At 34.6% G+C, this 99331-nt stretch carries 93 protein-coding genes and 2 other RNA genes (1 of these 95 cut by a window edge); 37 read left to right on the forward strand and 58 right to left on the reverse strand.

Annotated features, from left to right (window positions below; translation table 11 throughout):
- The 10 genes from RT250_RS07940 to RT250_RS07985 all read right to left on the reverse strand — a co-directional run.
- A protein-coding gene (locus RT250_RS07940) for an asparagine synthase-related protein (RefSeq protein WP_313113730.1) crosses the window boundary here: on the reverse strand, window positions 1-1374 show its 5' portion. Its footprint begins 21 nt before the window's first position; only the first 1374 of its 1395 coding nucleotides appear in the window; the start codon lies at window positions 1372-1374; its stop codon lies beyond the left edge, outside the window.
- Window positions 1375-1444: 70 nt separating this feature from the next.
- A complete protein-coding gene (locus tag RT250_RS07945; RefSeq protein ID WP_313113732.1) occupies window positions 1445-1828 on the reverse strand; it encodes a GxxExxY protein in 384 nt (127 codons plus the stop codon).
- A 142-nt stretch (window positions 1829-1970) separates the two neighbouring features.
- Window positions 1971-3167: a glycosyltransferase family 4 protein gene (locus RT250_RS07950; protein ID WP_313113734.1), complete on the reverse strand. Its 1197-nt coding sequence runs from the start codon at window positions 3165-3167 to the stop codon at window positions 1971-1973.
- 10 nt (window positions 3168-3177) lie between these two features.
- Window positions 3178-4158 (reverse strand): glycosyltransferase family 2 protein, encoded by a 981-nt coding sequence (locus RT250_RS07955; protein ID WP_313113736.1) that lies wholly within the window; start codon window positions 4156-4158, stop codon window positions 3178-3180.
- A 39-nt stretch (window positions 4159-4197) separates the two neighbouring features.
- A complete protein-coding gene (locus RT250_RS07960; RefSeq protein WP_313113738.1) occupies window positions 4198-5154 on the reverse strand; it encodes a glycosyltransferase family 2 protein in 957 nt (318 codons plus the stop codon).
- A gap of 16 nt (window positions 5155-5170) precedes the next feature.
- Window positions 5171-6136, reverse strand: coding sequence for a glycosyltransferase family 2 protein (locus RT250_RS07965; protein WP_313113741.1), 966 nt, complete (start codon window positions 6134-6136; stop codon window positions 5171-5173).
- Window positions 6137-6262: 126 nt separating this feature from the next.
- Window positions 6263-7018, reverse strand: coding sequence for a triose-phosphate isomerase (gene tpiA, locus RT250_RS07970; protein WP_313113743.1), 756 nt, complete (start codon window positions 7016-7018; stop codon window positions 6263-6265).
- A gap of 97 nt (window positions 7019-7115) precedes the next feature.
- Window positions 7116-8192, reverse strand: coding sequence for an ABC transporter permease (locus RT250_RS07975; RefSeq protein WP_313113745.1), 1077 nt, complete (start codon window positions 8190-8192; stop codon window positions 7116-7118).
- The gene (locus RT250_RS07980; protein ID WP_313113748.1) at window positions 8192-9907 is read right to left on the reverse strand and encodes a BT_3928 family protein; all 1716 of its coding nucleotides are present in this window, start codon (window positions 9905-9907) and stop codon (window positions 8192-8194) included. The genes RT250_RS07975 and RT250_RS07980 overlap by 1 nt, the downstream gene beginning before the upstream one ends.
- 201 nt (window positions 9908-10108) lie before the next feature.
- Complete coding sequence (locus RT250_RS07985) at window positions 10109-10660, reverse strand: DUF1599 domain-containing protein (protein WP_313113750.1); 552 nt, start codon at window positions 10658-10660, stop codon at window positions 10109-10111.
- A 54-nt stretch (window positions 10661-10714) separates the two neighbouring features.
- Here RT250_RS07985 and folP point away from each other — a divergent pair, with 54 nt between their 5' ends.
- Complete coding sequence (gene folP / locus RT250_RS07990) at window positions 10715-11554, forward strand: dihydropteroate synthase (protein WP_313113752.1); 840 nt, start codon at window positions 10715-10717, stop codon at window positions 11552-11554.
- 124 nt (window positions 11555-11678) lie between these two features.
- Window positions 11679-12452, forward strand: a complete 774-nt coding sequence (gene cdaA / locus RT250_RS07995; RefSeq protein WP_313113753.1) for a diadenylate cyclase CdaA — start codon at window positions 11679-11681, stop codon at window positions 12450-12452.
- A 22-nt stretch (window positions 12453-12474) separates the two neighbouring features.
- Here cdaA and rnpB read toward each other — a convergent pair.
- An RNA gene (gene rnpB, locus RT250_RS08000) (RNase P RNA component class A) lies at window positions 12475-12823 on the reverse strand.
- Between the two features lie 145 nt (window positions 12824-12968).
- Between rnpB and RT250_RS08005 the strand changes: the two genes are divergently transcribed.
- The 5 genes from RT250_RS08005 to RT250_RS08025 all read left to right on the forward strand — a co-directional run bounded on the left by RT250_RS08005 (window position 12969) and on the right by RT250_RS08025 (window position 18720).
- Window positions 12969-14789, forward strand: coding sequence for a DNA polymerase III subunit gamma/tau (locus tag RT250_RS08005; protein ID WP_313113756.1), 1821 nt, complete (start codon window positions 12969-12971; stop codon window positions 14787-14789).
- Between the two features lie 126 nt (window positions 14790-14915).
- Window positions 14916-15497 (forward strand): MiaE family protein, encoded by a 582-nt coding sequence (locus RT250_RS08010; protein WP_313113758.1) that lies wholly within the window; start codon window positions 14916-14918, stop codon window positions 15495-15497.
- 21 nt (window positions 15498-15518) lie between these two features.
- Entirely contained in the window at window positions 15519-16826 is a 1308-nt protein-coding gene (locus RT250_RS08015; protein ID WP_313113760.1) for a chloride channel protein, read from the forward strand.
- A gap of 1 nt (window position 16827) precedes the next feature.
- Window positions 16828-17433, forward strand: a complete 606-nt coding sequence (locus RT250_RS08020) for a class I SAM-dependent methyltransferase (protein ID WP_313113763.1) — start codon at window positions 16828-16830, stop codon at window positions 17431-17433.
- A 30-nt stretch (window positions 17434-17463) separates the two neighbouring features.
- On the forward strand, window positions 17464-18720 hold the full coding sequence (locus RT250_RS08025; RefSeq protein WP_313113765.1) for a T9SS type A sorting domain-containing protein: 1257 nt from the start codon (window positions 17464-17466) through the stop codon (window positions 18718-18720).
- A gap of 47 nt (window positions 18721-18767) precedes the next feature.
- On the opposite strand, the gene RT250_RS08030 is transcribed toward RT250_RS08025, so the two are convergent.
- The 12 genes from RT250_RS08030 to RT250_RS08085 all read right to left on the reverse strand — a co-directional run bounded on the left by RT250_RS08030 (window position 18768) and on the right by RT250_RS08085 (window position 35745).
- The gene (locus tag RT250_RS08030; RefSeq protein WP_313113766.1) at window positions 18768-19676 is read right to left on the reverse strand and encodes a Ppx/GppA phosphatase family protein; all 909 of its coding nucleotides are present in this window, start codon (window positions 19674-19676) and stop codon (window positions 18768-18770) included.
- 1 nt (window position 19677) lies between these two features.
- Window positions 19678-21774, reverse strand: a complete 2097-nt coding sequence (gene ppk1, locus RT250_RS08035) for a polyphosphate kinase 1 (RefSeq protein ID WP_313113768.1) — start codon at window positions 21772-21774, stop codon at window positions 19678-19680.
- The gene (locus tag RT250_RS08040; RefSeq protein ID WP_313113769.1) at window positions 21774-22259 is read right to left on the reverse strand and encodes a SixA phosphatase family protein; all 486 of its coding nucleotides are present in this window, start codon (window positions 22257-22259) and stop codon (window positions 21774-21776) included. Before RT250_RS08040 ends, ppk1 begins: the two co-directional genes overlap by 1 nt.
- A gap of 78 nt (window positions 22260-22337) precedes the next feature.
- Window positions 22338-22982: a pyridoxamine 5'-phosphate oxidase gene (gene pdxH, locus RT250_RS08045; protein ID WP_313113772.1), complete on the reverse strand. Its 645-nt coding sequence runs from the start codon at window positions 22980-22982 to the stop codon at window positions 22338-22340.
- Between the two features lie 144 nt (window positions 22983-23126).
- Window positions 23127-24032 carry a ribonuclease Z gene (locus RT250_RS08050; protein WP_313113773.1) on the reverse strand — a complete coding sequence of 302 codons (906 nt, stop codon included), beginning with the start codon at window positions 24030-24032 and terminating at the stop codon, window positions 23127-23129.
- Window positions 24033-24099: 67 nt separating this feature from the next.
- On the reverse strand, window positions 24100-24435 hold the full coding sequence (locus RT250_RS08055) for a ribonuclease Z (RefSeq protein WP_313113775.1): 336 nt from the start codon (window positions 24433-24435) through the stop codon (window positions 24100-24102).
- Window positions 24425-25360, reverse strand: a complete 936-nt coding sequence (locus tag RT250_RS08060) for an aspartate carbamoyltransferase catalytic subunit (protein ID WP_313113777.1) — start codon at window positions 25358-25360, stop codon at window positions 24425-24427. The genes RT250_RS08055 and RT250_RS08060 overlap by 11 nt, the downstream gene beginning before the upstream one ends.
- Window positions 25361-25503: 143 nt before the next feature.
- The gene (gene pyrR, locus RT250_RS08065; protein WP_139854826.1) at window positions 25504-26043 is read right to left on the reverse strand and encodes a bifunctional pyr operon transcriptional regulator/uracil phosphoribosyltransferase PyrR; all 540 of its coding nucleotides are present in this window, start codon (window positions 26041-26043) and stop codon (window positions 25504-25506) included.
- 177 nt (window positions 26044-26220) lie between these two features.
- Window positions 26221-28677 carry a zinc-dependent metalloprotease gene (locus RT250_RS08070; RefSeq protein WP_313113780.1) on the reverse strand — a complete coding sequence of 819 codons (2457 nt, stop codon included), beginning with the start codon at window positions 28675-28677 and terminating at the stop codon, window positions 26221-26223.
- 149 nt (window positions 28678-28826) lie between these two features.
- The gene (rpsA, locus tag RT250_RS08075) at window positions 28827-30677 is read right to left on the reverse strand and encodes a 30S ribosomal protein S1 (protein WP_313113781.1); all 1851 of its coding nucleotides are present in this window, start codon (window positions 30675-30677) and stop codon (window positions 28827-28829) included.
- A gap of 402 nt (window positions 30678-31079) precedes the next feature.
- A complete protein-coding gene (locus tag RT250_RS08080; protein ID WP_313113782.1) occupies window positions 31080-33758 on the reverse strand; it encodes a DNA gyrase/topoisomerase IV subunit A in 2679 nt (892 codons plus the stop codon).
- A gap of 136 nt (window positions 33759-33894) precedes the next feature.
- Window positions 33895-35745, reverse strand: a complete 1851-nt coding sequence (locus tag RT250_RS08085) for a DNA topoisomerase IV subunit B (protein WP_313113784.1) — start codon at window positions 35743-35745, stop codon at window positions 33895-33897.
- A gap of 297 nt (window positions 35746-36042) precedes the next feature.
- Between RT250_RS08085 and RT250_RS08090 the strand changes: the two genes are divergently transcribed.
- Together RT250_RS08090 and RT250_RS08095 are read left to right on the forward strand one after the other, a co-directional pair.
- Window positions 36043-36948 carry a DnaJ C-terminal domain-containing protein gene (locus tag RT250_RS08090; RefSeq protein WP_313113786.1) on the forward strand — a complete coding sequence of 302 codons (906 nt, stop codon included), beginning with the start codon at window positions 36043-36045 and terminating at the stop codon, window positions 36946-36948.
- Window positions 36948-37238: a chaperone modulator CbpM gene (locus RT250_RS08095; protein ID WP_313113788.1), complete on the forward strand. Its 291-nt coding sequence runs from the start codon at window positions 36948-36950 to the stop codon at window positions 37236-37238. Before RT250_RS08090 ends, RT250_RS08095 begins: the two co-directional genes overlap by 1 nt.
- A gap of 87 nt (window positions 37239-37325) precedes the next feature.
- Here RT250_RS08095 and ychF read toward each other — a convergent pair whose 3' ends face one another.
- On the reverse strand, window positions 37326-38420 hold the full coding sequence (ychF, locus tag RT250_RS08100; protein WP_313113790.1) for a redox-regulated ATPase YchF: 1095 nt from the start codon (window positions 38418-38420) through the stop codon (window positions 37326-37328).
- A gap of 197 nt (window positions 38421-38617) precedes the next feature.
- Here ychF and RT250_RS08105 point away from each other — a divergent pair, with 197 nt between their 5' ends.
- Both RT250_RS08105 and RT250_RS08110 read left to right on the forward strand, forming a co-directional pair.
- Window positions 38618-39094, forward strand: coding sequence for a hypothetical protein (locus RT250_RS08105; protein WP_313113793.1), 477 nt, complete (start codon window positions 38618-38620; stop codon window positions 39092-39094).
- A gap of 192 nt (window positions 39095-39286) precedes the next feature.
- Window positions 39287-39847: a hypothetical protein gene (locus RT250_RS08110; RefSeq protein WP_313113795.1), complete on the forward strand. Its 561-nt coding sequence runs from the start codon at window positions 39287-39289 to the stop codon at window positions 39845-39847.
- A 160-nt stretch (window positions 39848-40007) separates the two neighbouring features.
- On the opposite strand, the gene RT250_RS08115 is transcribed toward RT250_RS08110, so the two are convergent.
- On the reverse strand, window positions 40008-40358 hold the full coding sequence (locus RT250_RS08115; RefSeq protein WP_313113796.1) for a 4Fe-4S dicluster domain-containing protein: 351 nt from the start codon (window positions 40356-40358) through the stop codon (window positions 40008-40010).
- Between the two features lie 63 nt (window positions 40359-40421).
- Between RT250_RS08115 and RT250_RS08120 the strand changes: the two genes are divergently transcribed.
- The 8 genes from RT250_RS08120 to RT250_RS08155 all read left to right on the forward strand — a co-directional run bounded on the left by RT250_RS08120 (window position 40422) and on the right by RT250_RS08155 (window position 47970).
- Complete coding sequence (locus RT250_RS08120) at window positions 40422-41471, forward strand: acyl-CoA reductase (RefSeq protein ID WP_313113799.1); 1050 nt, start codon at window positions 40422-40424, stop codon at window positions 41469-41471.
- 148 nt (window positions 41472-41619) lie between these two features.
- Window positions 41620-42687 (forward strand): 3-phosphoserine/phosphohydroxythreonine transaminase, encoded by a 1068-nt coding sequence (gene serC, locus RT250_RS08125; RefSeq protein WP_313113801.1) that lies wholly within the window; start codon window positions 41620-41622, stop codon window positions 42685-42687.
- Window positions 42688-42738: 51 nt separating this feature from the next.
- Window positions 42739-43692 (forward strand): D-2-hydroxyacid dehydrogenase, encoded by a 954-nt coding sequence (locus RT250_RS08130; RefSeq protein WP_313113803.1) that lies wholly within the window; start codon window positions 42739-42741, stop codon window positions 43690-43692.
- Between the two features lie 115 nt (window positions 43693-43807).
- The gene (locus tag RT250_RS08135) at window positions 43808-44449 is read left to right on the forward strand and encodes a DUF937 domain-containing protein (protein WP_313113807.1); all 642 of its coding nucleotides are present in this window, start codon (window positions 43808-43810) and stop codon (window positions 44447-44449) included.
- A gap of 124 nt (window positions 44450-44573) precedes the next feature.
- Window positions 44574-44993: a DUF6146 family protein gene (locus RT250_RS08140; protein ID WP_313113809.1), complete on the forward strand. Its 420-nt coding sequence runs from the start codon at window positions 44574-44576 to the stop codon at window positions 44991-44993.
- Complete coding sequence (locus RT250_RS08145; RefSeq protein WP_313113811.1) at window positions 44990-45292, forward strand: DUF6787 family protein; 303 nt, start codon at window positions 44990-44992, stop codon at window positions 45290-45292. Before RT250_RS08140 ends, RT250_RS08145 begins: the two co-directional genes overlap by 4 nt.
- Window positions 45289-45618 (forward strand): hypothetical protein, encoded by a 330-nt coding sequence (locus RT250_RS08150; RefSeq protein WP_313113813.1) that lies wholly within the window; start codon window positions 45289-45291, stop codon window positions 45616-45618. The genes RT250_RS08145 and RT250_RS08150 overlap by 4 nt, the downstream gene beginning before the upstream one ends.
- A gap of 138 nt (window positions 45619-45756) precedes the next feature.
- Window positions 45757-47970: a TonB-dependent receptor gene (locus RT250_RS08155; RefSeq protein WP_313113814.1), complete on the forward strand. Its 2214-nt coding sequence runs from the start codon at window positions 45757-45759 to the stop codon at window positions 47968-47970.
- Between the two features lie 72 nt (window positions 47971-48042).
- Here RT250_RS08155 and RT250_RS08160 read toward each other — a convergent pair whose 3' ends face one another.
- Window positions 48043-48345, reverse strand: coding sequence for a hypothetical protein (locus RT250_RS08160; RefSeq protein WP_313113816.1), 303 nt, complete (start codon window positions 48343-48345; stop codon window positions 48043-48045).
- Window positions 48346-48447: 102 nt separating this feature from the next.
- Complete coding sequence (folE, locus tag RT250_RS08165; RefSeq protein ID WP_165148229.1) at window positions 48448-49047, reverse strand: GTP cyclohydrolase I FolE; 600 nt, start codon at window positions 49045-49047, stop codon at window positions 48448-48450.
- 121 nt (window positions 49048-49168) lie between these two features.
- Here folE and RT250_RS08170 point away from each other — a divergent pair, with 121 nt between their 5' ends.
- From RT250_RS08170 to RT250_RS08205, 8 genes are all read left to right on the forward strand, one after another.
- Window positions 49169-49828, forward strand: a complete 660-nt coding sequence (locus tag RT250_RS08170; protein WP_313113819.1) for an ABC transporter ATP-binding protein — start codon at window positions 49169-49171, stop codon at window positions 49826-49828.
- 24 nt (window positions 49829-49852) lie between these two features.
- Window positions 49853-50617, forward strand: a complete 765-nt coding sequence (locus RT250_RS08175; protein WP_313113821.1) for a TIGR02757 family protein — start codon at window positions 49853-49855, stop codon at window positions 50615-50617.
- Between the two features lie 122 nt (window positions 50618-50739).
- The gene (locus tag RT250_RS08180) at window positions 50740-51975 is read left to right on the forward strand and encodes a sensor histidine kinase (RefSeq protein WP_313113822.1); all 1236 of its coding nucleotides are present in this window, start codon (window positions 50740-50742) and stop codon (window positions 51973-51975) included.
- A 69-nt stretch (window positions 51976-52044) separates the two neighbouring features.
- Entirely contained in the window at window positions 52045-53967 is a 1923-nt protein-coding gene (locus RT250_RS08185) for a BatA domain-containing protein (protein WP_313113824.1), read from the forward strand.
- A 29-nt stretch (window positions 53968-53996) separates the two neighbouring features.
- A complete protein-coding gene (locus tag RT250_RS08190) occupies window positions 53997-55253 on the forward strand; it encodes a dihydroorotase (RefSeq protein WP_313113826.1) in 1257 nt (418 codons plus the stop codon).
- The gene (locus tag RT250_RS08195) at window positions 55253-55573 is read left to right on the forward strand and encodes a hypothetical protein (RefSeq protein ID WP_313113827.1); all 321 of its coding nucleotides are present in this window, start codon (window positions 55253-55255) and stop codon (window positions 55571-55573) included. Before RT250_RS08190 ends, RT250_RS08195 begins: the two co-directional genes overlap by 1 nt.
- A 52-nt stretch (window positions 55574-55625) precedes the next feature.
- Complete coding sequence (locus tag RT250_RS08200) at window positions 55626-55949, forward strand: DUF4870 domain-containing protein (RefSeq protein ID WP_139854853.1); 324 nt, start codon at window positions 55626-55628, stop codon at window positions 55947-55949.
- 80 nt (window positions 55950-56029) lie between these two features.
- On the forward strand, window positions 56030-56689 hold the full coding sequence (locus RT250_RS08205) for an alpha/beta hydrolase (protein WP_313113829.1): 660 nt from the start codon (window positions 56030-56032) through the stop codon (window positions 56687-56689).
- Window positions 56690-56898: 209 nt separating this feature from the next.
- Here RT250_RS08205 and RT250_RS08210 read toward each other — a convergent pair whose 3' ends face one another.
- Together RT250_RS08210 and RT250_RS08215 are read right to left on the reverse strand one after the other, a co-directional pair.
- Entirely contained in the window at window positions 56899-57393 is a 495-nt protein-coding gene (locus RT250_RS08210; RefSeq protein WP_313113830.1) for a hydrolase, read from the reverse strand.
- 4 nt (window positions 57394-57397) lie between these two features.
- Window positions 57398-58174, reverse strand: a complete 777-nt coding sequence (locus RT250_RS08215; protein ID WP_313113832.1) for an MBL fold metallo-hydrolase — start codon at window positions 58172-58174, stop codon at window positions 57398-57400.
- Between the two features lie 79 nt (window positions 58175-58253).
- Between RT250_RS08215 and RT250_RS08220 the strand changes: the two genes are divergently transcribed.
- On the forward strand, window positions 58254-59708 hold the full coding sequence (locus RT250_RS08220; protein WP_313113834.1) for a TonB-dependent receptor: 1455 nt from the start codon (window positions 58254-58256) through the stop codon (window positions 59706-59708).
- Here RT250_RS08220 and bcp read toward each other — a convergent pair.
- Window positions 59705-60160: a thioredoxin-dependent thiol peroxidase gene (gene bcp / locus RT250_RS08225; RefSeq protein ID WP_313113836.1), complete on the reverse strand. Its 456-nt coding sequence runs from the start codon at window positions 60158-60160 to the stop codon at window positions 59705-59707. The genes RT250_RS08220 and bcp overlap by 4 nt on opposite strands.
- 30 nt (window positions 60161-60190) lie before the next feature.
- On the opposite strand from bcp, the gene RT250_RS08230 reads away from it, so the two are divergent.
- Window positions 60191-60850: an endonuclease III domain-containing protein gene (locus RT250_RS08230; RefSeq protein WP_313113839.1), complete on the forward strand. Its 660-nt coding sequence runs from the start codon at window positions 60191-60193 to the stop codon at window positions 60848-60850.
- 105 nt (window positions 60851-60955) lie between these two features.
- Here RT250_RS08230 and RT250_RS08235 read toward each other — a convergent pair whose 3' ends face one another.
- Both RT250_RS08235 and RT250_RS08240 read right to left on the reverse strand, forming a co-directional pair.
- Window positions 60956-61108, reverse strand: a complete 153-nt coding sequence (locus tag RT250_RS08235) for a hypothetical protein (RefSeq protein ID WP_165148262.1) — start codon at window positions 61106-61108, stop codon at window positions 60956-60958.
- A gap of 59 nt (window positions 61109-61167) precedes the next feature.
- Window positions 61168-61752, reverse strand: coding sequence for an RNA polymerase sigma factor (locus RT250_RS08240; RefSeq protein ID WP_313113921.1), 585 nt, complete (start codon window positions 61750-61752; stop codon window positions 61168-61170).
- A gap of 266 nt (window positions 61753-62018) precedes the next feature.
- Between RT250_RS08240 and uvrA the strand changes: the two genes are divergently transcribed.
- From uvrA to RT250_RS08255, 3 genes are all read left to right on the forward strand, one after another.
- Complete coding sequence (gene uvrA, locus RT250_RS08245; protein WP_313113841.1) at window positions 62019-64790, forward strand: excinuclease ABC subunit UvrA; 2772 nt, start codon at window positions 62019-62021, stop codon at window positions 64788-64790.
- Between the two features lie 328 nt (window positions 64791-65118).
- Window positions 65119-66393 (forward strand): hypothetical protein, encoded by a 1275-nt coding sequence (locus tag RT250_RS08250; protein WP_313113843.1) that lies wholly within the window; start codon window positions 65119-65121, stop codon window positions 66391-66393.
- 98 nt (window positions 66394-66491) lie between these two features.
- Window positions 66492-66662: a hypothetical protein gene (locus tag RT250_RS08255; protein WP_313113845.1), complete on the forward strand. Its 171-nt coding sequence runs from the start codon at window positions 66492-66494 to the stop codon at window positions 66660-66662.
- 503 nt (window positions 66663-67165) lie between these two features.
- On the opposite strand, the gene RT250_RS08260 is transcribed toward RT250_RS08255, so the two are convergent.
- From RT250_RS08260 to RT250_RS08320, 13 genes are all read right to left on the reverse strand, one after another.
- Window positions 67166-68932, reverse strand: coding sequence for an ABC transporter ATP-binding protein (locus tag RT250_RS08260; protein WP_313113847.1), 1767 nt, complete (start codon window positions 68930-68932; stop codon window positions 67166-67168).
- 209 nt (window positions 68933-69141) lie between these two features.
- Entirely contained in the window at window positions 69142-70197 is a 1056-nt protein-coding gene (locus RT250_RS08265; RefSeq protein ID WP_313113849.1) for a glycosyltransferase family protein, read from the reverse strand.
- Window positions 70194-71081: a glycosyltransferase family 2 protein gene (locus RT250_RS08270; RefSeq protein WP_313113850.1), complete on the reverse strand. Its 888-nt coding sequence runs from the start codon at window positions 71079-71081 to the stop codon at window positions 70194-70196. Before RT250_RS08270 ends, RT250_RS08265 begins: the two co-directional genes overlap by 4 nt.
- Window positions 71082-71121: 40 nt before the next feature.
- Complete coding sequence (locus RT250_RS08275; protein ID WP_313113852.1) at window positions 71122-72264, reverse strand: glycosyltransferase; 1143 nt, start codon at window positions 72262-72264, stop codon at window positions 71122-71124.
- On the reverse strand, window positions 72261-73274 hold the full coding sequence (locus tag RT250_RS08280) for a polysialyltransferase family glycosyltransferase (RefSeq protein ID WP_313113853.1): 1014 nt from the start codon (window positions 73272-73274) through the stop codon (window positions 72261-72263). The genes RT250_RS08275 and RT250_RS08280 overlap by 4 nt, the downstream gene beginning before the upstream one ends.
- A 38-nt stretch (window positions 73275-73312) precedes the next feature.
- The gene (locus RT250_RS08285) at window positions 73313-74350 is read right to left on the reverse strand and encodes a polysaccharide pyruvyl transferase family protein (protein ID WP_313113855.1); all 1038 of its coding nucleotides are present in this window, start codon (window positions 74348-74350) and stop codon (window positions 73313-73315) included.
- Window positions 74341-75513 carry an ABC transporter ATP-binding protein gene (locus tag RT250_RS08290; protein WP_313113857.1) on the reverse strand — a complete coding sequence of 391 codons (1173 nt, stop codon included), beginning with the start codon at window positions 75511-75513 and terminating at the stop codon, window positions 74341-74343. The genes RT250_RS08285 and RT250_RS08290 overlap by 10 nt, the downstream gene beginning before the upstream one ends.
- Before the next feature lie 214 nt (window positions 75514-75727).
- The gene (locus tag RT250_RS08295; RefSeq protein ID WP_313113858.1) at window positions 75728-76567 is read right to left on the reverse strand and encodes an ABC transporter permease; all 840 of its coding nucleotides are present in this window, start codon (window positions 76565-76567) and stop codon (window positions 75728-75730) included.
- An 89-nt stretch (window positions 76568-76656) separates the two neighbouring features.
- Window positions 76657-77310 carry a hypothetical protein gene (locus RT250_RS08300; RefSeq protein ID WP_313113860.1) on the reverse strand — a complete coding sequence of 218 codons (654 nt, stop codon included), beginning with the start codon at window positions 77308-77310 and terminating at the stop codon, window positions 76657-76659.
- Window positions 77311-77320: 10 nt separating this feature from the next.
- Complete coding sequence (locus tag RT250_RS08305) at window positions 77321-77956, reverse strand: hypothetical protein (RefSeq protein WP_313113861.1); 636 nt, start codon at window positions 77954-77956, stop codon at window positions 77321-77323.
- Between the two features lie 2 nt (window positions 77957-77958).
- Window positions 77959-78585 (reverse strand): hypothetical protein, encoded by a 627-nt coding sequence (locus RT250_RS08310; RefSeq protein ID WP_313113863.1) that lies wholly within the window; start codon window positions 78583-78585, stop codon window positions 77959-77961.
- Window positions 78586-79015: 430 nt separating this feature from the next.
- Window positions 79016-80752: a phage tail-like protein gene (locus RT250_RS08315; RefSeq protein WP_313113865.1), complete on the reverse strand. Its 1737-nt coding sequence runs from the start codon at window positions 80750-80752 to the stop codon at window positions 79016-79018.
- A 618-nt stretch (window positions 80753-81370) separates the two neighbouring features.
- Window positions 81371-82861: a tail fiber domain-containing protein gene (locus RT250_RS08320; RefSeq protein WP_313113867.1), complete on the reverse strand. Its 1491-nt coding sequence runs from the start codon at window positions 82859-82861 to the stop codon at window positions 81371-81373.
- 614 nt (window positions 82862-83475) lie between these two features.
- Here RT250_RS08320 and lpdA point away from each other — a divergent pair.
- Window positions 83476-84852: a dihydrolipoyl dehydrogenase gene (gene lpdA, locus RT250_RS08325; protein ID WP_313113868.1), complete on the forward strand. Its 1377-nt coding sequence runs from the start codon at window positions 83476-83478 to the stop codon at window positions 84850-84852.
- 185 nt (window positions 84853-85037) lie between these two features.
- Here lpdA and RT250_RS08330 read toward each other — a convergent pair whose 3' ends face one another.
- From RT250_RS08330 to RT250_RS08370, 9 genes are all read right to left on the reverse strand, one after another.
- Window positions 85038-85523 carry a hypothetical protein gene (locus RT250_RS08330; protein ID WP_313113870.1) on the reverse strand — a complete coding sequence of 162 codons (486 nt, stop codon included), beginning with the start codon at window positions 85521-85523 and terminating at the stop codon, window positions 85038-85040.
- 27 nt (window positions 85524-85550) lie between these two features.
- The gene (locus tag RT250_RS08335) at window positions 85551-85895 is read right to left on the reverse strand and encodes a hypothetical protein (protein ID WP_313113872.1); all 345 of its coding nucleotides are present in this window, start codon (window positions 85893-85895) and stop codon (window positions 85551-85553) included.
- Window positions 85896-86281: 386 nt separating this feature from the next.
- Entirely contained in the window at window positions 86282-86707 is a 426-nt protein-coding gene (gene aroQ / locus RT250_RS08340) for a type II 3-dehydroquinate dehydratase (protein ID WP_139854881.1), read from the reverse strand.
- A gap of 66 nt (window positions 86708-86773) precedes the next feature.
- Window positions 86774-87415: a porin family protein gene (locus RT250_RS08345; protein ID WP_313113874.1), complete on the reverse strand. Its 642-nt coding sequence runs from the start codon at window positions 87413-87415 to the stop codon at window positions 86774-86776.
- A 67-nt stretch (window positions 87416-87482) separates the two neighbouring features.
- The gene (locus RT250_RS08350; protein WP_313113876.1) at window positions 87483-88064 is read right to left on the reverse strand and encodes a porin family protein; all 582 of its coding nucleotides are present in this window, start codon (window positions 88062-88064) and stop codon (window positions 87483-87485) included.
- Window positions 88065-88188: 124 nt separating this feature from the next.
- Window positions 88189-88761, reverse strand: a complete 573-nt coding sequence (locus tag RT250_RS08355) for a porin family protein (RefSeq protein WP_139854884.1) — start codon at window positions 88759-88761, stop codon at window positions 88189-88191.
- A gap of 314 nt (window positions 88762-89075) precedes the next feature.
- Window positions 89076-89687 (reverse strand): porin family protein, encoded by a 612-nt coding sequence (locus RT250_RS08360; protein WP_313113879.1) that lies wholly within the window; start codon window positions 89685-89687, stop codon window positions 89076-89078.
- Between the two features lie 181 nt (window positions 89688-89868).
- Entirely contained in the window at window positions 89869-90435 is a 567-nt protein-coding gene (locus RT250_RS08365) for a porin family protein (RefSeq protein WP_313113881.1), read from the reverse strand.
- A 196-nt stretch (window positions 90436-90631) separates the two neighbouring features.
- Complete coding sequence (locus tag RT250_RS08370) at window positions 90632-91186, reverse strand: porin family protein (RefSeq protein WP_313113884.1); 555 nt, start codon at window positions 91184-91186, stop codon at window positions 90632-90634.
- A gap of 109 nt (window positions 91187-91295) precedes the next feature.
- Here RT250_RS08370 and xerD point away from each other — a divergent pair, with 109 nt between their 5' ends.
- Together xerD and RT250_RS08380 are read left to right on the forward strand one after the other, a co-directional pair.
- Window positions 91296-92192 (forward strand): site-specific tyrosine recombinase XerD, encoded by an 897-nt coding sequence (gene xerD, locus RT250_RS08375; protein WP_313113886.1) that lies wholly within the window; start codon window positions 91296-91298, stop codon window positions 92190-92192.
- Window positions 92193-92341: 149 nt separating this feature from the next.
- Complete coding sequence (locus RT250_RS08380; protein ID WP_313113888.1) at window positions 92342-93289, forward strand: aldo/keto reductase; 948 nt, start codon at window positions 92342-92344, stop codon at window positions 93287-93289.
- A 73-nt stretch (window positions 93290-93362) separates the two neighbouring features.
- Here the strand turns inward: RT250_RS08380 and rny are convergent, their stop codons facing one another.
- From rny to RT250_RS08400, 4 genes are all read right to left on the reverse strand, one after another.
- Entirely contained in the window at window positions 93363-94925 is a 1563-nt protein-coding gene (rny, locus tag RT250_RS08385) for a ribonuclease Y (RefSeq protein ID WP_313113890.1), read from the reverse strand.
- A gap of 56 nt (window positions 94926-94981) precedes the next feature.
- Window positions 94982-95090, reverse strand: a non-coding RNA gene (ssrS, locus tag RT250_RS08390) — 6S RNA.
- A gap of 52 nt (window positions 95091-95142) precedes the next feature.
- Window positions 95143-95433: a cell division protein ZapA gene (locus RT250_RS08395; RefSeq protein ID WP_313113891.1), complete on the reverse strand. Its 291-nt coding sequence runs from the start codon at window positions 95431-95433 to the stop codon at window positions 95143-95145.
- Between the two features lie 7 nt (window positions 95434-95440).
- A complete protein-coding gene (locus RT250_RS08400; protein WP_313113893.1) occupies window positions 95441-95731 on the reverse strand; it encodes a coiled-coil domain-containing protein in 291 nt (96 codons plus the stop codon).
- 543 nt (window positions 95732-96274) lie between these two features.
- On the opposite strand from RT250_RS08400, the gene RT250_RS08405 reads away from it, so the two are divergent.
- Both RT250_RS08405 and RT250_RS08410 read left to right on the forward strand, forming a co-directional pair.
- Window positions 96275-97966 (forward strand): M23 family metallopeptidase, encoded by a 1692-nt coding sequence (locus RT250_RS08405; protein ID WP_313113895.1) that lies wholly within the window; start codon window positions 96275-96277, stop codon window positions 97964-97966.
- Window positions 97967-97975: 9 nt separating this feature from the next.
- Window positions 97976-99331: carboxypeptidase-like regulatory domain-containing protein (locus RT250_RS08410; protein ID WP_313113897.1), on the forward strand; the 1356-nt coding region annotated here is incomplete at its 3' end.

Consider the following 99331-nt stretch of genomic DNA (forward strand, 5'->3'; position numbering starts at 1 on the left):
CTTCCTGTACCAAACCGCCAATGTAAGCAGCATACTCAATGGATGCGAATATTTAACCCGATCATCTGTGCTGAACTTATTATAGAAGCGCGTAATCAACTCTTTTGGGAGAAAGGGATGTAAGTTTTTGTCAAAGAGATGCCCTTGAAGCTTTTCATCATTTTCCATTCCCAAAAATTGTAACTCCCAATTGCGTTGAATGTAAGGTTTACCCAACTTTGCATTAACAACTCGTTTGGCTTTATCCATTATGCGATAGGGTAAGTTATGTGGGGATTTGTTTTTATGATAATCATAAAGGTTATAGGGCTTTTGAGCTTGCCACGTAATTTTTGCCACTTCAGGGCTTTGGTTCTTTAAATAGGCTATCTGTATTTTCCTATCGGCTAAGTATTCCTCTGGTATCCCACAGATAAATTCTGCCATCCTATCGTCATAATATGGTGCTTCTATAGGGTTTGCAGCTTCAAATATAGCAAAGCCTAAATTTGTCCATCGTACGGCACGAGTACTACTATAATACGCACGGGCCTTGGCTCCTACATCATCTATTTTAAGTCCGCTCCATATCTCCTTGGTGCGCTGTTTTAAGTAATCCATAAATTCCCCTTCCAGCTCCCATTCCTTCCATAAGGCTTCGGCTAATTCTTGCCCGCCTTTTACTATAATTTTCTTTAAAATCCATTCCTCAGCATTTTCTTCTGCTAAATCCTTAGGAGCTACAGAATCAAATAAAACATCACCCCAATGGCCTAATGTAAAAACACCTTCCAGTTTTTTTAACTCATCTATAACCGCCATTTGTCGCGGATGAGTAAACTCGGTGCCGTAATTCAACAGTTTGGACAATTCATCGACCTTGTTCCACAAATAACCTGGCTTAATGGTCATATCTCTGTACTCATATCCTAACTCTTTAGCGATTTGCCTTGAAATCGCCCCTTCTTTATATCCGTTGTGGAACGAATAGCTATAGGAAATCACGGGATTGTTTAGCTTGGAATAAGCAACTGCCTGTGTCCTGCTATCTAATCCTCCCGAAAGGGGAAGTAACACCTTGCTATCTCCTGCTTGTTCTTTACAAATGATATGGAATAAATCCGTAAATTCCTCTACAGCCTGTTCAAACGATATGTCTCTGGGTTTATGATACCATTCAAACCAAGGCTTACTATCTACCCAATATCCTTCGTCGTCGATGGTGTTTATCGTTCCTGGGGGAAGTACTTTTTTATCTTTCCAATAGGTGTCTGTGCCGAGAAAATAACTCGTAGCCGCAAAGATGCAGATGGCCTTTTTATCTAATTCGTGTGGCGCACGGACTTTTACGTGTTGAGGATGGGTTGGAAGTATTGAGGTTTTGACGGTGTTCATTGGGGGTTTGGCTTTTAGGGTTCACGCAGAGAACGCGGTGGATACGCAGAGAGCGCAGAGAGTTTTCGAATCATTCCTTAAAGTTATTAACCAATCGATGAAGACCATCCTTCAAATATTTGGAATTAAAGTTAATCAGCAAACCTACTGGTTTATTATATAGTTTCAAATAAGTAATCAATTGAGAAAAATGTACAGGAGCTAAAATCTCTACCGATTTAACTTCGATAATGACAGTTTTTTCAACTAACAAATCCAATCGATAGCCTGTATCAAACGCAAATTTTTTATATTTTAAAGGCACTCCAATTTGTGATTCTACCTCGAGTCCAGCTTCTCTAAGATCCATTTCGAGACATTTTTCATATACGTTTTCTAATAATCCCGGCCCCAGCGCAGAATGTAGTTTGAAAGCCGTATCAATTATCTTTCCTGTAATGGAATTAATTTCCATATCAATTCAAATTGAAAAGACTAATATACAATTATTTCCCCTCTGCGCCCTCCGAGTGAAACCAACGCAGTATCCACTATTCCCTCCATAATAGCATTAATTTCCATATCAATTATTCCTCTCTGCGTACTCCGCGCTACTCTCAGCGCCCTCTGCGTGAACTACTCTCCAGAACTTCAAAATACAGTTCCTCCATTTCCTTAACCATTCTCTCCTCTGAATGCTGCCGCTCCACCTTTTTCCGAGCTGCTACTCTCACCTTCTCTATTTCCTCTAAAGACAATTTTGAAAACCTCATCACCTCTTCCGCCATGGCCTTAGAATTGCGCGTTGGGACTATCCACCCATTTACTCCATTCGCTATCAACTCAGAAATTCCTCCGCAATCGCTGCTAATTACCGGTAAACCAATTGCCATAGCTTCTACTACTACATTCGGAATACCTTCTTCTAAGCTAGGCATTAGTAATAAAGAAGATGATTTCATTACAGCGAAAACTTCACTTTGAGAAACAGCTTCTATCAAACTCACATCATCTTCTAATCTTAAATCAGCAATTAAAAACTGTAACTCTTCGTTTCCCGCACCTCCAATTATAGTATAATGAAAGGGAATATTTTTACCTTTTAATAATACACAAGTTTGTAGCGCATAATCGTAACCTTTAACCCAATGGGGTCTTCCAACAGATAGCAACTGCAACGTTTTTAAAATTTTATATTTTTCAGCAAATGGAGTGATTTCTAACGGTAGGCCTGTATAAACTACTTTATCAATCTTTGAGGTTCCATTCCAGATCTTATCTCCATTACGTGAAATAGCTTTCGAAACAGAATGAAAACCTGTCATTTTAGGATACCAATACTGTAAATAGTTAAAATTATCATCATTTACAAAAGGGCGAACATTAACATGAAAGCCCAACTGACTTAATACTACTGGTGTAGATTGAGCAGAAAGCACTTCTTCAAACCAAGGAATAACTGAAAGCCACTGTAAATGAATTACGTCGGGGGTTATTTTATTTAATACTGTTTGTAAATTCTGTTTTTGTAGCTCCTTTCGACGTCCTAAAGCTATTTTTTTAACAGTTTTGTAAACATGTTTTATAGAGCCCGATTGTAATGCATATAGTAATGTTGTTTTTACAAATCGAATTTTGCTTTGATTACTTCCAAGTGGGATATAGTTTACTTTTTGTAGCCTATTGGGAAGAGTTTCATTAAAACCTAAAATATAGACGTTATGTCTCTCCGCTAATCCTTGTGCTAAGCGATTGATAAACGACCTTGTTTTAAAACTTCCATCGAAAATAATTATGTTTAAAGGCTTTATCAATTCAATTTAATTAATGGTTTAATTGTTTAAACGTCGATTTAACGGATTCTACTAACTCTATGGGCTTTGGAGTTATTTTGATAAAAAAATACTTTCTTCCTTTTTTAAACTTTTTCACTTGCTTTTCGGTAAACATTAAATTCTCCTTAAAATAATATTCTAGTTCCCGACGGCTCATTCCAGATCTGTTTACAACATCTCGCAGTAATAATTTTAAATCTTCAACTTTATTGCCCGATAAAAACACATCAGGACGATCACTAAAATTGGTAAACTTTTTTATAAAATCTTCCGCATCATAGGCATGATAATGTAAAACATTACCCTTTACAACCCGCTTTGGGGATGTACCATCTATATGTTTATATCGATGTACATTGTGAGGAATTAGATTTGCGCCAACACAAACAGCCGATTTCCCCATGGTATGGCCGTACCACCAAGGAAATTTCTGTTTTGATTTCGTAAAAGGATTTCTTATTGGCAGGTAGAATACTTGTTTATTTACTTTGAAATTAGACTCCTCCGCAAAAACATTAGTATAACTTTCCTTTTGCTGAAGAACTTCTAAAGTGGTGAAATCAACCAACTCCGTGCCCTTAGGAATAGTATTAAAAAATGATTTTAAATCTGATTGCTTTTGAAGGTCTGTACAAATCAATTCATCGGCATCAATAGAAATAAGCCAGTCGATTCCTTCTTCTTTACATTTTTGCTGTGCGTCATAAGTATTTAAACATTGTCGCGCGGTATGATGTTGTGCTGCTTGTGAAGTAAACTTTTTTAAATAAGGTAAAGAAACATACTTATCTGCAGCAACGGAATTAGAAGTCTGTACAAAATCTAAATCGGCAACACTTTCTCTACCACTATCTGTAGTGTTGTCGAAATATACAAAAACTTTATCCACCCCGATTACCTTGTGATAAAGCAAATTGTTTCGCAACAAACGAACTTCATTTTTAACGGTAATGACCAAAGCTATTTTCACGAGAATTATACTTTTTTAATTCGCTAGTAAATATATAGGTTATAAAATGCTATTAAAATTAACTTGCAAAAAATTATAGCCCACCCCCGTAATCCTATACGTAATGCCAAAAAGTAATAACTGTAGTATAATTATTCTATGTTCTTTAAACGTTTTTAAAAACAGAAATTTAAAACTATAGCTTATTCCATTTATTAAACTCTTGTTTTTAAACGAATTACTTAGTTGTCTCAATCCCATTTTAACCAAACTTTTATTAGTCTTTTCATTTAAATCTAAAGATTTATCCGTTAAAAGACTGTGTGCAATTTTTAATTTATAACGAGACTTGTTTTTTAATTCATTTAGTCTTTTATTGTGAATTCTTAATTGCACTAATACATCCCTATTAACATAAGGAGTCATACCTTTATTTAAGGCTTTAATATGAAAAACATAATCATCTCCTGTTATTAAATCTTCATCAAATAGGAGGTTATGATGAACTAAACTTTCTCTTTTCCAAAGCGGTGAATTGACGCCCCAACCAATTTTTTTTATTATAAAATCATTAATAGGGTCATCACTCCATAGGCAATCATTCCAGAACTTTTTAGTTGGGCTCCCTCCTTCCTTAAAAAATTCTGATTGTGAAATAGTAAAGTCATAATCCCCTGCCTGAATGTTTTTAAAATCAGCTTCTAGTTTTTGAGGATGCATAAGATCGTCACTATCGAAGAAATTGATGTAGTCTCCCTTGCTTAGTTCAACGCCATAATTTCTAGCTGCCGACGGACCTTTTGGTCTATCAATAGGTTTCTTATAATATTGGATGCGGTTATCAGCTTCAGTAAATTCTTTTATAGCTTCTTCTGTATTATCGATACTTCCATCATCCACCACAATACACTCCCAGTTTTTATAAGTTTGATTTTGTATTGAAACAAGAGTCTCACCGATAAGGTTGGCTCGGTTATAGGTTGGGATTATAATGCTGATTATCGAATTATTTATCAAAGTTATATGAATATTGTTACACCTGCAGTAGTAGAAAGAGCAAGTTAAGTGATTTAATTATACTACTTGGTTTCTTGAAAACTCTAGAAAATCCTGCTTTTAAAATGGAATAATTTATAATTCTAATTCTTAATTTAACAAGTTTTAAGGTCTCTGAGTAGAGTTTATGTTTTAGACATCTCTTTATATACAGTCTTATATAATTGAATAAATATTTTCTAATTTCAAAATCTTTAGAAGCATCTTTAATTGGTTTTTCAGTGTACAAATCAACAATTTTGGAAATTGCAATTACTTTATTTACAAGTTTTAATTTTGTTGATTTACTTCTCTTACCGTCGGCTTCATTTCTATACAGGTAGAGTACTTTATTTATTATCCCTACCCTTGGACTCGAAATTAACAGGCGAGAAAAAAACTCCCATTCTTGACTAATCCTTAATTCTTCGTCAAATAAGGTCGTATTATTTAAGTACTGTTTATTGAATAAAGGCCCATTAGTTCCAAAAACTAAATTTCCTTTTATATGTTCCAAAAGTGCAATATCAGTTTCATACAGTTTCCATTTTTTCAAGTAGGATAAGCTCTTCTCATCCACGATTTCAGCTCCTTCACATACAACAAAATCAACATTCTTATCAAGAAGCCAACAAACCTTTATTTCTATCTTCTCCGGCATCATCAAATCATCACTATCAAACCACTGAATATACTCCCCCTTACTCACCTCAAACCCATAATTCCGCGCTGCATTTCCACCAGGGAGTCTATCTTTAGGTCTATGGTGATATTGAAAACGAGTATCCTTGGCCATATACTCAGCCATCAGCTCCTCTGTACCATCCGTACTCCCATCATCCACCACAATACACTCCCAGTTTTGGTAGGTTTGTGCCAATACCGAGTCTAACGTTTCACCGATAAGATGCGCGCGATTATAGGTTGGGATAATAATAGAAACTAAGGGATTGGAACTTGGCAAGGTATAAAACTGTTTGTTATCAAAAATAAGAAAAAGGTTAAGCTAAGCAACAAAATAAAAGCCTCAAATTCTAAAACATCTGTTTTAAAACTTGAGGCTTAAATTTTAAACTAAATTTGAAGGTGGTTATCCCTCAAATGCATTAACAATATCCATAAAGCTATCTACTTTTAAAGCAGCACCTCCTATTAGTCCGCCATCAACATCGGCTTGAGAGAAAATTTCAACAGCATTGCTTGGTTTTACACTACCTCCATATAATATAGAAACTTTATCTGCGATATCTTTTGAGTACTTTTCCGCTATAGTCTCTCTTATAAACTTATGAATTTCTTGTGCTTGCTCTGGACTGGCAGTTTCTCCTGTTCCTATTGCCCAAACTGGTTCGTAAGCTATAACAATATTATCCCAATCATCACTAGAAAGGTGGAAGAGTCCTTCGGTAAGTTGATTTTTTACTAGGTTAAAATGATTTCCGCTTTTTCTATCTTCAAGCTCTTCTCCTATGCAGTAAATTACAGTCATTTCATTTTTTAAAGCTGTATTTACTTTTTCTGCTAGCAACTGGCTATCTTCATTAAAATAAGCACGACGTTCACTGTGCCCTAATATAACAGTATTTACCCCAACGCTTTTAAGCATTTTTGCCGACACCTCACCTGTAAAAGCACCTTCTTCACTTTGATGCATATTTTGAGCAACAATCGATACAGGATGTTCGCGCATAGAAGTAAATGCGTGACTTAAATTGGTAAAAGCAGGGGCTATCATTACCGCTACATCTTCTGGAAAAATTTGCTTTTTAAGATTTACTAAAAATGTTTCAGTCTGCGCTAAATCATTATTCATTTTCCAATTCCCAGCTACTATTTTCTTTCTCATTATCGTATATGTTTGGTGTTTCGTATTTTCTATTAATAAAATTAATTTTCAATTTTAAATCATAACCCTACATTCTGCATTCATAATTCATAATTATCTACTGTCTACTAATTTTCGGGTCTAGCCAACCGTAAATTATATCTACAAAAATATTGATTATTATAAACAATGTCGCAATTACTAATACTGCGCCCATAATTACGGGTAAATCTAAGGTGTTTAATGCGTTTACAATTTCTTTTCCTAATCCGTTCCAGCCAAAGATGTATTCCACAAATACAGCTCCGGCAAGCATAGAAGCAAACCAACCAGAAATAGCCGTAACTACCGGGTTTAGTGAGTTTTTTAAAGCGTGGCCTTTAATGATTTGATAAAATGAAAGTCCTTTGGCTTTAGCAGTGCGTATGTAGTCTTGATTTAAAACTTCCAACAAGGAATTTCGCATTAACTGACTAACAACTGCAAGCGGACGAATACCTAATACTACGGCAGGTAAAATCAAGTTTTTCCATTGAATGTATTTACCATTCCCAAAATCGTCAACTTCATACAGGCTTCCTGTCATATTGAGGTTTGTGTATTCGTGTAGTAGGAATCCGAAAATCCAAGCGAATATAATCGCACTAAAAAACGAAGGCACACTCATGCCTAATGTGCTTACCAACTGAATCATTTTATCGATAAATCCATCTTTGAACAACACTGAAATAACTCCCAAAAGCACGCCAATAAAGATTGCAATTACAATAGCTGAAACTGCTAGAATAAAAGTATTCGGAAGGGTTTCAGCAATTACCTCACTAACTTCTTTTCCATTTTTTTGAAAAGATTCGCGTAAATAAGGGGTTTTAATTACAACACTAGTATTCTTTACGGTGAATAAATGAGTAGAATTGTACTTTCCTTCTTTTAAATAAGTATAATCTTCAGGTTTATTACTGTGAAAGGAAATGAATGATAAATCGTTTAAATATCGTACATATTGAACGGAAACAGGTTGATCGAAACCGTATTTCTTTTTAACAATTGCAACTTGTTCGGCGGTTTCATTTTGCCCCAACATCATTCTTGCCGGATCTCCAGGAAGTATAGTGAAAAGTAGAAAAATAACAGTAACAACCCCAAAAAGTGTCAATACTGCATAGCCTAATTTTTGAAAAATATACTTTACCACTAATCTTGATTTATTTGGTCTATGGTTTTCACCTCGTAGATAAAGTCGTCTCCAAAAAGAATTTTAGCATATTCTTCTATCGTTTCAGTAAAACCAGCTTCTTTTCTTCGTTCATTAACAGTTTCAGGATTTTCTATAGGCCAAATAAAAGAACCTCGTGCATCGTCATAGCTCATCCCCTGAGTACCATAAACTTGTGGTTTCCCTTCTAGCATTAAATACCTATCTTCCATCATAGCTGCAGCGGTCTTTGGTATTTCACCTGCATCAGCTGCTTTTTTTACAAGCGGTAAATAATTTGGGATTTTGTCAGGGTTGTGCTGAAGTACATTCCAAGCAACTAAACTTGACTCCTCTCCCACCACTGATTTACCTGGATATCCCTTTTCAATAAAATATTTCTCTACAAAAATCATATTAACGCTATCCAAAACTTTTTGCATTTCAGAAAGATCGCCGCTATATTCAGCTTCAGTCAACCCCATGCTTTCACCAAGTTGCTTTCTTTCTTCCAAAGATCGTGTTTGCATTAGTAGTCTGTATTTTTGATCTAAGTTTCCAATGCTATCGAGTCGTTGCTTTAATGATAAATCCAATTTAGGTTTTGCATTCTCCACTACTGGTAACATTAGCTTATGAGCATCGTTCCAATGAAGTTTTTGCTTTATCGTTCCCTTATCCAATTCTAAGATTCCTGGATTACTTCTTACAATAGTTTTTAAAGTAGTTTCATCGCAGAAATAAAACTTGAAGTTTAGTTTGTAAGTATCCGTTAAACTTTCGGTCATTTCTTGTGAAGAAGCAGATAGACCAATTACGTTATAACCGTTTTTAATAGCTCTATCTGTAACTTCTTTTACAGAGCGATAGCCATCTTTTTCAGTGTTTGTCAAGCTATAAGCGACAATTACAATAAGATTTTCTTTATTTAAAAACTGATCGGTAAAGTCTTCACCGTTTCTTTCCATTGTAAAATCGTGAATGGGTGGCACATAACCTTCCTGAATCATTTTAGTTTCAGTATTCACTAATTCCCCATCAACCTGTGGATATTCCCCGTTTGTAACGATAGTTTCTTCTTCACCATTAATATTAAACGTCCATTTATATTCATAAATAGGACCTGGAGCACCTTCAGGTACTGTCATGCCATCCTTAATATTTGCTCCAATTTTATAAGGTCTAAAATCAATAATTGGTAGGTGTTGTAATACGTGATACGTAATAGCCATACACCCTACAAAAGTTGCGAAAATGATAATGCTACGCGTGCCTTCAGCAAAAAATGGCTTGATGTATTTACGTCCGATAAAAAGAATTATAATTAGAAATAAAAGAATAATGTCTTTGTAAAACGACTCCCACGGAGTTAATGGAATTGCATCTCCAAAACATCCACAATCTGTTACTTTGTTGAAATAAGCCGAATAAAAGGTAAGAAAAGTAAAAAATACTATCATTAGCATAAGTGCCCATAACGTAAACTTTTTTAAATATCCAATAAGCAAAGCCACGCCCACCAACACCTCAAAAATCACAACGAAAATTGCAATTAGTAATGAATAAGGCACTAGAAACCCAAGGTCCAAAACGTCTGGAGCAAAGTAGTCTTGTAGTTTAAATGCAAACCCAATAGGGTCATTAAGTTTTACTAAGCCGCTTAAAATAAACAAGGCTCCCACCAAAACTCTAGATATTCCAACTAATATTTTCATTTACTTTATTTTAATTAAATTAACTTTAGATATATATAAAATTTATTTTCTTAACTAATATTATTATATCTTAAACAATTAAAACCCAAAATTTTAAGCGCCAAATTCCAAAAATAAATAATTTAAAAATTTTGCTCTCTTCTCTCTATTCTCTTCTCTCTTTTCTCTATTCTCTTCTCTCTATTCTATATTCTCTACTCTCTACCCTCTACTCTCAGATTCTTTTAAATGAATAAGCGCAAAAATTGCATAATTTATCATATCCTGATAATTCGCATCTATTCCTTCAGACACTAAAGTCTTCCCGCTATTGTTTTCAATTTGTTTTACGCGAAGTAATTTTTGAAGTATCAAATCTGTTAACGAACTCACTCTCATGTCCCGCCAAGCTTCACCGTAATCGTGATTTTTATCCATCATGAGTTGTTTGGTTTGGGCTATGTGTTTGTCGTATAATTCTACCGCTTCATCAACTAAAAGGTCTGGTTGCTCTACTACACCTTTTTCCAGTTGAATAAGTGCCATAATCGAGTAATTTACAATTCCGATAAATTCACTCGTTTCTCCTTCGGCTATTTTTTGTTCTTTATTTTCTTGTAATCCGCGAATGCGTTGTGCTTTGATAAAAATTTGATCGGTTAATGAAGGAAGTCGAAGAATTCGCCATGCACTTCCGTAGTCGTGCATTTTGTTGATAAACAGCTCCCTACATTTTTCTACTTGTTCGCTGTATTGTTTTGATGTCTTTGCCATTCGTAAATTGTAAGATTTTGCGTAAATTTCGGGTAAATAAATCAATTTAGAAAATTGCAGACCCTTAATTGCCGTGGCAAGCTCATATACCTTAGCATCCCAAAAGTAATGGGAATTATAAACGTTACTACCGATTCGTTTTATGACGGTGGAAAAACGACTACTGAGAAGGATATTCTAAGTCAAGCCGAAAAAATGCTTTGGGATGGCGCAACATTCTTAGACGTTGGCGGTTATAGCACTCGACCAGGTGCAAATGAAGTTACAGAAACTGAAGAAATTAAAAAAGTTACCGAAGCAATAACCCTAATTCTTAAGAAGTTTCCTGATGCGTTAATCTCGGTGGATACTTTCCGAAGTGAAGTAGCAAGAAAAGCAGTTGAAGCAGGCGCTACTATGGTAAATGATGTTTCTGGAGGAACTTTAGATTCAGAAATGTACGCTACTGTAGGAAAATTAAAAGTCCCATATATTTTAATGCATATGCGGGGTACTCCCAAAACAATGAGTACCCTTACCGATTATGAAAATGTAACGATTGAAGTTATAAAAGACCTTACGTCAAAAATTGCCTTAGCTCGTGCAGAAGGCATAAACGATGTAATTTCCGACCCTGGTTTTGGTTTTGCAAAAACACGAGAGCAGAATTTTGAAGTTTTAAACAACCTTGAGCTTTTTCAAAATCTCGAGATTCCACTTTTATCGGGAGTTTCTAGAAAATCATTTATTTACAAAACGCTAAACACCACTCCCGAACGTGCTCTAAACGGTACTACTTTTATAAATACAGTTTCACTTATGAAAGGAGCATCCATTTTACGAGTTCACGATGTAAAAGAAGCGGTTGAGTGTGTAAAGCTTTGGTGTGCCTTTAATGGACTTGAACATTCCTGAAAATTAGAATAAATTACCTAAGTTTTCTATACTGAAGTATTATAAATTTTCTAACTTTCAAAATGTACTTAAGACTGAAACATAAAATCAATTTTTAAAGTACTTTTACAAAAATTACAGCCCTTTGGATTTTCTGGATATTCGAATTTTAGACATGGTAGATATAGTATTAGTTGCGATGCTATTATACTATCTCTATAACCTAGTGAAAGGCACTGTTGCCATCAATATTTTGGTGGGTATAATTATTATTTATACCATTTATGTTGTAACTCAACTTTTAGAAATGGAGTTACTCAGCCAAATATTAGGAGGATTCTTAGGCGTTGGTATGTTCGCTTTAGTAGTTGTTTTCCAGCCCGAAATTAGGAAGTTTCTTTTAATGCTTGGTTCTACAAACTTTAAAGCGCGACGAAAGTTTTTCCAACGATTTAATTTTTCTTCTGCCGATTCTGGTCCTTTTGTAGACATCGAGGCCATTGTAAAAGCTTGTAAAAAAATGGCCACCACCAATACGGGAGCGTTAATTGTAATCCAGCGTAACAATAGTTTAGATTTTGTAAAAAATACTGGAGACGAAATGAATGTAGAAGTCAATCAACCTATTATAGAAAGTATCTTTTATAAAAATAGCCCGTTACACGACGGAGCTATGATAATTGAAGAAAATAGAATTACTGCAACACGTGTAATTTTACCCGTTTCTAACGACCGCACAATTCCTTTGCGATTTGGATTGCGACATCGTGCAGCAGTGGGAATTACTGAAAAAACCGACGCTGTTTGCCTGGTTGTTTCGGAGGAAAACGGGCAAATTTCTTATCTTAAAGACGGTGACTTCGTGCTTTACGAAAACACCGATGAACTAAAAAAACTCCTAAAAAAAGATTTAAGCTAAAAATCTAAATCCAACTATAAAATAAAAAAGCAGGCCTATAAGCCGGGTTCTGTTACTAGTTTAATTACATTAAAATAGCACCTTATCATTTATCTAGACGTTTCGTTACCGAAACGCTCAATCTGTCTACCCTCCTGCATCGGGCGGGTACCCTTATCCGAAAACGGAACGCAGGTTTACGTGACATTTCACCGCATAGAGTTTACCTGGTTTCACTACAGCATTACCTGTACATACTTTCTGTTGCACTTGTCCTAAAATTCTTACTTTCGAAAGAATAGTGACGGCTGTTAGCCGCTATGCCACCCTGTGGTGCCCGGACTTTCCTCCCTCCCAATTAAAATCGGGACGACGATAAGGCGGCCTGCTGCGCAAAAGTACTCCAATGTTAATAAATATGAGAAAATACGAGCATCTATTTTTTTAAAACCCAATACACATCTTTATATTTGCTACCAAGTCATAATTTACAATTCGGGAATTTAATACTGAATTTTAAAAACGACTATTTCAACTATGGAACACTTCATTGTATCAGCCCGAAAATACCGCCCTGCAACTTTTAAAGATGTAGTTGGGCAACAGGCCATTACCAATACATTGGATAACGCCATAGAAAACAACCACCTAGCACAAGCTTTACTGTTTACGGGACCAAGAGGTGTTGGAAAAACTACTTGTGCGCGTATTCTCGCCAAAAAGATTAACCAAGATGGTACCGAAAAGGAAGATGAAGATTTCGCTTTCAATATTTTTGAATTGGATGCGGCTTCGAATAACTCGGTTGACGATATTCGTAATCTAATAGACCAAGTTCGAATTCCACCACAAGTTGGAAAATACAAGGTTTATATTATCGATGAAGTTCATATGCTGTCTTCAGCAGCTTTTAACGCGTTCCTAAAAACGCTTGAAGAGCCGCCAAAGCACGCTATATTTATACTTGCTACTACCGAAAAGCACAAGATAATTCCTACAATTCTCTCTCGTTGTCAGATTTTCGATTTCAGAAGAATTGGTGTAAACGATATAAAAGGCCATTTGGCCGAAGTAGCCAAAGCCGAAGGAATAGAAGCTGAAGATGATGCCCTTCATATAATTGCGCAAAAAGCTGATGGAGCATTGCGTGATGCACTTTCAATTTTTGATAGGGTTGTAAGTTTTGCTGGAAAAAACCTAACACGTGAAGCAGTTACGGAAAACTTAAATGTTCTTGATTATACGTGGTATTTTCAAATTACCGATTTGCTACTGCAAAACAATATTCCGCAAATTTTAGTTACTTATAACGATATTCTCGCAAAAGGATTTGATGGCCACCATTTTATAATGGGGCTTGCATCTCACTTTAGAGACTTAATGGTTTGTAAAAACCAGGAAACAATACAACTTCTTGAAGTTGGAGAGCAAGTAAAGGAAATGTATTTAGAGCAGTCTAAGAAAACTAGCGCTCAATTTTTGATGGATGCTATAGAAATCGCTAATACCTGCGATTTGAAATATAAAAACAGTCAAAATCAGCGACTCCTTGTTGAACTTTGCCTAATGCAACTTGCTTCCTTGACATTTCAGGGCGAAAAAAAAAACTCTAATAACAGGCAACGCTTCGTAATAGCTCCCTCCTATTTTAAATCGGAGGAGTTTACTTCAGAGAGAATAACTTCTGCTGGAAGTATTACCCCTAAGCCATTTAGGAAAATTGATACAGATAATACAGTTCAACAGGAAGTTGCTCCTTCTAAAGCTGAAGAAAGTCAAAACAACGTTCAAGAACCTACTTCAAAAGTTTCTTCTGAAAAAACTGAAACTACAGCTACAGAAGAGCCAGCCACTACTCAAAAAGTAGCACAGTCTGATATAGCAACTAGAAGAAATGAAAGAAAAGTTTCGGCATTATCGTTAAAAAGCATTCAGAAGAAACAAGAGCTAAAACAAGAATTAAAAGCTAATCAACCTAAAGAAGAAGATCTTCCGGTGAACGTTTTTACCGAGGAAGAAATGCTTAAATATTGGAATAAATACACCAAAAAAGTAGAAAAGGAGGGGAAGTTCAACCTGCTTTCACACTTAACAATGGGTACACCAAAATTAGAAAGTGCTATAATTCATCTCGAATTTCCAAATCATACCATAAAAACTGAAGTTGAACGCGCTAAGTACGATTTACTTGGGTATTTGCGTGAAAAACTTCAAAATTATGAGATAGACTTAGATATAACTGTAAACGAAACCACCGAAAAGCGTTATGTTTACTCAACACGAGAGAAATTTGAGAAAATGAAGGAAATGAATCCTGCTTTAGAAAGACTTAGACAGGAATTTGATTTAGATATATAACTAGAGTAAATTCATATAACAATAAGTAGTTATTGAATACATTAGCGATAAGTTTTAATTGACTCCACCCCTTAAACTTGGACAATTAAACTCTTAAAACCATAAACTTGAAACCATTAAGATAATATGTTAGGTTTAAAACTTCCCACAGACCCACGTTGGGTTAATATTGTTGAAAAGAACATAGAAGATATACTTACCGATCACGCCTGGTGCGAGCAAAAGGCTGCTTCTACTGCTGTTTCTTTAATTGTAAGTTTCCCCGAATACACGGAACTTACCCAAGAGATGATTGCCTTGGTAAAGGAAGAAATCAGCCATTTTAAAATGGTACACGATAAAATCTTGGAAAGAGGCTGGGTATTAGGTCGCGATAGAAAGGATGATTATGTTGTTCAGATACTAAAGTTTTTCCCGAAAGGTGGAAGTCGTACCACACAACTTGTTCACAGACTATTGTACGCTGCACTTATTGAAGCTAGAAGCTGCGAACGTTTTAGATTGTTAAGTGAAGAGCTTGAAGATAAAGAACTAGCTGAATTTTATAGAAAACTAATGGTTAGTGAAGCCAATCACTATACAATGTTTCTTGGTTTCGCACGTCAATATGGTGATAGAAAAGAGGTTGATCAAAAATGGAACGATCTTCTTACCTATGAAGCTGAAGTAATGAAAAACCTGGGAAAGCATCAATCCATTCACGGATAAATAATTTAGAATCCCTTCAAAATGAAAATTAAAAGAAGAAGGAAATTAATTAAATACAGAGATGTTTTAGATCAACCGATACGTTTCAACCCTTTTGTTTTTAGCAGAATGTTTATTCTTTGGGCTTTATTAGGGCTTATTGGAGGCGTAATTTCTGGAGTGTATTGGGTAGTTTTAATGTTTCTAACCGACTTTTTAGCAGTATATCAAGGATGGCTTGTAATTCCTGTTATGGCAATTAGTGGGCTTCTTGCAGGATTAATTATCTACTTTATTGGCGACCCCGGCGAAATGGAACTTATGGTTAACAACATTCGTTTCAAAAAAGGGAAGTTAGACCCTAAAAACAATCCTTCAATGATATTATCGTCGCTTCTGTGTGTAGCTTCGGGAGGAAGTCTAGGCCCGGAAGCACCTTTGGTACAAGTTACAGGTTCCACTGGGTCATGGATGGGAAAGATTTTTAGATTGAAAGGTGAAGAATTGCGCTCTTTAAGTATTGCAGGGATGGCATCGGGATTTACCGCGTTGTTTGGTGCTCCGTTGGGAGGTAGCCTTTTTTCATTAGAAATACTGCACCACAAACACGCTGTAGAATATTACCAAGCAATAATTCCAGCACTTGTTGCCAGTGGTTTTAGTTATATAATTTTTGCTGTTATCGTTCAATTAGGATGGGGACCAATGTGGAACCTCCCTGCCTACGAAATGGAAACTTTTTTCGATTTTGGTTGGGCTGTTCTATTTGCAATAATGGCAACTATAGTAGGTTGGATGTTTATTTTTTGCACTAAGTTTTTTAAAACTCTTTTCAAAAAGTTAAAATCTCCTATTTACATTAAAACCTTAATCGGAGGTATTCTATTAGGGGTGATTGCTTATTATATTCCGCTTACTAGATATTTTAGCCACTTTGAAATCAACGAATTACTTGAAGAAAACGGTACCTTACAATTTCTAGGAGCAGTACTTATTTTTAAAATTATAGCTATTTCCATTACAGTAACTTCAGGATGGCGTGGAGGTTTTATTATTCCATTGTTTTTCTGCGGTACAGCATTAGGGTTATTAATTCACAGCGTTTTCCCTTCCATAAGTCTGTCGTTAACCATAGTGAGTTGTATGGCTGCTATAAACTCTTGTGTAACACGTACCCCAATGAGTACTACCATTCTACTCGCTACATTGACAGGGTTTACATATTTTATTCCAATACTTTTTGCGAGTCTAACAGGCTATTTTCTAGCGCCTCGTATTCCTTTTATTGGAGCTCAAATGGAAGAAAAAGAAAAGAGAGCTATCAAAAGAAAAAAGCATAACACTAAATAAAATGAATAAAAAAAACCATTGGGAGACAGTTTACGAAACTAAAACTCCAGAGCAAGTAAGTTGGACACAAGAGGTTCCTAAAACTTCATTAGATTTTATTCAATCGCTTGAATTAAAGAAAACTACAAAAATTATAGACGTTGGTGGCGGTGATAGCAACCTAGTAGATCACCTACTTAATGCTGGTTTTGAAAATATTACCGTTTTAGATATTTCAGAAAAAGCACTCAAGAAAGCAAAAAAAAGACTCGGTAAAAAGGCAGAGAAAGTTACTTGGATTATAAGTGATATAACAGAGTTTGAGCCAGAAACTACTTACGACCTATGGCACGACAGAGCAGCTTTTCACTTTTTAACCAATGCTGAACATATTGAAAAGTACAAGCAAACAATTAATAATTCGGTAAATGGCTATTTAATAATTGCCACTTTTTCACAAAATGGACCTTTAAAATGTAGCGGACTTGAGATTACTCAATACAGTGAGGAGGAATTAAGCTCGGAATTTTCTAAAAATTTTGAAAAAATTAGCTGTTTAAACGAAGACCACAAAACACCCTTCGACACACTTCAGAACTTTACATTTTGTAGCTTTAAAAAACGATAGCCTAAGCCAATAGTCAATTAAAGATACGAGATGAAAAAGGTCCTTCTATTTATAGCTTTTGTTTTAGCAACTATTACTTTAAATAGTCAGACCACAAAGAAAGTATTGTTTATTGGAAATAGCTATACAGCTGCTAATAATCTGCCGCTAATGGTAAGCGAAATGGCCAATAGCACTGGGGATATTCTAATATACGATTCCAATACTCCAGGTGGATACCGTTTTATGGATCACGCTTCTAACAATACTACGCTTACCAAAATAAATTCAGATAATTGGGATTACGTTGCTCTTCAAGGTCAGAGTCAAGAAACTTCTTTGAGTCAGGCGCAGATGGAAACAGAAGTATTTCCATATGTAGAAGCGTTAAGCCACGCTATAAGAACGAATAACGAATGTTCACAACCGCTGTTTTATATGACCTGGGGGCGTAAAGATGGAGATGCTCAAAATTGCACTATAAGACCTTGGGTTTGTACGTACGAAGATATGGACGACGTGATTAGAGAAACTTATATATACCTAGCTGAAACCAACCAATCTGAGTTGGCTCCTGCAGGCGCTGTATGGCGATATCTTAGAGAAAATCACCCCAATATTCCGCTGTACTCTGCTGATGGCTCACATCCGTCCTTAGCAGGCACGTATGCTGTTGCGTGTGCTTTTTATACGATGATTTATAAAAAAGATCCAACTTTTATTTCTTGGAATTCCAGTTTAAGTGAAATTCAAGCGAATACTATAAAAGCCGCAGCTAAGACAATTGTTTTTGATGAAATCACTAGTTGGGAATTTACAGAAAACCCCATAGCAGATTTTACGGAAGAAATAAACGGAAGTGAAGTATCATTTACTAATACTAGCAGTAATTTCCAATCAACCTATTGGGATTTTGGCGATGGATACCATTCCAACGAAATTCATCCAATCCATAATTATGCTGAAGGTGGCATTTATAATGTTTCCCAAACCATTACTTATTGTGGTAAATCGGATACCAAAACTAAAACTATAGAGATTCCGCTATTAAATATCGATAGTTTTCAAAAGGAAAAAATAACGATTTATCCTAATCCAGCCACAGATAAGCTATTTGTCCAACTCGATAAAAATCATCAGGAAATTGACGTTTCAATTTCTGATGTTTCTGGAAAAAATTTATTCAACATAAAATTAAGAAACAAAAGCATTTTTACCCTAAACCTTAATGACTTAGACAGCTCTATTTATATCTTTAGTTTAACAATGGATAACTCTAAATTTGTAAGAAAATTGATCGTTAAATAATGTAAATAGTATCTCCTTTTATCAAACTTCCACGATGAACATTAAACTTAATCCTTATTTTCTGCAGCAATTTTTTCGTTATAAAGACTTTTCACAATTCCATCACTAAGTCCAATTTTAGGTACATACATACTCTTAGCTTTACTCCATTTCATAGCAGATAAATAGATTTTTGTAGCAGGAATAACAACGTCTGCACGATCTGGATTCATATCTAATTCTGTAATACGCTCCTCGTAGGTTAGTGATTTTAACGTTTTATAATATGAAGATAAATAAATGTAGCTAAGTGGCTTTCCAAGCTTTTTCCCACTCTTTTTAAAGATAGTATTGATGTTTCCACCACTACCAATCATTAAAATCTTTTTATAACCCTTGGTTTCTTGTTTAATCCAAGTCTCCATTTGTTTCCAAACATCTTCAACTACTAGGTTTTTTAACAAACGGACGGTTCCAATTTTAAAACTTTGCGAAGTGACTGTTTTTCCGTTGGCAAAAATAGTTAGCTCTGTGCTCCCACCCCCGACATCTACATAAAGGAAAACCTTGTCGTCTTCAATAAGTGTTTTTAAATCTGTAGATGCGATAATTGCAGCCTCATCATTACCGTCAATTATTTCGATTGCAATTCCACTTTTCTCTTTAATGGTCTCAACCATTTCAGAGCCGTTAGAAGCTTCCCGCATTGCTGAAGTAGCACACGCTCTATAACGTTTTATTCCGTGCGTTTTCATCAAAAGACTGAATGCCTTCATTGCATCAAGCATCCTTATTGCATTTTTTTCAGAAATTTTTCCATCCACAAAAACTTCCGCGCCTAAACGAATAGGTACACGAACTAAAGATGTTTTTTTAAAAATAGTATCTTTACCTTTCTGTTCGATTACAGTAACTACTAGCAAACGTATAGCGTTACTGCCAATATCTACTGCACCGTATTTTTCTATGTTTAACAAATTAATTTACTTCAAGTTTGTTTAAATAATAATTGTACATTTTGAATTGAGAACGAATTGGAGGCTTGTTGTTTCTTCTATAAGCATTGTCGTTTTTAACGCTAAATACTCTAGCTTTAACATTATCACTCCATCCAATTTCAAAATTTTCTAGAATTTCATTTTTAATGTCTGGGTCGTATATCGGACAACTCACCTCTACCCTATTATCTAAATTTCTTCCCATTAAATCGGCAGATGAAATATACACCTTAGTATCTCCGGCATTTTCAAAAATAAATAATCGCGGATGTTCTAAATATTTACCAACAATACTTATTGCTTCAATATTTTCACTCATTCCTTTCACACCTGGAATTAAACAGCAAATACCGCGAACAATCATTTTTATTTTCACCCCTGCTCTACTCGCTTCATAAAGTTTGTCTATCATGGCATAGTCTGACAGACTGTTGAGCTTTAATTTAATTCCGCTAGGTAAGCCTGCTTTTTTGTTTTTAATTTCAGTGTCGATTAAATTATATAAAGCCTTTCGAGTGTAATGCGGTGAAACAATAAGATGTCTATATTTTTTTACCTGATAATTGACTTCAAAAAAGTCGAAAACCTTATTTATCTCTTTGCATATCTTTTGATTTGCAGTAAACAAAGTATAATCGGTATAAAGTTTTGCTGTAGATTCATTGAAGTTTCCTGTACTTAAAATACCATAACGAACTGTTTTGTTGTTCTCTAATCTTTCAACCAAACAAGTTTTGCAATGCACCTTTAGACCTTTTACCCCAAATATCAACTTGATGTTTTCACTTTGAAGTAATTCAGCGTATTTAATATTTGCCTCTTCATCAAATCTCGCTTGCAGCTCTATCTGCACCGTTACGTCTTTCCCGTTTTTCTTAGCATTGATAAGCGAACTAGCAATATGCGAAATTTCTGCTAAGCGGTAAATTGTGATCTTAATAGATTTCACTTTTGGATCCAAGGCAGCTTCACGTAAAAACTTTATTACATACATAAATGTTTGATATGGAGCGTGAAGCAGATAATCTTTTTCAGCAATTCTATCAAACAAACTACCTTGTAAACTAAGTCCTGGTATTGGAAGCGGTTCTGTTTTTTCGTACTGAAGATCGGGCCTTCCCAATCTAGGGAAATTCATATAGTCTCGTCTGTTGTGATAACGTCCTCCAGGAATAATACTGTCGGTTTTATCAATTCCCATTTTGTCTAATAGAAATTGTAACGACTTTTTATCGATACTTTTATCGTATACAAAGCGAACTGGATCTCCAGCACTTCTATTTTTTACACTTTTTGAGATCTTTTCAATAAAACTGCGACTTAAATCACTATCTATATCCAACTCAGCATCACGGGTAATTTTAATCATATGAGCCGAAATTGTCTCATATTTAAAAATATTGAATATGTTGTTTAAACAATGACGTATTAAATCGTCTAGAATTATAACATATTGATTATCTCCTTCCTTTGGAAGCTCAACAAAACGATTGATAGTTCGGGGGATTTCAATTAAAGCATAGTTGTGTTTAGCCTCAAAAGTATCATCTTCCTTGCTCATTACCATGGTTACAGCTAGATATGCAGCATCATCACGAAGATTGGGGAATTCATCAACTTCACCAATCATAATGGTCATCATCGCCGGGCTAACGTATCTCACAAAGTATTCTGAAATAAACTTACTTTGCGAAGGTGATATTTCGGTCTCGTTAATAATAAATATATTCTCTTTTCTGAGTTTCTTTTGAATCTTACTTAGAATATCGAGACTTTGAGCCTGCTGATCGATAACTGTTTGCGTAATCACCTCCAAAAGCTCCTTGGCTGTATAGCCCCCAAGAAAACTCTTTCCTGTTTTACCAGCCTCTACAATACGTTTTATAGTTGCATAGCGAACCTTAAAAAATTCATCAAGATTATTAGAAAATATACCTAAAAATCGAAGTCTTTCAATTAATGGCAACTTTTCATCATTTGCCTCTTGCAACACTCGAGCATTAAACTGAAGCCAGCTTAACTCTCTATTGTAATATTGATTACGATTAGTTTTATTAGTATCTGTTTTTCCTGTCATTATTTAAGATCTCGTGGAAATATTGTTTTAATTGTTTTACCCCTGGTTATGTCTTTCCATTTTTCTTCATCAAATTGCAACATTACAAAACCACAGGTTGGAACATTTTCTATGTATTTATCACCTAACATATTTACTATAGATGTCAAGGCGTGATTATGCCCCACTAACATCATAATATCTAATTTATCATCGAATGCTTTAATCACCCTCATAACACTCTGTCCGCTAAAATCGTATAAACTGTGACTAGTTTCAAAATTTACATCATCAATTTTAAAAGCTTCTTTAAAAAATTGAGCCGTTGAGAGCGTTCGAGTAGCATCACTGCTAACAATTTTTTGAGGAGGTTTAACTTCTTGCGCAACTTTTTCAGAAACTAGTTTCCCATCGCGTTTACCTCGACCTTTTAAAGGACGTTTATGATCGGGTAAGTCGTGTTTCCACGATGATTTTGCATGTCTTACTATGTAAAGTGTTTTCATTATCTTGTATTAATACTAGGTTTTGAGTCGGTAAAAATTGCAATCTGTGCGCTTGCTGATCCATAGTAACTCATTGTGTTATGGAGCTAACCTCTCAATCACCCAATCATTGTTATTTAATCTATATCGAATTCTGTCGTGTAGTCTATTTGGTCTTCCTTGCCAGAATTCTATAGATATTGGCTTTACTAATATTCCTCCCCAATTATCTGGTTTCGGAACCTCCTCTTGTTCGTATTTCTTTTCCAATTCCGCCAAACTTTTCTCTAGAACTTTTCGGGATTCTACAACTTCACTCTGGTGTGAAACAATTGCTCCTAACTGACTTCCCTTAGGTCTAGAATGAAAATAATTTGTTGAATCTGCTTCTGAAGTTTTTTCTGCAATTCCTTTAATTATTATTTGACGTTCCATATTAGGCCAGAAAAAGGACAAAGAAAGCTTGTTGTTTTTTGCAATAGCTCTACCTTTTTCACTTTCGTAATTAGTGTAAAAATAGAAACCATATTCATCGTATTTCTTCAATAGAACAACTCTTCCTTTAGGAAAACCATCGGTTCCAATAGTATTTACCGTCATTGCATTAACTTCATCTACACCATCACTATCCTGGACCTCATAAAACCATTTACGGAATTGTTGCATCGGGTTTTTATCTACAGAATTTTCGGATAACTCTCCTTTTTCATAAGATTTTCGATAGTCGTGTAGCTTTTCGGCCATTTCTTAAGTTTTAACGCAAGTTAAGAGTTTTAAATATTCTTTGAAATAGCAGTTTATTAAATATGTATTAAATATTCTTCTTTAAAAGGGGTAAAAAAGTGATTTTAAAAAGCAACTAGAACTGAATTTGTACGGGAAAATAACCTAAAACTGAAAAGATTTTCCATCTTCAGCTAATGCTACATTATCAAATACTTCATAAGCTTCCTTGCGGAAAAGCTCAAGGTTCCCGTAACGTCCTGAATAATGACCGAGAATTAATGTCCCCACTTTTGCTTTGCGAGCAATAACAGCAGCCTCCTTAGCGGTGCTGTGCTTGGTTTTCTCAGCAAGATGATAGTGTTCCTCCAAAAAGGTTGATTCGTGATACAAAACCGTTGCTCCCGCTATTTGAGAAACCATCTCCGGATTATATTCTGTATCACTACAATAAGCATACGATTTTGGCGCAGGTGGATCGAAGGTAATGTCTTTGTTTGATATTAACTTACCGTCCTTATTTTCAACATCAAAACCTTGTTTAATCTTATGGTAATAACTTAAATCGATATTTAGGTTTCGAGCAGCATCAACATTTAATTTTCTGTCTTCCAGTTTTTCTTTGAAAAGGAATCCGTTGGTGTACACCCTATGTTTTAAAGGAATCGTTTCTACCGTCACCTTATCATCTTCAAAAATTACTTGTGGTGTAGTTTCTTCTAGTTCATGGAAATACAAAGGATAATGTGTATAGGCTTTACCCAGCTTAAGAAGCAATAATATAGCCTGTTTAATGCCTTTAGGGCCGTAAATATGAAGTTCAGCTTCTCTTCCTAAAAGCAAAAATGTTGAAATTAATCCTGGTAAGCCAAAAAAGTGATCGCCGTGTAGGTGTGAAATAAATATGTGACGAATACGCGAAAATTTAACCCTATATTTTCTTAATTGCATCTGGGTTCCCTCACCACAGTCAATTAAAAATAAATGCCCCTTAATCTCCAAAATCTGCGCTGTTGGGTGCGTAGAAGCAGTTGGAGTTGCTGAATGGCATCCTAGGATAGTTAATTTCAAAATTTGATTTTTAAAAAATTATTGTTTCTCGTATCAGAAGTTTTACGAGTAATCAGCTCAGTTTAGGCTAGAAACCGAGGTCGCGCTCAATCTCTTCCATTTCAACGATATCTTCAGCTTCCTGAAGTGTTGGCACTACAACCAATTCGTAAGGAACTTCATCTATTTCAATTGCATCGTTTACAATAACAAAAGAGTGCTTTGTTTTACGGTGAAGGTTTGATGTTTTTAAGAATTGTAATAATTCTGGCAACGATAATGAGTCATACTTCAATAAGTTTAAAACTACATTTTGGCCCTTGTACTTTGAAGGAATTTGGCTCTCAATAAAAGAGGCAAAATCTATTACATCATCCTTCTCATCTTCAAGGACAACAAAATTTGAATGATTCTCAATCTTCATTATGTTTAATTTTTGATGCTAATAAATAAATTACAGCCATACGGATGGCTACACCATTTTCTACTTGACCCAATATAATCGATTGTTTACTATCTGCAACATCACTTGTAATTTCAACTCCGCGATTAATTGGTCCTGGGTGCATTACAACAATTTCCTTATTTAAAGAGTCGAGCATCGCTTTATTAAGTCCGAATTGTTGTGAGTATTCTCGAGTTGTTGGGAAATAACTAATATCCATACGCTCGTTTTGAACACGAAGCATATTTGCTACATCACACCACTCCAACGCTTTACGTAAATTAGTCTCCACCTCTACATTTAACTTCTCTATATATTTAGGAATAAGCGTTTTAGGACCACACACCTTAACCTTTGCTCCAAGCTTTTGAAGTGTAAAAATATTCGACAATGCCACTCTAGAGTGAAGAATATCACCAACAATAACAACATTTTTTCCAGCTACATCACCTAACTTTTCACGAATAGAATAGCTATCTAATAATGCTTGAGTTGGATGCTCGTGTGCTCCATCTCCTGCATTAATAATACTAGCATTTACGTGCTTCGACAAGAATATTCCTGCTCCTGGATTTGGATGTCGCATTACCACCATATCAACCTTCATGGAAAGTATATTATTTACGGTATCGATAAGTGTTTCTCCCTTGGCAACAGAAGAACTCGAAGATGCAAAATTTACAACATCTGCAGAAAGTCTTTTTTCAGCAAGCTCAAACGATAGTTTTGTTCGCGTACTATTTTCGAAAAAAAGATTGGCAATGGTAATATCTCGAAGCGATGGCACTTTTTTAATAGGTCGGTTAATAACTTCCTTAAAATGATCGGCCGTCTCGAAGATAAGTTGAATATCGGCTTCGGTTATGTATTTTATTCCCAGTAAGTGATTTACACTTAGTTCCATTGTTTGGTTTTCGGTTATCTGTTATCAATTATCTATTGACAGTTGTCTTTGCTACACTCGTCACTCTATTCTCCTTTCTCTGCTCCCTCTCTCTACTCTCTGTTCTCTACTCTCTGCTCTATACTCTCTACTCGCTCTCTCCCTTAACTCTTAACTAAATATACAGCGTCTTCGCCTTCATTTTCTTTCCAGCACACTTTTACTTTTTCCCCATTAATTGCATCTACTTGTCTTCCTCTATAATCAGGTTGAATTGGTAAATGACGGCTAAAACGGCGATCTATAAGTGTAAGTAATTCAATTTCTAGTGGCCTTCCAAAAGATTGTACTGCCGTTAGAGCAGAACGAATACTTCTTCCCGTAAAAAGCACATCGTCTATAAATACGACGTTTTTATCTTCAACTATAAAATTAATTTTGGTTTTATTCGCTTCTAACGGTTTACCACTTCTTCGGAAATCATCTCTAAAGAAGGTGATGTCTAGATAACCAAGTTGAATGTTTTTTATTTTGTATTCGGTTTCCAACAAGGTTTTAAGTCTTTCCGCTAAAAAGACTCCTCGTGGCTGTATTCCGATAAGTACTGTTTTGGAAAAATCGTCGTGTTTTTCAATCAATTGGCAAGCCAAACGATTAAGCGCAATGTTAATCTCGGTTGCGTTTAATAACACTTTTTGGCTCATAGGAAAGTCTGAATTAGATTCAGCAAACAAAAATACAGAATTATTTATTTAAAACTAAGAAATTTATTTTCGTTTAGAATCTGTAAATCCTAAACTTTTGAAACTATTTAATTTACTACACAAAAAAACCCGTCTTAAATAAGACAGGTTTTTTAAAATTTAGAATAAAATCCTGAACTATTTAGCGTACGGATTTAAAATAACGTCAATTCTTTCACGAAGATCTAACAAATGAATCTTACTCATTCTATCTGTAGTTCTACCTAAAGCTCTTCTAATATCATTATCTAATGCTTTAAGCTCTGCTCTTGCTACCGAACGAATATCACTTAAATTAACATCAACTTTTGTTCTATTTCTTCCTTTTTGTTCATTCGACATTAAATACGAAAGTCTATTGATGTAAACTCGTTGTAAATTTCTTCTGTATGTATCTATAGGCGCGGCAGATTTAAGCTCTTCGAAAATTCCTTTTCGCAAGTCTTCCATCATCTCTAATAAAGAATAACTATTTTTGCCATTTATAGATTCGTTTTCAATAATTCGAGCCATTCTTCCAAAGTTAAGAATATCGTTTAGCGTTCTTTCTTGCATCTTTCTAATATTCTCAATACTTCCATCGAACTGAATTTTATTGAAAATATCATCATCCAATAACCACTCTGGAGTTGCAAATAGATGTTCTTGTAAAAATGCTAAACTTTCTTCTTGCTTTTCTTTTGATACATGGGTATAAACTGCGCCCTCCTGATCGTAGGTTTTATAGTATTCATAAACGCCACCAATATTTGCAGTTACGTGCCCCATATACCTATTAAATTGAGCAACTACTTGATTGTACATTTCGGAAAGATCATCGTAATTTTTACCATCTTCTCTGGTGTATTCAATAAGTTTTGGCACAAGTAGTTTTAGATTTGCAATACCATACATACTAGCTTTTACAGCATCGTCACCCAAATCTTCTGTTTGACTACTCGGATCTATAACACCTCCAGACTGTTGTTTTCCAAATCGAAACATAGGGTCATCAGCGTGCTTTAAAATCCAAGAATCGAGCGTTTCTTTTTCTTCTTCAGCAGTTAGGTGTGGCAAGGGTCTATATCCCCAATTTATTGCATACTTATCATAAACACCAATATTTGGCATTAGCGCTACATCTCCATCTCCTGGCTGAGCAATATAATTGAAACGCGCATAATCCATAATAGAAGGAGCTGTTCCGTACTTTTTAGTAAAATCTACAGAACGCAGTGAATCTACAGGGTAGGCAACACTACTTCCCATGTTGTGTGGCAATCCTAAGGTATGACCAACTTCGTGAGAAGAAACAAAACGGATAAGTCTACCCATGATTTCATCTTTAAAAGCTACGCCTCTTGCATCTGGATTAATTGCTGCGGTTTGCACAAAGAACCAGTTTCTCAATAATGTCATAACGTTGTGATACCAATTGATATCACTTTCCAATATTTCACCACTACGCGGATCACTTACGTGAGGCCCGTTCGCGTTTGGTATTGGTGACGCTAAATAGCGCACTACGGAATATCGCACATCTTCTGGAGACCAATCTGGGTCTTCTTCAACCGTTGGCGGGTCTTTTGCTATTATTGCCTCTTTAAAACCTGCAGCTTCAAAAGCTACTTGCCAGTCTTCAATTCCTTGTTTAATATATTTTCTCCATTTTACCGGAGTAGCTCTGTCGATATAGTAAACAATTTGTTTTTTTGGAACTACTAATTCCCCTCTTTCAAATGCTGCTCTATCTTCATCTCTTACTTCTAAACGCCATCTGTCAAGATATTTAACGGTTTTACTTTCATGGTTTTCCAATCCATAATCGGTCTGTCCACGAGCAAACCATCCAACGCGTTCATCAAAATAACGACGTTTCATTGGTTCTTTAGGTAACAACACCATACTGTTATTCATTTCAACCGAAATTGAACCCACTGCAGAATTGCTAGGCGGCTCTTTTGCAGCGTACGTTTTTACGTGACGAGATTCAATGTTTAATGGAAAAGATTTGATGTTTTCTATATACGATCGCTCCTTGTCCATAGAGGTAATTTTATACCTATCGCGATAATGCTTTGGCATCCCTAACGGTCTAACATCACTTTCAAAAAGCTTATTCACCTGAATTACAGTAGATGTACTGTCTTTCCCTAAAGCTTTTACGTCGAATGTAAAAAGAACGGGTTCAAAGTTTGAGTTTACAACAGCTTCATATATAGGAAGTGAATCGGCTGCAAATATTTGATGTGAAACAACGCGTAACACTACCTTGTTTGGTTTCTTTTCCCATCGAAGTACTTGGGTATTTGTCTTCCCTCCACCAAAACCAATATTAGTAGCGGTTTTAGCGATTCGGGTAACCATTAACATTTCTCTACCAAAAAGAGAATCGGGAATTTCATAAAAAAAATCTTCTTTTACTGCATGCACTTTAAACAAACCATCGTCTGTTTTTGCATCTTTCGTTATAACCTTGTCGTAAGGTTTAATTGAAGATTTGTCTTTTTCTGTTTTTGCATCAGTGCTATCTGCTTTTCCGTTTATGGCTTTTTTAGGAGCAGCACACGAAAGGATTAACAGTAACAAAAGTGGGGTAATGGCTCTTATTTTCATATTAAAATTTAAAAAAATTGAAAATAGTCAATTTTAATATATTGGGAAATATTTTCAGGAACAAAAGCACAAAAAGTGATAGAAACAGGCTATAAATAAAAAAAGCCTTCTGTTTCCAGAAGGCTTTTTATTAGATCTAAATGCAACGATTATTTTTTACCGTCCATTTTATCTTTAAGGGCTTGAAGTGCAGAGTTTGCATCACCTAAAGTTGGTTTTGCTTCTGCTTCAGCTGCTACTTGCTTTTTAACAGCGTCTTTTACAATCTTAGCCTCTTCTTCTTTATGAATGCTCATATGTGAAGCAACCACTTTCTTGAATTCTTTGTTGAACTCAATAATTTGGAATTCAGCCTCATCACCTTTTTTCAACATCGTACCATCTTCTTTTTCAAGGTGACGGTTTGGAATGAAAGCGGTAATATCGTCATTGAAGTTGATTGTAGCTCCTTTGTCTACCATTTCGTCAATAGTAGCAGTGTGCTTAGTACCAACTGCAAATTCAGCCTCATACTTATCCCAAGGGTTTTCTTCAGTTTGTTTGTGACCTAAACTTAGTTTACGTCCTTCAACATCTAACTCAAGCACAACAACATCTAGCTCATCACCAATGTTAGTAAATTCGCTTGGGTGCTTAATTTTCTTAGTCCAAGAAAGGTCGCTAATGTAGATAAGCCCATCGATACCTTCTTCTAACTCAACGAATACACCGAAGTTAGTGAAGTTACGTACAATACCTTTGTGGCGTGAACCTACAGGGTATTTTGTAGTAATATCAGTCCATGGGTCTGGAGTCATTTGCTTAATACCAAGGCTCATTTTGCGCTCTTCTTTGTCCATTGTAAGAACAACAGCTTCAACCTCATCACCAACATTTACGAAATCTTGTGCGCTACGTAAGTGCGTAGACCAAGACATTTCGCTAACGTGGATAAGACCTTCAACACCTTCAGCTACTTCAACAAAAGCACCGTAATCTGCAATAACAACTACTTTACCTTTTACTTTATCTCCAACTTTTAACTCATCACCAAGAGCTTCCCATGGGTGAGGGTTAAGTTGCTTAAGACCTAATTGGATACGTGTTTTATCTTCATCGAAATCAAGAATTACAACGTTCAATTTCTGATCAAGTTCAACGATCTCGTTTGGATGGTTGATACGAGACCAAGAAAGGTCTGTAATATGTACAAGTCCATCAACACCTCCAAGGTCAACAAATACTCCGTAAGAAGTGATGTTTTTAACAACACCTTCAAGTACTTGTCCTTTTTCAAGCTGCCCGATGATTTCTTTTTTCTGCTCTTCAATATCTGCTTCGATAAGCGCTTTGTGAGAAACAACAACGTTTTTGAATTCGTGGTTAATTTTAACAACTTTGAATTCCATTGTTTTACCAACGTAAACATCGTAATCACGGATAGGCTTAACATCAATTTGAGAACCTGGTAAGAAAGCTTCGATACCGAAAACATCTACGATCATACCACCTTTAGTACGGCATTTTACGTATCCATTTACGATTGTACCTTCGTCGTGAGCTGCATTTACGCGATCCCACGCCTTGATAGTTCTTGCTTTACGGTGGCTAAGGATAAGCTGACCTGTACTGTCCTCACGAACATCGATCAATACTTCTACTTTATCACCAACTTTTAAATCTGGATTGTAACGGAATTCGTTTAATGAAACAACACCTTCACTTTTCGCATTGATATCGATAATTGCATCACGGTCTGTAATGTAAACTACCTTACCTTCAACAACTTCATCATCAAGTGTGTCAACGAAATTCTCAGCTACTAACTTTTCGAATTCTTCTAGTTTACCATCGTCGATAGGATCAATTCCTTCTTCGTAGTTGTGCCAGTTAAATTCTTCTAGGAATTTTTCAGGATTGCTTTCTTTTAATGAAACTTCCCTTTGAGGCTTTGTAGATGCCTCGTTTTGAGTTGCAGTATCTTCTACTTGCACTTCTTCTTTGTTTGCTTTATCAGCCATTTGTTTGTGAAATTGATTTCTAAACTTCTAAAAGTAGAACGTTTTAAAAATCAATATTTTGTATTCTGCGCTGTTACAAGATTTTAATGCGACTATCCCACAGAAGGGTTCTTTTTGTTTTGTTTCAATTCCTCTTAATCTTGACTCGTCGCTAAGAGGGGTGCAAAAATAATGTTTTTCTTTTGAAAATCAAAAGGTTTAGTCACAGAAAGTTAAAATTGTAGACTTTTGTATTAAAAACAAAATTCAATACCCTTTTAAGAATATTGGGTCAAGGTGTTTCCACAAAATGAGAGCTTTATAAATTTAAAATCTTCTATTCATTTTAATATACATTATAATGAATAGAAGAAATGTTTGAACTCAGATCAAACTTAACCACGCATAAAAAAGATACAAACGTTAAAATAACAACCCTTGTCCACCTTCGTCAGTTCTTAAATTCTCGTCGTCGTCTGAATCTGATTTGGTTTTTGAATTGCCATTATCTGAAGTCATCTTTTCTTCATCAACAACTTCGATTTCCTTAGCTTCTAAAGGTTTTGGCGGATTGTATGGCAAAGGCTCCATAGTATTAATTTCTAAAACCTTTTCTTTCGTCAATTGATTCCCCATTGCAGTTATTCCTTTAATCGCAATAAATTCTTCTAGATTAACCTCAAGATTTTCATCACGCTCCTGCCCTCTTTTCTTAGCAAAAACCACTTCAGCCATTGGACGATAATCGGTAAATATTCTTTCTAAATACGAATCTGCATGATCTGTAATAATAGTTTCTTCTTTATCTGGGTTCTCTATTAGGAAACGTTTTACGTAAAACAACTCTTTTTCACCTTCCCAATAAATGGCGCTTAGCGGTTTTTTAGGATCCCATTTTTCAAGCACAATCATATCGCTATCAAATCGCAAGGTTAAATCCGGAACAACCGTCTTAACAACACCTTTTTGATTCACAATTAGCAATCGATCTTCTTTTCTAAACTCACCTAGAAGTTCTCCACGCTCATCAACATTTAAACGCTGTACAGAATCGTCAAACCAAATCTTTCTCGGTTTTAAGGTAGAGAGTCCTTTCTCTTTCAGCTCAATCTTTTTTATAGCGTATTTGGAAACAATATTTCCTTTAGAATTTCTTCCTTTTACTAATTGATCGGCAAAATCAAAGTCGAATTTTAATTTCTTAATACTTCCTGTCTGACGTAAATAGATGGTTACCAATTCGGCTTCACCGTTTGGGTTTGCAGTAAAGTATAGTACTTTGGAGCCTTTCGCTCCATTTGTCATATCGTATTCTTTGTCACGGGTTATAGACGTCACGGCAAAACGCTTAACATAACTTGAGCCACGAGTTCCGTCGCGGTAAATCATATTGTAAATGGTGCGTTTATCTTTCTTTTTAAATACAGCCACGTGAATAATATTTTTACCAACAAAGGTCTTGCTATCCACTTTTGTAACCATCATTGTACCATCTTCGGTAAATACAATAATATCGTCTATATCACTACAATCGGTTACGTATTCATCGCGTTTTAAACTTGTACCCACAAAACCTTCTTTGCGATTTACATATAGCTTAGTGTTGCGAATTACAACCTTAGTCGCTTCAATATCTTCAAAAGTTCTTATCTCTGTTTTACGCTCTTTACCCTCACCATAATCCTTTTTCAATCGCTTAAAGTAATCGATTGCATAATCTATCAAGTTGTCTAGGTGATGTTTTATTTGAGCAATACTTTCTTCAAGCGCATCAATTTTTTGTTGCGCTTTATCGATGTCGAATTTAGAAATTCTTTTAATTCGAATTTCTGTTAATCGGACAATATCTTCTTCGGTAACAGAGCGTTTTAAATGATTTATATGAGGCTGTAATCCTTTGTCTATCGCTTTGATAACCCCTTCCCAAGTTTCTTCCTCTTCAATATCGCGGTAAATTCTATTCTCAATAAAAATTCGCTCTAGTGAAGCAAAGTGCCATTGTTCTTCTAACTCTGAAAGCTGAATTTCCAACTCGCTTTTTAGCAATTCAACCGTGCGGTCTGTACTTAAGCGAAGCATTTCAGAAACTCCAACGAACAAAGGTTTATTGTCTTCAATAACGCATCCTAAAGGCGAAATGGAAGTTTCACAGGCTGTAAACGCGTATAGCGCATCTATAGTTTTGTCTGGTGAAATTCCACTAGGTAAGTGAATTTGAATTTCAACTGCAGCAGCTGTATTATCCTCTATCTTTTTAATTTTAATCTTCCCTTTTTCATTCGCCTTTAAGATAGAGTCAATTAGCGAAGATGTATTTGTTCCAAAAGGAATTTCGGTAATTATTAAGGTGTTTTTATCAAGTTGGTTTATACGAGCACGGCTTCTAATTTTCCCTCCGCGCAAACCATCGTTATAATTGGCTATGTCCATGATTCCACCTGTAGGGAAATCTGGATATATTTGAAACTTTTTACCTTGTAAATGCTTAATAGAAGCATCGATTAATTCAAGAAAATTATGTGGAAGTATTTTTGTTGAAAGACCAACTGCAATTCCTTCTCCCCCTTGATTTAAAAGTAGTGGAAACTTAACGGGCAAATTAATTGGCTCTTTTCTACGTCCGTCGTAAGAAGCTTGCCACTTGGTGATTTTTGGGTTGTAGATAACATCTAAGGCAAACTTTGAGAGTCTAGCTTCAATATATCTAGAAGCCGCAGCACTATCTCCCGTTAGGATGTTTCCCCAGTTTCCTTGAGTATCAATCAACAAGTCTTTTTGACCAATTTGTACCATGGCATCTGCAATACTGGCATCGCCGTGTGGATGGTACTGCATGGTATGCCCAACAATATTTGCTACCTTATTGTAACGCCCGTCATCCAAATCTTTCATAGATTGCATAATACGGCGTTGCACAGGCTTAAATCCATCTTCAATTGCAGGGACGGCACGTTCTAAGATTACATAGCTAGCGTAGTCCAAAAACCAATCGCGATACATTCCAGTTACCTTTTTTATAGTATCACCGGAAGTATCGTCGTTTACACCTAAATAATCTGGACCTGTAATTTCTTCTTCGTTATTGTCGAGTTTGTCACTCATTGCTATTTGCTGTATTCTTTATTTTATTGATTCACTCAGCGCTCTCTGCGTCTTTGCGGTAAACTTACACCTAAGAGGCCGAAAGATCAATAAGGTTGTTTTTTAATAAGACGCTATTAAGCGTGTTCTAAATAAATTATTCTTCTACTCTATCCAACTCCACCTTCAAATTATCAATAATAAACTCCTGTCTATCCGGCGTATTTTTCCCCATATAGAAAGAAAGCAACTCCTCGATACTCATAGACTTATCTAGCATTACTGGGTCTAACCGAATATCGTTTCCTATAAAATGTACAAATTCGTCTGGCGAAATTTCACCCAAACCTTTAAATCGTGTAATTTCAGGCTTTGGCTTAAGTTTTTCTATAGCATTTAACCTTTCTTCTTCAGAATAGCAGTAAATAGTTTCTTTCTTATTTCTAACTCTGAATAGTGGTGTTTGCAATATATACAAATGCCCTTCTTTTATCAACTCAGGGAAAAACTGGAGGAAAAACGTAATCAGTAATAAACGAATGTGCATTCCATCTACATCGGCATCCGTTGCAATTACAATATTGTTATATCGCAAGTCTTCCATGGAATCTTCAATATTCAACGCTGCTTGCAGTAAGTTAAACTCTTCGTTTTCGTATACAATTTTCTTGGTCATACCATACGTATTTAATGGTTTTCCTCGAAGTGAGAATACGGCTTGAGTATTTACATCGCGACTCTTTGTAATACTACCACTTGCAGAATCTCCCTCTGTAATAAACAGCGTAGACTCTAGATTTCTTTCATTCTTTATATCTCCCAAATGCACACGGCAATCGCGTAATTTTTTATTGTGAAGACTCGCTTTTTTAGCCCTATCCTTAGCGAGTTTTCTGATACCGCTAAGCTCTTTACGCTCTCGTTCTGCTTGAACTATTTTTCGTTGAATAGCATCTGCCGATTCAGGATTTTTATGTAGAAAATTATCGAGATTAGTTTTAACGAAATCGTTGATGTAGGTTCGAACGGTTGGCAAATCGCCACCCATATCGGTAGAACCAAGTTTTGTTTTTGTTTGACTTTCAAAAACAGGCTCCATAACCTTGATGCTAATTGCTGAAACAATTGACTTCCGAACGTCACTAGCATCGTAATTTTTGTTGTAAAACTCACGAACCGTTTTTACAATAGCTTCACGGAAAGCTGCCAAATGCGTACCTCCTTGCGTGGTGTTTTGTCCATTTACAAAACTGTGATATTCTTCGCTGTATTGTGTTTTACTATGCGTTATCGCTACCTCAATATCATCACCGCGTAAGTGAATAATTGGATACGCCATATCTTCTTCACTAATAGTTTCCTGAAGAAGGTCTTTTAATCCATTTTCGGAATAGAATTTTTGTCCGTTAAAATCTATTGTCAGCCCAGGGTTTAGATAGACATAGTTTTTGAGCATTTTCTCGACATACTCTGTACGGAATTTAAAATTCTTAAAGATGGTTTCATCCGGAATAAAAACCACTTTGGTTCCTTTTCTTTTTGAGGATTCTTCAACCGCCAAATCATTTGTAAGCTCTCCAAGTGAAAACTCTGCGGCTTTCATTTGGTTATCTCTAACAGATTCTACTTTAAAAAATGAAGAAAGTGCATTCACGGCTTTAGTACCCACCCCATTCAATCCAACAGATTTCTTGAATGCGCGACTATCGTACTTACCTCCGGTATTCATTTTGGAAACTACATCAATCACCTTTCCTAGTGGGATTCCACGACCATAATCGCGAACTCTCACTTCTTTTTCTTTTATGCGAACTTCGATAGTTTTTCCCGCGCCCATAACAAACTCATCAATAGAGTTGTCTAGCACTTCTTTTAGAAGGATGTAAATTCCGTCGTCTGGCGAAGACCCATCACCAAGTTTACCAATATACATCCCGGGACGCATACGAATGTGTTCTTTCCAATCGAGGGAGCGTATGTTATCTTCGGTATATTGTGTTTCGGCCATAAAAATTTTGTGTAGGGTTGCTAATATAAATATACGTGAGCACTTGTGAAACCAATACTTCAGAAAGTAATTAACAATAAAACGTGCAATATTGTTAGTAATTAGTTTTTAGTCTCTAAAGCGCAAATATATTTTATACATCGGAATAAAATAACACTTATATTTAATAAAAACAATTAGCTATTAATTCTTAAATAAAATCCTTTACAGACTGCTAAACTTTTGCAAAGAATACGGCACTATTTTGATTGCTAGCATTTATTTTTATAATTTCATAGGTCAAATTTTATAACACAAATGGAATTTATAGATTACTACCAAATTCTTGGGCTTACAAAAAGTGCTAGTGAAGCCGATATCAAAAAAGCATATCGAAAACTCGCTCGAAAATATCACCCTGATTTAAACCCCAACGACAAGTCTGCCGAGCAAAAGTTTAAACAAATAAACGAAGCCAATGAGGTTTTAAGCGATCCTGAAAAACGCAAAAAGTACGACCAATACGGAAAAGATTGGCAACACGCCGATGCCTTTGAAAAATCTAGGCAACAGCAAGGTTCACAAGGTTATAGCAATCATAGAACTTACAGCAGCAGCGGACAAGGGTTTGATGAGAGTCAGTTTTCAGACTTTTTCGAATCGATGTTTGGCGGCGCTGGGTTTAGTAGCGGTGGGCGCAGACAAGCAGCTCAGTTTAAAGGTCAAGATTTGAATGCCACACTACGATTAAATTTAACAGATGTCCTTCAAGACCAAAAACAAACCATAAGTGTAGGAGATAAAAAAATTAGACTTACAATCCCTGCAGGAGTTGAAGACGGGCAAACCATTAAAATTAGAGGTTACGGTGGTGAGGGTATGAATGGAGGCCCTAAAGGCGACTTATATATCACTTTCGAGATTTTTAATAACACTCGATTTAAACGCCTTGAAAGTGACATTTATGTTACCGAAAACATATCGTTATATACTGCGCTTCTAGGCGGGGAAATAACTATAGAAACTCTTACTGGTAAAGTAAAATTGAATGTTAAGCCCGAAACTCAAAATGATACTAAAGTAAAACTCACAGGGAAAGGACTTCCAAAGTATAAAAAGGACGGACAATTTGGAGATTTATATATTACATATAAGGTAGAGCTTCCTAAAAGCCTATCTGCAAAAGAAAAAGAACTGTTTACCGAACTTTCAAAACTGAGATAATGGCACAAGAAAAATATATATTAGTAAAACACTACTGCAAACATTCAAATATTGAAGACACATTTGTGAATAGACTTCACGAATATGGATTGATTGTTTTTGAGGAAAAAGAAAACAACCTTTTTATTGATGAGAGTGATATCTCAGAAATCGAACGAATGTTTAGATTACACAACGATTTGGGGATAAACTTTGAAGGCTTAGACGTTATAAGACGAATGCTGAATAGAATGAATAAGCTAGAAAAAGAAATGGATTTACTTCAGAAAAAACTACACTTATACGAATAGTTTCTTCAAGAAATAAATCCACTTGTCATTATTATAAAGTAGGTAGAAGAAATAAATTCAACCCACCATTTAAGTTCTCTTCAGAATTTAAACATTAAAACGGAAGTGCATAATATCGCCATCTTTAACGATATATTCCTTCCCTTCTACGCCCATTTTTCCAGCTTCTTTTACTTTAGCCTCACTTCCGTAAGCTACAAAGTCTTCATATTTAATTACTTCAGCTCTAATGAAACCTTTTTCAAAATCTGTATGAATAACCCCCGCAGCTTGAGGTGCTGTAGCCCCAATAGGAATAGTCCACGCGCGAACTTCCTTAACACCTGCAGTGAAATATGTTTGAAGGTCTAGCAGCCTATAAGCACTTCTAATTAGTTTTGCTGAACCAGCTTCATCAAGACCTAAATCTTCTAAAAACATTTGACGCTCTTCAAAAGAGTCTAATTCGGTAATATCGGCTTCAGTACCAACTGCTAAAACTAATACTTCTGCATTTTCATTTTTTACAGCTTCACGAACTTGCTCGACATATGCATTTCCATTTACCGCAGCGTCTTCATCAACATTACAAACATACATTACTGGTTTGTCTGTAATAAATTGAGAATTCTTAATATATTCTTCTCTTTCATCTTCAGTTAAATCGATAGCACGAACAGATGTACCAGCCTCCAAACCAGCTTTTACTTTTAATAGAGAAGCTTCTTCTTTTTGAGCTTCTTTATTTCCAGTACGGGCTGCACGTTTTACTTTTTCAAGTTTTTTATCTACAGTCTCTAAATCCTTTAACTGAAGTTCAATATCGATAGTTTCTTTATCACGAATTGGGTTAACATTACCGTCAACGTGCACAATATTATCATTATCAAAACAGCGTAAAACATGAAGAATTGCATCAGTTTCTCTAATATTGCTCAAAAACTGGTTTCCTAGTCCTTCTCCTTTACTCGCTCCTTTTACCAATCCTGCAATATCAACTATTTCAACAGTTGCTGGAAGTACACGTTCTGGTTTTACCAATTCTTCTAGTTTCAACAACCGTTTATCCGGCACATTTACAACTCCAATATTAGGTTCAATTGTACAGAATGGGAAATTCGCACTTTGCGCCTTGGCATTTGACAAACAATTAAATAGAGTGGATTTTCCGACATTTGGCAATCCTACGATACCTGCTTTCATTTATTATATTTTTTTAGAGTAAATCAATAAAAAGTCACTTTTGATTTACGGAGGTGCAAATATACATCTTCGAGGCAGACTTTCAATAATTGATTTCAAATGGTTTTTAAAAAGTTTAAGTTTTATTTCACTATAACGATATAGTAAATTAGTAACTATTCAATTAATTTTACTTATCAACATAAATATTCAATATTATGAAAAATGCAGTAATGAGTCTTGCTATTGCCATTCTAACATTTGCTGGAGTTCAAGCTCAAGAAAACAAGACAGTAAAACAAGAATCTACTATTAAACGAGTAGTTACTAAAAAAGGAAGTGAAGTTGAAGTCAAAGAAGTTAAAGAAACTGATACTGAAAGTGGCGCCGTAATAGTAAGTGATGATAACCAAACTAATCAAGAGTTTAGAATTGAAAGTAAAAAAAATCGCGACAATAAATTACTTACGGACGAATTAAATACCGACGAGAAAAATGAATTGTTAATCCTTGAGAATAAAAGAAAACAAGAGGAAAAGCTAGAAGCTTCTATTAGAAAGCAGAAAGAGTTAGCTGCCCAAAAGAGAATAGAATTGGAACAAATTCAATTACAGAAAGAAAAGGAATTAGCCGAAAGAAGAGCTAAACTTGAAGCAAGACCAAAAAGAATGTCCAAGTTAAAAAAAAGGAATTAGGCTACACAATATCTTAACCAACAACTTACATAATTTCCATTTTATGAAATTTATATAAGAATTACCATAATATGATATGCCCAAAAGTTTGATTTATTTTAAGATTGTGAAATGATTATCAATGTTTTAGGTTATTTTAACATTTGATGATTGTACTTTTGAATAATTCAATAAAAATAATAAACAACCATTATGAGAAAAATATTAACAATAATAGCGTTAGCAGCATTTACAAGTGTATTTGCGCAGGACAACAAGAACAAGAAACAGGAAACTATTACTACTAAAACCGCTGTTAAAAGCGAAAAAGGTGTGGATGTTTCAACTAAAGCAGTAACTAAAACCCAAAAGCAGAGAATTTCATTGTCTGAAAAGGATGCTGATAGGACTAATCAAGAAATGGTAGTTGAACCTTCTACTATTAACACTGAAGTTAATTATGGTTACGAAGGAAATAGATTTAAATTTGTAAATCAGCAAGATAAAGACGGTTATAGAATGATGACTGTAAAGGACAATGCAACCAATGAAGAGTATGCTATTATCAAGCCTACTTCAAAAAATGGTTATTACATTATGTCTCAAAACGGAAGATCATCTTTTGGATATTTCAATGATAACGGTGATTTTGTTGTAGAGCAATACGATACTGATAAAGATGCTGTAGTTTCTGTTATCTATAGAATAAATAAAACTGGTGGTGTAAAGCCAATGAAGAGTAACTCAGTAAAAATCCAACAACAAGATAAATAGAGTATACCTCCTCAATCCAAAGTAATGCCTTTTAAAATATTTTAAAAGGCATTATTTATTTTATAATTTATCTCAATTTTAATCTATCTGAAAGTAATCAAGTTTATATAAACAAGAAAAGCAACCTAGTAGGTTGCTTTTATATTCGAATTAAGGAATTTTATTCCTTATGCATAAACGCTTGTTTTGCTAGTAGTTCCTCATCACTTTCTACGTGATCGTCGTCAGGAACACAGCAGTCCACAGGACATACAGCAGCACATTGCGGCTCATCGTGGAAACCTTTACACTCTGTACATTTATCTGGAACTATGTAATATATTTCGTCGCTAACTGGTTCTTGGGTTTCATTTGCATTAACCTGTTTTCCATTTGGTAATACTACATCACCATCTAGATCAGTACCATCCGCATAACGCCAATCGTCTGCTCCTTCGTAAATAGCTGTATTTGGGCATTCTGGTTCGCACGCACCGCAGTTTATACATTCATCTGTTATTATAATTGCCATGGTATTTACTTTTTTTAACTTTGTGCAAATTTAACGCCTATTAAGGGCAACTCCAAACTAAGTATGCAATTAAAAGACAGAATTAACGCTTTTACAGCTTTAGGTGAGTTTCTTAGAGAAATAAATACTGAAGTATCACAAGAGCGTCCAGAAATAAAAAACCTTAATATTGAAAGTATCCTAAGGAGCGCTGAAGCCGAAAACGGTTGGTTTACTCAAGAAAATATACACTTTGCACTTAACAGTTGGGGCAATGCTCTTTCCGAAGAAAACTTACAAAAATGGATTTCTAATTATAAAATAGAATCGGTTGAACCGAAGACCGTTGCTATTATTATGGCTGGAAATGTTCCTTTAGTGGGGTTTCACGATTTCCTTTCAGTATTAATTACAGGAAATAATGTATTAGCCAAGCTTTCTTCTAACGACAAAATCCTATTGCCACTCATTGGCAAAATTTTAATTGCAATTGAACCAAGGTTTAAAGATTATATTGAATTTTCCGAAGGACAGTTAACAACATTTGATGCTGTAATCGCAACAGGAAGCAATAATACTGCTAGATACTTTGATTATTATTTCGGAAAATATCCTAATATTATTCGTAAAAATAGAAATTCAGTTGCGGTATTAACTGGAGAAGAGACAGAAGAAGATTTAAAAAACCTCGCTGATGATGTATTTAGATATTTCGGTCTTGGCTGCCGTAATGTTTCAAAAATTTACATTCCTGAAGACTATGATTTCGAGCCATTTTTTAAAGGAATGTTTAACTGGAAAGAAATAATTCATAATCACAAATACATAAACAATTACGACTACAACAAGGCTGTTTATTTGATGGATAGCTTTCCTCTACTGGACAATGAGTTTATGTTGTTAAAAGAGGATTCAGGTTTTTCTTCTCCTATCTCGGTGCTTTTCTTTGAAAAATACACTTCAAAATACGCTGTAAAAAAAATGCTAGAAACTGAAGCAGAAAACATTCAATGCGTAGTTACCAAAGCAGGACTACCGAATGAAATTCCATTTGGAAAGGCTCAAAATCCTGAATTATGGGATTATGCAGATGGTATAGATACAATAGAATTTTTATTGAAATTATCTAAATAAAAATTGTGCATATACGACATATTTAGGGTTGTATTTTGCACTTTTGCATTATAAGTTTATAGAATATGTAGTGTAGACAAAACTCATTCAAAAAATTTATTACAAATGTATTACAACATTACATTTACATTTCCAATTTAATATTTAAATGAAGAAACATAACTTTAGTGCAGGTCCGTGTATATTACCACAATCCGTTTTTCAAAAAGCTTCTGAGGCTGTCTTAAACTTCAATGATTCAGGTCTTTCAATATTAGAAATATCGCATAGAAGTAAGGATTTTGTAGAAGTTATGTCAATCGCTCAGAATTTAGCTTTAGAACACCTCGGATTACAAGAAAAAGGATATAAGGCCCTATTTCTTCATGGGGGTGCTAGTCTTCAGTTTCTAATGACTGTATACAATCTCTTAGAATTTAAAGCCGCTTACCTAAATACTGGGACTTGGAGTGAAAAAGCAATAAAAGAAGCAAAGCTTTTAGGAGAAGTGGTTGAAGTAGCTAGTTCAAAAAATGAGAATTTCAATTATATTCCGAAAAACTATAGCATACCTTCAGATGTAGATTATTTTCACTGTACAAGTAACAACACCATCTTCGGCACACAATTGCAAAGTTTCCCCCAAACTAATGTGCCTTTAGTATGCGATATGAGTAGTGATATCTTTTCTCGCCAGTTAGATTTTTCAAAATTTAGTTTAATCTATGCGGGAGCACAAAAAAATATAGGGCCTTCAGGAACAACTTTGGTCGTTATTAAGGAAGAAATTCTTGGAAAAGTTTCACGGGCTATTCCATCAATGCTTAACTATAAAATGCACATAGAAAAAGACAGTATGTTTAACACCCCTGCTGTTTTCCCAGTTTATGTATCCATGTTAACATTACAGTGGTTAAAAGATTTAGGAGGCATTTCGGCAATTGAGAAAGTGAATAATCAAAAAGCTGAAATCCTCTATCAAGAAATAGATCGGAATCCGTTATTTGAGGGGTTTGTGATCAATAAAGAAGACCGCTCTAAAATGAATGCCACTTTTAATATTAAGAAACCAGATTTAAAAGAATTCTTTGATAGCCTAGTTAAAGAAGCTGGAATAAGCAGTATTAACGGACATCGAAGTGTTGGGGGTTATCGTGCCTCTATGTATAACGCCATGCCTTTAGAAAGCGTACAGCTATTGGTCGAGGTAATGACGGATTTTGAAAAACGCGCCTAACTCTAGAGCGAACAGAGGAATTAACGATTATAAATTTAGCAATTTATTTAAATGAAAATATTAGCGAACGACGGATTATCACAAAGCGGAATAAAAATTTTAGAAGCAGAAGGTTTTGAAGTTTTAAATGTGCACGTAGCTCAAGAACAGCTCCAAAACTACGTTAATGAACATAAAATTGAAGTACTTTTAGTTCGAAGCGCAACTAAAGTTAGAAAGAATTTAATAGACAATTGCCCATCTTTAAAAATCATAGGTCGCGGTGGTGTGGGCATGGATAATATTGATGTTGATTATGCGCTTAAAAACGGATTAGACGTAATAAATACTCCAGAAGCTTCATCTGGCTCTGTTGCCGAACTTGTTTTTGCCCATCTTTTTGGAGGAGTAAGGTATCTACACGACTCTAATAGAAACATGCCTTTAGACGGCGATAGCAGGTTTAAGGAGATGAAAAAGAATTATGCAGGCGGGAGAGAACTCCGTAATAAAACTCTTGGTATTATTGGTTTTGGAAGGATTGGTCGTCAGGTTGCTAAAATAGCTTTAGGATGTGGGATGAAAGTTATTGCAAGCGATTATGAAGTTGGAGAGGCCGATATCACATTAGAATTTTACGACGGTCAAGAAGTAACCCTGAAAATTAAAACCGCTCCAATTGATAAATTATTAAAGAATAGTGATTTTATCAGTTTGCACGTACCTTCTCAATCAGAGTATTTAATCGGAAGGAATGAAATAGCAAAAATGAAAGATGGTGTAGGAATTATAAATGCTTCACGTGGAGGTATTCTTGATGAAAACGCACTTTTAGACGCTTTAGAAGAAGGTAAAGTATCCTTTGCAGCATTAGATGTATTTGAAAACGAACCTACTCCGGCAATTAAAGTTCTTATGAACGAAAAAATTTCACTTACTCCACATATTGGTGCGGCTACAAATGAAGCACAAGAAAGAATTGGTATAGAGCTCGCAAATCGAATTATTTCAATAATGAAGAAATAAGTTAAACAACACTTAAAATTCAATGAAGTCAGACAACTTTTTATCATTCTAGTTTATTTTTAACTAACTTTACTTGAATTAACTATTCGTAAGTAACCAAATATTAAAAAAGATTATGTCAGGAATTTTAGATTTATTAAATAGTGACCTTGGAAAACAAATTGTTGGAGGCATTAGTAAGGAAACACACCAACCAGAAGATAAAACAGCATCGGTAGTTGCAATGGCAATGCCAATACTAATGGGTGCAATGAAACGCAATGCAAATACCGAAGGCGGTGCAGCAAGTTTAATGAATGCTTTAAATAACAAGCACGACGGAAGTATTCTAGATAATTTAGGAAGTCTTTTTAGCGGTGGTGTAAATGAAGAAGTAAAAAAGGACGGAGATGGAATTTTAGGCCATGTATTAGGAGGGTCTAAAGACACTGCCGTACACGCTTTATCACAAAAATCAGGTCTAGATTCTAGTTCTGTAATGCAAATCTTACAAGTTGCAGCACCTATTTTATTAGGGTATTTAGGAAAGAAAAAACAGCAGCAAAATGTAAGTTCAAATTCTGGAATTGGAGATTTGTTAGGTAGCCTAATGGGCGGCGGAAGTGGTCAGTCTCAACAACAATCTATGATAGAATCGTTACTTGATGGAAACAACGACGGAAGTGTTATTGATGATATTGCAGGAATGGTTCTTGGTGGTGGAAATCAGAAAAAAGGAGGCCTAGGCAATATTTTAGGTGGTTTCTTCGGTAAATAAACTACATTTTATATCTATTAAAATACCGTGCTTTCTAATAAGTTACGGTATTTTTTTTTTAAATCATAGTTAAATCCCTTTAGCTTTGTTTTACAATGATTAACTTTGCAAAAATCATAATTTTATGAAAAACCTATTACTCATATTTGCTTTTTCGCTCGCAATTTTAAGTTGTGGAACTGGAAACAAAGCAATTGACAACTCTACTACAGCAACTACTGAGAGTGATACAATACGTATTGCTAACGATAGTTTGGAATATGAAATAATGATTATTGAACCTGGTTTCGACTCTTGGCTTATTTCCCAACCAAAACCAGGACATTACGGACAATCTTTTTTAGAATCAAAAAACAGACTTTTTGTTTCAGAATACAACAGTCGCGTTTTACAACCTCAAAATTATTCTAGAAATCTATACACTGAACAAATAAACTACGATACTGCAGTAGATTATGGATATGAAGTAAACTATTTATTGTATAACTATTTCGTTTATTTTAAGCAGAAATACAATCAGAAATTTATAGGAGGAAGAAATTGAAAAAGCTTAAAGAACGTTGGAATATTCAATCCAATACCCAACTATACATAATTTTTTTAGTTTTTGCTATTACTGGAAGTTCGGCCGCAAAACTAGCTGCACCTGTTACTGAGTTTTTTGGGGTTTCGAAGGAAATGGGCTGGTATGTATATTGGCCGTTTAGAATATTAATTATATTCCCTATCTATCAAGTCCTATTAGTACTATTTGGTTGGATTTTTGGTCAATTTAATTTCTTTTGGACATTTGAAAAGAAAATGCTCCGCAATTTAGGTCTCGGGTTTTTAATTAAAGAATGAGTTTTTTAAAAAATCAAATAACGCAACTTTTTACAGCAACAATCTTTTCGATTGCATTGATGCTTCCAGCTGCAATTCAGTTTGCACATAGTTTCGAAGGTCATAAGCACGAAGTATGTACAGATGTATCGTCACATATTCACGAAAAGGAACTAGACTGTTCGATATTCGATTTTCACTTTTCAATTTTTAATTTTAACCCTCAAGAATTACCAGAGGTTGTAACTATTCACAGTTTCCAAAATACGGAAACTTTATATATTCTTCCTAAAATTGAAGGCGAGTACGCCGCCTACTACCTAAGAGGTCCTCCTCTACACTTTTAATTACCTACTTACACACTTTTATTAAATCAATTTTAAATTCAAGGAAGGCTATTTTCTGCTCTTGATGAATATTTATGCTTTTCAAAGTATAGATAGCTTGAGCATTTAATAAACCTTATCCCCAACTATTTTTAAGAAATGAAAAATATTTTATTTTTTGTTGCTGTGTTTATGCTATACACAGCAGCAAACTCACAAAACTCCTTAATTGGAACAATTATATCAAAAAATTCAAACGAACCTTTATTAGCGACAGTTTATATTCCACAACTCGAAAAAGGAACTACCTCGGATTTTGATGGCAATTATATCGTAAATAATATACCTGATGGAAACTATAACGTTGTTTACTCGGCATTGGGATATGCTACTGTCTCGAAGAAAATACTATTTACAAAAGGTAAAACCATTACAAAAGCTATTCAATTAGAAGAAAGTGCTGTTGAAATGGAGGAAGTAATTATCTCTACACCTTTCCACAAATTACAAAGTGAAAATGTGATGAAAGTAGAACGTGTATCTACCGAATCATTAAATGCTTCAGGCGCTGTTACCCTAGCAGAAGGCATAAAAAACATAGCGGGAGTTGATGTAATCTCTACTGGTGTAGGAATTGGAAAACCTGTTATTCGAGGTTTAAGCTCTAATCGAGTACTTACTTACACTCAAGGCGTTCGCTTAGAAAACCAACAGTTTGGGGATGAGCACGGACTTGGAATTAATGAAGCAGGCATTGAGAGTGTTGAAGTTATTAAAGGCCCTGCCTCACTTTTGTACGGAAGTGATGCATTAGGTGGAGTTCTTTATCTAAACCCTGAAAAATTTGCACGATCTGGAGAAACTCACGGAGATTTAAACAGTACTTATTTCTCCAATACCTTGGGAACTTCTACAAACTTAGGGTTAAAAACATCTGGTGAAAAACTGAGCTTTTTAGCCCGTGGTTCATATTCTTCCTTTAGCGATTATAAAACAGGGGCCGATTATCGCGTTACCAATTCTCGCTTTAACGAAAAGGATTTTAAAACCGGATTACAGTATTTAGGGAATCAATTTAAATCTACTGTTAGATATAACTACAACCGTTCAAACATTGGAATTCCTGAAGAAATTGGAGCGCAAACACAATCAAAAGATTTAGAATTGCCATTTCAAGAAGTGGATAATCATATAATAAGCTTAGACAACACTATTTTCTTTAACAACTCTAGTTTAGATGTAAAGGCGGGATACCTATTTAACGACCGAAGAGAGTTCGAAGATGATCAATCGACTGCTGCATTAAGATTAAAGTTGAGTACTTTCAATTACGATGTAAAGTACCACCTTCCAGAATTAGGCAAATTTGAAACTATTGTTGGTTTACAAGGAATGTTTCAAAACAACAAAAATGAGGGTGAAGAAATTTTAATTCCGGATGCAAAAACTACTGATATCGGTGTTTTCGCTACAACGCATTTTCATTTAGACCAAATTGATTTACAAGCTGGAATTCGATTTGATTCTAGAAAAATTGACAGTGAAGCTGCGCGTAACCCTTTAGAAGAAGATTTCATTCCTGCCTTAGATAAAAACTTCAATAGTTTTGCTGCGGCACTTGGGGCGAAAATAAATTTATTCGAAAAAATTTCTGGCCGTTTAAACCTTGCTAGTGGATTCCGTGCGCCAAATTTAGCCGAATTAACTTCTAACGGTGTACACGAAGGCACTAATAGATTTGAAAGAGGAAATCACGATTTAAAGAGTGAACAAAATTTTCAAACAGACCTTGCCATAGAATATAGAAATGAGCACATCGAGATTTTTGCAAATGGGTTCTACAATGCTGTAAACGATTATATCTTTATTTCTCCAACAGATGAAGTTATTGATGAAACTCCAGTTTATGATTACTTACAAGGTAACGCCTCCTTATATGGTGGAGAATTCGGGTTTCACTTGCACCCACATCCATTGGACTGGCTTCACTTTGAGAGTAGCTTTGAGACCGTAACTGGGAAATTAAAAGATGATAATTACCTACCACTAATTCCGGCAAACTCACTTCAAAATACATTTAGAATAGAGTTTGAGGATGGAGAAACTAGAAAGTTAAGCTCTGTATTTATAACGCTAAAAAATACTTTGGACCATAAAAATACAGGGAATTTTGAGACAAAAACAGGTGGGTACTCACTATTAAGTGCTGGTGTTGAGAGTAGTTTTAAACTCAACAATGTCATGATGAAGTTGGCTGTAAGCGGAACAAATTTAACCGACAAACAGTACGTTTCTCACCTATCTAGGTTCAAACCAGATGGCATTTTTAATATAGGAAGAAGTGTGAATATAAAACTAAAAGTAGAAATATAGAAATTAAAAAAATGTTGTTAGAGCACAGTGGAAACTTTAAAGTTCATAGTTACTGTGCTCTAATTACATTAATTATTCATTCACTCTAATTTCAATTGTTTGGGGTGTTGATTGTTTTTTCCATACAAAAGTATACAACCACATAAGTGTAAATGTTGGAACTATATCGGTAAATGGTAGAATTTCTTCCAAAAACACAATAACAGATGCTAATTTACCTTTATTACCTTTATACATTTTAGACATTTGCTTGGCAGCCAACGGTGCCCAAATCATATCCAAAAATGGTCCGACCACTGGAATAGCCATAGTTGACATCCCAATAATATCATAAAGTATTCCTTGGCGGAGAAGTTTATATTTTTCGTCTTTCATTATAAGTAATTTTTGTTTCTATATCTAAAACAAAAAACATTCCAAAATATTACTCAAACCTCAAAATACTTCTTTTTAAGCTAGTTAACCTTCTTTCATATTTTAGGAGAGATCGTGACTTATCAGTTTAAGAAATTCATTTCGAGTTTCAATAGCTTCAAATTGACCTCTAAAACCAGAAGTGGTAGTTACACTATTCTGCTTTTGTACTCCTCTCATCATCATGCACATGTGCGAAGCTTCAATAACCACAGCAACTCCTTTAGGTTTTAGGGTGTTATTGATACATTCTAAGATATCGTGCGTTAACCTCTCCTGCACTTGAAGTCTTCGTGCAAAAACATCTACTACTCGTGGAATTTTACTCAAGCCAACAATATGGCCATCAGGAATATAAGCTATATGTGCTTTCCCGAAGAAAGGCAGAATATGATGTTCACATAAAGAATAAAGTTCTATATCCTTTATTATTACCATATCGTGATATGATTCTGCAAACATGGCACTTTTTAAAATTTCAGCAGGATCTTGATGGTTACCGGACGTTAAAAACTGAATTGCCTTTGCAGCGCGTTCAGGGGTTTTTACAATTCCTTCACGGTTAACATCTTCTCCTATTGAAGTTAAAATTTTACTGTAATCCTCAATCAAATCGTCGGTTACAGGTTGATCATATTCTTCAAAATATCTGTAAGTGGCCATTTATTATATGTTTAATTATTGAAGATCAAAAATAAACACATAAGTCTGAATAAAAACAATATTCCTAATGAGATTGTATTATAGCGTCATAAATAGTACTTTCACGTTTTAAAATTTTGCGATGATTAAAGCTCAAAACATTCATAAATACTACGACAATCTCCACGTTCTAAAAGGGGTTAACCTTCATATTAAAAAAAGTGAAATAGTATCAATCGTGGGTGCTTCAGGTGCAGGTAAAACTACATTACTACAGATTTTAGGTACTTTAGATGCTTTTGATAAATCGCAAAGTAAATTAGATATAAACGGGGTGGATATAGGTTCACTTTCTGGGAAAAAATTAGCAAAATTTCGCAATGAAAACTTAGGATTTATCTTTCAATTTCATCAATTACTTCCTGAGTTTACCGCTATTGAAAATGTATGTATTCCTGCCTTTATAAAAAATACACCTAAAGCTGAGGCTGTTAAAAGAGCTAAAGAATTACTTTCATTTTTAGGCCTTTCGCACCGTGAAGACCACAAGCCTAATGAGCTATCTGGTGGAGAGCAACAACGTGTAGCTGTCGCAAGAGCTTTAATAAATAATCCTGCTATTATTTTAGCGGATGAACCTAGTGGAAATTTAGATACCGAAAGCGCAGAAAACCTGCACAACTTATTTTTTAAATTAAGAGATGAGTTTGGACAGACATTTGTAATTGTAACTCATAACGAAGAACTTGCGAATATGGCCGATAGAAAATTGGTAATGCAAGACGGAGTAATACTTACTTAAAATTATACGCAACAAAGTATACTAATGAATAAGGCGCAGCTTAAAGAATTTCTTGACGAAAAAGTTATTCGCTACAATAACCCAGATTTTATTGAAAGTGACCCAATACAAATTCCGCATTTATTTACTTTAAAAGAAGATATTGAAATTGCAGGGTTTTTAGTTGCTACTATTGCTTGGGGAAACAGAAAAAGTATCATTAATAACGGACATCGTTTAATGGCTATTATGGGCAATTCGCCATACGACTTCATAATGAATCTAGATGAAGACGATTCAGAAAAACTTGACGGATTTGTACATCGCACTTTTAATAGCGACGATTTGTTCTACTTTTTAAAATCACTTCAAAACATTTATAGCAATCACGGTGGATTGGAGCGTGTTTTTGCAAAATATTCCGAAGAGAATTCTGTACAAACTGCTATACATCAGTTCAAGAAAGTATTCTTCGAACTTCCACATCTTCCTCGTACTCAAAAGCACGTTAGCGACCCCTTAAAAAATTCGGCCGCCAAACGAATAAATATGTTCCTACGCTGGATGGTAAGAAATGACAATGCTGGTGTAGATTTTGGAATTTGGAATAGTATCTCCCCTTCCCAACTCTCTTGTCCTTTAGATGTACATAGCGGAAATGTAGCAAGAAAATTAATGCTTCTAAGACGCAAACAAAATGACGGTAAAGCATTAGCCGAACTTGATGCGTCCCTTAGAAAGTTAGACCCAAAAGATCCCGTTAAATACGATTTCGCACTATTTGGACTTGGAGTTTTTGAACAATTTTGACAAGTAGTTTAAGCCTTGGCTAAGCCTTGTTTTTTCTTGATTTTTTAAAGTGAAAAATTGTATATTTACGTTTAATTAAAAAATATCATTTATTTGATATTCTTAACAAAGTATAGAAAGTCTTGATAGAGCCTCAAATTCCTATTGATGAAGAACAACGTCTTGAAGCAGTGCGGTCTTATGACTTATTAGACACTTTACCTGAAAGAGACTTTGACAATCTTACATTAGTTACTGCTACTGTTTGTGATGTACCAATTTCCTTGGTTACTTTAGTAGAATCCGACAGAAATTTTTTAAAATCGCATTACGGGATTCCCTTTAATGAGAGCCCAAGAAGCACCTCTTTTTGTGGGCACGCCATATTAGATGAGTCTAGTATTTTTATAGTGGAAGACGCTAGAAAGGACCCACGGTTTATAGATAATCCCCTAGTTACCGAAATGAATGCTATTTTTTATGCTGGCGTTCGGCTAATAAACTCTGATGGATATCCTTTAGGTACTTTGTGTGTTTTCGACAAAAAGCCTCGCAAACTTTCATCAAGACAGAAAAAGGCGCTAATCGCCTTAGCGTTTCAGGTGGTTAATCTCTTTGAAGCTAAAAAGCGAAATAGAGAATTGATGGTTATTCAAAATGAATTGAAAGATAAAAACGAAGAACTTAAAAATTTCGCAGGAATGGTATCTCACGATATGAAAATGCCACTCGCTAATATGATAATCACCTCAGATATGCTTCGAAGTAAATACGGTCAATTTCTCGACGACCAAGGCAAGCAATATTTGGAATATATAAAGCAATCTTCTTTTACTTTAAGCGAATACATTACTGGAATGCTTGAACATTACGAGAGTGACAAAACAGCTTCCCTAATTGAAGAAGTTTTTGATAGCCATGACCTCTTAGAAGATATTATCGAGCTTCTCAATATTAATTATGACTGTGAAATAAATCTTCCTGAAGAAAATATTGAGATGAAGGCCAATAGGGCTGCCTTAGAACAGATTACTTTAAATTTAATTACCAATAGCTTAAAATATAACGATAAAGAGACTATCGTAATAGATATTAATTGTTGGAAAGAACGAGGCTATTACTATTTTACAATCACCGATAACGGCGTCGGGATTGAGAAAGAAAAACTTAAAAGCATTTTCAACCTTTTTGAAACTGTTGGCGAATTAGACCGATATGGTAAAAAAGGTAACGGAATTGGCCTTTCTACGGTTAAAAAATTAGTGAATAAATTAGGAGGTGATATCGATGTTACCTCAGAAAAAGGAAAAGGAACAACTTTTACATTTTACATTAAAAAAATTAAAAAGAAGACCCCTAAACAACTAAAGGAAAATTAAATGGTTTTAGCCTAGGAAACTAGTCGTTATTAAGTTCCGTTTTCTATCTTTGAATTTATAATTTTAGGAATGCAGTTTAAACACCCAGAAATTCTTTACGCTCTTTTCTTGCTGCTGATACCGATATTTATTCATCTTTTTCAACTTCGTCGATTTCAAAAAGTAGCTTTTACCAATGTTGCATTTTTAAAAAAAATAAACATACAAACCCGGAAAAGTTCACAGCTAAAGAAATGGCTAACACTTTTAATGCGTCTACTGGCAATGGCTGCACTTATTTTTGCCTTCGCACAACCATTTACAGCTTCCAAAACTGCTTTAAATAACGAAAAAGAAACGGTAATCTATATCGACAATTCGTTTAGTATGCAAGCAAAAGGGAGTCAAGGCCCACTGCTTGAACGCGCTTTACAAGATTTGTTTGAGAAATCTGCAACTACTGAAAAATTGAGCTGGTTTACGAATAACGTTCAACGAAAAAACACTTCGGCTCAAGACTTTAAAAACGAAATACTCTCTGTAACATACTCACAGAACCAACTCACTCCCGCTCAAGTATTACTCAAAGCAAATCAAATTTTTTCTAATGATAAAGATGTTGTTAAAAGGCTGATCTATATTTCAGACTTTCAACAAAAAGAAGGTTTTCCTACTATTTCAGACGACATAATTGTAGATGCAGTACAATTAAAACCTGTAAAACACTCAAATATCGCTATCGACAGCGTTTATATCACTTCAAAAAATGCTTCTACTATTCAGTTACAGGTAAAAGTTTCAAAATCTGGAAATGATATTTCAGAGGCTCCAATTTCACTGTACGACAATAACAAATTGATTGCAAAAACTGCAGTAGACTTCTCAACGAGCAAAAACGGCACGGTTACTTTCGATATAGATAATTCAGAAGAATTTTCTGGAAAGCTTCAGGTTGCCGACCCTAATTTAACTTTTGACAACACCTTATTCTTCAATATCAATAAACCGGAAAAAATTAAGGTTTTAGCCATTAATGAAGCAAACGGCAATTTCTTAAAACGCATTTTAGAAAAAGAAGAATTCGAATTTACGCAACAAACGTTTAAAACACTTAATTACAACGAAATTCCTAATCAGAATTTTATAATTTTAAACGAGTTAGAAGAGATTCCAGCTTCATTGAGTACCACTTTAAAATCTTTTAGCGATAATGGAGGAAGTATCCTTATAATTCCCAACATTGAAGCCGATATCAATAGTTATAACAATCATCTATTACCATTTGGATTGGGCAGTATTTCAAAAGCAAAAACACAAGAGAAAAAAATTACAAACATTGTTTTTTCACACCCCTTATTTAAAGATGTATTTGAAAAAGAAGTAACAAACTTTCAATATCCTAAGGTTAGTTCATTTTATACTATTTCAACTAGTGCTACCCCTGCAATAAGGTTTGAGGACAACCAACCATTTTTACTTCAAAAAAACAAAACCTACTTATTTACTTCCGCAATAAACAAGGAAAGTTCAAATTTCCAAAACTCGCCATTAATAGTTCCAACGATCTACAATATGGCCTTACAAAGTTTACCTCTTCCACACCTCTACTATACTATTGGTAAACAGAATTCAGTTGCAGTACCTGTAAAACTAGGACAAAACGAAATTTTAAAAATAAAAGATAGTATAAGTCAGTTTATTCCATTGCAGCAAACAAAAGCTAATTATGTTTTAATCACCACTAATGAGGAACCTACAAATGCTGGAAACTATCAAATTGTAAAGGAAAACAAATTTTTAGAAAATATAAGTTATAATTATAGCCGAAGCGAAAGTGAACTACTCTATTTAAATCCAGACGAATGGAATGCTGTAAATGTGTACAGTTCTATAGACAATCTCTTCGATTCGATAACAGAAGTAAATTCAATCAACAGTTTTTGGAAATGGTTTGCTATTTTTGCACTGCTCTTTTTGATTTTTGAAATGCTAATCTTAAAGTTTATTAAATAGAAAGAGATACAAGAAATTAACCTTAATATATGAAGATACTACTTAAATCCGCAACTATTATTGATGATACTAGTGAGCATCACTTGCAGAAATGCGATGTATTAATAGATAACGGTACAATTTCTAAAATTGCCGCCAAAATTCCTTTTTCGGAAAAGGTTAAGGAAGTTTCATTAAAAAATCTTCATATCTCACAAGGATGGTTTGACAGTAGTGTTTCTTTTGGAGAGCCAGGCTTTGAAGAGCGTGAAAACGTTGAAAACGGATTAAAAACAGCAGCATTCAGCGGATTTACAGGTGTAGCCGTTAATGCCAACTCATTTCCCGTAACAGATAGTAAAGGGCATGTAAAATTCCTAAAGAGTAAAGCCGAAGGAAATGCTGTTAACCTCTACCCTATTGGTGCCCTAACAATGGGCAGCAAAGGAGTTGACCTTGCCGAACTCTACGATATGCAAAATGAAGGTGCAGTTGCTTTCTACGATTATAAAAATCCTATTGCTAATGCCAATTTGCTTAAAATCGCGCTGCAGTACACCCAAAACTTCGACGGACTAGTACAATCATTTCCATTTGATAAATCGGTGGCCAAAAATGGGGTGGTTAACGAAGAAGAAAATAGTACTAAACTAGGTTTAAAAGGTATTCCTGCTCTTTCTGAAGAACTTCAGGTTATTCGTGACTTATATCTTTTAGAATATACAGGTGGAAAACTTCACATCCCGACGATTTCAACAAAGAAATCGGTTGAGCTAATTAGAGCTGCTAAGAAAAAAGGGCTAAACGTAAGTTGTAGTGTAAGCATTTTCAATATAATACTAACTGACGATGTTTTGGAAGAGTTTGACACAAACTTTAAACTACTGCCTCCTCTTCGAACAAAGGAAGATACTAAAGCATTAATTAAAGGATTAAAAGACGGTACTATTGACGCTATTACAAGCGACCACAATCCTATCGATGTCGAACACAAGAAAATAGAATTCGACCACGCCTACTTTGGAAGTATAGGTTTAGAATCTTGTTTTGGCGCAATTCATACAGTTTTAGGCATTGAAGATGCTGTTAAGAAACTCACAGGGTTAAAAGATGAATTTAGAATAACATCAGAAACTATAAAAGAAGGGAGTATCGCTACCATTACATTGTTTAATCCAGATAATGAATGGGTATTTTCTGAAGGAGATATACGCTCAACTTCTAAAAACGCAGCACTTTTAGGACAAAAACTCAAAGGTAAAGCTTACGGGATTTTTTCAAATAACCAATTGATTTTAAACAAATAATGAAGACTTCTCCTTCGGGCAAATCCACCGCCATGATTGCCTACGCACCCTTCGTAGGATTCATAATCGCCTATTTTATAAATCGCGATGAAAAAAGCAAGTTCGCTACATGGCATATTAAAAATATGTTCGGTTTGGTTTTGCTGTTTATGTCATCGTTAGTGATACAATCGCGAATAGACCTTAAAACCGGAGATATAATTTGGTTTGTGACTTTTGCACTTTGGATATACAGTTGGATTATGGCTTATAGAAATCAAAAGAAAGGAATCCCTTTTTTAAGTGAGAAATTTCAACAATGGTTTACCTTCTTAAATTGAAACTATTAGTTATCTTTAGCTTATCATAAATTTATAATTAAATTTTAATACTATGGAAAAAGCTTCAGATGATGGTAAAACGGTTGCAATTATCTCATATATTACGCTAATAGGTTGGATTATTGCACTTATTATGAACAACGGTAATAAAACCCCACTAGGAACTTTTCACGTTCGCCAATCGCTAGGAATTATGTGTGTGGGTGTTGTGTTTGCAATAATTTCTGGTTTTCTAGATTTATGGATTCTTTCATCCATAGTGAATATTGGAGTTTTAGTACTGTGGATTCTTGGTCTAGTTAGTGCTGTACAAGGTGAAATGAAACCAGTACCATTGTTAGGGGAACAATTTCAAGAATGGTTTAAAGGAATCTAAATTATTTAATATAATATCTAAACAGACCTTTTCTTCTGAAGTACTTTCAGATTGAAAGGTCTTGCTTATTTTTGCAACTTATGGAAAAACAGACTTTACTTTTAGAACACAATTATAGAGCCGCTAAAAATATTTCGGAAAAGGCACCAGTAATTATAATGCTACACGGATTTGGAAGTGATGAAAACGACCTATTCTCTTTCGCTTCTGAACTCCCAGAAAAATATGCTATCATCTCCTTAAAAGCACCTATAAAACTTGAACCATACGGAAATGCTTGGTACAATATCTATTTCGACAACAACCAAGGTAAATTTAGTGATGATGCACAAGCCATTAGCTCAAGGGAGTTAGTAGCAAAATGTATAGATGGTGTAATCGAAAAATACAATGTTGATGAAAACAATGTAACTCTACTTGGTTTTAGTCAAGGAACAATTTTGAGTTTTGCTGTAGCTTTAAGCTATCCAGAAAAAGTGAAAAATGTAATTGGCTTAAGCGGATATGTCAATGAAGAGATTCTAATAGAGGGGTATCAAAATAACGATTTCAGTAATCTAAACGTCTATACATCCCACGGAAGTGTTGATCAAGTTATACCCGTTCAATGGGCTAGAAAAACAGAACCGTTTCTTAAAAACCTAAATATAAACTGCGCTTATTCAGAATATCCTGTAGGGCACGGCGTAGCCCCACAAAACTTCCACGATTTCAAATCTTGGCTGGAAAAGGTTAGTTGAGAAGTTGGAGGTTAGAGGTTAGAGGTTGGAAGTTGGAAGTTGGAAGTTAGAGGCTAGACGTTAATTCTAGTCTCTAGCTTCTAGTTTCAATTTTCTGTATCTTGTGATAAGTTCGAGGTAAGGAATAAATTCTAAACAACAAATTTCAAATTTCAAATTCCAAAATCATAATTCATAATTCCGAATTCTGAATTCTTAATTCTGAATTTTTAATTCTGATATAGAAAAGATGCTATTGGAGTAAGGTCTAGATCGCCGTTTTCTTTAAAGTAATATTCTAAAACCATTTCTCCCCAAAATTTACCATCTGTAAAGTCGGCTTGAATCCACTTGTGGTTTAGGAATTTTACTTTATTAATCTTCATATCACCATTCATACCCTCAAAAGGCACCAATGGGTTATTTCCTTTCTGTAGATTAAAATCGTAAATTTTTTCAGTAATCATAGTCTCCACATCAGCTGCTTCATACCCCAACCTTTCTAAATAGGTCATTGCATTCTCATTTCCTTGTAACGAAAAGTAATTAAGATTGTGGTTTTCAAGACTAAGTACCTCTAAAGAATCTTCAGCTTTGTTTGCTCTTTCTCTAAGTTCTTCGATTTTGTTTTCTTGTCTTTCAAAAATTTTCTTCTGATTCATATACTGAAAAAGAATCAACAGTAGAACAAATAGAAACAGGTACAAATAAATATTCTTTCTCATATAATTATATATTAATCTTTAGTGTATCGTAAGCCAAATGAACGTTTTTAGGAAGCTTTTTTTCTACTTCTTCATGAAAACCCATTATATGACTGATATGTGTAAAATATGTTTTTTCTGGTTTTACTTTTTCAACAAACTCTAGTGCTTCTGTTACATTGAAATGGGAATAGTGAGGCTCTTCACGCAATGCGTTTACTACCAACACCTTTGTTCCCATTACTTTTTCAATTTCTTCGTCAGATATCGTTTTTACATCGGTTAAATATGTAAAATCTTCAACGCGAAATCCTAATACTGGAAGCTTATCGTGCATCGCTTCAATAGGAATGACTTTTTTCCCTCCTATGGTAAAAGGTGTATTCTTATCTATTTCAATTGCTTCAATACTTGGAGCACCTGGATATTTATTTTCAATGGCAAAAATATATGCAAATCGTTCCCGAAGAGACTTAAACACACGCTTAGCTGCATAGAAAGGCATAGTACCTTGTCTAAAGTTAAAAGGCCGAATATCGTCTAAACCTGCAGTATGGTCACTGTGTTCGTGCGTAATGAGGATGCCATCAACTTTAGAAACATTTTCTCGTAGCATTTGATATCTAAAATCGGGGCCACAATCAATTACAAAATTATAATCATCCCAAGATAGTAACGCAGAAACTCTTAAGCGTTTATCCCTGGGATCTTTACTTAAACAAACCTCGTGTTTACTCCCAATTACTGGGATTCCCTGAGATGTTCCCGTTCCTAAAAATGTAACCGTGATTGTAGATTTCATTCCCGCAAAAATAATAGTATTTTTTTTGTTTACCTATTGTATTTGCTACCTTTGTTAATAAGAATTAATAGAACATACTATGCCGGAATCCATACTAGGAGATAAGGAGTTTGAGAACATACCATCCATTAGAAGCAAAGCTTTAAGAATTAACCTTAACGAAAATATTTATGGCACTTTTGCTGAAATTGGTGCTGGACAAGAAACTGTTCGAAACTTTTTTAGAGCTGGAGGAGCCTCGGGAACTGTAGCTAAAACAATGTCGGCATACGACAAAGATTTTAGCGATGCTATTTATGGTGTTGAGGAAGACGGTAGATACGTTACAGAGTCTAGACTGCAAAAAATGCTTACACACGAATTCGATCTTATTGAGGAACGAATCGACCGTGTAAAACATCCCAATAGACTTTTCTTTGCTTTTGCTAACACTGTTGCAACTATAGATTTTGCCAAAAAATATAAAGGCCACGGTTGGGTAGGGCTTCGATTTCAAATAGACCCTACCGAACCTTATAATGAAATTACACTTCATATTCGTTTCCACGAAAATGATGCGCAATTGCAACAAGTAACATTAGGCAAACTTGGAGTAAACCTAATTTACGGTGCATATTATAAATACGATGAGCCTAATAAACTTTTACGTTATTTATACGACCACATCGATCAAGATAAAATTGAAATAGATACCATTAACTTTTACGGTCCGCGTTTTGAAAATGTAGATAATAGGTTAATGAGTCTGCAGCTTATTAAAAATGGAATGACCGATGCTGTTATGTTTGATGCTAGTGGATACAACGTGTTACCCGCTAAAATCCTCTATAAAAAGAATATTCTAGCCTTACGTGGAAGTTTTAGACCTGTTACCAAAGTAAACATCGATATGTTTAAGCATTCTTATGAAATGTTTTTAAATGAAAACAGAGTAGATAAGAATAAGACAGAGGTGATTTTCGAAATCACACTTTCTAATTTACGCGCTGATGGAGAGATTGATGAAGAAGACTTTATGGATAGAGCAAAACTACTTTGTTCGTTAGGCCATACAGTAATGATTTCAAACTTTCAGGAATACTACAAGTTGGTTGAATATTTTGCGCGTTACACCAAATTGCGAATGGGTCTAGCGATGGGTGTAAGTAATTTGATCGATATTTTTGATGAAAAATACTATCGTCATTTAAGCGGGGGAATTCTTGAAGCTTTTGGAAAATTATTCTTTAAGGACCTTAAGGTTTATTTATACCCAATGAAAGATGCTGAAACTGGGGAATATATAAATAGTGAAAACCTAAAAGTTCATCCACGAATGAAAGAGTTGTACAAATTCTTTAAATACAATGGAAAAGTTGTAGACATTAAAGATTACAATCCAGAACACATGGATATTTTTTCAAGAGAAGTATTACAGATGATTGAAGAAAACAAAGACGGCTGGGAAGAAATGTTACCAGCCGGTGTCTCTGAAACTATTAAGAAAAAGAGATTATTTAACTATAATCCCCATCCCGAAGAAATAAAAGATTAATCTTCTAGAATTTGAGCTGCGTGATCTTTAGTTTTTACTTTATCGATTACGCGCTCTATTATACCTTCTTCATTAATGATAAAAGTTTTACGGTGAATACCATCGTATTCTCTCCCCATAAACTTTTTCGGACCCCAAACTCCAAATCCATTAAGCACCTCTTTATTTTCATCGGCTAACAATGGGAATGGCAGTTTGTATTTTTCTTTAAAATTTGTTTGTCGCTTTTCACTATCGGCGCTTACTCCTAAAAGCTCATAACCTTGATCTTGTAACGTTTGATAATTATCTCGTAAATTGCAAACCTCTGCCGTACAACCAGGTGTACTAGCTTTTGGATAGAAAAAAACCACCCATTTTTTACCTTTATAATCCTCTGACGATATAGGATTTCCACTTTGATCGTTAACTTTAAAATTTGGCGCCTTATCGCCGGCTTGTAATGTTTTCATTATCCTTATTTTTGTATAAAAGTACTTAAAATGACAAAGAAAGAAAAGGTTGAATTCGTTATAGATACGTTAAACACCCTTTACCCACAAATACCTGTACCGCTAGATCACAAGGACCCATACACATTATTAATCGCGGTACTGCTATCGGCGCAAAGTACAGATGTACGAGTTAATCAAATCACACCTTTGCTGTTTGAAGTTGCCGATAATCCGTACGATATGGTTAAACTCTCTGTTGAAGAAATAAGAGATATAATTAAGCCCGTAGGGCTATCTCCTATGAAATCAAAAGGAATACACGGTCTATCTCAGATATTGATTGAAAATTACAACGGGGTGGTTCCAAATGATTTGGAAACCTTAAAAACGTTTCCAGCCGTTGGTCATAAAACAGCTAGTGTTGTTGTGAGCCAAGCTTTTAATATTCCTGCCTTCCCAGTAGACACGCATATACACAGACTAATGTATCGTTGGGGTTTTTCTAACGGGAAAAATGTAGTGCAAACCGAAAAAGACGCAAAGCGATTATTTCCTAAGGATTTATGGAATAAACTTCACCTTCAAATGATTTGGTATGGCAGGCAATACTCCCCTGCTCGCGGATGGGACTTAGAGAAAGATATCATCACAAAAACAGTTGGTAGAAAATCGGTAATTAATGAGTACTGGAAAAAGAAAAAGAAGTAATTACTAAACTGTCTTTCAGTTTATATTTTAAGCAATTATGAAGTAGTGGGACATGTTAAAATATAAAAAAACCCTGAAACTTTTGTTTCAGGGCTTTTCCAAAGTTTAGTTAAGAAGTGCTTCAAACTTCTTGTTTTGGTAATCTATAACACTTAAAGCCATCGAATAATCCAGAAGAAATTTTATAGTTTCTTCTTTTGGAACGAGATTTTTATTCACGTCGTCCACACGTGATATTTTAGAGTAAAATTTTTGCATAGATTCTTGTTGTTTAGTGGTTTATTCCCAAATAACGCAACAAAAATCATATTATTGTATCAATTGGTTAATATAATATTATGTTTATCAATTACTTTCCTTAAATTTATTAGCGCATATCGCATTCTTCCCAAGGCGGTATTGATGCTAACACCCGTTTGCTCGCTAATTTCCTTAAAGCTCATGTCTTTATACATTCGCATAACCAAAACTTCTCTTTGATCTTCAGGAAGTTCTTCTATTAATCTTCGGACATCATCTTCTACTTGTCCTTTAATGATTTGTTTTTCAGCATTTAAAGAATTATCACTTAAAACAGAAAAAATATTAAAATCATTATTATTCTCGAATTTAGGCATGCGATTGCTTTTTCTGAAATGATCTATCACCAAGTTATGTGCTATACGCATCACCCATGGAAGGAATTTTCCTTCTTCATTATACCCACCTTTTTTAAGGGTTTTAATAACCTTAATAAAAGTGTCCTGAAATATATCTTCAGATATATCTCTATCATAGACTTTGGAATAAATAAAACTGTAAATTCTTTGTTTGTGGCGCATTATTAATTCGCCAAGTGCAGATTCATTACCCTTAATATAAGCGCTTACCAAAAACGCATCAGTGTTCGTTTGTTGCTCCATACCAATACTTACTAAATAAATAAACAACAATAATTTCGTTGTTTAATAAAATGTTTATTTGTTAAAAGTAAAGGTCAGCTATAGGCAATAATTTATAATTAAGACGTTGTAAAGCGTAAATATAACAACATTCACTTCACAAAAGCAAAAAATTGCTTAAAATTTTCCATAATAAATAATAATATCGGCAAAAGTGTGTTGCTCAAACCTATATAGTATCTTTGCAATCCTGATTACAAGTGGGAATAATAAAGAAAGATATTACATTGAAAAGAGAAACTGTAGATACTAAGAACAATATCCTTATTCAAGGCGCAAAGCTTCACAATCTAAAAAATATAACTGTTGCTATACCTCGTAATAAATTAGTAGTTATTACTGGACTTTCTGGAAGTGGCAAGTCCAGTTTGGCATTCGACACGCTTTACGCCGAAGGGCAACGCCGCTATGTAGAAAGCCTTTCGAGTTATGCGCGTCAGTTTTTAGGAAGACTAGACAAGCCAAAAGTTGATTCTATTAAAGGTATTTCTCCTGCCATTGCTATTGAACAAAAAGTAAATTCAACAAATCCAAGATCTACCGTAGGTACGTCCACCGAGATCTATGATTATCTGAAATTACTTTATACGCGAATTGGAAAAACAATTTCTCCAATTTCAGGAAGAGAAGTAAAAAAAGACACTACTTCAGATGTTATTAAATTTATCAAAACTTTTTCGGAAGGGGAAAAATTATTGCTCCTCGCTCCTATTCATCTTGAAGAAGGGCGAACCATGGAAAATAAAATCCAAGCCTTAGCACAACAAGGATACGCTCGTGTAAAGGTTAAAGATGAAGTAATACGCATAGATGAGTTGAAATCGTTTCCAAAGAAAATTGATGTTGTTGTAGACCGCGTTATTACAAAAAATGAAGAAGATTTTTACAACCGTCTGGCCGATGCAGTTGAAATAGCCTTTTTTGAAGGAAAAGGTGAATTGTATATTGAAGAACTTTCTTCAAAAAAAATCACTGAATTTAACAATCGTTTTGAAGCCGATGGAATGTCGTTTATGGAGCCCAACGCTCATTTGTTTAGCTTTAACAATCCTTACGGCGCCTGTCCCGTTTGTGAAGGGTATGGCGATGTAATTGGGGTGGATGAAGATTTAGTAATTCCAAATACCGCTCTTTCTGTATATGAAAATGCTATTTTCCCTTGGCGTGGTGAAAGTATGAGTTGGTACCGCGATCAGTTAGTAAATAGCGCCTATAAATTCGATTTTCCTATTCACAAACCTTGGTTTCAACTTACTGAGGAACAAAAACAATTGGTTTGGAAAGGGAATAAACATTTTGAAGGCTTAAACTCGTTCTTTTCATTTTTAGAATCGAAGAGTTATAAAATTCAAAATCGTGTGATGTTATCGCGTTATCGAGGAAAGACGAAATGTGCAACTTGTAACGGAAAAAGACTTCGTCCTGAAGCAAGCTATATAAAAATCAACAAAACCTCCATTCAAGAGTTAGTTGAACTACCGCTTGATAAACTTGCGGATTTCTTTAAAAACCTTGAACTTTCAGAATACGATGCTAAAGTAGGAAAGCGTTTATTGCTAGAAATTAATAATCGCATAAGTTTTTTAAGAGATGTTGGTTTAGGCTATTTAACGCTTAATCGTAAATCGAATACACTTTCTGGTGGAGAGTCGCAACGAATAAACCTCGCTACATCTCTAGGAAGCAGCTTGGTAGGTTCTATGTATATATTAGACGAACCTAGTATCGGGCTACATCCAAAGGATACAGAAAGACTTATTGTAGTGTTGAAAGCCTTACGCGATTTAGGAAATACTGTGATTGTTGTAGAACACGATGAAGATATCATGAAAGCCGCCGATCAGATTATAGATATTGGTCCTGAAGCGGGAACGTATGGAGGTGAGGTAGTGGCCCAAGGAAATTATGAGGAGATTTTAAAGTCTGATTCCCTTACAGCAAAATATCTCAATGGCGAAATGGAGATTGAAGTTCCGAAAAAACGTCGGACTTCAAAAAATAAAATTTCTATTGCTGGCGCTAGGCAGAACAATTTAAAAAACATCGATATCACCTTTATGCTCAATGTTTTTACAGCGGTAACTGGTGTTTCTGGAAGTGGAAAAAGTACCTTGGTTAAAAAGATACTCTACCCTGCCCTACTGCGTAAAATTGGTGGTTATGGTGAAAAACCAGGCCAGTTTTCAGAAATTACTGGAGATTTTAATACCATTAAAAGTATTGAATTTATCGACCAGAACCCAATTGGTCGCTCAAGTAGAAGTAATCCCGTTACCTATATTAAGGCGTACGATGATATTCGAAATTTATTCGCCTCACAAAAACTATCGGATATACGCGGGTTCAAACCTAAACACTTCTCATTTAATGTAGATGGTGGACGATGTGAAACGTGTAAAGGTGAAGGAGAAGTTACTGTAGAAATGCAGTTTATGGCCGATGTACATTTGGTATGTGATACCTGTAACGGCAAGCGCTTTAAAAAAGAAGTCTTAGAGGTTACCTTTCAAGATAAAAATATAGATGACATTCTAAGTATGACAGTTGATGATGCTGTAACTTTTTTTGGCAAACACGCACAGTCAAAAATTGCTGCAAAACTACAGCCCCTACAAGATGTTGGACTTGGATACGTACAATTAGGACAAAGCTCTTCTACCCTTTCTGGTGGAGAAGCACAACGTATTAAACTCGCTTCATTCTTAGTTAAAGGAACTTCAAAAGAAAAAACTGTATTTATATTTGACGAACCTACCACCGGACTGCATTTCCACGATATTAAAAAGCTACTCGCTTCTTTTTATGCTTTATTAGAAAAAGGACATACAGTAATTGTTGTAGAACACAATCAAGACCTAATTAAATGCGCCGATTATATTGTAGATCTCGGCCCAGAAGGAGGAGAAAATGGAGGTAACATTGTTGCCAAAGGCACTCCAGAAGAAGTGGTAAAAAGTAAAAAATCCTTTACAGCTGCATATTTAAAAGAGAAGCTATAATCACATATATTTGGCATACTATTTGAAATTAAACTAACAGAAACTTTTAGTTTTTGGTTGGTTAGTTTTTAAAACCCGTTGCAAATGACAATACATTTCAGCGGGTTTTTTAATGTTTCACCTCCAACCCACTCTATTTCAAATTTCTCTACTCTCTGTTCTCTACTCTCTACTCTCTACTCTCTACTCTCTACTCTCTGTTCTCCTCTCTAACAAACCCGCGCCTGATAATCAACACTTTGATACTTTGGCACGGTCGTTGAACAACCTTAATCGTACCGAACTACCAAAGAACTTAGAGAAGTACAAACCTTTAAATCTTAACCTTATGAAAAACTTAGCACTTATCTTCAGCATACTTTTTATGGGATTATCTGCTACTGCAGCATCGCCAGAAAGTGAAAACAATATTAGAAGAAATTATGACGGCAACGCATACATCTTCGTAGAAGGCGATGTAGAATTTTCTGTCTTCCCAGATGGGCAATTCGACTTCGTTTATATCGGACCTCAAAAAGGTTCTAACGTAACCATTTCCTCAAGAAACGTTAATATAAGTTTCAATTCAGGATATAATTATGACGCCTATGTTCAATACGACGATTATGGAGCGGTAATTCAGGTAGTAAATGTACCTATTTATTACGACGAATATGGTCGTATTAGTCAAGCTGGAAATGTTGATATTCGATATAATAACCGACGTTTAGTACGTGTAGGTGGCTTACGCGTTATATATAATCACTACGGTCATTTTTCACATGTAAGTGGATATATTAACCCTTACAATAGATATTACGTTTACCGTCCGTGGCATGTTTATTATGCTAGACCACTCTATACACACTGTGTAGTTTACGACAGACCTTATAGAAGATACTACACACCTGTGCGATATAGCTACCACGAACATATAGTGTATTACAAAAAGAGAGATAAAGTAGCATACCACAACGGCCGTAGAGATTTTTATCGTCCAGGAAGCCGAGTGTATGATAAAAGAGGAAGAGCGTCTATTAATAAAGACTTCAACCCAAGTAGAGAAAACACTATGATTTCTAACAATACTAGAGTTAAAAACTCGGTTAGAAATAACGATAGATCAAACAACCCTGTACGTTCAAATACCAGAAGCAACACCGTTACAAGAAACGTAAGTACTTCTAGTAGAGGCGCTGTAAAAACTGATAGAAACGTTAGAAATAGTAACGTAAACGCAAACAGTAATCGCAACAAGAAAAGTGTTTTAAAGCGTACAAACAATAACACCCCTATTAAGAGCTCGAACACTAGAACAGGAAGCGTAGAGCAAAGAAATACTCCTAGAACTGTAAAGAGTACTAGAAGTAACACTAGTAGAGCTACAACAATTTCACAGAATAGAAAAAGTACAGTTAAAACACAAACTAGAAATGTTTCAACAAATAAAAGTAATAGAACAGTAACTAGAAATAAATCTCAAGCTCCTACGCGCACCACAATAAGCCGTAGTACTTCAGTAAAAAAATCTAGTGCACCTGCTCCTAGCAGAACAAAAGCAAATACCTCAAGAAGAAGTTCTTCAAGAGAATCTAATTCTAAAGGATCTAGAGGAAGAGGATAAAAATAGTTTTTTGGTTGGTTTGTTAACCCCTCGTGATTCACATTATGTGAAACTCGGGGGGTTGACTTTTTGAATTCAGATTTAAATAATTTAGAATTATGGATTCAGAATTCGGAATTATGCTTTTGGAAGTTGGAAGTTGGAACCAAGAGCCAAGAGCCAAGAGACAAGAGACAAGAGACAAGAGCCAAGAGACAAGAGATAAGAGACAAGAGCCAAGAGCCAAGAGACAAGAGATAAGAGACAAGAAATTAGAATCGATACTTTAGTCTAGCGTCTCACATCTCACATCTCAAATCTTTTATTAATTATGCTGTTGGAAGTTGGAAAGTGGAAGTTGGAAAGTGGAAGTTGGAAGTTGGAAGTTGGAAGTTAGAACCAAGAGACAAGAGACAAGAGACAAGAGCCAAGAGCCAAGAGACAAGAGATAAGAGACAAGAAATTAGAATCGATACTTTAGTCTAGCATCTCAAATCTCAAGTCTCAAATCTTTATTAATTATGCTTTGGGTGTTAAAAGGTGGAAGGTGGAGGTTGGAAGTTAGAAGTTAGAACCAAGAGCCAAGAGACAAGAGACAAGAGACAAGAGATAAAAGACAAGAAATTAGAATCGAGACTTTAGTCTAGCATCTCAAATCTCACGTCTCAAATCTCACGTCTCAAATCTCACGTCTCAAGTCTCAAATCTCAAGTCTTTTAATAACTCTGCTTTTGGAATTTTGAGTTTGAAATTTGGAATTTGGAACTGGAATCTTTACACTAACAACAATCAACTACGGATTTCCTCCTTCGGCAAATTGGACTTCGTATAGGTTTCTATAAAATCCATTTTCATTTTCTAGGAGTTCGTGGTGGGTGCCTTCTTCTACAATTTTACCAGCATCCATAACGATAATTTTATCGGCTTTTTTAATTGTCGCTAGTCGGTGAGCGATTACAATAGAAGTCCGATCTTTTGTTATTTTATCGGTGGCTGTTTGAATCAGCTCTTCAGAATAGGTGTCCACAGATGAAGTGGCTTCATCCAGCACCAAAATACTTGGCTTACTTACATAAGCCCGTAAAAACGAAATCAACTGTCGTTGCCCCGAAGAAAGCATACTTCCGCGTTCCTTTACATTGTAGTGATAGCCACCAGGCAAGCTTTCTATAAACTTATGTACCCCGATTTCTTTGGCGGCAGCTATAACCTCATCCTCTGTGATATTTGGATTGTTGAGCGTAATATTGTTGTATATAGTATCAGCAAATAGAAATACATCCTGAAGTACAACCGCTATCTGACTCGTAAAAGAAACTAAAGTGTACTCCTTTATATCGATATTATCAATTTTAATCACGCCGCTATTTATTTCGTAAAAACGATTCAGCAAATTGATAATCGTAGATTTTCCTGCTCCTGTGGCTCCAACTATGGCAACAGTATCCCCTGGATTTGCCTTAAATGAAATTCCTTTTATCACCTCTTCCCCTTCAATATACCCAAAATGTACATCTACAAATTCTATTTCACCTTTGGTATTGGTGTAGTCTATTGTTCCATTATCTTCAATATGCGACCTAGTATCTAGTATTCCAAAAACGCGGTTGGCAGCAACCATTCCCATTTGTAGGGTATTGAATTTATCGGCAATTTGCCTCAGCGGTCTAAAAAGCATTTCGGCATACTGAATAAATGCCGTTATAATACCGAGGGTTACAGCTCCGCCGCCAATAACATTTAGGCCTCCATACCAAACTACAAGACCCGTGGCAATTGCACCTGCCATTTCCGCAATAGGGAAAAATATTGAGTTATACCACACGGTACGAATCCACGCCTTTCGATGTTTTTTATTAATTTCCTGAAAGCGTTCGTATTCTGTTTTTTCCCGAGTGAAAATTTGTACAATTTTCATCCCTGTAATTCGCTCTTGAACAAAAGAATTTAAATTGGCTACTTGATTACGAACATCTTCAAAAGCTACTTTCATCGCCTTTTGGAAGACGCGAGTAGCATACATTATAAATGGTAATACAATAAACACGATTAGCGATAATCGCCAACTTTGTGTAAGCATAAACCCTGCAATAACTAGCATTTTTAATAAGTCGCTAATTATCATAAACAAGCCTTCACTAAAAATACTACTTATGGTTTCAACGTCGTTTACCGCGCGAGTAGTAAGTCTTCCCACCGCACTTTTATCGAAGTACTGCATTTTAAAGCTGGTCATTAATCGGAAAAGCTTTTGTCGCATATCCCGGATAACACTTTGTCCGAGCCAGTTGGTGTAAAAGATAAAGGCAAATTGAAACACCACTTCCAAAATTAGCACCACTAGCATAAGAATAACGTAGGTCATAAAGCCTTCGCTATCTTTTGGTACTATCGAATCGTCTATGGCGAGTTTTAAAAGATAAGGACGCAGCACTGCCAAACCAGACATAACAATTGCAGCAAATGCCACAAATATAAAGATGCCTCGGTAAGGTTTAGTAAAGCTCATTAATCGTTTAAAGAGCTTAAAATCGAATGCGTTGCCTTTGTTTTCTGACACTAGTTAGTTACTTGATTCATTTAAAAAATTAACGGTTGAAGTCTTAAGCTATATACCGTTTGTAATACGCTAATTTGGATTTAAATACCTCGCTTAAATATTAAATTTTATGCGACTTGCAAATTTAGGGCTTTTGGATGTATTAGACCAAGATAAAGTTTTGTTGGTTTTGGGGGAATTGAAAGATAAATCAAGATTTATAAAACTTATTAAATTTCCTTTACCAAATCATTTAAAAAAGCGTCCCATTGTAATGCAATTACCTTCGGCGAGAAAGCTTGCAAGTCCAAATCATTATATGGAAGATCAGATTTTAACATTTTCACAGCCTTACTGAGAGATGCTGATACACTTGAATCATCCTGCGGGTTAAACGTAGGTAAATAAAATTGTTCTAAAAACTCCTTTATATTACCTATTTCTGGACCTACAATCAGTTTTTTATATGTAAGACCTAAAAATATATTACCTGAATTCAAAGAGTCTTTCCTTGGTATGAATACAACATCGGTAGCTGAAAGCCAAAGCGATAAGTTTTCAAAATCCATAAAGCCATAATTAAATTTATATTCTGGTAGGTAGTCTTGATTATGGAAAGATTCTAAAATCTTTTTTACATCTATAAATTTTTTAAGCCTTTGACGTCCTTTAAATTCTATATTAAGCGATTTTTTAAACATTCTAGGAACTACAAGAAGTTTGTTTTTATTTTTTAACGCTTTAAAAGCTTTTAAAATTAAATTGCGCTCCTCTATACTTCTTATAGTGCCTGGCGCCAACACCAATAATTTATCATTTGATATCCCTAGGCGTTTTCTAGCTTCATCCTTTTTGAATATTATAAATTTTTCAGTATATAAAGGGTGAGGAATATACTTATGAATGACAGATGGGTATTTTTTTTGAAACAACTCTAAGCTAAACTTCCCCAAATGAACCATGGCATCGCAGTTCTCTAAAACTATTTCATACAGCTTCTCAAAGTTTCTGGTCATCCCTGTATGTCTTTGTAAGTTATGCACTACATAGACAACCTTCATATTTTTTTTCCAAAGAGCAAATTGTTTTTCTAAATGCAACAGTTGATCTTGGCTTGGCTCTCTCCAATTAAATAGTTGTTCAGGCCAATGGATTAGCACTATTGAATAATCATCAGTATTTGATTCTAAACAACCATATTCAAATCTCCACTGACTGAATTTTAGTATAGAATCAAAAAACGGATTTTCATCCTTGAAAGTTGGAATTAATACCTGATATTTCATGGAGTAATTCGTTTAATTCTTCCTGCTAAATAGCCTTTTAATTGAGCTTTAAGTGATGCGTTTGGGAGACTAAAAGTTTTTAAATGTTTTTTTAATTTCTTTGATAATTTCTTCCAAATAACATTTTTAGTTGTTTGGTAATAAGCTGGGTATAATTTAGCTAAGAACAACCGATTTCTAGTCATATAATAATGATACATAGCTCCCTTTTGACTAGAAAGGTGATATGCAATAGCTTCTATATTAGTCAGTAGCTTATAATTATTGTCTGTAGCTCTCATACACCATTCTGTTTCTTCAAAGTATAAGAAGAAATCTTCTCGCATTAACCCAATATCCTCAAAAACAGAAGTTCTAACTAAACAAGCACTCCCATTTACATAATCTATCGACTGTAATTTTGAATTATAACGAACCACGTCTACGGTTTTATTATTATTTAAATGATATGTATATAAGCCTTTTTCCAAATCAATTAACCCTCCGTCCGAATATATAAGTGTCGGGTCTTCTCTATAGCAAATTCGTGGACCTATTGCTGCCACATCTTGTTTTTGTAATAGTACTTGGATCAAATTTTCAACACAATTATAATCTAATCGAATATCTGGATTCAATAATAACACAAATGGAATCTCATTTAAAATTGCTTCCTGAATAGCATGATTATTCCCTGAAGCATAGCCTTTATTGGTAGTTAATAACCGTAAGTTACAATTAGGTATAGAAGCCTTTAAAATAGCAAGATCTTTTGAGCTAGATTTATTATCGACTACAATAGTTTTAAAATTGGTAAAGGTTTGATTTTTTAAATCATGGTATAAAGCAACTGTTTCTGTAGCCGAGTTATAATTAAGAATAATAATGTAAAGTTGCGAATGCATCAATGGTTGACTTTAATAAATAAACTGTTAAAAGAAATAATTATGTGTCTAGTACTCTTAAAATCTCGGCGTAGTACTTAGGACAAATTAAATCGGGGTTGAAGTTAGAAAAAGCAGACTTATTATAACTACCGTGCTCTTCAATAAGATTTTTATCATCATAGTACTTCATAACACTTTTAGACATTTCCTCTATGTCTAAATAAGGAACCACAAAGCCACCTCTATCTTTTATAACTTCATTAGTTCCAACAGCATTTTGAAAGCTTATTATTGGTTTCCCTAACATTCCTAATTCAATACATACCAAAGGAAATGGATCTTCTCTCGATGTCATTAAAAAAACATTAAAATTTGAAAATTTTAAATTAGGATTCTCTAGTTCTCCAACAAAGTGTACTTTATTCTGCAACCCCATTTTTTCAATATCAGCTTCTATTATAAACTTTACATCCTTGTTTATATTTCCGACCCATTCAAATATTATATTATCTGCATCATAATGCTTATTTATATAGCTTGCTACTTGTAGAAAAACATCGTAACCCTTACGCCAACTTACATGCCCTGAGGCACCAACTACAAAATTATTATGCTTTTTGGGCAAAGCTTTAAAATTCGAATCAACTATAGCACATTCATAAATAGTTGCCACTAATTCACTATCTATTAATCTATTTTTAATAAGATTATTTGCAACCAGATTAGATGCTGTAATAAAGCCATCAACACTTTCTACATATTGATTAAAGTTAGGTAAAAGTTGATTTATAACTGTGTTGAGCTCATGAATATGTGCCAAAACCTTACTTTTTAAGCTAATCTTCTTCAGAGCAACTGCAATTGGTATTGACACAATGGTATTTGCATAAATAACATCATATCCATTTTTTGCAAGATTAGATAAAAAAACATCTTTTGTGTTTTTCTGTTTATATATATGTAGTTTTTTTAAAATGCGTTGTATTATCGATAGAGTAGTTGTTTTTGTTTGTAGCGAATAATTATAATAATTGGAGCAATTCTCCTGAAATTCTTCCTCCATATTTCCACCACGTAAGGCTAAAACATCTACTCCAACTTGAGGCTGATGTTTTCGTAACCATCGTAAAAAATGAAGCAACACCATAGGAGCACCTGTTCTTGTGGTATCGTGAGTGATGAATAGGAGTTTCAATTTCATAACTCTACGTAATCAATATTATAGTTATGAGCAAAATTCTGTATTCGCATCCTTAAGGCCTTATGCAAATATATCGTAGAGCTTATTGAGATAACTCTATTCGTATTCTTAAAATATAAGGGCGCACTTGAATTGCCTGTTAAAAATAAAGTATTATCGTTTTTAAAATAACTAGAAAACACCTCAATAGGTAATGCCTTAAACTTATCATCAACAACTAAAACTCTACTATTATTGAACATTTTTATACGCTCTATTTTTTCATTCAAATCCCTTGGGTGAGGCTTAAAAAGTATAACCCCTTCGCTATCTTGTTTTAAAGCGAATTCTATCATCTGAAAGTAATAATTAACATCATCTTCAAATGCTATTCCTTCATGCAAATGATAATGTTGAGATAAAATAACGCCTCCTACCTTGCCTTTTAAGAATGTATATTCAAATTCTTTAGCTAAATTAAGTTTTAACATCTCTTTAAAAACAGGAGTACAGTCAATCTTTTTATAAACTCCTATTCGCTCAACATCATTCTTTAAATAAAATGGTGAGTAAACGATCTCTTTAATTGGAAACCGTTTCAAATACTCCCTAAGATATAAATAATTGAATCGCTTAAAATCTCTTTTTGGGAAAAAGTCTATAACACCGTCCGCGGTATAAACTACTCTCTTTGGATTAAGAAATGATAATAAAACTATATCAGAAAACATTTTGACCCGAATACTTGTTATCAAAACATCAATTTTTCTCAAGCTCAATAGAATAGGAAAACGATCTTCAATTTGCTTATCGATTTCACAGCGATTAAACACAAGTTTCTTAAAAAGATCATAAACAGACAAAGACCTAGGCTGAATATCAAAATTAATATCCTTTAAATAAGTAAAACCATATAAAACAGAGCAACTTTTAAAAAAATCCGCTAAACTTTCTCTATAAACTCCATTATATAAAACTACCGCTTCTTTTATATCTAATCCTTTTTTCTTTAACACTGATATTTGAAGCATTAATTGACTACTACCAGATGTTATTATTAACACATTTCTCATTCTTCAAACAACTTAGAGTAACTTGATAGGATTTTATTTTTTACTTGATTAACGCTAATATCAAAATGGTAATGATTATTTAAATTTAATTTATTATTCAAAATATCCTGTATTAGGTAATTATTGCTTTCATTAAATGATCTTAACAACCCTAGAATCTTAGGTGTATTACTTTCTAAAGGGATTAGTTTTGAGTTAAGCATCAAACCGAAAAGTAAAATATGATATCTTCCTGAAATTATTAATTCAAATTGGTCAAGTATATCTAAAAGATCTTTAATTAAAATTTTTGTGGCATCTACTACTTCACCACCTAATTCAATCCACAGATCAGCATATTTAGTTTCTCTTGCTTCAATCTTTAAATATACTGGTGTTGTGTACTTTTTTTTAATTTCTTTAAATTGAAGCTTGATTAAATTCTTTAACTCCTCTTCTGTTTTATAAGTATTATGATTAAAAATTACACCTGGTGTAAATATGCATCCTTCTTTATTTTCTATAGATCTTGTTTTAATAAAATCAGTTAGAAATGCACAATCTAAAACTAACTCTGCATTTATATTGTTTTTAAGCAAATATTGATACGACTCTACTTCTCGAACGTAAAGTACATCCGAACAACTTAATATCTTTAATAAAGAAGGTTTTAAATTATAAAAAGAACCATTTACTACATACACTTTCTTCCCAAGTTCCTTACTTAAACGAATAAACGCAAGTAAAGTTTTAGCACCAATCGAATTGCTATGAATTGTTCCTTCTGCATTAATTATAACGACATCTAGATACTTTAAAAGTATTAGAATATTTTTATCATTCTTAAAAAGATTATAGCTCTTTTCAAAAGTATTCTTATGAAACCATAGATTCGATTCATTGAAAAAGCTATAAGCAAATCCTAGGGGAAACTGATTCATCAAATTAACTCCTAAGGCTTCTTTTAATCCCTGAACAGTTGCTCTACAACCAGGATTATGATCTACTATATCCGTAACATTAAATAAAGCAATTTTTCTTTTAACTACCTCCACTCTGTCTCCTTTACTATTGATGCAAAACTATTATAGGCACTTCCTTCTACAAAAAATTCTAATATTGAGTCATATCGACAAATATTCTTTCCGTTAAAATCATTTTCTAAAAAACCAATATTAATAAAGTACTTCCCATTTGTTAAATCTATTCCTTTTATGATGAAAGAAATCCTATTTTCTCCTTTATTAAAGTAAACAATACTGTTTTCAATTGAAAAACATTGGTAAATAGACTTCATCTCCTGATCTAATACTGTATAATGCAGAACAAACTTTTTAATTTCTAGTGGCATCTTAAAAGATAAATCTATTGTTAAATCATCCCCATGTTTAACTACAGGTTTATCTAAATAAGCAGTGAAATCATCTAATACACTTTCACCTACAACAGACTTAATTCCAGAACTCTGCTCTATTAAGTATTTATAAATAACATTGTCTACTGCATCATACTTTTGAACTCTTCCTTTTTCTAATAACAAGCCTTTATCACAAATTCTTCCAACTAAAGGCATAGAATGACTAACAAAAATCATAGCAGTAGTTTTACTTAGCTCAGTCATTCTATTAAAACATTTAGCTCTAAAACTTGAGTCCCCAACCGCCAAAACCTCATCTATAATCAACACATCCGGTTCCATTTGTGCGGCTACTGCAAAGCCTAAACGCACTTTCATTCCTGAACTATAATGCTGTACCGGCATGTCTATAAAGTCTTCCAATTCTGCAAAAGCAATGATATCTTCCAATTTGGCATCTATTTCTCGCCGGCTAAACCCTAAAATAGCCCCATTGTTATAAATATTTTCGCGTCCACTAAGTATGGGGTTAAATCCAGCGCCCAGCTCAATAAGTGCACCCACACGCCCTTTAATAGTTACTTTACCAGCATCTGGGTTAATAAGTCCGTTAAGTATTTTAAGTAAAGTCGATTTTCCAGCCCCATTATGGCCAATTAAGCCCAAACATTCGCCTCGTCGCAATTCAAAACTAATATCTTTCACTGCCCAAAACTCCTTTGGGCGCAACAAACGTTCGGTATCAGAACCACGCACACCACTCACCAAATCCTTCACTCCATACCACAAGCTAGTTTTAAGATCCTTGCAAAACTTTTTGGAAAGGTTTTCTACTTTTACTAAAATTTCACTGTCGTTCATTAGATGATCGTTGGTTGCGGGTTGTTTGTGATTTATATTTTGTGAAAAATAGCAATATACTTTCAAACTTCAACTTTCTATCACTTATTTTATATCTAATCAATTTCAAAATTTTCAATCTCTAGGCAATCACTCCATGTTACAGACGAACAATGCACAGGAGTTTAGAGTTTAGAGTCTATAATCTCAAGTCTCGCGTCTCACGTCTTAAAAATCACGCACTCATTCTTTCCACTAAAATTGGTATTGAAATTCTATAGAAAATCAATGCAATAAAAAACAAAGGAAGGCAACAAGCGATTACTACAAAAAAATAGGTGAGGTAAGCAGGTGGCATACCTACAGCAAAATCGCGAGCCGTTAAAATAATTGGCGTAAATGGGTTCCACTCCATTACGGTTTTCATAATTCCGCTTTTTGGAATGGCATAAACTACTGGAGTTATATACATTAAAAACTGTAAGCCAAAAGTGATCATTCTTCCTATATCTTTATACAACATCCCTAACGGGGTGATAAATAAACCTAAAGTAGTTCCAAAAAATATACCTGCAAGAAGCACAAAAGGAAAAAGTAAAAGACTCCAATTGAAACCAACCCCGTAGAAAAAGATAAAAATTATTAGTAGGATTACTTTTACCGAACTGTTAAACAGAAGTTTTAGAATCCCCGACATCACCAAGGCTTCTTTAGGAAAGTTAATTTTGGAAAGTATTCCCTTTGCGCTATTGGTACTGCTCATTGGCGAATTGATAGCTTCTGTGATTACAGACCACAGCAGTGTTCCCGAAAAAGCATAGACAGGATAAGGTATGCCTGTATCGGTTAATTGTACTGTACCAGAGCTATTTAAAAATATCCAAACAAATGCTGTAGCAAGTGGAGTTACAAACGCCCAAATTATCCCAAGGTAACTCTGCCTGTATTGTGCTTGTATGTCTCTTTTTGCCAATTGATAAGACAAGAAACGAGACTTCTGGATATCCTTTAAGCTGTCGGTTAAAAGCTTCCCGAGATGTAAATTGTTTTCTTTTTGGTAAACTTTGGTTTCCAAGAATAGTTATTTAGAAAAGAAATATTTTAATGTAGCTAATATAGGTATTTAAAAAGAAAATATTGAAGTTGTATTATAAGTTGTGCTAATTAAAACCCTTCTGGCATTGCCACCGTTCTAGTAGTGTTTCCTCCCATATTAACCTCTATCCTATCACTCCAATTTTTAGTGATAAAATCATTTTTATAAATAGTAACATCCATATAAATATCCGTATTCATTGGCCAAAACCTGTAACTCCTACTATTTTGCACAAAACCCTTTATCCACCACTCCCCATTTTGGATATATGCATAATACCGATGACCTTCCATATATCTATCACTATTATTAGCTTGAGACCTAAACGAAACATTGGTAGTTTGATCGGCGTGGATTAAAAGGTAATATCCGTGAACGGCAATAGTATATTTATCTGCACTTATTTTGGTATTGAATCCATCTCTTAATCCATATTCGGATACATCTCTAAACAAAAATTTAATATAGTTTAGAGGGCCATAGGAGCTGGTTTCAATATCGTATTTTACTATTTGGGTTTCATTATCTTTGACTACTAGTAGTTTAGAACTTGTAACATTTAAATCTCCACCAGGACTTTCTAAGTAAAGTTTATCTTGTACCAGGACATCGCCTATTACATCAAGGGTTGCATTGGGGTTTGGATTATTAATACCAACTTGCGCGAATCCCACAGCACTTAGAATCATTAAAAAAGATAAAACAAAATAGTTTTTTTTCATATTTATTTGTCTATATACCTATAGGTGCATTAGCAGCCCCCACACTTAATCCATAAAGATTTGTTACTATTGGAGGTAGTTCTTTAAAATACCTTCTATCGAATACAATTACACTCACACTATACTCGATATTATTGTTGGAAGTGTTATTCCTCTTTCTATTTCTAATCTCCAAATGCCAAGTACCATTTTGCACAAAAGTTCTAGAAACAAAATATCCAAGATAGCGATACGAATTATTTACTTCTCCTTTTACAATTGGCTGACCTTCATATTTAAAGTTAGCAATTCCAACAATATATTTAGACGCGTCGTACTGAAGGTCTACATTATTTACATTGTCTCTTCTTAAATTGTGAAACCTATAGTCAATGATATTAACTGGCGCGACGCTTATTGATTTCACATTTAATTTAGCTACCTCTCCAGGAGGATTGGAATTGCTCTTTCTCAACAATAAATTTAGATTGGAGTTTTCAGTGTTTACACTCTCCAAATTTTCAAGCTTTAAATGATTTTGAATTAGAACAGAGCCATCGACATCTAGTTCATAGCCAGGTGTAGGCGCATCTGTACCTATTCCTACTTGGGAATACCCGAAATAGGTAAAACAAAAACAAAATAAAAAAACAGTCTTTTTAATCATAATTAGTCGATAATTGGGGAGGATGCCTCCTTAGTGGTTGCGCCGTTCATTTCAATAATTTGGTCTGGAAATTCCTTGGCTATATTTCTTGTAATTAATATTGTGTTTATTGTCCAAGTACCATTTACAAAGCCATCGGTGGTTGCAGATGGATAATCGGCTCTAATTCGCCATGTTCCGGTAAAAGGGTCTACAGCCGTAGAAACCGCTGGAATTGCAAAATTTCCAGGAGTACCATCCATAACAAGTTCATGACTAAAATAGGCTGAAATAATTATCATACCATATTTTGAAGCTTTTATATTTGTATTGAAATCACTTACCCAATCGTTTCTAACATTGGTTAACTTATATTCCTGAAAATACGCTAAGGCATTCCCAACGTATGTAGTGTTTAGTTCTTTAACTACTTCTCCTTGATTTTGGGTCAACAAATAAGGTACATCCATATCTTGCACCTCTCCCAAATTTTCAACATTAACGGCCCCATTTATTGTAGTATTTCCAGCTACTTCCAAAGTGGTTCTTGGGGTGGTAGTATTAATACCCACTTGCGCTAAAATTGAAAATGGAAGTGTGAAAAAAATAAAAATTACGATCCGCTTTTTAATTTTGGGGATATGCTTCATGTAGTTAAATTGTTGAGATATAAACTGTTTTAATAACGTAAAAATTAGCTTTAATACTAACAAATTTAGGAAAAAAACCGATAAGATTTTAAGAGTTTATTAAGAAATCTTTTAAAATACTAACAGACTACTAAAGTAATGCATATAAGAAATTCGATAACATACTTAAAGTTAGCGTATTAGCAGAAACAAAGGATGGTAGAATAGAAATTTAGGGAAAAATTATTTTGAGGAGTACTCAGGTTTATTAAGTTAAATTGTATGAATTACTAAAAGTAAAATGATGAAACCCCACAAAGTATTACTGAGCAGGGTTTATAAAATGAACCAATATAAATTAACTTACTTATGATATAATATTTTACGATTAAAAAGATATACCCTTTATAAATTAGCTCTATTTAAGTTTAATGGTAACCTTAAAAAAGAATTAATCTCTCTTTACCTTATCTTTTCCAGTTAATTGTTTCACGGTTTTAGCTACTTCTTCTTCACTTTCTAATTCTTGCTGATTATTAATATTTATGGAGTTTTGTATTTTCTTTACATTATCAAACCTTTTGTCTTCTTTTTTCATTTTCGCTTCATTTATTTTAAGCAAACCAGGACCTACAGGAAGTCTTAATCCTATATGTTTAGACGTAATTTCTCCCCTCGCGTTTATATCATCTGCACGATTTGCAACAATCTGCCAAGAAAAGCTGACATTACTATTTCCATTTTGAAGTTCTTTTACTGTAAAACCATCTTTAGATTTATCAGTAACATAAACCCCATTACATTCACCTTCCAAAGTAATAAAAACTCTTAACGGGTGCTTATCATCAATATGGAGAGCGTTTTTAAGTATTGGATCTATTTTTATGTAAGCTATCCCGTTATTTAATTTGCCTACCCCAAAATCTTGAAAGAGAATTTCTGGTGCTTCTGGCGAAAACATTATATGAGGCACCCCATGAGCATCATTAATTAAAGTCGAGTTAGTTCCATTCCCTATTATTTTAAAATTTGTTCCACTATTCCCTGGGTTATTTGTATCATATTTCATACCCGCATAAGCAAAACTAGGTGTTCCATTTTCATTTCCTCCAGAAAAGTAGCCTCCATAATAGCTATCTGCATTTCCTTGAGTCCCATCTGGTGTAACATCATCAATACCAGCAAGTTTCGCATAAGCTCTATTATTTAAAGTATTTGGATTACTATCTGAATCTAATGTAAATACACCTGCAGCATTTCCTCTATTGTTATTATTTATCCTACCTTCTCCTGCATAAGCGTAAACTCCATGCTTAGAGCCAGAACCTGATACTCCTGATCCATTAGCAGTATATATTGATAGACTATTAGAACCACCGATTATTCCAGTGCCAGCGGAATGACTATTCACTCCCCAAAAACCATTTGACACTGTATCATCGGTAAATCCAACAACTGCGTCCGCACCGAAAAAAGTATTATCACTAAAAATAGGTCCATCAAGTCCATAAAAACTAAAACCAAGACCATCCCAACTTTCACCATAAACACCTACACCACCATATCTATTAACTCCATAAACCCCATATCCATTACCACTATTTTGCCCATACACACCTCTACCTGCACCACCACTAAATCCTCCAATTGCAGTACCATCTATAAAGTTAGTACCCACATTAAACTGATGACCAGCATTAACAGGTGAGGCATTAAAACCAATACTTACTTGGCCGTCATTTTCAAACCTCATTCTACTCGAATTGAAGGTAAAAACTTCAAAATGAACATTATCAGTAGTTCCTATAAAATTTGTACCCGGCACAGTACCCGTATTCCCTGTTAGCTTCCAATCGTCACTAGCATCAGAAGTTGCTGCAATTCGCACCCATCTACTTCCGTCATTAAAATAATATCCTGGAGAAACCCCATTAGCACCAGTAGTTGTTGCTGTGTTATAAACTGCCATTCCGGCTATGTGAGCAGATAACGGCGCTACATTATTAGTTGCAACAAGAGCTATCCTAGGCAAAAGTAACCCTCCAGGAGTAGTTGATGCATCTATCTCAAGTAGGGCATTTCCATTAGGAGTTGTGGTGCCTATCCCAACTTGTGCAAAAGTCGTCAATGATAAAAATGAAATTAAACAGAAAAGAAATGTTCGGTTCAGAGTAAAAATTTGTCTCATATGTTTTATGTTTTTAGTTTGACATGTAATTTATGTTGAATCAAACACTTACAACACTAACAAACATAAAAATAAAATACCTATTTATCATTAATTTTAGAAAAATTTCCATAGATAAATAAAACAAATAATAATAAATTGATATATTTTTATTTTAAATATTAAATTATGTGATAATTTACAAAACTGCATAGGAAATTTAAGATTCATTTAAAATATCACTAAGTGAGATAATCAATAACTGATTTATTTGACGAAACTTTTCAAATAAATAGAATATGAACAATGAGAAAAGTTTTACTGCATTAAAGTTAAATGCTGTGTTTTTGGATAAATGGTTGGAATTATTTCAACAGTAAATGTTCTACTAATAGTCAATCCTAATTACATTTTTGTAAATAAAGCATACAACGCAGGTCTAAATCAATAAAATTATAGTCCGTTCACACCCTTCATTACCGCAATCACACAACACTTTTCAAGTTTTTAAAAACCCAATTAGGTTTTTGGTCTGTTCAATTGCTATAAATCGTTCTAATTCCACTTTCTATTAGAGCTTTCTAATACTAAAACCAATTCAATTTCGATAAGCAGAAAACCAATTTTTAAAAAATGAATTTAGTTTTTGTCGATTAATTGATTTAGCAAATTTTCAAGTTTTTCAATTCTTGCATTCTGCGACTTAATTTTTTCTTCTTGCTCCTTAATGGCTTCTACTAAAACTGGAATTAATGTAGTATAGCTGAGTGTTTTTACATTATAGGTATTTCTTGTTTCATTTAACGAACCACTTTCCTTTTGGGGAGAAGAGTAAATATTGGAATTTTTAACTAAAAATGGAAATATCCTCTCGACCTCCTGCGCTATAAAACCAATTTTTTTTGTACCTGTATCTAAATTTACATCTGGAAAATTTGTTTTGTCATAATAGTATTCCACCCCTCGAAGTTCTAAAACTTTCGATAATGCTCCTTCCAAGGTTTTTACTTCTCTTTTTAATCTTAAATCTGAAACATTTAACCAATCTGTTAATCCTCCAGCCCATCCATCTGCATAAACTGCCCAACCAGTTGAAAATGGATCTGTTCCACCTACAAATCCTCCATAGGTACCAATTCCAGAGTTACTATTAGAAAATCCGTTAACACCCCGTCCTCCAGAACCACTAGTTCCTAATGCCAAACCAATTACTGCTGAGGCAACATAAGTACTTCCGGTATATTGTGTTGCCCCCATAAGTACCCTATTCCCGTTTGAAGCATTAGAATGTATAAATTGTCCTATCCCACCATTACTACCGTGATTGTTCTCCCAATGGGTCAACCATATATTTTCTCCAGTAGTTCTAAAATCAATTACATTTGAAGGAGAATTTGTATTGATTCCAATTCTATTGGTAGATCCTCTTACAAAAAACATATTTTCTCGCGCACCACTTCTAATCCTTACATCATAATTATTTCCTGATTCATTAAATACCGTCTCTGTATTACCCACCCGCACTCGCTCATTACCATTTGTTGAAAACCCTAACGAATTTGCTCCTACCCTATAAATTCCAGTATCAGTATCTTGAGACCAAGAATAAACAGGTAATGCCGCAGTACCATCTGTCATAGCTCGTAATTTCCCACGGTTAGTCGCATTGCCACTTGAAATTTCAAAAGCTTCTGTATTAGAGGTTCTAAACCTTAAATTTGTTCCATCTAAAGTTCCTATAAAATTATTAGTAGCATTTAATCCATTATTCCCTGTTACAGTCCAATCATCGTTAGGAACTGAAGCATCAGCTATACGCACCCAATTCGATCCATTATTATAATAATATCCGGGAGTTACAATATTTGGAGCACTACCTGCTGTTACTGTATTATAAACTAACATCCCTGCTACATGTGCAGAAAGTGGTAAAAAACTATCGGTTGATGAAAGCGCTACACTTGGCAACAATAAACCACCAACCGCACCAGGTGAAGAATGAACTTCTAAAACAGCATTCGTATTTGGATTAGTAGTTCCAACCCCTACTTGAGCTATAGTGTTTTGATAAAATAAGGTAAATAGGAATATGAGCCCAAAGATCCCCACCTTTTGGAAGTATATTTTCATAATAAAGCTTTTGTAAGGGTTACCCCTTAATTCATATTTGGTTAAAACATCAATGAATTTACAAAATATAGTTGATTTTATTATTCTTTTAATGTTAAATCAAGCTCGTTATTAAGAAAATATAGATTAAAAGCACTATTAATTATTTAAATCGTAAAATTAGTTTACAAATCATACTGAAATTTTAAATTATCAAAACCTCTGAAATGATAGGTTGAGTGTAGGTCTGTAGTCGTTGGTTGTTTTCAGAGAATGGTTCTCAATGTAATTTCAATTATCTACTACTCAAGCTATTATCTAGATTCTAATTTCTAGTTTCCTGACCCTTTTCTCCCCACTAACCACTTACGTTACCAGAATACATCCTACGTCTTACGTCCTACAGTCCTACGTCAAAAAAAACCCTTCCGCCCTCCATCTAGATTCTAGTTTCTAGATTCTTGACTCTTATCTCCCCATTAACCACTTTCGCATCCAAATTCATCCTACGTCTTACGTCCTACAGTCCTACGTCAATAAAAATCTCTCAAATCCTTACTAACATTTCGTTTTCATCTTCATTTTAGTTTTCGTAATTTCGTACCTCCAAAAAAATTCAGACTTAAATACATAAAATGAGCAAATACGACGTAATAGTTTTAGGAAGTGGGCCAGGTGGTTATGTTACTGCCATCAGAGCTTCACAATTAGGTTTAAAGACCGCTATTGTTGAAAAAGAAAGCCTTGGAGGCGTATGTTTAAACTGGGGCTGTATTCCTACAAAAGCGCTTTTAAAAAGTGCACAGGTTTTTGACTACCTAAAACATGCAGATAGCTATGGCCTTAGCGTAAAAGAATTTGACAAAGATTTCGGAAAAGTTATTGAAAGAAGTCGTGGCGTAGCTGATGGAATGAGCAAAGGTGTTCAGTTTTTGTTGAAGAAAAACAAAATTGACGTTATCAATGGTTTCGGAAAGCTAAAAGCTGGAAAGAAAGTTGATGTTGACGGAAAAGAATATTCTGCAGATCATATTATTGTTGCTACGGGAGCTCGTTCACGCGAATTACCTAACCTTAAGCAAGATGGTAAAAAGGTTATTGGGTACCGCGAAGCGATGACTTTAGAAAAGCAGCCTAAAAGTATGATAGTAGTAGGAAGTGGTGCAATAGGTGTTGAATTTGCACATTTCTACAATTCTATGGGTACCGAGGTAACTATTGTTGAGTTTTTACCAAATTTAGTACCTCTTGAAGACGAAGACGTGTCTAAGCAATTTGAACGTTCTTTTAAGAAAGCTGGAATTAAAGTAATGACAAATTCTTCTGTTGAAAAGCTTGATACTTCTGGTAAAACTGTAAAAGCTACTGTAAAAACTAAAAAAGGTGAAGAGACTCTTGAGGCAGAAATAGTTCTTTCTGCTGTAGGTATTGCTTCAAATATTGAAAATATCGGACTTGAGGACGTAGGTATTGTAACCGATAAAGGAAAGATTATGGTAAATGATTTTTACCAAACTAACATTCCTGGTTACTATGCTATTGGTGATGTTGTTCCTGGTCCTGCCCTAGCCCACGTAGCTTCGGCAGAAGGTATAACGTGTGTTGAAAAAATTGCGGGACACAATGTGGAACCAATAGACTACGGAAACATTCCAGGTTGTACATACGCGAGCCCAGAAATTGCAAGTGTAGGGCTGACCGAAAAACAAGCCAAAGAAGCAGGTTACGAAATTAAAGTTGGTAAGTTCCCATTCTCTGCAAGTGGAAAAGCTAGTGCTTCTGGTAATAAAGACGGATTCGTTAAAGTAATCTTCGACGCTAAATACGGCGAATGGTTAGGTTGCCATATGATTGGTGCCGGTGTAACCGATATGATTGCTGAAGCTGTTTTGGGTAGAAAACTTGAAACCACAGGATACGAAGTATTAAAAGCAATCCACCCACACCCAACAATGAGTGAAGCTGTAATGGAAGCCGTTGCAGATGCTTATGGGGAGGTGATTCACTTGTAATTTTTAGTTAGATGCTAGGTGCTAAATGCTAGGTGATAGATGCTAGATGCTAGATGAAAATTAAAAAATTGATTACTATTTTCGAAATTTATATGCTATAATTATCAGGGCCGGACTTAAAAGTCTGGCCCTTTTTTTATGATGATGATTTAATATAAAATTCACTTCAATTTACACCCTAAAACCTAGTCTATAATTGTAAGATATCTATTATGTGATTGGTCTGATGAGGGGTGATTATAAATGACAGAAAGAGCTGATCCTTCTCTAAACCATTGCACACTAAATTTAATTTTTTCACCGGGGGTCACTTCTAATGGATACATTGGAAGTGAGGCATTGTAGAATTCACTACTATTTGACGCTCTAATTTCAAGTCCTGGAATTGGGCTGCCATTTACTAGAATTCGGAATTTAGCATCTGCTGATAAATATCGACGCCCTGCAGCATTAAAATTCAAATAAATTGTTGAGTTTGTCGGAGTAATTTCTATATCTAATTCATCAAAAGTATCCCAAGAGGAATTTTGCCGATGAATATTAGATTTTCCAATTGCATGAAATTTTCTCGTAACCTGTTTTTCTATAGTGGCATAACCTAAAACTGTCCATTTTCTAAGAGATTTACTGTATTGTAAGGTTACAGATGAGTTTTTCCCTTTTAAATTCAAATTACTTTCATTTGGACATAAAATTCTTTAAGGATTTGCCGTTTTATCATTTACAATTGTCATATCATAAGCTGTACTATTTATCAATCGTACAATTTGACCATCGGCACCTGAAATTGGCTTAATACTCTTTATCGAAAAAGCACCCGTAGGACCTTCAATTAGGTATTGAGAATAAGGCACTTCTCCTAAATCAATATTTTCACTAACACCGTCATTTATTGTAAGTGGAGCTACACTTTCTCTTAAAGAAATTCCACCCTTAACATCGAGTGTAGTTGTTGGATTTGTATTGTTAATCCCTACTTGCGAAAAAGCAGAAACGGAAATAAAAAACGCTGAAATAACAGTTAAGACAATTCTGTTTTTCATAGTAAAGTTGTTGATCATGACGTCAAGTATGTTTGCTTTAAGCGCGCGAAAATACTATATTTTTCATAATCGAATGAATAAAACAAAATGATTAACCTAAACTTAAAATCTAAGTCGTGAGAGGTGAGATTTAAGATTTCAGATTTGAGATTTTAAAATCAGTATAAAGCTCCTTCCCCTCTTTTAGGGGAAGGTGGCTTTCAAATCGTAAAACGATTTGAAAGTCGGAAGGGGTAAGATTAGCCTGCAGTTTCAAAAGTAAGACCACCAGTTCATGGCTCAAGCGTCACAACTTAAGCTTCAGGCTCCTGTTCCCAAATCTTTTTAATAATGTTAAGCATATCCTTTTTAGTCTTCTCAAAAAACTAAAATCTACCAATCATCTTCTAAAGTCTTTCTTCCAAAAAACTTTGTAACGCTAGCTCATAGCTCTGCAATCCAAAACCTACTATTATCCCTTTAGCATGGGGTGAGATGTAGCTTTTATGGCGAAAGTCTTCTCTTGAAAAAGTATTGGAAATATGTACTTCTACTACTGGAGTTGTAATTGCTCTTACGGCATCGGCTATACCTACTGAAGTATGTGTATAGGCAGCCGCGTTTAGAATAATACCGTTGTAACTGAAGCCCACTTCTTGAATTTTATCAATTATTTCACCTTCAATATTAGACTGAAAATAAGAAATCTCAAGATTTGCATATTTCTTCTGAAGTCTCTCTAAAAATTCAGTAAACGACTCGTTTCCGTAGATATCGTTTTCTCTATTTCCGAGCAAGTTTAGGTTCGGCCCGTTTACAATGATTATTTTCATACCGTAAATATAGAAAATTAAAGAAAGAGCAATAAATTCTTATTCATAAAACAAAATGAACAGCAATTAAAACGAATACCTAGCAGAAATTTGCAAGACGTTATTGGTGCTTTTAACGTCATTAGATGTACGATGGTATCCAAGAACTACACCTTCGGTTTCATTTACATTAGACACTCCAATAACATAGCGTAGCTGAACAAATATCCCTAAATCTAATCGATATTCTGCACCTATCCCAAGTCCGAAATCGAAATTACTTATATCGTCTTTTAAATCGTTTTCTTGAATAGAAGATCTACCTAAAAATCCTGAGGAGGTAATTTCATTTTTAGCAGAAACAAGATACCCTAGCTGTGGCCCTCCCATAACGCTAAAATTATCTATTAGGTAATACTTTGCCATTAGCGGCAGATTAACGTAATTGAGATTTGTAATTATCCTTGGACCATCTGTAGCCATGGTATTATGCTCAGAACCTTGAGCAGAAAATAAGATTTCAGGTTGAAAAGTTAAATTTGTTACAATTGGAAATTCTGCTAAACCACCTAGATGAAACCCAAACACTCCTTTAGTATTATTGGTAAAATCACCTCCAACATTAGCAAAATTAACTCCTCCTTTTACTCCTAATCTTAATTCAGATTGTGCTTTTACCGAAATAGAAACAAACAAAAGCAAAAAAGAAAAAGCGAATATTTTTTTCATAATAATCAGATTTTTTTTAATATATACTTCACCTCGTAAATTCTAAATACAATATAGCTAATTAAGTTTAAAATGTATAACCCGCAGAGATTTGAAACACGTTGTTTTCAACGTTTAATCTATAATCATCTTCTGGATCGTACTTTTCAGGCTCACTAATTTCCATTAATCCTTTAGTAAATCTCAAGCTAAAAAAGACACCCATTGGAAGTTTATAGCTTACACCACCGCCAATTCCAAAGTCGAAAGTTTTTGTGAAATCTGCTACATCACTCTCCACTCCACTCTTAGTTTGTTCTGCATTTACAAGAAAGCTTGGCACAGGCCCTAATTCTACACTAAGCCCATGAACTATGTGATATTTTGCCATAATAGGAACATCAATGTAGCTCAAGTGTGTTTCCGTTCCAAAAAACTCGCTTCCTTTTTGGGAATAGAGCACTTCTGGCTGAACTGAAAATTTTTCCGAAAGTGGAATTTCTGCTAATCCCCCAATATGAAGCCCTACCCGTGTATCGAATCCTGTAAATGAATCTCCAGTAAAAGTCGATAAGTTTACCCCAGCTTTTACACCATAGGTTATCCCTTGAGCACTAACCGTAGCAATCGACACTACCGATAGTACTGTAATTAGTAATAGTTTTTTCATGTGTTGGTTGTTTATATTAATTTATCTAATCTACACATAAAAAATATAAGATTACTTATGAATTGTACAAAACAAAAAAAGCAGGAGATAACACCTCCTGCTCTTTTAAAAAAATATAATTTGGTTAGAAAGAATATCCTGCTGATACTTGGAATACGTTACTTTGGTTTGAACCTGAATAATCGTCAATGTCATTAACATCTAATAAACCTTTGTTATAACGCAAACTAAAGAAAACACCCATATTTAAACGGTAAGTCGCTCCAATTCCGAAGGCTGCATCAAAGCTTTTAAAAGCGTCTTTTATATCCTCGTCACTATCATCACTTGCATTAACTAACACTCCAAAAACAGGCCCTGCTTCAGCGCTTAAGCCTTCGATTATATAAAATTTTGCCAACACAGGTACACGTATGTAATCTAATTTAAGCGCATTATCCCCTAGTCCCCAGCTCCAATCTGAACCTTCAGAGGAATATAATAATTCTGGTTGTAGGGCAAATTTTCCTTTTAATGGAATTTCAGCTAATGCTCCTATATGGAAGCTTGTTCTAGAACCTAGACTTCCAACACCATAGCTATCTCCACCTAAAGAGGCTACGTTAAGTCCTAGTTTTGCACCTAAGCGAACTTCCTGGGCTTGAGCAGTGGTACAGGTTAATGCTACTACTGCGATAAAAAGTAGAATTTTTTTCATAATTGATTGATTTAGTTTAAAATTAATAGTTAAAATTTTTAATTTAATATTCCAATAGACATTTTTCCATGTAATATTACCTCACTACTCCAAAAATGTCTATACAAACGTATGTATCTGGCTAAGGCTTAGCAAGTCCTATTTAGAATTCGGGGGTTTTCGGTTAGAATTTGGTAATAGAAGGAAACATATACTGTAAAATACAGAAAATAAGAATATTAGCAGCGTAAGTGTTAAATTCAAAGTGCTTTTTAGATATAAAAAAACCACCCAAAATGGGTGGTTTTAAATTGTATTAATAAGATTCTAAGTTATTAGAATGAGTATCCTGCTGATAATTGGAAAACACTGTTGTTTACTTTATCATCACCAGAGTCGTTAATATTTGATAATCCGTGGTTATAACGTGCTCCAAAGAAAACTCCCATTGGAAGTCTATAAGATACACCGGCACCTAGACCGAAATCTATACTAGAGATATCTTCTATATCACCTTCATCTTTTACAGTTACTCCACCAATTGTGCTTTCAGATTCTGCTTTAGAAGATGCAAGAAAACCAATTTGTGGACCAGCTTCAATTGCAAATCCCTCAGCTACATAAAACTTAGCCATTACAGGTACCTGAATATAGTCTAGTTTAAGGTCTGATCTGAACAAGTAATCAACACCCAACTCTGTGCCGCTTTCTTCATACTTAGCTCCTTGAGCAGAGTATAAAACCTCTGGCTGAACTGAAAATCTTTCAGTAACTGGAATTTCTACTAAAGCACCAATATGGAAACCTGTTCTAGAATCAGCATCGTCGATATCACCACCTAAATTTGCGAAGTTTACACCACCTTTTGCTCCTAAACGCACTTCTTGCGCTTGTGTAGCGGTTACTGATAACATTAAAGTTGCTGCAATAAAAAATAACTTTTTCATATCTATTTGTTTTTTTAGTTAACACTTCAAAGGTCCCAAATTAGTCAATTCACATCCTAATTTTTAATTTTCTTTTAACTGAAAACAAGTAAACTTTAGCTGTTTTTAGTAATTAGTCTTAATTTATATATAAAAAAACCACCGTAAATAGGTGGTTTTTCAATTCCAAAATTCTTGCTACTTATAAAAATGAATATCCAACTGTTAAGGAAATATACTTATGTCTCCCTTTTTCCAATTGAGTATCTGCAACTTCTGTAATTCCCACGTTAAAACGACCTTCAACCCTAATTCCATAGGGAAAATCGTACCCCATCCCCATTACAGCAGCAATATCCATATCGTTTCCATCTGCGTTTATATTGGTATTATTAATATCTGTTCGTAAATCATCATTTATTAAAAATCCAACTTGTGGCCCTACTTGTATATAAAGTGGCTGATCATCTACCAGATAATATTTAAAAACAATCGGAACATTTAAGTAAGATAATTTAAAATTTCCACTACCAGTAAATTTTGCTCCTTGCTCAGAATACAGGGCATCCGCTTGTAACCCAATTCTGTCTGAAAATTTAATACTCCCAAAAACCCCAATAACTATTCCTTCTGTATACTCTAGGTTTAACGATTCCACGCCATAAATGTTCGAGAAGTTTATTCCTGCTTTAACGCCAAGATCAAATTCTTGTGAATAAGAGTTTACGCCAATAAATAAGATGATAACTGCAACAATCAGTTTTTTCATATTAATTCGGTTTAGTTTTAACGAAAACAAATATATAGTATATCTAACAATCTAAAATACTTTTACTTTAATTGTTAATATCGTTAGTATTAAATTGTTTTAGGATAGCAGTATTTTAGATTGGTTTCCAAAAGTAAAATCATACAAAAAAAGCCACCCGAAATGGATGGCTTATATATTATTATGGGATTTGTAACTACAGGAATGAGTATCCTAGTGCAAGAGAAAAAACTGTGTTTTTTCCCTCAAATCCATCAGTTTTTGAAACATCAGACAATCCAAAATTGTATCTAGCATCCAAACGGACTCCGAATGGGAAATCGTATCCGGCTCCTACAATTCCAGAAACATCACTTTTTTCAGCATTTGCTTTAATAGAATTAGCCCCTAAAACATCTACATAAATATCGTCATCCAAAATAAACCCAAATTGTGGTCCTGCTTGAATATTTAAACCTTGTATTAAGTAATATTTCAATACAACGGGTACATTTACATAGTTTAAGTCGAATTTTCCATAATCAAACTCCGCTCCTTGTTGTGAATACAGAACATCCGCCTGAATCCCAACTTTGTCAGTAAACTTTATTCCAGCAAAAATACCAGCTTGGAATCCAGTTTTACTGGATAAATCATTAACATCTGAGATATTCGCAAAGTTAGCCCCAGCTTTAATTCCTAAGTCAAGACTTTGGGAAAAAGCAGTAGCTCCCATAAAAAGTGCGCAAAATGCAATCATTAATTTCTTCATAGTGTAAGGTTTTGATTTTTTAAATAAAACGACAAGTTATCTTTTATCTTATACATATTAAAATATTTAGAATTTTGTTAACTATTATAAATAGTAGTAATATAGCACCATGAACTGGCAACAAACTCTTAAAGATTATCAAAACTACCTTCGCTTAGAACGTGGACTTTCAGATAATTCTATAATTAATTATTCGTTAGACGTTAAAAAACTAATACGCTGGTTAGAAAAAAATGAAATAAAAACGTCTCCTATTTCTATTGCTGAAGAAACGCTTCAGCAGTTTATATATGAATCAGCAAAAACTATAAATCCTCGTTCACAAAGCAGACTAATTTCAGGCCTAAAAGGTTTCTTTACGTATTTAATATTTGAAGATTACCGAGATACTAATCCTTTAGAATTAATTGAAGCTCCAAAGCTGGGAAGAAAATTGCCTGATACTTTGGCCATTGAAGAAATTGACTCTCTTATAGGTGCAATTGACTTAAGTGCTAAACAAGGAGAACGCAATCGTGCGATAATAGAAACACTTTACGGCTGCGGCCTTCGTGCTTCAGAATTAACAAACCTTAAAATATCCGATTTGTATTTTGATGAAGGCTTTATAAAGGTAACCGGAAAAGGAGATAAACAGCGTTTAGTACCCATTAGTCCAACAACAGAGAAATACATAAGCATTTACCAAAAACAAGTACGGGTTCATCATAAAATAGATCCTAAGGATGTCGATACGCTTTTTCTAAACCAACACGGCAGGCAACTTACACGGGCCATGATATTTACCATTGTAAGACGATTGGCTGAAAAAGCGGGAATAAAAAAAACCATTAGTCCGCATACATTTAGACATTCCTTTGCCACTCACCTTCTAGAAAACGGGGCCGATTTACGTGCAATTCAACAAATGTTAGGACACGAAAGCATTACTACTACTGAAATCTATACTCATATTGACAGAAAACACTTGACTGAAGTTATCAATAAATTTCACCCTAGAAGGTAGGTGTTGAAATTGGATGGAAACTTCAATTGCGACACACACTTTTTTCTTCTGAATAATAAGGTTAAAAAACTCCCAAACAGCTTCATTTTTTTTCTTTTCCTACAATCCTTTTGTATTTTGAAGGTGAAACATAAAAAGAAAAATTATATATGAAGACATTAAAATTCAATAATGGTGATACTATGCACGCCATTGGATTAGGGACTTGGAAGTCAACTGGAAATGAGTTGAAAAAAGCGATAAAAGACGCTATTTATGCAGGATATAGACATATAGATACCGCTACCAATTACGGCAATGAAGCAATTATAGGAGAAGCCTTAGCTGAGATTTTTGCGGAAGGTGAAATATTTCGTGAAGATGTATTCATTACTTCAAAACTTTGGAACGACTCTCACGCCGAAGGCCAAGTAATCCCAGCCTTGCAAGATTCACTTAAAAAACTTCAACTAAATTACTTAGACTTATATTTAATCCATTGGCCAGTAGCCTTTAGAAACGGAGTTGAATTCCCTAAAAAACCAAGTGATTATCTTACTCTCGAAGAAGCTCCGTTAATAGAAACTTGGAAACAAATGGAAGAAGCCAAGAAAAACGGATTGGCAAAACACATCGGTGTTTCAAATTTTAGCGTTAAGAAGCTAAAAGACCTAATTTCTAAAGCTACTATAAAACCTGAAATGAATCAAGTAGAACTTCACCCATTACTGCAGCAAAACGATTTACTGGAGTATTGTAAAAGTGAAAACATATTACTTACAGCATACTCTCCATTAGGTTCGGGAGATCGAATTTCAGCAATGAAAGCCGAAGACGAACCAAATATGTTTGATATAGATGTTTTAAAAGAAATTGCCAAGGATAGAAGCGCTACTGTACCACAAGTACTAATCGCCTGGCACAATCACAGAGGCTGTGCTGCTATCCCAAAATCTACAACCAAAGACCATATAATTTCGAATTTTAAATCGGCAGACGTGGCACTCAGAGATTCTGATATGGAGAAAATCGCCAAATTAGACCGAAATTATAGATACATCAATGGAAAGTTCTTTGAAGAAGAATCTAAGGGATATGTAAATCTATATGATGAATAAGGATTAATAGATAACAACAAAAAAATAAGCCGCAATGTACATTGCGGCTTATTTTATAAATAGTTAATCTATTTTACTTCGCTATATTAACTGATCGTGTTTCACGGATAACAGTTACTTTCACTTGCCCAGGATACGTCATATCCGTCTGAATTTTTTGTGAAATTTCGAAAGATAATTGTGCGGCTTTTTCGTCGCTTACTTTTTCACTTTCTACCATTACACGAAGCTCACGTCCTGCTTGAATTGCGTAGGCTTTATTAACGCCTCCAAAACCAAAAGCGATATCTTCTAAGTCTTTTAGACGCTGAATGTAAGAATCTAATACTTGACGTCTTGCTCCAGGTCTTGCACCGCTAATAGCGTCACAAACTTGAACAATAGGAGACAGTAAACTTGTCATTTCAATTTCGTCGTGGTGAGCACCAATAGCGTTGCAAACCTCAGGCTTTTCACCATATTTCTCAGCCCATTGCATTCCTAAAAGTGCGTGAGGCATTTCTGTTTCCGTTTCTGGTACTTTCCCTATATCGTGCAATAAACCAGCTCTTTTCGCAAGTTTAGCATTTAAACCAAGTTCTGCAGCCATAACTCCACAAAGTTTTGCCACTTCACGTGAGTGATGTAATAGGTTTTGCCCGTAAGACGAACGATACTTCATACGACCAACAGCCTTAATAAGCTCCGGGTGTAACCCGTGTATCCCTAAATCGATAACTGTACGTTTACCAACTTCAATAATCTCTTCTTCTATCTGCTTTGTTGTTTTTTGAACAACTTCTTCAATTCGTGCAGGGTGAATACGCCCGTCGGTTACTAGTTTATGCAGCGATAGACGAGCAATTTCTCTTCTTACAGAATCAAAACAAGAAAGAATAATTGCCTCTGGAGTATCGTCTACTATAATTTCAACCCCAGTAGCTGCTTCAATAGCACGAATATTTCGACCTTCACGACCAATTATTCTACCTTTCACATCATCGCTTTCTAGGTTAAATACAGAAACGCAATTTTCAACTGCTTCTTCTGTTCCTATACGTTGAATGGTATTGATAATGATTTTCTTGGCTTCTTGTTGAGCGGTCATCTTAGCCTCTTCAACAGAGTTTTGAACAAAAGCCATAGCTTGAGTTTTGGCTTCGTCCTTTAAGCTCTCCATTAACTGCGCTTTGGCCTCTTCAGCAGAAAGACTGCTGATTACCTCTAATTGCTCTACTTGACTACGGTGAAGTCTATCTACTTCGCTTTGTTTTTTATCTAAAATTGAAATCCTCTCATCAAAATCTTGTTGTTTAGACTGAAGTTCAGCGTTTAATTTCTTTGATTTCGCTAATTCGTTAGAAACTTGCGATTCCTTATCACGTACTCTTTTTTCAGTATCAGAAATCTTTTTATCACGGCTTATTATTACTTTTTCATGTTCTGCTTTAAGCTCTAAGAACTTCTCCTTAGCTTGTAATATTTTGTCTTTTTTTATGCTTTCTGCCTCAGATTTTGCCTCTTTTAAAATTGCCGCAGCACTTTTTTTGGCTCTTGATAAAACGTGAGATGCGTTATTTCTCTCCAGTATTTTTGCAATAAAAAAACCAATCGCTATCCCAACGATGGCACTAATTATTATAGTTACTATATCCATTTATTTGTTGATTTATATATAAAAAAAAAGCCTACATCAATATATTAGTTTTGAATAAACTCCTTAAAAAAATGTTTAGGGCTAACAAGCTGATCAAGAATCCGCTCGAAGACGGCCCGCTTTTACAACTTTAACTCACCCTTTTTTAAAGAATTCGTGTTGAGTTTACCAAAAATAATATTAATGTAGGCAGTTACCTTATTTAATTAAAAGAACGTTATGATACCTGCTCCTCCAGGATTAGATTTAAAGCCCTAAGCCTTTCTTCTGCTTCCATGGTTTCACTGGATCTATCTATTTGTTTTTGCTCTACCTGGGCGGCAAACTGGAGGGCGCTCATTGCTAATACATCCTGTTTGTCACGCACGGCATAACTTTGCTCGAACTTCTTAATCATTTCTTCTATCTTCTTCGCCGCCAATCTCAACCCTTCCTCCTGCGAAGGATTGATAGTCAAGGGATAAACCCTGTCTGCTATCGATAGTTTTATTTTTAATTGTTCTGACATTGTTATATTATTCAGAAAGTTGGGTAATACATTGATCTATTTCCCGAACTAAAGCGTTTATCTTGAGTTTCGTTTCTCGTTTATGTTGGTCACTGCCAAGCATTGAATTTGCGAGTTTTAATGAATTGTTTTTTTCGGTTAAAGCTTCAATTTCGTGTTCGAATTGTTGCTGTTTTAATCTTAAATTGATAATCTCTTCTTCCAATTGAGCATTGGTAGTTTTTAATTTCTCGTGCCTGTTAAGCAACTCACCCACTCTATTCTCAAGAGAATCAACAATTTCAGAAAGATTACTCATTAAAATTTTTGTTCAATACTTCTTTCACAAAGTTAGCATACCCTTGCTAAAACACAAACAGTTTTCTGTTATTTTTTCAGTATTTTGTAATGATAAACCAAATAAATATGGTATTAGAAAGAAATTTGTGAAACTGTCTTTGATAATCAACTTATTGCAGTTCGCTATTACGGCAGTTTCTAAACATAAGTTTATTAACATTTCAGCTTTTAAAGCCTAAGTTTATCTCGATTATAAGCAAGCCACTTACTTTCTTCTACAAGTTCTATTACAAAATAAAGAATTTAAATCTTAAAGTTATTTTTCAACAAAGCACATATAACTTATTTGTTATTAGTTTTTTAAAAATATAGAAGAATCAGTTTTTGAATTTTGGAATAGATCTATAATTATATTCTGTGAGGATTTATTTTGTGAAATTTAAATTTGATTTTATTAATTATTGCAAAAAATAAGAATTCAAAATATTATAGAATCGGCAAACATATAGTTAATTAAGTTGTTGTCCCTTTTTTATTCCTAGCGTATTATTATTTTTACACTATGAAAAAAATTTTATTGCTACTCCTACTTATCGGGAGCTTTACTTATGCTCAAAACAATTTTCCTAAAAATTATTTTTCAAACCCGCTGGATATAAAAATGATCCTCTCCGGAAGTTTTGGAGAGCTTCGTTCTAATCATTTCCACAGCGGTTTGGATATAAAAACACAACAACGCGAAGGAATGCCAGTTTACGCTCCTGCAGATGGATATGTAAGCAGAATAAAAGTTAGCCATTACGGGTATGGAAAAGCGCTATATATTTTACATCCTAATGGATACACCACTGTATACGGGCATTTAAGAAGCTATGCAGGTGAAATTGAAAAACATGTAAAGGAAACCCAGTACGCAAAAGAATCTTTCAAAATTGAACTTTTTCCCGACAAAAATTTCTTAGCTGTTAAAAAAGGAGACCTAATTGCATACACAGGAAACACAGGAGGTAGCGGCGGCCCACACTTACATTATGAAATTCGTGATGCTTCGCAAAGACCAATTAATCCACTTCATTTTGGTATCGATATTCCAGATTCTAAAGCTCCGTTATTAATGGGGGTTTTCGCTTATACAGTAGATGAAGATGGACACGTAAATCAAAGTCAGAATAGAACTAAATTAAGATTGATTAAACAAAAAGATGGTACCTACAAAACCGAAAGCATTAAGGCTTATGGCAAAATTGGATTTGGAGTAACTACCTACGACCAATTTGATGGAGCTTCAAATAAAAATGGTAGTTATAGAATTCAAACAAATTTTAATGGCTCTGAAAAGTTTGAAGTTACCTTCGATAAATTTTCATTTGCTGAAACTCGCTACCTCAACAGGTATATAGATTATGAATACTTTGAGACAAATAAAAGTAGAATTCAAAAGCTATTTAGAGAAAAAAATAACCCATTAAGCGTAATCACCTACGAGGACGAAAATGGATATGTAACGGTAAAAGATAGTCTTCAATCAATTTATACTATTAGCATCAACGACTTAAAAGGAAATACAACTTTTGTTACCATTCCAATTGAAGGAGCTAAAATGGATATCCTCGACTCCAAAAACATCAAAGTTACCGACGATTATATTAATGCAAATCATGCTACTTCTATTACAAAGGGTAAATTCAGCATTTATATTCCGGCTAATAGTTTATACGAAAACACTTATTTAGACATTCGCGCCGATGGAGATACATTAGTATTTCACGAAGATATTGTGCCAATTCACACCAACATTACCTTATCGGCAGATATTTCGTCTTATAGAGAAGAAGACAAAGACAAGCTTTATTTAGGTAGATTAAACACTAAAGGCGAACCATATTACACTTCTACCAATAGAAACGGCGATAAACTTGTAGCCAAAACAAGAACCTTTGGAAAGTACATTATTGCTTCAGATACAATTCCACCTGAGATAGAGCCTATTAATTTTTCAGAAGACAAATGGATAAGCAATGAGAATTTTCTAAAAATTAAAATTAAAGATGACTTAAGTGGAATAAGCTCCTATAGAGCGACCATCAACGGAAAATTCATTTTAACAGAATATGATTATAAAAAAGACGTTCTAGTTTATAATTTTAACGACAACGTAAACTTAGAAACTGAAAATAATTTGAAACTCATAGTAATTGATAATGTAGGAAATAGTGCTACATTTGAAGCAAAATTTTTCAGAAAACACCCCTAATTCACGCTTTTGAAAACAATTAAACTATCGCTCACACTTTTCTTTTTATGTTTTGCAACCTTTGTGTTTGCTCAAAAATCGATTGTAAAAGGAATTATTCTTGACGAAAACAACTTTCCCGTAGCAGGGGCAAATGTAACCTATAACGATACCGGAACTATTTCAGATTTTAATGGGTTTTACTTACTTAAAGTACCATCAAATCAAGATGTTACTATTGTTTTTTCGCATCTAAGTCATAAAAAAGTACAGCTAACTGTGAACCTTTCTCCAAATGAGGATTATGAGTTAAACCCTGTAATGAATACAACGATTGAGCAAATTAGCGAAGTTGTAATTTCGGGTAGAGAAAACAAACGCGTAGAAGGGGTAACTACTATTTCACCAGAGGTAATTCGTAAAATGGTAGGTGCTAATGCGGGCGTTGAAAACCTTTTAAAATCACTTCCAGGGGTTAATGGTAATGACGAATTAAGTACGCAATACGCTGTTCGTGGTGGAAATTATGACGAAAACTTAGTTTATGTGAATGAAATTGAAGTTTATCGTCCATTCTTGATTAGAAGTGGTCAACAAGAAGGGTTAAGCTTTGTAAACAGCGATCTTACTAGCAATGTAGATTTTTCAGCAGGTGGATTTCAAGCAAAATATGGCGATAAACTATCTTCTGTTCTAGACATTACGTATCGCCGTCCCGTAAATTTTGGTGCTACTATTGAAGCAAGTCTTTTAGGAGCCAGTGGTTCTGTTGAAGGGGTTTCAAAGAATGGGCGTCTATCAGGTATTTTCGGAATTCGTTACCGCGATAACAGCCTTTTTGTTCAAGCAAAAGAAACAGAAACGAATTACAGACCAAAATTCGCAGATGCCCAAACGTATCTTACCTATAAATTCAGTAATAAATTTGAACTTGGATTCTTAGGTAATATATCAATTAACGAATACAACTACAGACCGCTAACGAGACAGACTAACTTCGGTACAATTTCCGATCCTATTGCGCTACTTGTGTTTTATGAAGGTCAGGAAGAAGATAGATACAATACTTATTTTGGAGCTTTAAAATCAACTTGGGTGGTTTCTGATAATTACACAGCTAAATTTATAGGTTCTGTATATCAAACTACTGAACAAGAATATTACGACATTCTAGCCGAATATCGCTTAGGAGAGGTAAACACAGACCTCGGAGGAGAGGACTTAGGGCAAGTGGAATTTACAAGAGGTATTGGCGGGCAACTTACACACGCTAGAAATGATTTGGATGCGTTGATCCTCAACTTTGAACACAAGGGAAATTTATCTATTGAAGATAACAATATTGAATACGGAATAAAATACACTCACGAAGATATACGCGACCGT

Source organism: Aequorivita sediminis (assembly GCF_032080575.2).
In the GTDB taxonomy this organism is placed as follows: Bacteria; Bacteroidota; Bacteroidia; order Flavobacteriales; family Flavobacteriaceae; genus Aequorivita; species Aequorivita sediminis.

What these genes read in the sequence shown, in the direction of transcription:
- RT250_RS08090 (WP_313113786.1), top strand. Translation starts at nt 36,043, where the DNA reads ATGGAATTTATAGATTACTACCAAATTCTTGGGCTTACAAAAAGTGCT.
- RT250_RS08280 (WP_313113853.1), bottom strand. Translation starts at nt 73,274, where the DNA reads ATGCTTCAAATATCAGTGTTAAAGAAAAAAGGATTAGATATAAAAGAA.
- RT250_RS08130 (WP_313113803.1), top strand. Translation starts at nt 42,739, where the DNA reads ATGAAAATATTAGCGAACGACGGATTATCACAAAGCGGAATAAAAATT.
- RT250_RS08405 (WP_313113895.1), top strand. Translation starts at nt 96,275, where the DNA reads ATGAAAAAAATTTTATTGCTACTCCTACTTATCGGGAGCTTTACTTAT.
- pdxH (WP_313113772.1), bottom strand. Translation starts at nt 22,982, where the DNA reads ATGGCCGAAAAGCTACACGACTATCGAAAATCTTATGAAAAAGGAGAG.
- RT250_RS08070 (WP_313113780.1), bottom strand. Translation starts at nt 28,677, where the DNA reads ATGAAAATAAGAGCCATTACCCCACTTTTGTTACTGTTAATCCTTTCG.
- RT250_RS08115 (WP_313113796.1), bottom strand. Translation starts at nt 40,358, where the DNA reads ATGGCAATTATAATAACAGATGAATGTATAAACTGCGGTGCGTGCGAA.
- RT250_RS08170 (WP_313113819.1), top strand. Translation starts at nt 49,169, where the DNA reads ATGATTAAAGCTCAAAACATTCATAAATACTACGACAATCTCCACGTT.
- RT250_RS08275 (WP_313113852.1), bottom strand. Translation starts at nt 72,264, where the DNA reads ATGAAATTGAAACTCCTATTCATCACTCACGATACCACAAGAACAGGT.
- RT250_RS08215 (WP_313113832.1), bottom strand. Translation starts at nt 58,174, where the DNA reads ATGAAATCTACAATCACGGTTACATTTTTAGGAACGGGAACATCTCAG.
- RT250_RS08305 (WP_313113861.1), bottom strand. Translation starts at nt 77,956, where the DNA reads ATGATTAAAAAGACTGTTTTTTTATTTTGTTTTTGTTTTACCTATTTC.
- RT250_RS08345 (WP_313113874.1), bottom strand. Translation starts at nt 87,415, where the DNA reads ATGAAAAAAATATTCGCTTTTTCTTTTTTGCTTTTGTTTGTTTCTATT.
- RT250_RS08360 (WP_313113879.1), bottom strand. Translation starts at nt 89,687, where the DNA reads ATGAAAAAGTTATTTTTTATTGCAGCAACTTTAATGTTATCAGTAACC.
- rpsA (WP_313113781.1), bottom strand. Translation starts at nt 30,677, where the DNA reads ATGGCTGATAAAGCAAACAAAGAAGAAGTGCAAGTAGAAGATACTGCA.
- RT250_RS08040 (WP_313113769.1), bottom strand. Translation starts at nt 22,259, where the DNA reads ATGAAAACACTTTACATAGTAAGACATGCAAAATCATCGTGGAAACAC.
- RT250_RS08025 (WP_313113765.1), top strand. Translation starts at nt 17,464, where the DNA reads ATGAAAAAGGTCCTTCTATTTATAGCTTTTGTTTTAGCAACTATTACT.
- aroQ (WP_139854881.1), bottom strand. Translation starts at nt 86,707, where the DNA reads ATGAAAATAATCATTGTAAACGGGCCGAACCTAAACTTGCTCGGAAAT.
- RT250_RS08235 (WP_165148262.1), bottom strand. Translation starts at nt 61,108, where the DNA reads ATGCAAAAATTTTACTCTAAAATATCACGTGTGGACGACGTGAATAAA.
- RT250_RS08155 (WP_313113814.1), top strand. Translation starts at nt 45,757, where the DNA reads ATGAAAAATATTTTATTTTTTGTTGCTGTGTTTATGCTATACACAGCA.
- RT250_RS08190 (WP_313113826.1), top strand. Translation starts at nt 53,997, where the DNA reads ATGAAGATACTACTTAAATCCGCAACTATTATTGATGATACTAGTGAG.
- RT250_RS08140 (WP_313113809.1), top strand. Translation starts at nt 44,574, where the DNA reads ATGAAAAACCTATTACTCATATTTGCTTTTTCGCTCGCAATTTTAAGT.
- RT250_RS08085 (WP_313113784.1), bottom strand. Translation starts at nt 35,745, where the DNA reads ATGGCCGAAACACAATATACCGAAGATAACATACGCTCCCTCGATTGG.
- RT250_RS08055 (WP_313113775.1), bottom strand. Translation starts at nt 24,435, where the DNA reads ATGAAGATTGAGAATCATTCAAATTTTGTTGTCCTTGAAGATGAGAAG.
- RT250_RS08350 (WP_313113876.1), bottom strand. Translation starts at nt 88,064, where the DNA reads ATGAAAAAACTATTACTAATTACAGTACTATCGGTAGTGTCGATTGCT.
- RT250_RS08300 (WP_313113860.1), bottom strand. Translation starts at nt 77,310, where the DNA reads ATGAAAAAAAACTATTTTGTTTTATCTTTTTTAATGATTCTAAGTGCT.
- RT250_RS08395 (WP_313113891.1), bottom strand. Translation starts at nt 95,433, where the DNA reads ATGTCAGAACAATTAAAAATAAAACTATCGATAGCAGACAGGGTTTAT.
- RT250_RS08150 (WP_313113813.1), top strand. Translation starts at nt 45,289, where the DNA reads ATGAGTTTTTTAAAAAATCAAATAACGCAACTTTTTACAGCAACAATC.
- RT250_RS08175 (WP_313113821.1), top strand. Translation starts at nt 49,853, where the DNA reads ATGAATAAGGCGCAGCTTAAAGAATTTCTTGACGAAAAAGTTATTCGC.
- RT250_RS08210 (WP_313113830.1), bottom strand. Translation starts at nt 57,393, where the DNA reads ATGAGAAAGAATATTTATTTGTACCTGTTTCTATTTGTTCTACTGTTG.
- RT250_RS08220 (WP_313113834.1), top strand. Translation starts at nt 58,254, where the DNA reads ATGCCGGAATCCATACTAGGAGATAAGGAGTTTGAGAACATACCATCC.
- RT250_RS08135 (WP_313113807.1), top strand. Translation starts at nt 43,808, where the DNA reads ATGTCAGGAATTTTAGATTTATTAAATAGTGACCTTGGAAAACAAATT.
- ychF (WP_313113790.1), bottom strand. Translation starts at nt 38,420, where the DNA reads ATGAAAGCAGGTATCGTAGGATTGCCAAATGTCGGAAAATCCACTCTA.
- RT250_RS08095 (WP_313113788.1), top strand. Translation starts at nt 36,948, where the DNA reads ATGGCACAAGAAAAATATATATTAGTAAAACACTACTGCAAACATTCA.
- RT250_RS08255 (WP_313113845.1), top strand. Translation starts at nt 66,492, where the DNA reads ATGGATTCAGAATTCGGAATTATGCTTTTGGAAGTTGGAAGTTGGAAC.
- RT250_RS08320 (WP_313113867.1), bottom strand. Translation starts at nt 82,861, where the DNA reads ATGAAAATATACTTCCAAAAGGTGGGGATCTTTGGGCTCATATTCCTA.
- xerD (WP_313113886.1), top strand. Translation starts at nt 91,296, where the DNA reads ATGAACTGGCAACAAACTCTTAAAGATTATCAAAACTACCTTCGCTTA.
- RT250_RS08015 (WP_313113760.1), top strand. Translation starts at nt 15,519, where the DNA reads ATGAAAATTAAAAGAAGAAGGAAATTAATTAAATACAGAGATGTTTTA.
- RT250_RS08315 (WP_313113865.1), bottom strand. Translation starts at nt 80,752, where the DNA reads ATGAGACAAATTTTTACTCTGAACCGAACATTTCTTTTCTGTTTAATT.
- RT250_RS08230 (WP_313113839.1), top strand. Translation starts at nt 60,191, where the DNA reads ATGACAAAGAAAGAAAAGGTTGAATTCGTTATAGATACGTTAAACACC.
- ppk1 (WP_313113768.1), bottom strand. Translation starts at nt 21,774, where the DNA reads ATGACAGGAAAAACAGATACTAATAAAACTAATCGTAATCAATATTAC.
- RT250_RS08310 (WP_313113863.1), bottom strand. Translation starts at nt 78,585, where the DNA reads ATGAAGCATATCCCCAAAATTAAAAAGCGGATCGTAATTTTTATTTTT.
- folE (WP_165148229.1), bottom strand. Translation starts at nt 49,047, where the DNA reads ATGGCCACTTACAGATATTTTGAAGAATATGATCAACCTGTAACCGAC.
- RT250_RS08265 (WP_313113849.1), bottom strand. Translation starts at nt 70,197, where the DNA reads ATGAAATATCAGGTATTAATTCCAACTTTCAAGGATGAAAATCCGTTT.
- lpdA (WP_313113868.1), top strand. Translation starts at nt 83,476, where the DNA reads ATGAGCAAATACGACGTAATAGTTTTAGGAAGTGGGCCAGGTGGTTAT.
- RT250_RS08270 (WP_313113850.1), bottom strand. Translation starts at nt 71,081, where the DNA reads ATGCATTCGCAACTTTACATTATTATTCTTAATTATAACTCGGCTACA.
- RT250_RS08355 (WP_139854884.1), bottom strand. Translation starts at nt 88,761, where the DNA reads ATGAAAAAAATTCTACTTTTTATCGCAGTAGTAGCATTAACCTGTACC.
- RT250_RS08105 (WP_313113793.1), top strand. Translation starts at nt 38,618, where the DNA reads ATGAAAAATGCAGTAATGAGTCTTGCTATTGCCATTCTAACATTTGCT.
- RT250_RS08250 (WP_313113843.1), top strand. Translation starts at nt 65,119, where the DNA reads ATGAAAAACTTAGCACTTATCTTCAGCATACTTTTTATGGGATTATCT.
- RT250_RS08335 (WP_313113872.1), bottom strand. Translation starts at nt 85,895, where the DNA reads ATGAAAAACAGAATTGTCTTAACTGTTATTTCAGCGTTTTTTATTTCC.
- RT250_RS08110 (WP_313113795.1), top strand. Translation starts at nt 39,287, where the DNA reads ATGAGAAAAATATTAACAATAATAGCGTTAGCAGCATTTACAAGTGTA.
- RT250_RS08205 (WP_313113829.1), top strand. Translation starts at nt 56,030, where the DNA reads ATGGAAAAACAGACTTTACTTTTAGAACACAATTATAGAGCCGCTAAA.
- RT250_RS08195 (WP_313113827.1), top strand. Translation starts at nt 55,253, where the DNA reads ATGAAGACTTCTCCTTCGGGCAAATCCACCGCCATGATTGCCTACGCA.
- RT250_RS08370 (WP_313113884.1), bottom strand. Translation starts at nt 91,186, where the DNA reads ATGAAGAAATTAATGATTGCATTTTGCGCACTTTTTATGGGAGCTACT.
- pyrR (WP_139854826.1), bottom strand. Translation starts at nt 26,043, where the DNA reads ATGAGCCAAAAAGTGTTATTAAACGCAACCGAGATTAACATTGCGCTT.
- RT250_RS07985 (WP_313113750.1), bottom strand. Translation starts at nt 10,660, where the DNA reads ATGGCAAAGACATCAAAACAATACAGCGAACAAGTAGAAAAATGTAGG.
- rny (WP_313113890.1), bottom strand. Translation starts at nt 94,925, where the DNA reads ATGGATATAGTAACTATAATAATTAGTGCCATCGTTGGGATAGCGATT.
- serC (WP_313113801.1), top strand. Translation starts at nt 41,620, where the DNA reads ATGAAGAAACATAACTTTAGTGCAGGTCCGTGTATATTACCACAATCC.
- RT250_RS08400 (WP_313113893.1), bottom strand. Translation starts at nt 95,731, where the DNA reads ATGAGTAATCTTTCTGAAATTGTTGATTCTCTTGAGAATAGAGTGGGT.
- RT250_RS08160 (WP_313113816.1), bottom strand. Translation starts at nt 48,345, where the DNA reads ATGAAAGACGAAAAATATAAACTTCTCCGCCAAGGAATACTTTATGAT.
- RT250_RS08080 (WP_313113782.1), bottom strand. Translation starts at nt 33,758, where the DNA reads ATGAGTGACAAACTCGACAATAACGAAGAAGAAATTACAGGTCCAGAT.
- tpiA (WP_313113743.1), bottom strand. Translation starts at nt 7,018, where the DNA reads ATGAGAAAGAAAATAGTAGCTGGGAATTGGAAAATGAATAATGATTTA.
- RT250_RS08240 (WP_313113921.1), bottom strand. Translation starts at nt 61,752, where the DNA reads ATGGAGCAACAAACGAACACTGATGCGTTTTTGGTAAGCGCTTATATT.
- RT250_RS08120 (WP_313113799.1), top strand. Translation starts at nt 40,422, where the DNA reads ATGCAATTAAAAGACAGAATTAACGCTTTTACAGCTTTAGGTGAGTTT.
- RT250_RS07980 (WP_313113748.1), bottom strand. Translation starts at nt 9,907, where the DNA reads ATGAAAATATTAGTTGGAATATCTAGAGTTTTGGTGGGAGCCTTGTTT.
- bcp (WP_313113836.1), bottom strand. Translation starts at nt 60,160, where the DNA reads ATGAAAACATTACAAGCCGGCGATAAGGCGCCAAATTTTAAAGTTAAC.
- RT250_RS08005 (WP_313113756.1), top strand. Translation starts at nt 12,969, where the DNA reads ATGGAACACTTCATTGTATCAGCCCGAAAATACCGCCCTGCAACTTTT.
- RT250_RS08020 (WP_313113763.1), top strand. Translation starts at nt 16,828, where the DNA reads ATGAATAAAAAAAACCATTGGGAGACAGTTTACGAAACTAAAACTCCA.
- RT250_RS08060 (WP_313113777.1), bottom strand. Translation starts at nt 25,360, where the DNA reads ATGGAACTAAGTGTAAATCACTTACTGGGAATAAAATACATAACCGAA.
- RT250_RS08185 (WP_313113824.1), top strand. Translation starts at nt 52,045, where the DNA reads ATGCAGTTTAAACACCCAGAAATTCTTTACGCTCTTTTCTTGCTGCTG.
- RT250_RS08365 (WP_313113881.1), bottom strand. Translation starts at nt 90,435, where the DNA reads ATGAAAAAACTGATTGTTGCAGTTATCATCTTATTTATTGGCGTAAAC.
- RT250_RS08380 (WP_313113888.1), top strand. Translation starts at nt 92,342, where the DNA reads ATGAAGACATTAAAATTCAATAATGGTGATACTATGCACGCCATTGGA.
- RT250_RS08010 (WP_313113758.1), top strand. Translation starts at nt 14,916, where the DNA reads ATGTTAGGTTTAAAACTTCCCACAGACCCACGTTGGGTTAATATTGTT.
- RT250_RS08200 (WP_139854853.1), top strand. Translation starts at nt 55,626, where the DNA reads ATGGAAAAAGCTTCAGATGATGGTAAAACGGTTGCAATTATCTCATAT.
- RT250_RS08290 (WP_313113857.1), bottom strand. Translation starts at nt 75,513, where the DNA reads ATGAACGACAGTGAAATTTTAGTAAAAGTAGAAAACCTTTCCAAAAAG.
- RT250_RS07945 (WP_313113732.1), bottom strand. Translation starts at nt 1,828, where the DNA reads ATGGAAATTAATTCCATTACAGGAAAGATAATTGATACGGCTTTCAAA.